This is a genomic window from Enhydrobacter sp., assembly GCA_025808875.1.
GTDB lineage: Bacteria > Pseudomonadota > Alphaproteobacteria > Reyranellales > Reyranellaceae > Reyranella.
This window is the reverse complement of record CP075528.1, coordinates 1,232,252-1,344,073: the sequence shown is the minus strand read 5'-3', so window position 1 is coordinate 1,344,073 and position 111,822 is coordinate 1,232,252. Positions and strand designations below refer to the sequence as shown.

The following is a 111,822-nucleotide window of genomic DNA, read 5'->3' as shown; positions in this document are numbered from 1 at the left end:
TCCCGGCGCGACTCGGGGCGACGGTCTAGGGCCGTCGCCCTTCCCCCGTCTTGTCGCGCAGGCGGCGCATGCCGCGCAGCCAGCGGTCGCGGTCGAGCTTGCGCGCCATGTACTCCTTCACCTCGGGATGCGTCAGGATCAGGAAACGCTCCTCGTCCATCGCCTCGATCACGGTCTGGGCCACCGCGTCGGTGTTGAGCACGCCGTCGACCGACGCCGCCGTCGCGCCGGCCATGCGCAGCATGTTGGTGTCGACCGCCTGCGGGCAAAGCACCGAAACCGCGATGCCCCGGTCGCCGTACTGGATCGAAAGATGCTCGGCCAGCGCCACCGCGGCATGCTTGGTGACGCCGTAGGGCGCCGAGCCCATCGAGGCGAGCAAGCCCGCCGCGCTCGCGGTGTTCAGCAGGTAGCCCGACTTGCGCGCCAGCATGCCGGGCACCAACGCGCGCGCGGCGTAAACGTGCGACATGACGTGGATCGCCCACGAATCGGCCCAGTCCTTGTCCGAGGCATCCTCGTGGCCGCCGCGGCCGATGCCGGCGTTGGAGAAGAACACGTCGACCGGCCCGTACTTCTTCTCCGCCTCGGCGACGAGATGGCGAATGTCGGCTTCCCTGGCGACGTCGCAGACCACGCCGTGGCCCGAGATCTCGCTGGCCACCCGCATCACCCGATCTCCGTCGCAATCGGCCACGACGACGCCCTTGGCGCCCTCCTGGTGGTAGCGCCGCGCGATCGCCTCGCCGATACCCCCCGCGGCGCCCGTCACGACACAGACCCTGCCTTTGACTTTCATGTCAGCCCCACGATTGCTCGATCAGTTCGATGTACTGCGCGCGCGTCGGCTGGCGCGGCGTCGAGAGGTGACAGTGGTCGCCCAGCGCGCCGTCGGCGATGGCCTCGACCACGTCCTGCTTCACACCCATCGCCCCTAACCCCTTTGGGATCCCGAGTCGCTCGTTCAACGCGGCGACGGCGGCGGCGACTCCCTCGGCATTGCCCTCGCGCTCGGACAGCCCCATGACCTGCGCCACCTTCCGGTACTTTTCGCCGACAGCAGGCGCGTTGAAGCGCAGCACCGCCGGCAGGTAGATCGCGTTCAAGGTCCCGTGATGCAGGCGATGGCCCTTCAGCCCGCCGGTGGGATGGCTGAGCGCATGCACCGCGCCGAGCCCCTTCTGGAACACCATCGCGCCTTCCATGGCAGCCATCGCCATGTTGTAGCGCGCCTCGCGGTCCGAACCGTCGCGGGTCGCGCGTTCGACGTAGCGCCATGCCTTCTCGAGACCATCGAGCGCGATGCCGTCGGCCGGCGGATTGTAGGCATTGCTGAGGAAGCACTCGATGTTGTGGGTGAAGGCGTCCATGCCGGTGCCGGCGGTCAGGTGCGGCGGCAGCCCCATCGTGAGCTCGGGATCGATCAGCGCGAGCTTCGGGATCAGGTGGGGGCTGCCGATGGCGAGCTTGCGGCCGGAGTCCATGATGATGACGCCGCCGCGGCTCACCTCGCTGCCGGTGCCCGACGTGGTCGGGATGGCGACGATGGGCGCCACCTTCGGCGTGATCTTCGCCGCCCCGCCTTCCACCATGGCGTAGGTCTGCAGCGAATTGCCCGGATGCGTCGCCATCAGCGCCACCGCCTTGGCGAGGTCCATCGGCGAGCCGCCGCCGATGGCGACGATGCCGTCGCAGTCTCCATCCTTGTAGACCCCGAGCGCGTCGCGCATCGCCGCTTCGGTCGGGTTCTCCGGCGTGCCGTCGTAGATCGTCACCGGCATGTTGCCGGGAAGCTGGTCCTTGACCCTGGCCCACAGGCCGGCGGCGATCACGCCCTTGTCGGTGACGATCAGCGGCCGCCGGATGCCGAGTAACTGCAGCTCCGCATCGAGCAGCTTCAGCGCGCCGAAATCGAACTGGATGCGGGTGAGATAGGTGATGAGCGCCATGTCTGTCCTCTTCAAGCGCGATGGAACGGGCGGTCGCCCTTGACCGTCACACGATAGCCCAACCGCTTGTGCGGGAAGTAATCCCACATGGCATGGTGCATGGCCGCGCGGTTGTCCCAGAAGGCGATGGAGTTGGGTCGCCACGCGAAGCGGCACTGGAACTCCGGCGTCTCGCAATGACGGTAGAGCATCTCGAGCAGCGCCGAACTCTCGTGCCGCTTCAGTCCGACGACGTGGGTGGTGAAGTTGCGGTTGACGTAGAGCGCCTTGCGGCCGGTCACCGGATGGGTGCGCACCACGGGATGCTCGGCGCGGGGGAAGCCGCCCTCTTTCGGTTTCTGTCCGAAGCGGCCGCCATAGACCTGGGCGCCGTCGTGCACCGCGGTCAGGCCCTCGCACAGGTGCTGGATCGGCGGCGAGAGCGTCTCGAACGCGCGGTACATGTTGGCGAACAGCGTGTTGCCGCCGCCGTCCGGCGGCAGCTGCTTCATGTAGAGAATCGACCCCATCGGCGGCTCGTCCTCACAGCTCACGTCGGTGTGCCACTCCTCGCCCGCCACGTACTTCGACTTCTCGTCGGCCTTGATGATCAGGATCTCGGGATGCGCCTCGACCGTGTTCAGCGAACTCGGATGGATGTGCAGCTCGCCGAAGCGGCGGCCCAGCTCCTTGTGCTGCTCGTGCGTCAACTCCTGGTCGCGAAAGAACACCACCAGGTTCTCCATCAGCGCGTCGTGAATCTCCTGGAAGGCGTGGTTGCCGAGCGGGCGGGCGAGATCGACGCCGAAGATCTCCGCGCCGATCGCCGGCGTCAGCTTCCTCACCTCGATGGTTCGATCGCCCATTGGAATTTCCCCGCCGTTGGGGCAAGCCTACGCGAGAATCGACCATGGGCGACACAGTAAACCTGCGCACCGCCACGGCAGCCGACGCATCGGCGATCGCCGCGACCATCGCCGCCGCCTTCGAACAGTATCGCGGCAAACTGGTCCCGGAGTCCGGTGCGTTCCGGGAGAGCACCGCAGGTATCGCCGCCGAACTCGCCAAGGGCGCCGGCGCCATCGTCGCGGAGCGGAATGGCGAGGTCGTGGGTTGCGTGATGGTGAAGCCGATGGAGGACGATCTCTATTTCGGCCGCCTGAGCGTGCTGCCTCGCGCGCGCGGCCTCGGTCTGGCGAGGCGCCTGGTCGAAGCCGTCGAGGACGAGGCGCGGCGGCGCGGGCTGGCGGGCGTGCGGCTCGGCGTGCGCGTCGTGCTGGCCGGCAACCAACGCCTCTTCCGGTCGCTGGGCTACGAGGAAATCTCACGCGAAGCGCACGAAGGCTTCGACCATCCGACCTCGATCAATATGCGAAAATCCCTGAAGTGAGCTAGATTTCGGACATGACACGCACCCCACTCGCCGGGCCCTCCGTCTGGACGGGCGCCGAGATCAGGAATTCCACGCGCTGGATCCGCGACCTGACGGCCGCCGATGTCGCCGAACTCGATTCGGCGCTGCAACGGGTCAGGGGCAGGGACTGGTCGGAGATCCGGCGCGAGGATTTCCCGCTGCCGACGATGCGGCCGCTGCTCGACGATATCGCCGAGGAGCTGGAGAACGGTTGCGGCATCATGAAGCTGCGCGGCTTCCCGGTCGATCGCTACGCCGAGGACGACCTGCGCCGGATGTATTTCGGCCTCGGCACGCAGCTCGGCACGCCGGTCTTCCAGAACCGCAGTGGCGAGCTGATGCGCGCCATCCGTGACGAGGGTGCCCATGTCGGCCGCACCTACGGCCAGACCCGGGACACCCGGGGCGGCACCTTCCTCTCTTCCTACGCGCGCACGCTCACCAACGGGAGTTTGCGCTTCCATACCGACCGCACCGACGTGGTCGGGTTGCTGTGCGTGCGGCAGGCGCTGAAGGGCGGCGTGAGCCAGCTCGCCTCGACACCGGCCATCCACAACGCGATCCTCGCCAAGCGCCCCGATCTGCTCGACGCGTTGTTCACCGACTACTGGCGCAGTCGCTTCGGCGAGGAAGGTACCGGCAAGGATGGCCGGGGCAACGAGCAGGGCACGACGCGCGCCACCGCCTATCCGCTGCCGATCTTCGGCGTACGCGACGGCAAGTTCACCTCGCACTATTCGCTCACCTTCATCGAGGCGGCGCAGATGGCGCCGGACATCCCCCGGCTCAGCCAGGCCCAGAAGGACGCCATCGACATGCTGATGACGACCGCCGAGGAACTCTGCTTCGAGATGACACTGGAGCCCGGCGACCTGCAGCTCATCAACAGCCACGTCACCTATCATGCCCGCACGCCGTTCGAGGACGATTTTGCCGCGGGCAAGAGCCGCCTGCTGCTGAGGATCTGGCTCACCATGGCCAACAACCGCCCGCTGCCGCGCGGCCACGAGATCCTATGGCGCCACATCGAGGCCGGCCAAGAGCGCGGCGGCATCCAGCAGGTCGCGCTTTAGATCAGGAGAGTCAGATTCGCGTCCGGCGCCGGAATCGGGGGGTCGAATCGCCTTCCGATGCAGGTGCCATCGGCATCGGACGGAATCCATCGACCCGATTAGGTCCGTGAGGGTGCGTCGAGGTAAAATGCGGGCATGAGCACCATGACCACTTCCGGCCGCGAGGGCTGCGCGGGATTTCCCGTATCGACGTTCTGCTTCGCCAATCGTCCGCCGACCCGCCCTCCCGACCCGTGACCGGGGATTTCCGGTATTTCCGGTATTTCCGGCAGCGTTTTTCCGTATGTCTACATACAATTGCCCCACTGGCGGGCATTGGCCTCCCGGGGTGAGTGCCCGCGATGTCGATTGTCCGGCGACACCCCGCCGGAGGTTTGCGAGGTTTCCGAGGTTTCCGAGATCGATTTCCGCGATTTGCGCGATTTCCGCGAGGGGGTCGAAGAGGTCGGCGGGTCCGCTCCGACAAGGTGCCGTCGGTTCGAGGATTCGTGGACGCATGCGGACGCACCTCCGGTAGAGGCGAGTCAGAAACGCTTCCCCCGCGCCTTCGCCGGCGCCGTGCGTCCTTCCAGCAATGGCCGTTGGCGGTGGAACAGGTCGATCACGGCATCCATGACGGCTCTCACGCGCGGCAGCGCACGCAGGTCGCGGTGCACCAGCAGCCATTGGTCGGCGAAGACCTCGCCGACGACCGGTCCGATTCTCTTCAGCGCCGGGTCGGCATCGCCGAGGTAGCACGGCAGCACGGCCAGGCCGGCGCCGGCACGCGCCGCCTCGTGCAGCACCAGCCAGTCGTTGCCCCGGATCACCGGCCGCCGCCCGGCGAGCTTGTCGTGCAGCCATTGCTGGCCCGGCATGTAGCTGTGGTCGTCGTCGAAGCCGATCCAGGGCTGGTTGGCGAACATCGTCCGGGTCGCGCCGTCCAGGGGGAACGCCCTCGCCGCATAGATGGCGTAGGCCACCCGGCCGAGCTTGCGCGCCACGATGCCGGCGAGGTCGGGCACCTGCTCGCGGATCAGCAGGTCGGCCTCGCGGCGCGACAGGTTGGCGAGCATATGGCTGGCCGCCAGCTCGAATTCGAGATGCACGAGCCGCGCGCGCAGCTCCGTCAAGTGGCGCGCGAGGAACGCGGCCATCGCCTCGCCCGCCGACAGCCGCACGACGCCGCTCACCGTGTCGCCGAGGCCGGCGCTGCGCCGGCCGATCGACAGGGCGGCCTTCTCCATCGCCTCGCTGTCGGCTAGCAACTGCTCGCCGGCCGCGGTCGGCACGAAGCGGTCGGGCAGCCGGTCGAACAGGCGCGCGCCGATGCCGTCCTCGAGGGCGCGCACGCGGCGCGCCACGGTCGGATGGCTCACGTTCAGCGACTTGGCGGCGGTGGTCAGCGTGCCGCCGCGCGCCAGGGCGAGGAATATGCGAAGGTCGTCCCAGTTGGCTTCCATGTTCATAAATGTACAGGCGCTTTTCCAATTTGTGGACTGACGAATAGGAATGTCCGGCCTAGCATCGGCCCCATGCACATCGAACCGCGTCTTTTTGCCTTCACCCGCGGCGTCCGCGGCCGCATCGGCTGGACCGTCGCCATCGGCCTCGTTTCGGTCGGCCTGGGCGTCGCCCGGCTCGGCCTGCTGGGCTGGTTGATCGGGCAAGTCTTCGACGGGCGGCCGGTGCAGGACCTGGTCCTGCCCGTCCTGCTGATCGCCCTCGTCATGGTGCTGCGCGGCGGCGCCGAGCATTGGCGCGCCGTGGTTGCGCACGAGACGGCGGCACGGGTGCAGAAGACGCTGCGCCGCACGCTCTACGACAAGATCGCAAGCCTCGGGCCGGGCACGGTCGGCCGCCAGCGCTCGGGCGGGCTCACGCTTTCCATCATCGACGGCGTCGAGCAGCTCGAAACCTATTTCGGGCAGTTCCTGCCGCAATTCCTCATCGCCTTGCTCTCGCCGCTGCTGATCTTCGCCGTCGTCGCCTTCGTCGATCTGCCGGTGGCGCTGGTCATGCTGGCCGCGGCCTTGGTCGCGCTGTTCGCGCCGGCGCTGTGGCACAAGCTCGACGTCAGGAACTCGCAGCGCCGCCAGCTCGCCTACGCCTCCTTCGCCGCCGAGTTCCTCGATTCGATCCAGGGCCTGGCCACGCTGAAGGCCTTCGGCCAGAGCAAGGCACGCGCCGACAAGCTCGAGGGCGAGGCGCGCGATCTCTTCCGCCGCACCATGTGGGTGCTGGCGACCAACTCGCTGGCGCGCGGCATCACCGATTCCTCGATCGCCGTCGGCGCCGCCGCCGCCCTGATCTACGGCGCCGTGCGCGTCGAGGCGGGGGACATGGCGCTCACCTCGCTGCTGGTCATCCTGATGCTGGGCGTCGAGATCTTCCGGCCGATGCGCGAGCTGCGCTCGGTGCTGCACCAGGGCATGGTCGGCCTGTCGGCAGCCCAGGGCATCTACCGCATCCTCGACGATGCGCCGGCAGTCGCCGACGCGCCGCCCGCCCCGCTCGACCGGGCCCTGGCTCCCGGCATCGCCTTCGAGAACGTGCGCTTCGCCTATCCCGGAACCCGTCGCACGGTGCACGATGGCCTCTCCTTCCGCGCCGAGGCGGGCGAGCGGCTGGGGCTGGTCGGACCGTCGGGCGGCGGCAAGAGTTCGATCGTGCGCCTGTTGCTGCGCTTCTACGACCCCGATGCCGGCCGCATCACGCTCGGCGGCCACGACCTGCGCACGCTTTCCTTCGCGCAGATCCGCTCGCTGATCTCGGTGGTGAACCAGGACACGTTCCTGTTCCACGGCACGGTCGAGGAGAACATCCGGCTCGGCCGGCCCGACGCGACCTGGCCGCAGATCGAGGAGGCGGCGCGCGCCGCCAACATCCACGATTTCATCCTCGCCCTGCCGCAGGGCTATTCGACGGTGATCGGCGAGAAGGGCATCAAGCTCTCGGGCGGGCAGCGCCAACGGCTGGCCATCGCCCGCGCCCTGCTGCGCGACACGCCGATCCTGGTGCTCGACGAAGCGCTCTCCGCGGTCGATGCCGAGAACGAGGCGGTGATCCAGGAGGCGCTCGACCGGCTCATGCAGGGCCGCACCACGCTGATCCTCGCCCATCGCCTGTCGAGCGTGATCGACTGCGACCGCATTCTCGTCCTCGACGGCGGGCGCGTCTCCGAGGAAGGCCGGCACGACGCGCTGATGGCCCGCGGCGGCGTCTACACCACGCTGATGGCGGAGCAGGCACAGGATTCTTCCGGACCACAGGCCTCCGGCGCGCTCTTGAGTGTGAGCCCGGTGGACCGCAGTCCGGAAGAGCATGAGGCGCGCTCCGCTTCGGTCACCGAAGGCATCATCAAGGCCGAGGGCCTCACCTGGTACCAGGTCGTCGTCGCGCTGATGAAGGTCATAATGCCGTGGAAGGGCAAGCTCACGGCGACCTTCACCTTCGGTGTGTTGCGCGTGCTGGCCTTCATCGGCGTGGGCGTGCTGTCGGCGCTGATCGTGCTGTCGCTGAAGCACGGCGATCCGTGGCTCGACTACGCCGTCGCGCTTGCCGTGCTGGCGCCCCTGTCGGGCCTGCTGCACTGGATGGAATCGTGGCTGGCACACGACATGGCCTTCCGCCTGCTGGCCGAGATGCGCATCGACGCCTTCCGCAAGCTCGACGCGCTGGCGCCGGCCTATCTCGTGCGCCGGCGCACCGGCGACCTGATGGCTCTCGCCACGCACGACGTCGAGCTGGTCGAATACTTCTTCGCCCATACGGTGGCGCCGGCCTTCGTCGCCGTGCTCGTGCCAGCGGCGGTCCTGGCCGTTCTGGCGACGACCAGCGGGTGGCTGGCACTGGCGCTGCTGCCGTTCCTGCTCGCCGTCGGCCTCAGCCCCTTCCTGATGCGCAAGCGCGTCGATCGGCTGGGCTCGGAGGCGCGCGAGGCGGCGGGCGAGCTCGGCGCCTTCGCCGTCGATTCAGTTCAGGGCTTGGGCGAGATCGTCGCTTTCCAGCAGGAGGCGGCGCGCGGCGAGAGGCTCGACAGCCTCTCGCAGCGCCACATCTCGCTGCGCCTGCCGTTCTTCAACGAGCTGACGCTCCAGCACAGCGTGCTCGAGATCATGACGGGCCTGGGCGGTCTCGCCGTCGTCGTGATCGGCGCGTTGATGTCGGCCAACGGCTCGGTCGACCCGGCGATGCTGCCGCTGCTCACCATTCTCGCCATGGCGGCCTTCCTGCCGGTGTCGGAGATCGCGCAGATCGGCCGCCAGCTCGCCGATACGCTGGGCGCGACGCGGCGCGTCTATGCGCTGGCCAACGAGCCCATCCCGGTGCGCGACGGGCCGGGCGTGCCGCCGCGCACGGGCGCGGCTTCGCTGGCGCTGGAGCGGGTGAGTTTCACCTATCCCGGCCAGACGCGGCGCGCCCTGACTGAAGCGAGCGTGGAGATTCCGGCCGGCAAGACGGTGGCGCTGGTCGGCACGTCGGGTGCGGGCAAGACCACGACCGCGCAGCTTCTCATGCGCTTCTGGGATCCCGATTCGGGTCGCATCACCCTGAACGGCGCCGACCTCAGGGACTACAGGCTCGACGATCTGCGCCGCATGGTGGCGCTGGTGGCGCAGGACACTTACCTCTTCAACGACACGTTGCGCGCCAATATCCTGATCGCCAGGCCCGAGGCGTCGGAAGCCGAGCTCCAGGCCGCGATCCGGCATGCCTCTCTCTCCGATCTCGTCGCGGCGCTGCCCGAGGGGCTCGATTCGCCGGTCGGCGAGCGCGGCACCAGCCTGAGCGGCGGGCAGCGCCAGCGCGTCGCCATCGCCCGCGCCTTCCTGAAGGACGCACCCATCCTGATCCTCGACGAGGCGACGTCGCATCTCGACGCCGTCAACGAACAGGCGGTGCGCCGTGCGCTCGACCTGCTGCAGGCCGACCGCACCACCATCGTCATCGCCCACCGGCTCTCGACCGTGCGCGACGCCGACCTGATCGTGGTGCTCGACGAAGGCCGGGTCATGGAGACCGGCACCCACGCCGCCCTTCTCGCCAAAGGCGGTCTCTATGCGCGGCTGGTGTCGCGGCAGCTTGCCTCGGCCTATGCCCCTGCGGCATCCTGAGATCGTGGGAAGCAAGCAAAAATGATTCGGCGGCGCACGCTGGGCGGCCTTGGCGCGCTCACCGCCAGCCTCCTCAGTTCCGGCGGACGTGCGCAGACGCCCCGTCCTGAAAAGCCGCTGCGTGTCCTGATCGGCTTCATCGCCGGCGGCGGCACCGACTTCGCCGCGCGGGCCATCGCCCGGCGACTGGAGCAGCAGCTTTCCCAGCGCATCACCATGGAAAACCGCTCGGGCGATGCCGGCGCGCTTCCCGGCCTGGTGGTCAAGAACGCGCCGGGAGACGGCAGCACCCTCGCCTTCCTCGCCTCGACGACGCTGGTGTCGCGGCTGTCGAGCGACAACTTCCCGTTCGATCCCATCGCCGACCTCGCCCCGATAACGCTGGCGGGCACCTGGCCGATCGCCTTCGCCGTGTCGCCGAAACTCGGCATCCGGACCTTTCCCGAATATCTCGCCTGGCTCGAGGGCGGCGACCTCGCGAAGATGAGGCTCGGCAACACCGCGAGCGACACCTTCATCCAGGCCGTCAACCTGATGGTGGGCCGGGCGATGGGCGTCACCTTCGAGCCCGTCGACTATCGCGGTGCCGCGCCGCTCGTGAACGACCTCCACGACGTGCGTCTGCCGGCGGCCGCTTCGGGCCTGGTCTCGCTGCTGCCCCATCATCGCGGCGGCCGGGTCCGGCTGCTGTTCACGACGGCGCCGCAGCGGCTGGCGGTCGCGCCCGACATCCCGACCGCGCGCGAGCTCGGTTATCCTGGACTGGAGATGCTGGAGTGGTTCGCGTTCTTTGCCTCCAGGCGCACGCCTCCCGACATCCTGGCCGGCCTGCACAAGGCCCTGGCTGCCGCTCTCGCCGATCGCGTCCTCGCCCAGGACCTCGCGCAGATCGGCATGACCGTCGAATCCTCGACGCCCGAGCAGCTCGTCGCGCTGATCGGCGCGCACCAGGCGGCCTGGCGGGAGCGGCTCAGGATCGTCGGCATGACCCTGCTCAGATAGACGACACGGAGGCCTCCTTGTTCAGCCACGTCACGGTCGGCAGCAACGACATCGTCCGCTCCCGGCGCTTCTACGACGGCGTCGGCAGGGCGCTTGGGCTCGTCTGTATCCTCGAATATCCGGCGGGTTTCGGCTTCGGCAGGCCCGGCGGGCGGCCGCAGCTCTGGATCGTGCAGCCGCTCGACCAAAAAGCGGCGACCGTCGGCAACGGCGTCACGATCGGCCTCGAGGCGGGCGACCGGGCGGCCGTCGACGCCGCCCATGCCGCCGCCCTCGCGGCCGGCGGCACCGACGAGGGCAAGCCCGGCCTGCGCACGCACTACCACCCCAACTACTACGGCGCCTACATGCGCGATCCCGACGGCAACAAGGTCTGCGTGGTATGCCACAAGGCGCCGTAGGCTTCGGCGTCCACAACGAGTGGGGCAAGCTGCGCGAGGTCGTGATCGGCATCTCGCCGGCAGAGGACTTTGTCGTCTTTCACGAGAAGTCACAGCGCTGGCTGTCTCCCGAAGGCGAGGCCGTCAGCCGCGCCAACGCCGGCCGGCGGCTGATCGACGTCGATCCGGAGTGGGCGCACCGCATCGAGCGGCAGGTGGAAGCGCTGGCCGAGCTGGTGGCGCGCGAGGGCGTGACAGTGCACCGGCCGCAACGCCTCGCGGGCGAGGAGCGCACCTTCCTGGCGCCCAACGGCGAGGGTGCCCAGCTCTTCGCGCGCGACGGCATGATCGTGATCAGCAACCACGTCATCGACGCCTCGCTGCGGCTGAAGTGCCGGCAGCGCGAGCGCTACCGGCTGCGGCCGCTGATCCAGCGGGCTGTGCAGCACCACGGCGCGCGCTGGTCGAGCGTGCCGCTTGGATCGCCGGCCTGCGTCGACGGCCCGTTCCTCGAAGGTGGCGACACCGTGCTGAACGGGCACGAAATCTATGTCGGCATGTCCGGCTGCGCCTCGGACATGGCGGGCATCGACTGGCTGCAGGAGCTGCTCGGGCCCGGCTACAAGGTGATCCCCGTGGCCCTGAAGTCGAACGTCCTGCACCTCGATTGCGCACTGGGGCTGGTGAGGCCCGGCCTGCTGGTCTGGTGTCCGGAGAAGCTGATCGACGGGCTGCCGACGACGCTGCGCTCGTGGGACGCCATCACGGTGTCGAAGGACGAGGCCGACAAGCTCGCGACCAACGGCCTCATCCTCGAAGCGGGACGCATGATCGTCGACGCCGACAACGCGCGCACGATCGGCGAACTGCGCCGGCGCGGCGTCGAGGTGATTGCCCTGCCTTTCGACGGGCCGATTGCGACCGGCGGCGGCCTGCGCTGCGCGCATCACCCGTTGTGGCGGGAGAGCGTGCCGGAGTAGGATTGCGAACTCTTGGAGGAAACGATGGCTGAGCCGCTCAAGGTGTTCTGGCAGCCGGGTTGAACCAGCTGTCTGAGACTCAAGGAGTTTCTATCGGTCCGTGGGATCGACTTCGTTTCAGTGAACGTTCTTGAAGACCCGGCGGGGCTGGCCGAGTTGCAGACGCTCGGCCTGCGTTCGGTGCCGGTGCTGTCGCGCGGCAAGGACTACACGTTCGGCCAGAGCACCCGGCAAATCGTCGACTTCCTCGGGCTCGAGGAGAAGTCGGGCCCCGAACTCTCCGTCGACGAACTGACGGCGCGGCTCGACAAGTTCATGACGTCGGCGCTCGCGATCATCCCGCTGATGCCCGAAGACCGGCTGGCCACCCACGTGCCGGGGCGGCCGCGCAGCTACCGGTCGCTCGGCTTCCACATGTTCCGCGTCGTCGATGCCTTTTTCGACGCGACGAGGGGCACGAAACTCGAACAGGCGATGTTCCGCGAGGAACCCCCGGCCGATGCGACGACCGCCGATCTGGTGCGCTACGGCGAGATGGCGCGCGGGCGGTTCCGCCAGTGGCGCCGCGACGAGCGACGCGGCCCCGACGCCACCCTGCACACCTACTACGGGCCGCAGAGCCTGCATGAGTTGCTTGAACGCACCACCTGGCATTGCGGCCAGCACGTGCGGCAATGGATGATGCTGCTCGACAAGGAGGGCGTCGGCCACGCGCGGCCACTCGGCGAGGCGGATTTCGCCCGCCTGCCCATGCCGCAGAACGTCTGGGACGGCTGAGGGTCCGGCGAAACCTTTCGCCCGCGCCCCGCGTTACAGCGCGGAGTTCACCCGTTCACTGGAGGAGAACATGCGTGGCAACGCGGTCGCTTTGCACGGACAGAAGCATCTCGCCAAGGAAGTCGCCGCCCTGAAGGCGCAGCTCAGGAAGCTCAGCGACGCCCTCGAGGCGGAAGCCCACGACGGCGTGGAGCGCGTCGCGGACCAGGTACAGACGAAGAGCCGGGAGGCGATCGATCACGCCATCGCCGCCGCGCAGTCCTTCATCGACGAGCAGGCCGAGCTGGCACGCGACACCGCCAAGTCGCTGGCCAGAAAGTCGAGCGAGATGCGCGACGCCGCCGAGGAGTCGCTGGTCGAGCAGGTCCAGGCCCATCCGCTGGGCACACTGGCCGCCATCGCCGGCATCGGCTTCCTCGCGGGGTACCTTTGTCGTCGGCACTAGCCGCCCGGCCGGAGCCCGTTCGGCCTGGGGCGGCATGATCGCCCCCTTGCTCAAGGTCGCGGCCTCGTCGATGGCCGCGCGGACGTTGCGCAACGCCGCCGCCGACGCGGCGGTGCGCGTCCTGCTGGTGCTTGGAGCGGCGCTCGGCGCGCTGGTCGCCGTCGCGTGCTTCAGCTTTGCCGGCTTCACGCTGCTGCACCGCCACCTGGATCCCGCCGAAGCCTGGGTGGTGATGGGCGGGATCTACGGCGCCCTCGGCGCCCTGCTCTATTTCGCCGCCACGAGACGACGCCGCGCCTGAATCTGCGGCCGTGCCGGCGCCGAGGAAAGGGGTGGCTTGACCGCCATCCGCCGCGACGGCGGCCGGTCGTCGGTCAGCAGCATCTCGAGCCAATGCAGCGACGGCAGATGGGCGGCGATGGTGCTGATCAGGATCAAGAGCGGCACCGCGACGATGGCGCCGACCGCGCCCCACATCCACCCGAGCAGCGCGATGCTCGTGAACACGGCGATGCTGCTGAGTGCACAGCGCCGACCCACGAAGGCCGGAGTGACGAACTGCGCTTCCATGAAATGGATGACGGCCAGTATCGCCGGCGCAGCCACGATGCGCGCCCAGTCGTCGAACACCAGCAGGCCGACGAAGCCGACCAGGGCGAACACCACCGGCGGGCCGATATAGGGCACGAACGAGGCGAAGCCCAGCAGCGCGCCCCAGACGAAGGCGTTGGGGAAGCCGAGCAGGGCGAGCGCCACGGTCGCCAGCACCGCGACGGCACTGTAGATGGTCGCCAGCGCAAACAGATAGTGCCCGACCCGCTCGTTGATGTCGCGCATGACGCGGGCGAGCCGCATGCGCACGCCGAACGCCGTCGGAATGCGCAAGATCTGTCGGCGCGATGCGTTGCGATGGGCCAGCAGCATGAAGGCGAGCACGAAGGCGTAGCCGACCTGGATCAGCACCACCGGTGTCGCCGACGCCAGCATCGTGAGCAGCGAGCGGTCCTGCACCACCACCTTTTCCGGCGGCGTTTGGGTGACGGGCGTCTCCGGTGCCGCCGCCTGCTCGAACCACGAGGTCAGTTCCTGCAGAAAGGCGAGCGATTTGCGCAGTCCCTCGAGCTTGCGCTCTAGCGTATAGGCGTAGAATGGAGCCTGCTCCGCCCAAGTCGCTATCGAGGGCACGGCGACCGCCAGCACGCCGGCCAGCATCAGCAGGATCAGCAGGACCGACAGGGCGGCGGCGACCGGGGCCGGCAGGCGTACCCTCTCCAAGACGTTGGCGACCGGAGTCAGGATGAGTGCGAGCACCACCGCACCGGCGGTCGGGATCAGGAAGTCGCGGCCGAGATAGCCGACGGCGCCGACGGCACAGACCGCCAGCACGATCAGCGGCCGGCGGATGGCGGAGGCCCCGCGCACATGGACGGTCTGGACGCGCGCCACCTTGCACCTCGTGGTCGACAAGAACGTGTGATGGCAGTGGCGGTTCCCGACCGACGCGCCTTCCGGCAAGATGCCGAGGCACGCCATGAGGCCAGGCCGGGTCCTTGACCCCCCGACGACATCTGCGGTAGGCGACATCACACCATGAAACTGCGAACCCTGATTCTCCTGGTCGTCGGCCTGTTGGTCGTCGTTGGAGCGGGCGGCTATGCGGCGTTCAAGTTCTTCAGCCCCGCAGAGCGCACGCTTGCCGACATGCGCAAGATGCCTCTGGTCGGACTGCTGATCGACGACGTGCCGGGCGCCGCCGACCGCCTGCGCAAGGCGATCGAGGACGAGCGACGCCAGCCGACAGTCTCCGGCCCGCCGCGCCCGCAACTGGTCATCGCCGAGCTGCGGCGCGACCACATCGCGCCGGCGTTGCGCGGCGCCGACGACGCGAGTGCCATCGCCGCGATGGCGGCGCGCGCCGCGCTGGTGGCCCATCTCGAGAAGACCAACCTGCCGGCCTGCCGCGAGTTCTCCCTGGGCGGCATTCAGCACGTCGACCGGCTCGACGCCGAGGGTCAGCGTCTGTTCAACGCCGTCCTCAAGAGCCTGGAAAACGCCTATCGCAACAGCCGAGCCAACGGCGGCAAGGCGTTGCCGGCGCCGACCGCTGCGCAGCTCGGCGACTGGCTGCGCGAGGCCGGATTCCAGAAGGTGGATTTCGACAGGCTCAACAGTTTCGCCACGCTGTCGAATGGCGTGAGCTGCGAGATCGAACTCAAGGTCAACCAGCTGCCGCCCAAGCTCCCGCCCGAAAAGCAGGGACCGTTCTCCCGGTTCGTCATCGCCAACTGACGGCAACATTCGCGTGCCAAGGTCGTTAGTCGGCCATGGCACGCAGGCCCACACCTTCCCGGCGGCGCCCTGGCGCGCAAAGCCGCGCCAGGCTCGAGCGCTGGTCGGCCAAGGTGGCACGCGACAGCGACGCACTCGATCTTCCGGTGGGCGTGTTCAAGAAGCGCAGCGCACGCGACATCGCGCGTTCGCTGAAGCGCTCGGCCGAGCGCAGCCGGCGGCGCAAGTCGGCGCCCCTGCGGTCGGCCATGTCGATGCTGACGTTCTACATCAACCGCGCCGGCAAAACACTGTCGGCCCGCCGCCGGCGCACGCTGGAGGCGGCCAAGGCCGAACTGCGCGGGCTGTTCAAGCCGAACAAGAACGACTCCTAGTTGCCCTTCAGGATCCTCGCCACGGCATCGGCGAACACCTGACAGCCGAGCACGATGTCTGCATCCGCCGTGTTCTCGGTGAAGTGGTGCGAGATGCCGCCGATCGACGGCACGAACATCATGGCCGACGGCAGCCTGAGCGCGAGGATCTGGGCGTCGTGGCCCGCGCCGGAGGGCATGCGCATGTGCTGTCCCGGCGCTTGCGTCTCGGCCGCCGCGTCGAGCGCATCGAGCAGGCGCTCGTCCATCACGCTCGGCATCATGCGAGTCAGCGTCTCGCACGTGACCGTGCAGGGGCCGGCCCGGGCGTGTGCCGCGACGATCTCCTGCAGCGTCGCCTCCATCGCATCGAGAATCGCCACGTCGGCATCGCGGAACTGCAGGACCATCTCGGCCCGGCCCGGAATGATCGCCGGTGCCCCGGGCTCGACCGCCATCTTGCCCACGGTCCACACGCTGCGCGGACCGGCGACGGCGGGAAATCTCGCCATCACGTCGTTATAGAGCCGCATCATGGCGACGCCCGCGTCCTTGCGGATCGGCATGGGCGTCGTGCCGGCGTGGTTCTGAACCCCGCCGAAGATGAGCCGATACTGGAAGATGCCAACGATAGCCGTCACCACGCCGACGCGCTTGCCGGTCATCTCGAGCACGCCGCCCTGCTCGATATGCGCCTCGAGGTAGCAGCGGTAGCGGCCGTCCTCGAGCGTGACGCGCGGCGCGTCGCCGAGGCCCGCGGCCTTCAGGGCGTCGCGCATCGCCGTGCCGTCGTCGCGATGGCGCGCCTGGTCGATGTCCTCCTCGCCGATCCGGCCGATGAAGGACTTGCTGCCGATCATGCCGCCCCAGTGGCCCTCCTCGTCGGCCCACGAGGCGACATCGACGGCAAGATGCGCGGTCGACCGATCCTCGGCCAACGCACGCGCCACTTCGAGTCCGTAGATCACGCCCATGACGCCGTCGAGCCAGCCGCCGCGCGGCTGGGTATCGGTGTGCGATCCGATCAGGAGCCGTGGTCCGCTCCTGGGGCTGCGGCCGATCACGTTGCCGACGCCATCGATAACCGGCTCCAGTCCCGCGTCCTTCATGCGGGCCGCGAGCCAGTGCCGGCTCTCGATATCCTGCGGCGAAAGATGCGGACGATGCACGCCCGTCTCGTAGCGGCCGAACTCGGCGATGCGGCGCAGGTCGCCCAGCAGCCGTTCGCCATCGATCCTAGGCATGCCGCGCCTCCCGCAGTGCCCGCCACACGCGCTCGGGCGTTGCCGGCATGTCGAACGAGCCGACGCCGGCACCGTGCAATGCATCGAGAATCGCCGCCATCACGGTCTGGGGCGCCGCAATGCTGCCCGCTTGCCCGGAGCCCTTGACGCCGAGCGGATTGGCCAGGGTTGGACGCTCGATCAGTTCGATGTCGAAGAAGGGAAGATCGTCGGCCCGTGGCAGCGCGTAGTCCATGAACGACCCGCTGAGCAATTGGCCCGACGCAGGATCGAAGACGGTATGCTCCAGCATCGCCTGGCCGATGCCCTGTGCCACCCCACCCTGGACCTGGCCCTCCGTCAGCATGGGATTGATGAGACGGCCGTAGTCGTCGACGGCGGTGTAGCGTTCGAGCGCGACCGCTCCGGTCTCGGGATCGATCTCGACCTCGGCGACGTGGCAGCCGCTCGGGAAAGTGAAGGCGTCGGTAACGTTGTAGACGTGCGCGCCGAGACCAGGCTCCAGGCCTTGCGGCAGGTTGGCCGGATCGCCGGCCGATCTGGCGAGAGCCGAAAGATCGATGCTGCGTTCGCTGTCGCGCACGGTGAAGCGTCCCTGGTCGAACCGGAGTTTCTCCGGCGAAGCCTGCAAGAGGTGTGCCGCCAGCACTCGCGCCTTTGCCAGCACCGCATCGATCGCCTTCACCAGCGCCGCCCCGCCCATGTGCATCGATCGCGCGCCGCCATGTCCCGCGCCGGTCCGCACCAGCCGCGTGTCGGCCTGGACGTAGCGGAAGCGCTCGATCGGCAAGCCGAGGCGATCGGCGGCAATCTGCGCGAAGCTCGTCTCGTGGCCCTGGCCGTTGGACTCGGTGCCGACGGCGATCACGACCGCGCCGTCCGGCTCGAGCACGACCTCGGCTCCCTCATTCGGCGCACCGCGCGAGGTTTCGAGGAAGCAGGCGAGGCCGAGGCCGCGCAGCCTGCCGCGGTCGCGCGCCGCCCTGCGCCGCGCATCGAAGGAGTCGGTGCGGGCGCGCTTCACTGCCGCATCGAGGTTGTCGACGAAGCCCCCCGAATCCAGGGTGACGATGCCGAGGGCGGTCTTGTGGGGGAACGTGCGGATCAAATTCTGCCGTCGCAACTCGGCGGGATCGCGACCGAGCTGCCGAGCCGCCGCCTCGATGGCGCATTCGATGATGTAGTTGGCCTCCGGCTTGCCGGCGCCACGATAGGCATCGACCGGCGTGGAGTTGGTAAAGGCTCCGCGCACATCGACGGCAATGGCCGGTACGTCGTAGACGCCGCCCTGCGCCGTCGATGCCGCCACCACCGACGCGCCGGGTCCATTGCCCGAGAGGTAGGCGCCCATGTCGGCGACCATGGCAACGTCGAGGGCGAGGATTCGGCCTGTGCCGTCGAGGCCGAGCCGTGCCTTGGCCGCGATGTCGCGTCCCTGCGTGCCGGCAACGAACTCCTCGGCACGCTCGGCCACCCACTTCACCGGACGGCGTAGGTGCCGGGCCGCCCACAGCAGCAGGATCCATTCGGGATAGAGGAAGTTCTTCATGCCGAAGCCGCCGCCGACGTCGGGTGCCTTGAGCTGGATACGTTCAGGCGGAAGCTTGAAGACGAACTCGGCGAGCTGCCGACGGATTCCGTGCAGTCCCTGCCCCGTCAGGAGCAGTTCCATCGTGTCGGACGCGACGTCGTAGGTGGCGATCCCCGCCCGTGGCTCGAGTGGCGCCACCACGACGCGATTGTTGAGGACGTCGAGCTCGACGACATGCGCGGCCCCGGCCATTGCCGTGGCCACGGCCGCGGGATCGCCGCGTTGGGCGTGAAAGGCGAGGTTGCCGGGCGCCTCCTCCCAGATCGTCGGCGCCCCCGCGGCGAGCGCGGCGCGTCCGCCGATGACCGACGGCAGCGTCTCGTAGTCGACTTCGACCAGGTCGGCCGCATCGCGTGCGGCGTTCGCCGTGTCGGCGACGACGAAGGCCACGGGATCGCCGACATGGCGCACCCGGCCCTGCGCCAAGGCGTGCCGCGGCGGCACGATCAGGGGCTTGACCGCGGCCATGCACGGCATCGGCCCCAGTCCGTCGGCCGCCAGGTCGGCAGCGGTGAAAACGCCCATCACTCCCGGCAGCGCGGCGGCCTCGCCCACGCCGATGCCGCGGATCAGCGCGTGGGCGTGCGGAGAGCGCACGACGTGACCATGGAGTTGGCGCTCGAAGTCGATATCCGCCACGTAGCGTCCCTGGCCCAGCAGAAAGCGTCGGTCCTCGCGACGGCGGACCGAACGGCCGACCTGCCTCTCATCCATCGGTCGAAGGCCCTGCATCGCCCGCCAGTGTCATGGAATCTCGTAGATCGTGATATCGTCCGTCATTCCGCGGACCGACCGTTGCTGGGCAACGGGCTGGAGGCCTCGTGCGATGAGGATGGCAGCGGTTTCGGAGTGCTGAATGACGGGCGCCGTCGTCAGGATCGAGCGCGACGCCGCAAGACCCTGGACGCGCGAGGCGATGTTCACCGTCTGACCGAAATAGTCCTGGCGATCGTTGAGATTGACGGCGAGGCAGGGCCCCTCGTGGATGCCGATCTTGAGCAGCAGGTCCTCGCTGCCTCGGCTGCGATTCAAGCTGGCCATCGCCTCGCGCATGCGTAGCGCAGCGGCCATGGCGCGTCCCGGTGTCGGGAAGGTCGCCATGACGGCATCACCGATCGTCTTCACCACGGCTCCCGTCTCCGCTGCCACGATTTCGTTAAGCACCTTGAAGTGACTCTGTACGAGGTCGAAGGCGATCAGATCCCCCACACGTTCGTAGAGCTCCGTCGAGCCCTTAAGATCGGTGAACAGGAAAGTCAGGCTGGTGATCTTGAGTCGCTGGTCGACGTCGAGCGTGTCGGTGCGATAGATGTCCCGGAAGGTCTGGCTCGTCAGCAAGCGCTTTGCCGTGACGAACGGGCGACGCCGAGCCATCAGACCATGCAGGTCGTCGCCTGCCACCCAGATTCCAGGCAGCACGCGTTCTCCGGTGCGGTTCTCGAAAGAGATGCGCACCGGACCTGGCCGCATTTCCGTCGTGCCGGTCGGTGCCCTCACGTTGTTGTAGACGATCGTCATGCTGCGTCGCTCGCTAGTCGGCTCGCCCTTGACGTCGATGAAATGTGCCGCATGCGTTACCGGCTCGAAGACGATCACGAACTCTGCCGGCAGCTGCGTCGAGACCAAAGCCTTCTCGCCGGGTGGCAGCTCGACGGCCTCCAGCGTGATGCGATCCATGATCTCCGCAAAATCCTCGGGCAGATCGAGGCCCGAACCCAAAAATATCTGTCGATTGTATTCCTTGAAGGACAGCTCGTGAGGGGAATGCGCGGCGATGCGGCGCACGCGCGGGCTGACAGTGAAGGTGACCTCCACCATTTCATCGAGCGTGGGTTCGTATCCCTCGGCGCAAAGCGCGCAATTGTACTGTTCGCGACGCAGCGTCTTGAGCGAGGCGCTGGTGTCGAGCACACCACCGCAACCCGGGCAGAGTACATTCCAGGCAAGCTCGAACAGGCCCAAGCGCGCGGCATGGAGAAACGCGCCAAGCGCCTTGTCCTCGTCGAGCTGGTAGCGCTTGGAAAAGGCAACGACGTTGATGCGGCAAAGCTCAACGTCCGGTGCCTCTCGCACCACACGTTCTATGGCTGCCACGGCGTGGGGGTCAGCCGACTGCCGCAGGACCGCAAACAGGGACTCAGCCTCGCCCATCAATCCAAGTTACCCTCGTCCGGCTCATGTGCCCATCACGTTTTGTTGCTGTTGCCGGCCTGGTGGGCTCGATAAGGTCGGCAGACGGAAGGAACATCCATGATCGATCTGCACTACTGGCCGACTCCCAACGGCAAGAAGGTCACCATCCTGCTCGAGGAATGCGGCATGCCCTACAAGATCGTGCCGGTGAACATCGGGCGCGGCGACCAGTTCTCGAAGGAGTTCCTGGAGATGAATCCCAATCACCGCATGCCGGTGATGGTCGATCGCGAACCCAAAGGCGGCGGCGCGCCGATCGTGGTCTTCGAGTCGGGCGCCATCATGATGTACATCGCCGAGAAGGCCGGGAAGTTCTACCCGCAGGACCTGCGCGCCCGTTACGACGTCAATCAGTGGGTGATCTGGCAGATGGCCAACCAGGGGCCCAAGTCGGGCGAGTGCGGCCATTTCCGCCGTGTCGACCAGAAGGAGCACGGTGACCAGACCTACGCCATCCGCCGCTTCACCGACGAGGTGAACCGCCTCTACGGCGTGCTCAACAACCGGCTCCACAAGCACAGGTACCTGGCGGGCGACCAGTACACGATCGCCGACATGATCTGCTACCCGTGGACCATCAACTGGAAATTCCAGGGCCAGGACATTGAGGACTTCAAGCACTTCAAACGCTGGTTCGAAGAGCTCGGCGCCCGGCCGGCCGTGCAGAAGGGCATGACCGTCGGTGCCGACTTGTCGGTCGACAACACCAAGCTGCCCCCCGAGGAACAGGCCCGTATCCGCAAGATGCTCTACAACCAGCGCGCCCGGCCCGTGCCGGCCTAGCCGCTCGCCGCCGGAAACCGGCTCAAACCCGCTGCAGAAACTGCAGGAACTGCCGAAACTGTACAAATAATGTGAATTCTCCATTTTCTGTGGCACGGCAAGATAGGCGACCATTGAGGGCTTTCGCCGTCCGCGAGGTGCTCGTACGATATTCCATACGATTTGTCCAGTAGAGATCGCGACGCCGACCGTCAAAGACCCCCGGAGGATCAATCCCGCGGCCGGGCCGACAAGGGCGGCGCGATGTCCTCCAGCGGTTTGCACTCGGCCTTCACGCCGAGCACCATCTCCACTCCCGCCGCAATCAGCATGAGCGCCGCCCCCAGAAGGTAGCCGAACATGATCTCGGCGCGGTCGCCGTGCTCGATCAGCCTGCCGAACAGCCACGGCCCGCCGACGCCACCCAGCAACGTGCCGAAGGCGTAGAACAGGGCGATGGTCAACGCCCTGATCTCGAGCGGGAAGCACTCGCCGATGGTGAGATAGGCGGCACTCGCGGCAGCCGATGCGAAGAAGAACACGACGCACCACATCAGGGTCTGCGTCACGGCATCGAGCACGCCGATGTTAAACAGCCAACCCGTCACGGCGAGCAGGATGCCCGCGATCGCGTAGGTCGCCGCGATCATGGTCTTGCGGCCGATCGTGTCGAACAGCGGCCCGAGCAAGAGCGGGCCCAGAAAGTTGCCGGCGGCGAAGGGCAGGATGTAGAGCCCGACCCGATCGCCGGGCACGCCGTAGAACTTGGTCAGGATCAGCGCGTAGGTGAAGAAAATAGCGTTGTAGATGAAGGCCTGAGCCGCCATCAGCACGACGGCGAGGGTCGTGCGGCCGGGATAGTGCCGAAGCAGCGTGCGGGCGACCGAAGCGAGTGTGAACCGATGCGGGTCGCCGAGCGCCAGGGAAGTCCCGGCCACGGGCAGCTCGGCGCGCGTGCTGGCGACGACCCTGGCCTCGATGTCGTCGAGCACGCGCTGGGCCTCGCCCTCCTTGCCATGGATCATCAGCCAGCGCGGGCTTTCCGGCAGGAAGCGCCGCAGATAGAGGATGCAGAGGCCGAGGATCGCGCCGGAGGCGAAGGCCAGCCGCCAGCCGAGATCCGGCCCAAACAGATCCGGATCGAGCAGCCACACCGACATCAGAGCGCCCCCCGCCGCGCCGATCCAGAAGCTGCCGTTGATCGCCAGGTCGATGCGGCCGCGCAGCCGCGCCGGAATGAGCTCCTGGATCGCCGAGTTGATCGCCGCATATTCGCCCCCGATCCCGGCACCGGTCAGGAAGCGGAAGAAGGCGAAGCTCCAGAAGTCCCACGAGAACGCGGTCGCGCCTGTCGCCACCAGGTAGACGCCGAGCGTGACGCTGAACAGCTTCTTGCGGCCGAGCCGGTCGGTGAGATGACCGAAGAACAGCGAGCCCAGCACGGCTCCGGCGAGATAGGCGCTGGCGCTGAGGCCGACCTCCTCGGCGGTGAACTGCAGCCTGGGGCTGCTCTGCAGGGCGGCGGCCACCGTCCCCGCGATCGTCACCTCGAGGCCATCGAGGATCCAGGTGATGCCGAGCGCAACGACGACCAGCCCATGGAAGCGGCTCCAGGGCAGGCGGTCGAGTCGGGCGGGAACGTCCGTCGTGTTTGGCTGCCGGGAGGTCATGGTCTGGCTCGAGGAGAACGCCGCGCACCGGAGCAATTTCGCCCGGTGCAACGCTGCCGTGCAGTCCGGCCGTGGCCGAACCTTCGTCCGACTCTTATTATACTGTTACCATGTCAGACAACACGATGGCGGGTGCAACCGCCCCGACGGCGATTCGCGAGCCCGCCGCACCGCCCTCCAACCTGCAGGCCTCGGCCAATCGCACGACCTTCGCCGTCATCCTCTCGCTCAGCTTTTGTCACCTGCTGAACGACATGATGCAGTCGCTGGTTCCGGCGCTGTATCCGATCCTGAAGGACTCGCACGGCCTGTCGTTCAGCCAGATCGGCCTGATCACGCTCGCCTTCCAATTCACCGCCTCGATGCTGCAGCCCGTGGTCGGGCTCTATACGGACCGCCGCCCGCAGCCCTACTCCCTGACGGTCGGCATGGGCTTTACGCTCTCCGGCCTGCTGCTGATGAGCCAGGCCGACACCTATCCGCTGATCCTGCTGGCGGCGGCGATGATCGGCATGGGCTCCTCCGTCTTCCATCCCGAAGCCTCGCGCGTGGCGCGCATGGCGGCGGGCGGTCGCTACGGGCTCGCACAATCGCTGTTCCAGGTCGGCGGCAATCTCGGCCAGGCGGCCGGTCCGCTGCTCGCCGCCTTCATCGTCGTGCCGCGAGGCCAACACAGCCTGGTGTGGTTCTGCGCCGCCGCGCTGGTGGCGATGGTCGTGCTGTTCCAGGTCGGCGGGTGGTACCGCGACCGGCGCGCGACCGCCGCGGCGCCAGCGCGCGGCAAGGCCACGCCGGAGACCCAAGCCTCGCATGGCCTGGCGCGCGGCCGTGTGATGTTGGCGATCGTCATCCTGGTGATGTTGCTGTTCTCCAAGAACGTTTACCAGGCGAGCCTGGGCTCCTATTTCACGTTCTACATGATCGAGAAGTTCGACGTGTCGGTGCAGACGGCGCAGTTCTACCTCTTCGCCTTCCTGATCGGCATCGTGCTGGGCACGCTCGCCGGCGGTGCGGTCGGCGACCGTGTCGGGCGCATCCCGGTGATGTGGTTCTCGATCCTGGGCGCCCTGCCCTTCGCGCTGATGCTGCCCCACGCCAACCAGTTCTGGACGGGCGTGCTGGCCGTCGGTGTGGCGATGGTGATGGCATCGGCGTTCCCCGCCATCCTGGTCTATGCGCAGGAGCTGTTGCCCGGCCGGGTCGGGCTGGTGGCCGGCGTGTTCTTCGGCTTTTCGTTCGGTCTCGGCGGCCTCGGCGCGGCGGCGCTCGGCAAGCTCGCCGACCTGACCAGCATCGAGACGGTCTACCAAGTGACGCCCTTCCTGCTATTGTTGGGCCTGCTCACCGCCTTCCTGCCGCCGCATCCGGGAAGGCCGTCCGTTCCACGCTGACCGCAGGAGGATGCGTTCATGGACTCGCATGCCGACAAGGGCCGCCGCGTGCTCGACAGCCGTCCGGTATCGCCCGCGATGTTCGCCCATTTCGTGCTGCGCACGTCGCAGCAGGCGGAGATGGTCGACTGGTACCGCACCGTCCTGAACGCGCGGCTCGCGTTCCAGAACGACTACATCGCCTTCCTCACCTACGACGACGAACACCATCGCATCGCCTTCATCGCCGCACCCGGCCTGAAGAAGCCGCCGCAGGAGGTCGCGGGGCTCAGCCATGTCGCCTACACCTACCGCAGCCTGGGCGAGTTGCTGTCGAACTACCGGCGGCTCAAGGCCAGGGGAATCCTGCCGGGACGCGTCATCAATCACGGCATGAGCGCGTCGATGTACTATCGCGACCCCGACGGCAACGGCGTGGAACTGCAGGTCGACACCTTCGCCACCAAGGCGGAGGGCGCGGCCTACATGGACAGCGAGGCCTTCGAGCAGAACCCCATCGGAGTCGAGTTCGATCCGGAGAAGATGGTCGCCGACTACGAAGCGGGCGTGCCGGAGGCGGAGCTGCTGCGCCGGCCGTGACATGGCCGATCTCAATCACCTGATCGTCTGGGTGCGCGACAAGGCCGAATCGGCGCGCTTCCTCGCCGGTGTCCTGGGCGTCGAACCGGGCGCCCCCTGGGGACCCTTCATCCCCGTGCGAACGGCCAACGGCGTCACGCTGGATTTCATCGATTCGTCCGACGTCCGGGCGCAGCATTACGCCTTTCTCGTCAACGACAGCGAGTTCGATTCCGGCCTGTCTTGGCTGCGGCGGAAGGGCGTGGCGATATATTCCCACCCCGACAAGAGCGGAGTCGACGAGATCAACACGTACTATGGCGGGCGCGGCTTTTATTTCGAGGAGCCGAGCGGACATCTGCTCGAACTCATCACTCGCCCTTATGGCGATGCGCCGCCCTGAAGCGACGAAAGCTTCATTCATTCAGCAGCTTGTCGCGCACAGCCTGTCGTGGCTTTTCTGTGGCGTCGGATGCGGGGCACGAGTCTTGCGTCTCCTTGTCGACAGGGGCACGATTTTGCCAGAGTCGCCCGACATCCTCTCCTCGTCAGGCGTCGGATGGCGCGCCGGTGTGTCGCATGTTCCAGTTGCAACTGTCCTCTGCGCTGCTTCGTTGAGTGCGTTAGGGCGCGGAGTTTCCCGGGAAAGGAAGATGCCAAGAAAGTGTCTGTCCAAGCAGACCGCTGGGGTTGGGGTATTGCTGCTTCTGCTCTCGGGTTGCGACGTCCTGCAGTCCGCGCAGGCCGACCTGGCGCGGCTGACCTCGTCGCGCCCGGCGGCGAGTCCGGCCAAACCGTCGCCGAAGCCCGCCACGGCCCCCCGCACGACCCAGCAAGGCAGCACCAAATCCGATGTCGCCATCCCGCCCGATCCCGACGGCGCTTCGGCAACGATGGCGGCCGCCACCAGCACGGCCGCCGAAGCGACACCGATCGGCCGAACCGAAGGCGAGGTTCGCGCCCTCTTCGGCCCCCCGCACAAGGAGGAGGATCGGTCGCCCGGCAAGACCTGGCACTACAGGGACGGGCGATGCTCGATGGACATCCAGTTCTATCCCGACGTCCAGACGCGGCAATTCGGAACTCTCGCTTACGAGGTGAAGAGCGATGACAACACCGATGAAGGAAAACGCGGCTGCCTGGCCCAGTTCAGGTCCCGCGCGCGCTCCGGCAGTGGAGGCTGACGGCGGCGAGCGCATCCGGCTGGTCTTCGTCGACGACGACGACGACTACCGCGAGGCTGCCAGCGCCGAGCTGACCGATCTCGGCTTCCTGGTCGAGAGCTACGCCGACGGCACGGCGATGCTCGACGGCCTGCTGAACGGCACGGCCGCCGACGTCATCGTGCTCGACTGGAGCCTGCCGACGCTGTCCGGCATCGACCTGCTGCCGCGCCTGCGCCGCCAGGGCGTCCATCTGCCCGTGGTCTTCCTGACCGGGCGCTCGACCCCTGCGCACGAGCATCTCGCCTTCGACCGCGGCGCGCTCGACTTCGTCGACAAGGCGCGCGGGGTGCCCATCCTCGCCAAGCGCGTGCGCCTCATCGTCGAATCGGCCAAGCGGCCGGCCGAGCTGGAAGTCGACGAGACTCTGCATTGCGGCCGCCTGATGCTGAAGCCGCGCATCAGCCGCGCCTTCTGGGACGAGTCCGACGTCAACCTGACGCTCACCGAGTTCAACATCGTGCGGCTGCTCGCCTCCAACGTCGGCAAGCACGTGACCTACCGCGCGGTCTACGACTGCATGCACCACGTCGGCTTCATCGCGGGGAGCGGCGAGCATGGCTACAGAACCAATGTCCGTTCATCCATCAAGCGGATACGAAACAAGTTCCGCCTCATCGACGCCAGCTTCGCCGAGATCGAGAACTATCCCTCGTTCGGTTACCGCTGGGGAAAGCCCACAGACGGCCAGGTCTAGCTGGCGGAACGTGGCGCGCCGCATCGGCGCGTCGCTCACCCTCAAGCTTGCCGCGCTGGTCGGCGTCTTCATCGCCCTGCCGGTGGTGCTCTACGGCCAGTTCGAGAGCGCCGACCGGCAGATGCGGGATCTCGTCACCCATGCCATCCAGGATCGCAGCAAGCTCATCGCGCAGGCCCTCTCGCCGGTGCTGCGCAAGATCGAGCCCGCGACCGCCGGCACGCTCAACGCCGAGCTCGCCAAGTACACAAGCGACGGCACGATCCTGCGGCTGATGCTGCAGCCCGCCCGCGCGGTGCGGGAAGGCGGCAACAACGAGGCCTTCTACTTCGTGGCCTCCGCACCGCCGCTGCGCGCCGACGAGATCGCCGCCGAACTCGACGAGCTGTCGCGCCGCGGCGTCCTGCAGCGGCTATCGCAGGCCTGCATCTGGGAATCTCCCTACGAGATGCGGTACAAGCAGGCGGACGGCACGGTCGAGCTGCTGACCTCGATCATTCCGGTCAAGGACGACAACGGCTGCTGGGTGCTGACCTCGACCCATCGGACATCGGAATTCCTCAGCACCTCGATCGGCCGGCCCTACTGGGAGACGCGCGCGGTGCGCGTCGCCGCCGCGATCTACCTGGTGCTCGCCATCATCGCCGGCCTCGCCGCGCTCAGCATCCGGCTCAGCCTGCGCCGCTTTCGCGAGGTCGCCGGACAGATCGGACAGGGCCGCATCGGCGACTATGCCTTCTCGCAGCGCAATGTCGTTCCCGAGCTGTCGAGCGTGGCGCGCGATTTCGACAAGCTGGTGCTCGACCTCAAACGGCTGTCGCACCAGATCCGCCAGTCGGCCGAGGACAACGCGCACTCCTTCAAGAGTCCCCTCGCGGCCATCCAGTCGGCGCTCAGCCCGGTCCGCCGCACCGTCGTCGCCGACGACCAGCGCGCCAGGCGGGCGCTCGAGATCATCGACTCCTCGCTGGCGCGGCTGCTCGCCCTGGTCAACGCCGCCCAGCGCTTCGACAACAACACCGCCGACATGATCGAATCGCCACGCGTGCCGACCAACCTGACGCAGCTGGTCGGCGAGGCGACGCTCAACTTCCGCGAGATCATGGCAAGCCGCGACATCCGGCTGATTCGCCGGCTCGACGACGGCGTCATGGTGCTGGCCGGCAGGGGAATGCTGGAGATCGTGCTTCAGAACGTCCTCGAGAACGCCACGAGTTTCTCGCCGCGCGGCAGCACCATCGTGCTGACGCTCGGCCAGACGAAGGACACCGTCGAGCTGCAAATCGACGACGAAGGTCCCGGCGTGCCGCCCGACCGACTGGAGCGAATCTTCGAGCGCTACTTCTCGTCGCGGCCCGAGGAGGCCGAACGCGCTGCAACATCCGTCAAGGCGGCACACGCCGGTCTCGGTCTGTGGATGGTGCGACGAAACGTGGAGGCGCTCGGCGGACAGGTCAGCGCGATCAATCGTCTGGGCGGCGGCCTCTCCGTGACGATCGTGTTGCCGCGCTGCGACGGCTGATCGCCGCGACGCACAATTTGATCACTGGCCGCTAGCCACGGCCGTCCATAGCTTGCCGGCCATGGACGTTCTTGCCGATGCGGATCTCGCCAGGTTCCAGCGCCAGGGGTCGGCTCAGATCCATCCGGTGATCCTGTCGGGTGGCGCCGGCACGCGCCTGTGGCCGCTGTCGCGGGCGGCCTACCCGAAGCAGCTGCTGCCGCTGGTGTCGTCGCAGTCGTTGCTTCAGGAGACGGTGTCGCGCAATCTGAACGACGTCGGGTTCGCGGCACCGCTCGTCATCTGCAACGAAGAGCATCGCTTCCTGATCGACGAGCAGGTTCGCGAGATCGGCGTCGTGCCGCAGGCCATCCTGCTGGAGACCTCGCCTCGCAACACCGGCCCGGCCATCGCGGCCGCCGCTCTGTGGCTGCTCGCACGCGATCCGGACGCGCTGATGCTGGTGCAGCCCTCCGATCACGTCATCTCCGAGCCGGCCGAGTTCCATCGCGCGGTCATGCGCGGCCTGGCCGCGGCCCAGCAGGGGCGCCTGGTCACGTTCGGCATCAAGCCGACCCGCGCCGAGACCGGCTACGGCTACATCCAGGGCGGCCCACCGCTGAACGGAGACGACGGCGTGCTGGCGGTCGACCGGTTCGTCGAGAAGCCCGATCACGAGGCGGCGAACCGCTTCATGAGCGACGGCGGGTTCTTCTGGAACAGCGGCATCTTCCTGCTGGGCGCGCGGGCCTACCTCGACGAACTGTCGCGTATCGATCCCGTCATGCTGGCGGCCTGCGAGCGGGCAGTGGCGTCGGGCAGCGAGGACCTGGCATTCTTCAGACTGCACGACGCGGCCTTCGCGGAGGCGCCGGCGCGGTCGATCGACCATGCCGTCATGGAGCACACCGACCGGGCGGTCGTGGTGCCGGTCGACATGGCATGGAGCGACGTCGGCTCGTGGCATGCCCTGCGCGAGATCGGCGCCAGGGACGACGCCGGCAACGTGCTGCAGGGTGACGTGGTCGCCGAACGGGTGCGCAACTCCTACATCAGGACCGAAGGCCGCCTGGTGGCGGCCATCGGGGTCGACAACATCGTCGTCGTGGCGACCGACGACGCCGTGCTGGTGGCCAACGCCGATGACGCACGGCAGGTCTCTTCCCTGGTCGAGGCGATGCGCCGCCGCAAGCGGCCCGAATCCGACCGGCACGTAACGGGGTATCGCCCGTGGGGCAACTACCGCTCGGTCGATTCGGGCGAGCGCTTCCAGGTGAAGCGCATCACCGTCAAGCCGGGCGGCAAGCTCAGCCTTCAGAAGCACTACCATCGCGCCGAGCACTGGGTCGTCGTGCACGGCACCGCTCTCGTCCAGCGCGGCGAGGACCGCATGCTCGTGCGCGAGAACGAGTCGGTCTACATCCCGATCGGCATGGAGCACCGGCTGGAGAATCCGGGAAAGCTGCCGCTCCAGCTCATCGAGGTCCAGTCGGGCCCGTATCTCGGCGAGGACGACATCGTGCGTATCTCCGACACCTACGGCCGCACCTGAGCCGCGCGGCGTCCGGGTCGTGATGTCCCGGATTGGTCACACCGGATGCAACCGACGCGGCGTTAGGAATCGAGTTCCACTCCGGCGCACGATCGAGCGTTCGCCCGAGATTCTTCGAGAGGTGAATACGATGCTCGCCGATCTCCGCTTCCTTGGATCGATCCTCTGCCGCGGCATGGCGGTCGCGTTGCTGACACTCGGCGCCTGCGGCGACAACGACCCCACGCCCATTGTCGCCGACACCAGCAGCAATCTCGCACCGACGCCCGTCAGCGCCGCTGCACCGCCGGACTACCAGCTCGGGCCGAACGATCGCACGCGCATCATCGTCTACGGCCAGCCGAACCTCACGGGCGAGTACGTGCTCGACGGCAACGGCGTGCTGGCCTTTCCGCTGATCGGCAACGTGCCCGCCAACGGCATGACGCCGACGCAGCTGCAGGGCGCGATCGCCGACAAGCTCGATCCCGACTATCTGCGCAATCCAAGCGTTGCCGTGGAAGTTGCGACCCGACGTCCGTTCTACGTCGTCGGCGAGGTCCAGAGGCCGGGCAGCTATCCCTACGTCACCGACATGAGCGTGCTCAATGCCATTGCCACCGCCGGCGGCCAGACCTATCGCGCCAACATGTCGAACTTCTACATCAAGCGTGTCGTCGAGGGCCGCACGGTGAGGGTGGCGGCAACGCAGGAGTCGCGCGTGCGACCCGGCGACACGATCCAGGTTCGCGAACGGTACTTCTGATGGTGCACATGACCGACGAGTATCCGCGTCTGCCGCGGCGGGGCACCGCATTGCGGACGGTGCCCGCCGTCGAGCGCCTGGCGCCGGTCCTTCCGGCACCGGCGCTGCGCCCGGCGCCTCCTGCCGAGGAGGGATTGCTCGAGACCCTGCGCAAGCTGTGGCGGCGGCGCGGCATGATCGCCGCCTGGACCATCGGGTTGGGCGTTCTGGCCGGTGCGATCGCCCTCTCGTTGCCGTCCTACTACGTCTCCGAGGCGCGCGTGCTTGTCGGCGTGCCCGAGGCACGCGTTCTCAACGCCGAAGCGATCGTCGCCGACGTCAGCCCCGACGCAGAGAGGGTCGCCAACGAGGGCTTCGTCCTGCAGTCGCGCAACATCGCCAAGACGGTCATCGACCGGCTGAAGCTGCACGAAGATCCGGAGTTCAACCCCGAACTTCGGAAGCCGACGTTCTGGAGCCGGGCGCTGAATCCGGCGACCTATCTGCCGCCGGCCGCGGACCGCTGGCTCGCCGACTTGACGCCGGCCCGCCCTTCGCCACGGCCGGCGGATGCGGCGACGGCACGGGAGAATCGGATCATCGACGTCCTGCTCTCGCATGTCGACGTGTCGCTGCTCGGGCGGTCGCACGTGCTGAGCGTCAAGGCAGAAGCGCAGAATCCCGCGACGGCATCCGCCGTCGCCAACTCGCTCGCCGATGCCTATCTCGAGTATCAGCGCGGCGAGAAGGTCGCCGCGATGGATCGCGTCGACAAGTTCCTGCTCGGCCGCGTGAACGAGTTGCGCGAGCAGGTCAGCAAGTCGGACCAGGCGGTCGAGGACTATCGACGCGCTCACGGCCTCTATCGCAGCAACAACGCCACCGGGGTCACGGCGCAGCAGCTCAGCGAACTCAACAGCCAGCTCGTCGCCGCCCAGACCGCCAAGGCCGAGGCCGAGTCCAGGCTCAACGAGGCGCAGGAGATGCGGAGCGGCAGCCTGGGCGGCGAGAGCGTACCCGAGGTGCTGCGGTCACCCCTGATCACGGTGTTGAAGCAGCAGCAGGCGGATGCGGAGCGGCGGGCGGCGGAGATGTCCGCGACCTACGGCGCACGCCATCCCAACATTGTGAATGCGCGGGCCGAGGTCGGCAACATCCAGCGCCGGGTCGCGGGAGAAGTCGCCAAGATCATCGACGGCCTTGCCCGCGAAGCGCGGACCGCGACCGCGCGCTACGAGGCGCTGCGCCAGAACTTCGAGCGGCTGAAAGGCCAGATGGGCGAAGTAAACAACGACTCGATCCAGCTCGAGGCGCTTGAACGCGATGCACAGGTCAACCGCAACCTGCTCGAGGCGATGCTCAATCGCGTCAAGCAGAACATGGGCACCGAGACCATCGCTCAGGCCAACGCCAAGCTGGTGTCCCCGGCCGCGCCCGCCGAACGGCCGACCTATCCGCCCAAGCCGCTCATCGCCTTTCTCGGTGGCGTCGGCGGCCTGCTGTTGGGATCGGCGCTGGCCCTGCTGCGCGAAGGCGGCGACCACACGTTCCGTCGTGCCGACCAGGTCGAGGCGCTGACCGGCCTGCCCGTGCTGGCAATGGTGCCGCAGGTCTCCGGCCGCACGCCCCCGGCCATGCAGGTACTGCGCCACCCCAGTTCGGCCTTCAGCGAATCGCTCAGACGCACCCAGATCGGCATCGAGCTCTCGGAGGCGTCCGCCTCGCCCAAGACGATCCTCGTAAGCTCGGCGACGCCATCGGAGGGCAAGTCCGTCATGGTCGCCTCGCTCGGCCGACTGCTCGCCAGTAACGGCAAGCGCGTCCTGCTGATCGACTGCGACTGGCGCTCGCCGAAGCTCCACCAGATCTTCCACTGCAACAACAAGGAAGGCCTCGCAGGCCTGCTCGCCGAGAAGACCGAGGTGATGCTCGACGATCTCATCCATCACGACGTCCTGTCGGGAGCGGACGTGCTCACGAGCGGCAACTGGAGTCCGAGGTCGGCCCATCTGTTGAGCTCGCCACGCATGCGTCACCTGTTGGACGCCCTCGTCCCGCACTACGACTTCATCCTTCTCGACACCGCGCCAGCCCTGGTGACGGCCGACGTGCTTGCGCTCGCGCGGCTGGTCGAGAAGGTGTTGTTCGTCGTGCGTTGGGGACACACGCGCCAGGACGCGATGCTCGAGGCTCTCAAGCAGATCATCGACGCCCAGGGCGATGTCGCCGGCGTCGTCATGACCCGCGTGGTGTCCAAGCAGTACCGGCAATACGGCTATCGCGATCCCTTCTACGAGTATGCGAGGCCGACCAAGGCAACGTTCGGCTGACGAGAGTCATGTCGACGCCACCTGAGGTCCTGTTTGTCACCCGGTACTTCTGGCCGGAGCTGATCGGATCGGCACCTTTCACGAGCGACATCGCGGATTGGTTGGCGCGTCACGGCTGGACGACGACGGTCGTGAGCGGGCTGCCGCACTATCCCGGCGACACGGTGTTTCCCGCCTATCGCAACGGACGGCTGAAACGCGAGACCGTCGGCGCCGTCGCCGTCGAACGGCTGCGGTCGGGTGCGCCACGGCGGACTTCCGCCCTCGCCCGCATCGTCAACGAGGGCGGCTTTCTCGTGCGTGGCCTGGTGGCGTTGTCGCGTGGGCGCATCACGCGCCATCCCGTCGTCCTGGCGCTCTGTCCCTCGATCCTCTGCGTCGCCCTGGCCGTGGCGGCCAGGCGCAAGGGCGGCGTGTGCATCGCCATCGTTCACGACATCCAGTCGGGACTGGCCGACAAGCTCGGCATGGCGGGCAACGGCCGCCTGGTCGATCTCATGCGCGCCGCCGAGCGGTCGCTCCTCAATCGATGCGACCTCGTCATGGTGCTGTCTCGCGAAATGAAACGGCAATTGCGCCAGATCGGCGTGACCACTCCGATCGAGATCGTGCCGCTGTGGGTCGACACCGAGCACATCCACCCGATCGAGGTTCCCGCGCGCTCCTCCATCAGGGTGCTCTACAGCGGCAATCTGGGCCGTAAGCAGGGACTCGGCCAGGTCATCGACATGGCCGAGTGCCTCGCCTCGCGGCGCCCCGATATCGAAGTCGTCTTGCGTGGCGATGGCAACCAGTTGGCGGCACTCGACGACGACATCCGCCGCCGCGGCCTGCGCAATCTGCGACTCGAGCAACTCCAGTCCAGCGACTCCATGGCCGACGCCCTCGCCGCGGGAGACATCCATCTGGTGCCGCAGAATCCCGGGGCTGCCGCTTTTGCCGTGCCGTCAAAGGTCTTCAACATCATGGCCGCCGGGCGCCCCTTCGTGGCAACGGCGCTTCCGGGCAGCACGTTATGGGAATTGCAGCGACAGAGCGGCGCCTTCCTTTGTGTTCCACCCGACGACTGCGAGAGCTTTGCCGACGCCGTGCTGCGTCTCGCCGACGCGCCGCAGCTGCGGGCCGAACTCGGTCGTCACGGCCGGCAATTCGTCGAGCAGCATTACGCCAAGCCGCAGATCCTCGGCGCTTTCATGAGTCGCCTCGATGAGCTCGTCGCCAGAAATTGATCGTCGCCGGATACTGATCTTCGAACCCGACGCCGAGGGCCATTCGCAGGAATGGCTCGAGCATTTGATGACTTTCGTGGCCGTCCAGGGGGCGGGCACCGAGATATGCCTGCTGATCCCGCGCAAACTTCGCGCGCCGCTGGGCCGTTCGATTCCCGACGGTGCGGCCGATCGCATCCGGTTGCTCGAACTATCCAGGATGGAAGAGCGCCTGTGCACCATGCGGCCCCTGGCGCTGGCGGCCTTCGCCCGCTGGTGGACGATGCGGCGACATCTGAAGCGCAATGCCGCCCGATCCGGTTTTTTCCTGACCGTCGACCTCCTCTGCCTGCCGCTGGCGCTCGGCCTGGGTTTTGGCGGGGCGTCGGTGTCGGGCATCCTGTTCCGACCTTCCGTGCACTACGGCGAGTTGGGGCGCTACGTGCCCAGCCTGACCGAGAACCTGCGCGATCTGCGCAAGGCGGTTCTCTATCGCCTCATGCTGCGCAACCGCTGTCTCTCGCGCGTGTTCTCCCTCGATCCTTTTTTCCCGGCCCATGCGCGCGCCAGCTATCCGCGCGGCGACAAGGTCGAAACCTTGCCGGACCCGGCCCACCTCCCGGCCGAACTGCCGGGCACGCCCTCGGCCAGCGACGACTTCGTCCCTCCCGGTCGCGTGGGCTTCCTGCTGTTCGGGTATCTTGCCGAACGCAAGGGGCCACTCGCGATTCTCGATGCATTGAGCAAACTGTCGCCATCGACGGCCGCGCGTGTCGCCGTGCTGCTCGCGGGCAAGGTCGATCCCGCCCTGCGCCAGCGCCTGGAGCGGAAGTTCCTGGAGCTGACGCACCAGCGCCCCGAACTGTGGTTGCGTATCGACGACCGACGGCTCGCCGGCGGCGAACTCGCCGGACTGGTGCGACGGAGCGATGTCGTCTTGGCGCCGTATCAACGCTTCGTCGGCTCGAGCGGCGTGCTGTTGTGGGCGGCGCGCGCCGGCCGGCCGGTGCTGGCGCAGGAGTTCGGCCTCGTCGGCCGACTCACGCGAGATCACGGCCTCGGTGTGGCCGTGGATTCCTCCGACTCTTCGCAGCTCGCACGCGGGATCGCCCGCATGGTCGAACTCGGTCCGACGACCTTCATCGACCGCGCCGCGGCAAGGCGCTTCACCGAGGCGCAGAGCCCGCAACGCTTCGCCTCGCTTGTGCTTTCCATGTGACCGATCGAGGGGTCGCACTTTGATCACAACACGCTGATCTCCACGCGGCGACAATCGCTCGCCAAGGAGCATCATCATGAAGAATCAAGTCAGGCCGGGATCTACCGTGATTCCGCTTGAACGGGCATTGCTCGAAGTCGACGCGGCCACCCCCTTTGGCCGCGGCCGGACGATATCGGAAGCCTTCATCAGCCGGTTCATGGTCGCCATGGACCTGGCGGCGATCTTCGGCACGGGTGTCGCCGCGTTGCATTGGAACGCCCGGGACGTCGATTGGAGTCTTGGCGGACTCATCGTGGCGCTTGGCGCCGTGATCGGCGTCAACCTGCTTCATCTCGCGGGCGCACACAAATTCTCGGTCTTCGGCCGGCTCGATTCGGCCCTTGCCCGGATATTCGTGGGCTGGCCGCTGACGCTCGGATGCCTGGTCGGCGCAACGCACGTCTTCGAGCCACTGACGGCCGCCGACGGACCATGGGTCGCCGCCTGGTTCTCGGGCGCCACCATCGTCCTGGGCGGCAGCCGCCTGGTGCTGTCGCGTCTGGTGCACTACTGGGCCGACGAAGGACGGCTCGGCGAAGTCGTCGCCATCGTCGGCGCGGGGCCGATCGGCCAACGCCTGCTGCGCGACCTCAACGCCCAATCGAGCAATCTACGCATCGTCGGAGTCTACGACGAGCAGGCGGACCATCTGCCGGCGCTATGCATGGGCCATCCAATTCGCGGCACCGTCGCCGATCTCGTTGAGGACGCCCGGCGCTACGCAATAGACACCGTCATCGTGGCCCTCCCCCTGGGCGAAGACCGGCCGCTGGTCGATACCCTCAACCGTCTCAGTCTGGTCCCCGTCGACGTCCGGTTGGCGCCCGACGCCTTCGGCCTCAAGCTCGGCGCGGTCGAGGCGAGCCACATCGCCGGCCACACTTTCCTCAATGTCATCGACAGGCCGCTGCGCGACGGTCGCTGGATCATGAAGGCGATCGAGGATCGCGTACTCGCCGCCATGATCCTGGCGCTGATCTCGCCACTCATGTTGGCGATCGCGGCGGTCATTAAATGGGACAGCCCCGGCCCTGTTCTCTTCCGCCAGAAGCGCTACGGCTACAACAACCGGCTGATCGAGGTTCTCAAGTTCCGCACGATGTACGCGCACATGAGCGACCCCAAGGCGGAGCAACTCACTCGACGCAACGATCCGCGCGTGACCCGGCTCGGTGCGTTCCTGCGGCGCACCAGCCTCGACGAACTGCCGCAGTTCATCAACGTGCTGCGCGGCGAAATGTCGATCGTCGGCCCGCGCCCGCACGCACTCGCCGCCAAGGCCGGGCCCCTCCTCTACCAGGAAGCCGTCAAGTACTACGACGCACGCCATCGCGTGAAGCCGGGCATCACGGGATGGGCTCAGGTCAACGGCTGGCGCGGCGAGACCGACACCGTCGAACAGATAAGGAAGCGGGTCGAGCATGACCTTTACTACATCGAGCACTGGTCGATCGGGCTCGACCTCCGGATCATCGTGCGCACGATCTTCGGAGGCTTTACCGGGCGCCACGCGTTCTGAAGGCGCACGCGAGCGACGATTGCACTGCCTTTGGCTCACGCTCGCCGACCCCGAGCCGCGATACAATGGCCAGTTCGTCTATTCCGGCGGCCTCATCGCGGCCGTTGCCGCGGCCGGTGCCGAGCTCGAGGTGCTCGGCTTGCGACGCGCCGACTCTCCACGCGCCTGGGGGGAGCGAACCGACAACATCGTTTGGTGGCTGCCGGAAGACACCTCCACGTCGCTCCACACGCGGATCGGCAGCCTGGCGTCACGACTGCCGCACATCGCCTATCGATGTCGCACCGCCGGAATGCGACAGGAACTCGGCAGGCTCCTGAAGGACAACGACTGGGACGGCATCGTCTTCGATGGCATCTCCGTCGGATGGGCATTGCACGACGTGCTGCGCCACTATGCCGGCCGGTCGCACCGGCCTCGACTGATCTATGTCTCGCACAACCACGAGGAAAGTCTGCGAAGTCAGATCGCCCAGAGCCAGAAGCTGCTGCTCAGGAGACAGGCCGTGCGGCTCGATGCCTTGAAGGTCATGAGGTTGGAGCGAGAGCTCGTCGACAAGGTCGACTTCGTGACGGCGATAACGGCAGAGGATCTGTCGCTCTATCGGGCGCGACGCAGCGACAAGCCGATGGATGTCGTGACCCCCGGATATCAGGGCCGCCGGCTGCCGCTTAGGCGCATCGATCCGGCGGTGCCGCGGCGCGCCGTGATCGTCGGCTCCTTCGATTGGATCGCCAAGCGCATGAACCTCGAGGAGTTCGTCGAAGTGGCGGATCCGATGTTCGCCGAACGCGGCGCGGAACTCCTGGCCGTGGGCAGTGGCGAGGCATCGTTCTTCGATCGCCTGCGCCAACAGGCCACGGCGACCCGCTTCACCGGGACCGTCCCAGACGTCACGCGGCACCTGGACGAAGCGCGCATCGCCATCGTGCCGGAGCGCAACGGGGGCGGATTCAAGCTCAAGGTGCTCGAATACGTTTTCAATCGCATCCCCGTCTTCGCGTTGAACGGATCGTTCGCGGGCGTGCCGCTGACCCACAACGACAGCGTCATGCTCTTCCCCGACCACACCGCGCTCGCCCACGGGGTCCTGGAAGCCATCGACGACATCGACCGGTTGAATCGGCTGCAGGACCGTGCCTACGCCGCCTGTAGCGACCGCTTCGACTGGGCGAACCGCGGCCATCGCATCGTCTCGGTGCTCGGCCGGAGAGCGGAGGCAGCCGCTTGACCGCGCGCGACAACGCTTCAGGCGAGGGGTTGAACGCGCTTGACGTAGTGCTGATCGTCACGTTCCTTCTCGGTCTCTATCTCGGCGTTTCGCTGCAGATCACGTCGACGATCCCTTTGACCTGCGCGCCGTCCGGCCTTGCCGGCCTGTTCCTGCTGTGGCGTTGGCGGGACCGCATCGAGCCGCGCCATCTGGCCGGCCTCCTGCTGGTGGTGACGCTGTATCTCGGCTCGATCCTGTCTGCCACCGACATCTCGTTCCTCAGCAAGCGGTTCACCGGGCTGGTGCAGATCACCTACTCGCTGGTCATCGCCTATGCGTTCTTCCTCGCCATCATCAACGGCAGTCGCGACCAGATCGCCGCCATTCTGCTGGCCTTTTGCCTGTTCATCATCGTCGGTTGCCTGCTCGAGGCCCACACGGGGCTGCGCGATATCAGCGATCGCGTCCGCGAAGTTCTTTACAACGCCGGGCAGGTCTACGATGCCGACCGCCGTGATGAGTTGCTCTATGGCAAGGTGAGGCCCAAGCTTTTCACGTCTGAACCTTCGGCCGTGACCTTCGCCTATACCCAGTTCGCTGCCGTCTGGCTGGCACTTTCCCGTTGGCGCCTGAAGTTCCTCGTCTACGTCGCTCTGATCGGGATGGGCGTCGTCGTCCTGCCCGGCCCCACGCTGGTGCTGATGCTGTTGCTGGCCTGCCCCTACCTCGTCTTTCTCGGGGGAGAGCGCGGCGGCCGAGCCCGCGCGACGCGGATCATCGGCACGGTCGCCATCTCGCTGCTCGTGGTCGGCATCGCCGTCGTTCTCGGGAAGGTCCTCTTTGCCGAGCGGCTGGCGGACTTCGAGCGTGGCAAGGATGCCAGCTTCTTCTATCGCTTCACCGGTCCGATGCTGGTCGCGTTCGACATGTTCCACAAGCATCCCGTCGCCGGGGCGGGCCTCACGGGCGAACCCTTCATCGCCAACGACGTCACCACCGTCTACATGAATTCCGCGGCGTTCGACTCGGCTTGGCGCATCCCCAAGATCGCCGACGTGATCACCAACTACTTCTGGCTGCATTGGATCTATCTCGGCCTGGTGTGGGGTTCGTTGATCCTCGTTGCCCTTTCCCTTTGGCTGCGGCAGCTGGGCGTCTCGAGCCTCGCCTTCTGCTGGACGGTCTGGCTGATCCTCGGGCAGGCGTCCGGATCCTATGTGGGGCCGAAGACCTGGGCCGTGCTGATGATGGCGGCGGCAGCCTCCGTTGTTCACGCCCGAAGCCTGCAGACCGCCACCGTGGAGCCGGCGGAACGATACGCGGGCCCGAGTCTGCTTCGCCGAAGGTTTCCCCGACTGGCACGAGGTTCGCCATGACCGATCGACGCGCGCTCCTGGGGCTCGGCGCCGGCGCAGCCCTGACGGCCGCACCGCTGGCGGCGCTCGCCCAGAGCCATCCCCGGCCGGCGCAAACGGCGCGCCAGATGCTTTCCGCCGCGAGCTTCGGCGCGCGGGGCGACGGTACGGCCGACGACGGCGCTGCACTGCAGGCGGCGCTGGATGCGGCCTTCGCTCCCGATGGCCCAGGGTTCCTCATGCTGCCCCCGGGCACCTATCGCGTGGGCCGCACCCTGCGCATCGCACCGCCGACCGGTCAGCGCGGCGATCTCACGCGTCGTCATGGCATCGTCGCCCACGGCGCACGCCTACATTCGACCATCGCCAATGGAGCGAATGTGCTGGAATTCATCAGCCGTTCGACCCATCGGTTCTTCACCATCGAAGGGCTCGACATCCTCGGCACCGGTCGCGAAGGCCATGGTCTCTACATCGAGTGCGAGCACAAGGAGCACTATCTCTACAATTTCGGCCTGCACGACATCGCCATCCAGGGCTGCGGCGGCGACGGCATGCAGTTGATCGGCAATGTATTCGAAGGCCAGATCATCAACTGCTACTTCCGCGACAACAAGAAGAACGGCGCCACTTTCGCCCATGGCGCGCAGGCCGGCATTCTCTCGGCGATCCACGTCTTCGGCTGCGTGTTCGGCCAGAACGGACAGTATGGCGCGTCGATGATCAACAACTGCTACGACGTCGGCTACCACGGCTGCTATTTCCTGCTGAACGGCCGCCATGGCCTGGCAGCACAGAACGGATGCACCCTGCTCTCCAACTGCGGGTTCGAGAACAACTTCGAGTCGGCGCCGGACTATGCGCGTGGCGGTGCGGGAATCTGGCTGCAGAACTTCGGCACGTTGATCGGCTGCACCGCCTATTCCATCTTCAAGCAGCAACGGCTGATCCATGCCTATGTCGTGAGTCAGCTCGTCATGATCGGCTGCGGCGGCAGCGGCGACGGGCGGGCCAGGTCGGCGGGACTGGCGCGCATCGGCGGCCGGAAGAACGCCCGCGCCACGATCATCGCGCCGAGCGGTGCGATCGAATACGAGGACGGCTTCGAGGCGGTCGAGATGGCCAGCAATTCCGCCGGCGGCGCGCGCTTCGGCGGCAGCTGGCGCAGCCACAATCTCGTCCGCCTCGGGGACTGGCGCCTGTGGGTCGACGGCAACGGCCGCCTGCGCATGAAGGCGGGTGACCCGACTTCCGACGAGGACGGCAAGACGGTCGGCAGCTGAACTATCGCCCGCGTGCTGTCGGGAGAAGGCCGCCGACACGACGCGACAGCACGAGCGCCTCGCGGCGCGTATCGGGCCAGGCAATGAGCACGACGATCAACGTCGCTATGGCCGTCGCGGTCGCGGCCGCGATCGCCCCGAGCGACGGTCCATCCGGGGAGCGCACCAGCTGGCGCAGCGACCAGACGGCTGCCATGATGGCCAGCGACGCCGTCGCGGGCGGCGCGATCGCGCGCCAGATATCGCCCATCGCCACCGGCTGGCCACGCGTTGCCAGCCAGAACGCGACGGGCGCGCGGATCACGAGCCCGACGCTCGCGAGCGATGCGGCAATGCCCACCACGCCCCAGCGAAGGCCGACCAGGATCGCCGCCAGGACGATGGCCGCGTCGACCAGACTGGCACGCAGGAGCTCGCCGCCTCGGGCGTGAGTCATGTAGAGGATGCCCGCCGCCATCTGCACCGGCAGGGCGAGGGCGGCAAGGCTGAACAACATCACCAGCGGCACCGCCTCGAGCCATGCCTCGCCGAGCAGGACGATCACGACCCAGTCCGCGACCATGGCGCACAGCCCGAACGCCGGCATGGTGAGCAGCGCGAGCTTCTGAATCATCTGGCCGAACAGCGCCCGGTAGCGCGTCGCATCGTCGACCAGCCGGCTCAGGGCCGGCATCGCCGCCGCATAGACCGGCGCGTTGATGGTGTTGACGGGCAGCATCAGCAGCCGGGTCGTCCGCTCGTAGAGACCCAGCACCGAGGCGCCCCACAGCCAGCCGACCAGGATCTGGTCGATGCTCCGGCTGAAGGCGGCGGCAAGTCCGCCGCCCATGACCCCGGCGCCGAAGGCCAGCAGATGGCGCAGCCCTCCGGCCCTGAAGATGGAGGGCCGGGGAGCCGCCGGTCTCCAGCCGCATATCCACCAGCTCGCGGCCATCGACAGAACCGGTGAAGCGATGCGCTGCAGCACCAGCGCCCAGTACCCCGCGCCTGAGGCGGCGGCGGCGATGGCCAGGGCCGCGCTGGCGATCTCTGCGCCGGTCTCGATGCCGGCAATGGCACCGAAGCGCATCTGTCGGCGCAGCAGCGCCCAGTGCTGCACCGTCAGGCTGCTCGCCAGGAAGCCGAGGCACATCCAACGGGCCACGTCGGTGAGCTCCGGCTGGCCATAGAACGACGCGAGCAGCGGCGCGGCGACGAACAGCAGCCCCGCCATACCCGCGCCCAGACCGACGTTGATCCAGAACAGGGCCGAGACCTGAGCGTGGCCGATCTCCTGCCGCTGGATGGTCGCCGTCGAGAGCCCGAAATCCTTGACGAGGTCGAGCACGATGCTCACCGCACCGACCATGGCCAGCAGGCCAAACGCCTGCGGCGGCAGCAGGCGCGCCAGCATGACCAGCGCCAGGAGCTGGACCGCCACCCGCACCATCTGCGCGCCCAGCAGCACGGCACCGCCCCGTCGGGAGCGGCGCCCCACATCCTGCTTCAGATGATCCGTCGCGAACGATGCGTCAGGCGACGGCCCGGCGCGCTTCGGATGCGACGTTGTCAACGAACCACCGATAGGTTGCCTCGAGGCCCTGCTTCAGGGGAGTCTTCGCCTGCCAGCCGAGCGACGCGGCGAAGGTGGTGTCGACCATCTTGCGCGGCACACCGTCGGGCCGGCTGGCATCGAACCGCACGCCGCCCTTGTAGCCGACGACACGGCACACCAGCGCGACCAGATCGATGATCGGCACGTCGGTGCCAGGGCCGAGATTGACGATGCCCTCGTCCGAGTAGTTCTTCATCAGATGGACCATGCCGTCGGCGGCGTCGTCGACGTAGAGGAACTCGCGGCGCACCGCGCCCGTGCCCCACACCTCGATCGTCGGTGCCCGGCTGGTCTTGGCGTTGTGCGCCTTGTTGATGAGGGCCGGCACGACATGGCTCGACAGCAGGTCGAAATTGTCGCCCGGCCCGTAGAGATTGGTCGGCATGACGGAGATGAAGTCGCAGTCGTATTGCCGCCGGTAGGCCTGGCCGAGCTTGATGCCGGCGATCTTGGCGACGGCGTACCACTGGTTGGTCGGCTCGAGCGGGCCGGTCAGCAGCGCCGTCTCCGGGATAGGCTGGGGCGCGAGCCGCGGATAGATGCAGGACGAGCCGAGCAGCATCATCTTCTCGACGCCGACGCGGCGCGCCGCCTCGACGATGTTGCTCTGGATCATCAGGTTGTCGTAGATGAACTCGGCCGGCCGCGTGTCGTTGGCATGGATGCCGCCCACCTTGGCGGCGGCCACGAACACCGCCTGCGGCCGCGCTTCCGCCATCCAGCGCTCGACCTGGTCGGGCCGGCGCAGATCCACCGATTCGCGCGGCGCGACGACGATCTCGCAGCCTTCGCCCTGCAGGCGCCGCACCAGGGCGCTGCCGACCAGGCCGCGATGGCCGGCGACCCAGACGCGCTTATTGCGCAGCGTGTAGGACGGGTTGCGCATACCGATCTCCCATGGACTTGATGACGACACGGTCGGCCTCGACCATCTCGGCGACGAGCTGCTCGAAGCTGGTGCGATGCGTCCAGCCGAGCCGCTCGCGCGCCTTGGCCGGGTCGCCCAGCAGCAGGTCGACCTCGGTCGGCCGGCGATAGGCCGGGTCGAGCGCGACCAGCACCTTGCCGGTGCGCCGGCAGCAGCCGCGCTCGTCGTCGCCGCTGCCGCGCCATTCGATCGCGCGGTCGATCTGGCGGAAGGCGAGCTCGACGAACTCGCGCACGGTGTGGGTCTCGCCCGTCGCCAGCACGTAGTCGTCGGGCCGCTCCTGCTGAAGGATGCGCCACATCCCCTCGACATAGTCGCGCGCGTGGCCCCAGTCGCGCCGGGCGTCGAGATTGCCGAGATAGAGGCGCTCCTGCAGTCCGCGCTCGATGGCGGCGACGGCGCGCGTGATCTTGCGCGTCACGAAGGTCTCGCCGCGGATCGGCGATTCGTGGTTGAACAGGATACCGTTGGAGGCGTGCATGTCGTAGGCCTCGCGGTAGTTGACCGTGATCCAGTAGGCATAGAGCTTGGCGACGGCGTAGGGGCTGCGCGGGTAGAACGGCGTCGCCTCGCGCTGCGGCGTCTCGTGCACCTTGCCGAACAGCTCGGACGTCGAGGCCTGGTAGAAGCGCACGCCGTCCTGCATGCCGAGGATGCGGATCGCCTCGAGCATGCGCAGCGTGCCGATGGCGTCGGTGTTGGCGGTGTATTCCGGCGTCTCGAAGCTGACCTGGACGTGGCTCTGGGCCGCGAGATTGTAGATCTCGGTCGGCCTGATCTGGCCGATCAGGCGCAGCAGGTTGGTCGAGTCGGTCATGTCGCCGTAGTGCAGGAACAGCCGCACCCCGGCGTCGTGGCGGTCGCGGTAGAGGTAGTCGATGCGCTCGGTGTTGAGCAGCGACGCGCGACGCTTGATGCCGTGCACGACGTAGCCGCGATTGAGCAGGAAGTCGGCGAGATAGGCGCCGTCCTGTCCGGTGATCCCGGTGATCAGGGCAATCCGTTCCGACATGGGCCGCCTTTCGTCGTTCGCATCAGGGGAAGACCATCCGCTCGGCGACGCGGTCCCAGGAGTGCGTGCCGAGCACGTAGCGCTGGCCGGCGATCGCCATGCGCTCGAGCCGCGCCGGATCCGACAGAGCGCAGAGCATCGCCCGCGCCAGCGAATCGGCGTCGGCGCGGTCGACCAGAAAGCCGTGCCGGCCGCCGTCGGTGAGTTCGGGCAGGCCGTTGCGGGCGAGCCCCATGACCGGCGTGCGCGAAGCCATGGCCTCGAGATAGACCTGGCCCCACGGATCGTTGAGCATCGGCTGCACCAGCAGCGTGCTGTCGCGGTAGAGCCGCTGCAGCTCCCGCCACGGCAGGTGGGCGCGGAAGTCGACGCCGTCGGCCGAGCCGACGAAGCGCCGGCTGCGCTCGTCGCCGACGATGGTGAGGACGACGTCGCGGCGCTCCCGGCGCAGCCGGGCGAAGGCCTCGAGCAGCAGCACGCCACCCTTCTCGCGGAACAGGTGCTTGGCGACGAACAGCAGCCGCGGCCGGCCGTAATCCTTGGCGCCAGTGAAAGGCTCGATGCCGCCGAAGCCCGAGCCGACCGCCGTGACCCGGTCGGGCTGCAGCCCGTAGTGAACGATCAGGTTGTCGCGCACGTAGGCGCCGAAGGTGAAGACATGCGCGAGGTCGTGCAGCGCCAGGCACTCGGCCTCCTCGAAGTCGGCGAGCGCGCGCGCCGTGTAGCGGTCGGCATGCACGTGATGGCGCCGCGACAGATCCCAGGTGTGGTCGCAGTAGAGGTAGTGCTCGACCCGATCGCCGTCGACCGCCGGCAGGTCGAACGTGCCGAAATGCAGCACCCTGGTCACGCCGAGCGCCGCGGCCTGCCCGGCGGCCTGGCGCGCATGCAGGCGCCGGGCGTCGAGGCTGCGCAGGATCTGCTCGCCGCTCAGCGGCCGGCCGTGGCCGCGCGCGAGCTGCATCAGCGCGATGCGCGCCTTGTCCCACCGGCCGAGCTGCGGCATCAGCGTGGCGACCTTCACGCCGAGCCGCTCGAGTGCGCTCGCGACGTTGGACGGCGCGCCGGACCACGTGCCGGCCAGGCGCGCGTCGCCGAACACCGACGACACGGCGATGCGGTCGAAGCGCGGCGCACGCGCGAGCACACGACCTTCGAGAGCGGGCGAGACATCCATCGCCCGCAGCAGACACCGGCGGCGACGGCGCCTCCAGTGATCAAGGTGTGACTTGCCGGCGCGCCGCGCTAGCGCATGCCGAACGACTCCGCCGCCTCGCGGATCTGCCGCGCCAGCGCCGCCGCCTGGTCGAGCACCACCGCGCGCGCCATGATGTGTTCCGGATACTGGCGCGCGCGCTGCACGGCCTCCTGCACGGCGGTGCATTGCTGCACGATGCGGTCGCGCCTGGCGAGCGCCTCACCCCCGAGGCCCTCCGCGCCGCGCACCGTCGCGAGATGGGCGGCGATGGCGGCCGTCAGACCGTCGATCGGCTGGGCCTCGTAGACCTTGACCTGTGTCGCGGCATCCCGGATAGCATGCAGCGCCGCATGCAATCCGGCCCGGTTGGGCGGCTGCATTTCCTTCAACCCCAAGTTACGACTTCGCTTCCCGACTTCCCCGCCGGCATCTTCGCCGCCGGACGGCCCGGGTGTAAAGCCCGTCAGCGTGTCGAGTGTAACGCTCCTGTCGCAAACGTATCAGGCCGTCAAACGGTTGATCATCACGCAGTCGAATTCGACCAGCCGCAGCGAGGCGTCGCGGCTCACCGGATAGAAGCCGGTGACGTCGAAGCCCTGCTCGCCGAGATAGCGGATCGTCGCCATGTAGTCCGGCATGTCCTTGTAGATGCCGATGACGGAGGCCTCGGTCTGCAGCCCGCGCATCGACGGCAGGCTCGCCGTCGCCCCGCGCAGCACCTGGAGGTCGAAACCCTGGGTGTCGAGCTTGAGGTAGGGCCGCCGGAAGCCGAGCCGCGCGGCGAGCGCCGGCAGCACCGAATCGAGGCGGCGCACCGCCACGTCCTCGATCGCCCGGGGCGTGTTCAGGGCCGCGTAGTCCTTCAGCCGGCTGTTGTCGGGCTCGAGGAACGAGCTGAACTGGTCCGACACCATCACCTTGATCGGCGCCGTGCCGTCGTCGGCGCCGAGCGCATAGCCCTCGACGTGCCAGGCGCGATCCGCGCGCGCGCGCTCACGCAGCACCGCGACGTGGCGCGCGACCGGCTCGAAGGAGACGATCGGCCCGCCATAGAGCACCCGCTCGCGCAGGAAGTCGCGGTACTGGCCGACATTGGCCCCGACATCGAGCACACAGTCGATCTCCAGCCGGCCGAGCAGCTGGCGCAGATGCAGCGCGAGGTCGCGCTCCTTCATCTCGCGCAGGGGAACGATGTCGTAGCCGAGCGAGCGGCTGACCCGCAGCACGGAGTCCTTGACGATCCTGAGCATTTCCCACCATGCAAAAGCCGGCGCCGCGGCCGTAGTGACCAAACGGTGACCCGTCGCTAGTCTGCCCCGCGAAGGAGTCGATTCTTGGGAACAGCGCCGATGCAATTTGGCTGGCTCACGCTCGCCCTCTCGCCCTCGCCCGACGAGGACGCGGCCCGCATCGCCCAGCTCCTCGGGCTCGCCTGCGAGGCCGAGGCGCTCGGCTTCTCCGACGTCTGGCTGACCGAGCACTATTTCACCGGCGAGAGCGTCTACAACGACTCGCTGCTCTTCGCCTCGGCGCTCGCGGTCAAGACCAGCCGGGTGCGCATCGGCTTCGCCGTGGTGCAGATGCCGTTCCATCATCCGGTGCGGCTCGCCACCCAGCTCGCGCTGCTCGACAACCTGAGCGGCGGGCGCATCGACGTCGGCATCGGCAAGGGCACCGCCTACAACGAGTACGAGTTCGTCGGCCACGGCCTGCGCAGCGCCGACGCGCGCCAGCGCATGGACGAGTCGGTCGAGATCCTGCAGGGCCTCTGGGAGCGCGCCTGGCGCGGCGCGCCGTTCGACCACGCCGGTGCGTACTACACGCTGCACGTGCCGCAGATCCGGCCGAAGCCGGTGCAGCGACCGGGGCCGCCGCTGTGGCGCAGCGTCATCTCGCCCGGCTCGTTCGAGGAATGCGGCCGCCTCGGCGTGCCGATCCTGACCGCGCGCCTGCCGGTCGAGCGCATCGCCGAGCGCTGGGCGACCTATCGCAGGGGACTCGAGGCCGGCGGCCACGACGCTGCGACACGGGACCGGCTGCTGGCGCAGAGCGCGCTGTGGCGCAACGTCTATGTCGCCGAGTCCGACGCCCAGGCCGAGGACGAGCTGGCCGGCCTGCTCGCCGAGACGCGCGCCCACATGATGCATGTCCGCGAGGCGCACAATCCACGCGACTTCGCGCCCGACCCGTCGGCGCTCAACGCCTGGACCGATCCGGCCGTGCCCGACAGCGCGGCCATCCCCTTCGCGATGAAGACCGGCTCGCTCTACGGCTCGCCGCGCCGCGTGCGCGAGCAGGTCGCCGAGCTGCGCGACGCCGGCGTGCGCCACCTGCTCTGCCAGACCGGATTCGGCGCGATGGATCACGACCGCCAGCTCCGCTCGATGCGGCGCTTCGGCCAGGAGGTGATGCCCGCCTTCGGTTGAAGGAGGGCATGCCGGCGATGTTCACGCTCGACCACGACCGGGAGGCCGGGCTGCTGCTGGTGCGTTTCACCGGTACGCTGACGGTCGACATCCATCGCGCCATGGTTGCCGCCGTGCAGCGCTTCGTCGCGGCGAACGGCCTGGTCGACGCCATCGTCGATTTCAGCGCCGTCGAGACCCATGCGCTCGACCTCGCCTACCTCAAGACCGTGGCGAGCGAGCGCGCCGTGCTGCACGGCCGCAAGCGCGTCTTCGTCGCGCCCCAGGACCTCGCCTTCGGCACGTCGCGGCTGTTCGAGATGCATCAGGCCGCCACCGGCGACCGGCCCTTCGTCGTGCGCACCATGGCCGAGGCGCTGGAGATCGTCGGCGTCCCGGCGCCGCGCTACGAGCGGATCGACCCTTCCTGAGCCCCCGCCGCGCTTTACAATCCCCGCCGGCAGGCGCGTTATGACGGAGAGCAACGGTGAGGGGTCGCCATGTTCACCCTGGCGTTCGATCGGGCGGCGCGGCTCCTGCTGGTCAGGTTCGGCGCCGCCCTCGACCCCGACATCCACCGCGCGATGATGGTCGAGCTCGGCCGCTTCGTCGCCCGGCACGGCGCCATGGACGCCATCATCGATTTCGGCGCCGTCGAGAAGTACGAGCTCGACGCCGCCTATTTCTGGACTCGCGCGGCGCAGCGTCCCGTGCTGCACGGCAAGCGGCGCATCCTGGTGGCGCCGACAGACCTCGTCTACGGCACGTCGCGACTCTACCAGGCGCTGCAGTCGCAGAGCGGCGACGCGCCCATCGTGGTGCGCACCATGGCGGAGGCGCTCGAGATCGCCGGCGTCGCCGCCCCCGACTTCGAGCCGGTGCCGCCCTCTCGGCCGGCGTAGGGACGATTGCCCGTCGCTTTTGCTTATGGGCAGAAAATTGGCCTTGTGATAGGTCTTAAGGGGAGAAAATTGGCTTTCCCGGGCCTCGACCGCGCTTATGGCCAAAAAATCGCTCGAAGACCTGCCCGAAACCTTCGTCTCAAATTCGGAGACCAGCAACCTCGCCTCCAAGGCTGCGCGCGCGGGCAAACTTCGGAAGCTGGCCTCTCGCCTCTATACCAGGGACCTCGTGTCCGCGCCCGAAACCATCGTCAGGCGCAACCTCTGGCCGATTCTCGCGGGCTACTTCCCCGATGCGCTCATCGCCGACCGGACCGCGATCGAGGGGGCTCCGGCAAAGGACGGCTCCGTCTTCCTGATATCCCAGGGCGCGCAAAGCGACATTGCGCTGCCGGGCTTCACGCTGCGGCCCCGGCGTGGCGCGCCGGCCCAGGACTCCGATCTTCCCTTCATGGGCGTGCTGCATCTCACGTCTCCCGCGCGGACCCTGCTCGACAACTTCGCGCCGAGCCGCAGCCGCGGCGCGGTTGCGAGGACGCTCTCCAGAAAGGAGGCCGAACTCCACCTCGATACCTTGCTGCGGCGATCGGGTGAGGCGGAGTTGAACGGGCTCCGCGACGCCGCGCGCGCCCTCGCGCCCATCCTCGACCGGCAAAGGGAATTCGCCGCTCTCGACAGGTTGATCGGCGCGCTGCTCAACACGCGGACCGACGATCTGCGGACGCCGGCCGCACGCGCCCGTCGGAAAGGCATGGCCTTCGATCCCGCCCGACTCGATCTCTTCGAGACGTTGCGTGCCGAGCTGCACCGGACCCCGCCGCAAGCGCGGCCCGCCGTCCCGAACGACGGCACGACGCTTGCGTTCTTCGAGGCCTACTTCTCCAACTTCATCGAGGGCACCGAGTTCGCCGTCGAGGAAGCCGCCGCCATCGTCTTCGAGAACCGTATCCCGAACGCCCGGCCGCAGGACGCACACGACATCCTCGGCACCTACCGCATCGTCGCCGATCCGACCGAAATGGCGCAAAGGCCGGCCTCCTTCGCCGAATTCGAGCGACTTCTCAAACGACGGCACGCCGCGATCATGGCCGCGCGGCCCGACAAGTCCCCCGGCCGCTACAAGACCGACCCGAACCGCGCCGGCGGCACGACGTTCGTCTCGCCGGACCTCGTTCGCGGCACGCTCGCGCAGGGCTTCGCCGTCTATCGCTCGCTTCGAACGGCGTTCCAGCGTGCCATCTTCATGATGTTCCTGGTCTCCGAGGTTCACCCCTTCGTCGACGGCAACGGGCGCGTGGCCCGCATCATGATGAACGCCGAGCTCGTCGCGGCAGGCGAACAACGGATCGTCATCCCGACGGTCTATCGGGCCAACTACCTCGGCGCGCTCAAGGCACTCTCGAATCGCACGAGCGCCCTGCCCCTCATCCAGGTGCTGGACTATGCGCAGCGCTTCACGCAGACGGTCGATTGGGGCGCCTTCGACAAGGCCCGGGCCGAGCTGCAGGCCGCGCACGCCTTCATGGACAGCGCGGAAGCCGACGAGCGGGGCCTTCGACTCCGGCTCCCGCCGTCGATGCCCCCTTCCGGCGGGAGACCATGAGTCAACCACCGCGCACGAACGCCGCCAGGTCGGCATGCCGGCGCTTGCAGGCGAGGTAGGCCTCGGCCACTCGCAGCCGCTCGGCGGCGATGTCGTTGTCGGAGGCCGTCTCGGGATCGGCCACCAGCACCGGATCGGCGCAGGGTAGCAGCAGGCTGGCGTCAGGGCGACGGTCCACCGGCACCGAGAAGCTCCCGCAGGCCGCGAGAAGCAGCGCGCATGGCAGGAGAACGGGCGCAATCGTTCGTGCGTGGAAGGGCATGGATCACCTGTACCTGATGGGTCACGTTGGCCTCGAGCTGGCGCATCGCCTCGGCCTGGCGCGCCACCAGCGCGGCCGACAGCGCGGCGTCCCTCTCCTTCTGCTCGACGACGGCCTCCACCGCCGCGAGCTTCGTATGGGCCGCCGACAGCCGGCCGGCGAGACCCCAGATCGTCAGCGCGGCGAGCGCGAGGCCGAGCCACGGCCCGAAGCGCAGCAAGGTCGTCGTCATGGCCGCCGCCGCCCGGGCCGGCGATGCAGCCATTCGCGCAGGCCGAGCACCAGCGCGGCCAGCAGCGCAATCAGGAGATCCGCCATCGTCATTGCTCCCCCCTCCCCAGCCAGGCATCGAGCCAGCGCCGGAACGCCCCGGCGGGATCGGCCGCGAGCTGGCGCAGCGCCGCCACCAGGACGGCGAACAGCTCCATCGCCAGCATGGCGATCAGGAACATGACCCCGCCGGTGACCCTCGGCCCGAGGCCGTAAAACTCACCCACCGCGCCGCCGAGATAGAGCCCCGCCCCGACCGCCAGCAGCCACGACACCATCCGGTCGCGCGGCGAACGATGCGTCGCGTAGCGCAGGCCGAGCAGCGCGCCGAGCGCCGGCGGCACGAACGGCGAGACGACGTCCCAAGCCGTGCGCAGGTCCGACTTGTCGATCATGGCGAAGACTCAAGCTGCGGCACACACTCGATGGTTCGCTGCACTACGGCGTCCTCCACAACACTACCCGCCTGATCGGCGAGGCGTCCGTTGGCACGGTGTAGGCGCCGGCGCTGACAATCTGTTCGAACAAGGTAGTCACGCCGGACAGCCGTTCGATGTTGGCCGTGTAGGTGCCGTTCGGCACCGCCAGCGTCAGCACGTCGGCCGCGCGGGTGACGGCGCTGGCGGCATTGCACGCGATGTACGAGGTGATGGGATTGCCGGCGCTGCCGAAATGGAAGCCCCACAAGGTGACATGCTCCGCGCCGTCGCCGGAGTATGGAGTGCCGATGCCAACGTCGCCGGCCAGTGTCCAGGTGCGCTGACCGAAGCTGCCACTCGTGACCGCCGACGTGAACACACCGCCGATCCGATACCAACCATTCGGGAACGGAACGATCTGGACTCCCGTGAGGGTGCCGGAACCGACATTCGATCCCTGCGTGCCGGTGGAGGGCTGGAAGTTGAACCCGAAGGTCTGATTGAGCGTGAGCTGCACCCAACGGTCGCCGGCGATGTTCTTCGCAAAGACCGAGAAGGGATAGACGCTGCCGTCGGCGACCGCGACGGCCCGGCTGACGAACTTGGCTCCACTGATCGAGTCCTCGGTCAGACTCGACGCCGTCGTCGCGCCGTCCGGTGCGTCGTGGGCGTTGGCGGCACGCACCAGCGTCGGCGGGCCGCCCGACGACCAGCCGGCCGCAGACAGGTCTTCCGACTGCGTCATGGCATTCGTGTCGCTCGGCTCCACCAGCAGCCCCTGCAGCGCCAAGGTCGCCGGATCGTGGGTGAAGCGCGGCACGTCGGTGGTCTCGCTGACGAGCAGCCCCGCCGAATTGATCCGCGTGCCGGCGCTGGCGCGGGCGAGCGTCGCGCCGGCGGGCAGCCCGCCGTTGCGGAAATCGTAGACCACGGGCGCGAAGCCGTAGCGTCGCGCGCGCTCGATCGCCAGCATGGCCCGTCCCTCCCCTGCCCGCCGTCAGTCCTTGGCCACCATCAGCCGCACCCGCACGCCGGACGCCGTGTAGGTCCCGGTGCCGCGGCTGATGGCCGACAGGAACAGGCTGGTGCTTTCCGCGCCGGCCTTGACCTTCTTGGGGAACACCGCGACCTCGGCCCGCTTGAACGCCCCGAAATCGTAGAAGTCGCCGGCGCCGACCGGGATGCGCGCCACGATCTTGCGGCCGTTGGCGTCGCTGATGTCGGGCGCCGCGTTCCTGGTGCCGAGGCTCTGGTTGGCGTCGAGCAGGATCAGGTCGAGCGCCGCGCCCTGATCGTCCTCGTCGTGGACGATGGCGCCGACGATGTCGAGCGTGCCGCCCGCCACCCGGAAGGCGCCGGCGATCTCCACCGTGTCGGAGAGCACGTCGCCGTCGGCGTAGATGTTGGTGTCGAGCGCGAGCGTCGCCTCGAGCACGGCGCCGATGCCGGCGACGGGCTGTGGGTTGGCGGCGCTCTGCGGCACGGCGCGGCCGCTCGCGTCCAGCGTCATCGGCACGATGGCCTGCGCCACGTCGGGCGCCCTGTCGTGAATCGGATAGTCCATGTGTCGCTCCTCGTCGCGCCGGGGATGGAGAGGCACGTCGCGCGGGAGCGGGCTCGATGCGGTCCTACGCTACGCGACCTGGTGAACGGCGCGGGCCGACTCATACGCGCGTCGCGGCGAAACGCCTATTCGGGTCGATGGATTCCGTCCGATGCCGATGGTGCCTGCATCGGAGCCGCGTTCGACCCCCCGATTCGGGGCCATGAGAGTCGAAAAAGGCGAATCTGACTCTCCCGCGAACACGCCTTTGGCTCCGTTCGGAACCGACGGGAGACGGAAAATCCCCGTCAGGCCAGCGGGTTGTAGTCGACCTCGACCCGGTAGGGCGCGGCGCGGCGGCCGAAGGCGTGGCGGTCGACGGCGGCGACGTCGAGGCCGGTGACGACGAGATAGCGCGTCGCATCCATCAGATGATCGTCGACCTTAACGACCGTGCCCTTCTCGTCGCGGCGGTAGAGCCGGAACTCGTCGAGCCAGTGCCGCAGCGAGGCGAAGACCTTGAGCCGGCCGGTGGCGAGGCGGTCCCACACCGCGAGCAGGCCGGCATCGACACCGTTGGCCGCCGGCACCAGCGACAGCCCGAGTTCGACGTATCGCTGCAGCAGCTGGAGCCCGTCGCTCTGGTTGCGGCCGCGCGAGGCCGGATCGATGGCACCCGTCATCCAGGCGCCGCGCGAGCGGACGGCGGCGGCGTGCGCGGCCGGCTCGGCATGGCCGCGCGAGTGCTCCGAATAGAGATAGAGGCAGTCGGAATCGCGGTCGTGCGCGCCCCACACCGCGGCGGTGCGGTTCCAGCCGACGTCGAGCCCGTAGGCGCGCGGCCACCAGCGCGGCAGCTCGAACGGCTCCACGACGATGTCGTTCTCCGCGATCGGATAGATCGCGCCCGAGCCGAGCTGCGGCACGCCCCTCGCGCGCGCGTCGCGCTGGTGCGGCGGCACCTCGGCCCACAGCACCTCCCGCTCCTTCGGTGACAGGTGCAGCGCGTCGTCCCACGTCGCGCCGGTCGCGCTCTTGGTCATCCATCGTCCCCTTCTCCGGCCTGCCTTCGTCGCTCGGCGTCGAGGAAGGCGCGGACGAGTTCGGTCATGCCCTGCAGCGGCGTGAAGGTCAGCATGACGATGCCGTCGACCGTCATGGTGCGGATCAGGCATTCGACGTAGACCGCCATCGGCGGCTCCTCGTCGAGCCAGATCAGCTCGCGCTCGGTGCCCTCGAAGGCGCCGCGGCCCTGCTCGAACGACTTGAAGCCGAGCGTCGACAAGCCGCCCGACGCGTGGCGCACCTGCAGGATGTCGACGGCGTCGGCGACGCCGCGCTGCCAGGAGACGGCGCCGATCGTGTCGGCCGGGATGAGGCCGCTGCCGGCCACCGTCTTTCGGCCGCCTTCGAAGGCCACGGGCCCGCACAGCTTGGCCTGGATGATGTCGCGGGTGGTGGCGGCGGTGCGGCCGACGGCCCAGGCGCGGATCGGCCGGTCGAAGCGATGGCCTTCCCACCAGTGCGGATAGAGGCCGGTGAGGTGCAAGGTGGTCTCGTAGCCGCCGATGCCCTCGGTCTTGCCGATGCGGTTGGCGGCCATCATCAGGCGCTCGCGGTGCTGCGCGCCGTTCCTGAAGAATTCCAGGTGCTTGACGTAGAGCTCGCGCCTGAGCGGCCCGGTGTCGGGATAGAAATAGGCCAGCCGGCCGCTCGTCGGGAACGACCGACGCGGCGCGCCGCCCGACGCCAACCGGGCGACGAGCGCCGGCATCGGGCGAACCATGTCGGGGAACTCCAGCATCACCGGCGCCTCGCCGAATTAAAAAACAGGAAAAAATTCGCCGCGGGCCAGCGGCGGTGACGGTCGATGTCGCTCATGGCCTCACCATAGGCGCGCCGCGCCAAAACACCTATTCGGGTCGACGGATAGCGACGGTGCCTTGTGCCATCGGCATCCGAACCTCGTTCGACCCCCCCGAATCGCCGCCGCGCGGAGAGTCAAATGCATCCGGGGAGAGTCAGATTCGCCCCGACCTCTGGGCAACGCCCCCGTCGCCCGCCATATCGCGGGTCCTCACGCGTAGCGTTCGTGAGAGAAAGGACGACGATGAGCAAGACGATATCGGCCGGCACCGCGGACGCGGAGATGCCGGAGAACGGGACGACGAAGACCGAGACGCCCCGAGCCGAGACGCCCCGAGCCGAGACGACGGAAAAGCGCGGACCCGGCCGGCCGCGGGGCAGCCTCGGCCTGCCGACCATCATTCGCCGCTTCGTCAATCAGGGCATGATCGACAGGGCGATAGAGATCCTGAACACCGCGCTCGAAGAGGGCAGCGAGACGGCGGCGCGATTCCTGATCCGGCAGGTCTGCGGCCAGCCGCGCGGGGCGGTCGTCGAGCTCGACCTGCCGTCGACCAGGACGGCGGCCGGCGTCGACGAGGCGCAGCAGCGGGTGCTGGAGGCGCTGGCCGATGGCCGGCTGGCGGTGGGCGATGCCGAGCGCGTGTTCGGGCTGCTCGAGCTGAGGCGGCGCAGCATCGAGACGCGCGACCTCGAGCGGCGGGTGAAGAAGGCGGCCAAGGCGCAGAAGAAGAACGAGGCGTTCTCCGACGCGCTGAACCGCACCGCCGACGGCGAGGCCTCGTCGGAAAAGCTGGAGCGACTCGAGGAGGAGGCGAAGCCCGATCTCGACGACGAGACCCGCTATGGCGAGATCGGCGATCGCTTCTTCGCCGAGGCCACGCCCGAGCGCGCCGAGCGCGTGCGCGAGGCGGCGCGCGGGGTGATGAAGGAGCAGCAGCAGGAGCGCGAGGCCGCGCCGGCGGCGACCCCGGCCTCGGCGCGTCCCGCGCCGGACGCGCCGCCGCCGTCAAGTTCCTGAAGAACCCGCCGCCGACCGCGACCCGGCGCCAGGCTGCCGTAGCGCCGCCGCGACGCCGGCGCCGTCGCATCCCACGGCCCGCCCCGGCGTTGTCGGGGGCAGACACGTGAGCAGCAGGAGGCATCGATGCCGTCGAACACGATCGAGCGTGTGCCCGACAACACGGCGGAGCACCTCAACGAGGCCATCCTGGCGCGCACGGCGCGAAGCGTGCTGCACCACGCGCGCCATCGCGACCGCATCGACCGGCGGCTGCGCGAGCTCGACCGGGAATGGGACATCGAGCGCCTGCTCGAAGCCAATGCCGGCCTGTTCGGCTTCCTCGGGGTGGCCCTCGGCACCGGGGTCGATCGCCGCTGGCTCGGCCTGTCGGCGCTGGTCGGCGCGTTCCTGTTCCAGCACGCCGTCCAGGGCTGGTGCCCGCCGGTGCCGCTGTTTCGCCGCTGGGGAGTCCGCACCGCGCGGGAGATCGAGCTGGAGCGCATCGCACTCAAGGCGCTGCGCGGCGACTTCGACGACGCAGGCGAGGACCCCTCGCGCGCGCTGGCGGCCGCCGCCCTGTGACCGATCGGGATCACGTCCACCGCGCGCAGATCCGCTCGGCCGTGGTGGTGGCGAGCTGTTGGCCGAAGCGGCTGCGATAGACCTCGAGCAAGGCGTCGTGCGTACGGTCGACGCTGCTGCACAGCGCGTCGGTCGGCAGGACGACGCGAAAGCCGTGGTCGAGCGCGCCCATGATCGTGGCCATCACGCAGACGTCGGTTTCGCCGCCGGAGACGATGAGCGTGGTCGCGCCGCGGCGGCGCAGGGCGGGCGCGAGACGCGGGTTGGAGAAGGCGGAGTATCCGCTCTTGTCGACGAGGTGGGCCGGCGGAACGAGCCGGCGCAGCGGCTCCACCAGCTCGAGTAGCGCCGGATCGAGCCGGTCGCGCGCCATCCCGCGCCAGCGCCGGTAGTAGTCCTTCCAGGCGCCGACCGCCTGCTCGGGCGTGGGCGGCGGCACGAAGCGCGTGAACACCGTGCGCTCGGGCCGGCACTCGGCGATCGCCGTCACCTGCGGCAGCACCTTGGGAAGCCACGGCACGTGCCAGTCGGTCGGCTCGGCGAAGAGCCGTTGCATGTCGACCGCGACGTGAAAGGCCGAGCCGTCCAGCCCGAGAGGCGCCATGCCGGAGAAAATGCGCGGCGGCGGCCGGCGTTCCGTGGCGGGCGTTCCGTGGCGGCGAACGCAACCGCGCCCGCGGTCCGCGCGTTCCACCGCGCACCGACCAGCGCGGGAGTGCGCGATGGCGAGATATTCGAAGAGTGCCGCCAGCGACGTGAAGCGCGCGATGCGCCGACGCCGGAAGGGCACGCTGAAGAGCGGCAAGGGCGGCAAGGGCGGAACGGTGAAGAGCCGCAAGCAGGCGATCGCCATCGGGCTGAGCGAGGCGCGCCGCAAGGGCAAGAAGGTGCCGCGCCGCAAGTCGGGCGAACGGTAGCCCCACGACCGATCCGCGCGCGTGATCCAGCCGGGCCGACGATGCGTAGAGAGACGGCGGGCGCCGCGGTCGCGCCCTCTGGGTGTGTTCGTCGACGGGGTCGTTCGGTATGCGTGGCAGGTTTGGCGTGGTTCGCGTGGTCGGCCTGTCGTGGCTGCTGTGGGCGACGGCCGTTTCGTCGGCGCCGGCGCAGCCGGCCAACGATCCCTTCGCCACCCGCGGAGCGGCCGACGAATGGGCGGTGACGCTGGGCGCGGGGGCCGCGCTGCGCCCGACCTTCGAGGGCAGCGATCGCTACTTCGTCAGTCCATTGCCGTTCGTGAGCGTCGTGTGGCGCGACACGGTCTCGCTCGACACGTCGGGCCTCAACGCCTACCGCCGCTTCGGCGGCCTGCAGGTCGGCGGCGGCCTGACCTACAGCCTCGGGCGGCGCCAGGGGTCCAGTGTGTTCGCGCAGGGCGACGAGCGGCTTGCCGGACTGGGCGACGTTCCGGCGGCGCTCGGCGCGCGCGGCTTCGCCAACTACCGGCTCGGCCCGGCGATCCTCGGCGTCACGGTCACGAAGTTCCTGATGCAGGGCAACGACGGCCTGCTGGTCGATGCGGGCGTGGCGCTGCCATGGCGCGTCAGCGACCGGCTGTCGCTGCTCGGCCGCGTCTCCGCGGTATGGGCCGACGCCAGCCACACCCAGACTTATTTCGGCGTCACGCCGGCACAGTCGGCGGCCTCCGGCTATCCGGTCCACCAGGCCGGCGCGGGCCTCAAGGATGTCGGCCTCGGCGTCGGCGCGCGCTACCGGCTCGCCGAGCACTGGATGCTGTCGGCCAACGCGCGCGTCAGCCGATTGATGGACGACGCGGCCGGCAGCCCCTTCACCGTCGCGGACACCGGCGTCACGGTGTTCGGCATGGTCGGGTACCGCTTCTAGGCTAGTAGTACCCCTCGCGATAGCCACGCTGGAGGAAGCCGATGCGCACCAGCTCGACGGCGACCATGCCCTGCACGACGATGGCGAGCGCGCAGGCGCCGACGATGGCGACGACGGTGATGGCGGCGGAGCTCGTGACGATCACGGCGAGCACGATGAGCAGCAGCGCCGCCAGGGCGATGCCGATGCTGGCCAGGGTCATCCACAGCGCCATGCGCGGGAAGCCCTTGGCGAGGACGTAGATCGGTCCGCCGACCGAGCCCCAGAAATAGTCGCGGCCGGCGAGCACCTGGCTGTCGCCGTCCTGCGGATGGTCGAGATAGTGGACGGTGAACAAGAGTGGCGACCGTTTCTCTCTAGGGTTTGATCTAGGGTTTGATCCGCACCGTGGTGGTGACGTCGTTGCTGCCCTTGGGCGTGACGAAGTACGCGCCGGCGACCTGCAGGATGACGAAGCAACCTTCCACGCCGCCGCGGAACTTCTGCCACTTCACGCAGAAGGCCTGGCCCGAATCGTCCCAGCGCCAGCGTCCCTCGTCGGCCATCGGGCCGCTCATCGTCGCCGATCCGTCGGGCCTGTAGAGGGCCTCCAGGGTGCCGCCTGGCGTCTCGAGCAGCAGCGTCTTGCCGATAAAGCCCTCGAATATCGCACGGCTCTGCTCCTGCGCCCGGGCGGCGCCGGCGACAGTGACGGCCAGAATCACGGCCGCCGCGATCACGCAACGTGTCATGACGCGCATCCTTCCCCCGCCGATCGCCGGTCCGCCGCGTTCCCGCGCGGCGGCCGGGGGACTTGTCGCCCCGTCGGCGTCTCTTTCACACCCGCGGACAGGATAGCGAAGCGGCCCGCGGGACGCCACCGTCCGCCGACCGCTCGCCTGGGCATCGTTGACCCTGCGAGTCGCTCGCGGTTCCGGACGACCCATTTGGGCAATGGCACGCGGCGGCGCGCTGCACTATGCTGACCGCCATCGAGGGAAGACGTCGCGGGGGACGTCTGGCCGATGAAGGAACCGACAACCGATCCGGGAGAGGGCGGGCCTGCGGCGAACTCGCCGCAGGGCGAGCACGATATCGCCGTGCTGCCGGTCGGCGCACGGATCGGCCGCTACGAGATCACCGCCATCCTCGGCCAGGGCGGCTTCGGCATCACCTACCGCGCGCGCGACGAGCAGCTCGGCCGCGAGGTCGCGATCAAGGAGTATCTGCCGACCTCGCTCGCCTTCCGCCGCGCCGACGCCACCGTGCTGCCGCGCTCGACCAAGGTCGCCGAGGATTTCCGCTGGGGCCGCGAGCGCTTCGTCTCGGAGGGCCGCACGCTCGCCAGCCTGCACGATGCGCCCGGCATCGTGCGCGTCTTCGACTTCATGGAGATGAACGGCACCGCCTACATCGTCATGGAGCTGGTGCAAGGCGAGACGCTCGAAGCGCGGCTGAGGCGAGGCGGCCGGCTTTCCGCCCGCGAGATCGAGACGATTCTGCCGCCGCTGCTCGACGGGCTGGAGAAGGTGCACGAGACCGGTTTCCTGCATCGCGACATCAAGCCGGCCAACATCCTGATGGGCGAGGACGACCGGCCGACCCTGATCGATTTCGGCGCCTCGCGCGCGGCGATGGCCGGCCGCACCACCGCAATGACGGCGATCTTCACGCCGGGTTACGCCGCGACCGAGCAGTTCACCTCGGCCAGGCAGGGGCCGTGGACCGACATCTACGGCCTCTCGGCGACGCTTTATCACGCGATCACCGGCGCGCCGCCGCCCAGCGCCTTCGATCGCATGCTCGACGACGCGTACAAGCCGCTCGCCAGGCTGTCGCCGCCGGGCTTCGCGCGCGGCCTGCTGGTGGGCATCGACGCCGGCCTCGCCGTGCGCTCGTCGGAACGGCCGCAGTCGATCGCCGGCTGGCGATCGTTGCTCGCGCAAAGCGACGCGGGTGCGTTCGACGCGACGGTGGCGCTCGGCCAGCCGACCGCTCCCGCGGCCACGGTCGCCCTGGCCCGATCTCGGCCGACACCCGCCGCGGCGGCGGCGCCGGCCCGCAGCCGCACCGTACTGTATGCGGGCGTGGCGGCGGCGGTGCTTCTGCTTCTCGGCGTCGGCGGCTACGTCCTCTTCACCGGCAAGCCGCAGCCCCAGGCCCTGGCCCTGCACGAAATGAAGGCGGAGGAACTGGAGAAGGCGCTGGAGGCTCGCCGCAAGGCGGACGCCGAGGCCGCCGAGAAGCGCCGGCTGGAGGAGGAAGCGCAGCAGAAGGCGGCGGCCGACGACGCCGCCAAGCAGGCCGCCGACGCCGAGCTCGAGCGCACCCGCGCGGAGCGACAGAAGGCGGAGGAGGAGCTGGCGCGATTGCAGGCCGAGATCGAAGCACAGCGCAAGGCGGCGGCCGAGCAGCGCGAGATCGCCGAGGCGACCGCCAGGCGGGCCGAAGCCGAGGCAGCCAAGCGCAAGATCGAGGCGGAGATGGCGGCGTTGCGCGCGGCCGAGGAGGAGGCGCAGCGCAAGGCGGCGATCGAGGCCGAGGCCAAGCGGCTCGCCGACGAGGCGCTCGCCAGGGCCCAGGCCGAGCGCGCCAGGGCCGATGCGGAAGCCAGGGCCAGGACCGATGCGGAGGCCAGGCAGAAGGCCGAGGCCGACGCCAAGACCCGCGCCGAGGCGGAGGCCCGCGCGAAGGTCGCCGCCGAGAAGGAGAAGGCGGAGGCCGAGGCCAAAGCGAAGGCAGAAGCCGAGCAGAAGAGCGCGAAGGCGACGGAGGCAGCGGAGGCGGCGCTGCGACTCTCGGTGCAGGACCGCCAGCGCCTGCAGGTCGCGCTGACCGCGCTCGGCTTCAATACGGGCGGCAGCGACGGCGCCTTCGGGCCGCGCAGCCGTCAGGCGATCGCCGGCTGGCAGAAGAATCGCAGGGAACCCGAGACCGGCTTCCTCACCGCCAGCCAGCAGCAGGCGCTGCTGAGGGACGCCGCGCCCGCGGTGGCGAAGTTCGACGACGACCGGAAGAAACTCGAGGAGGAAGCCAAGGCCAAGGCAGCGGCGGCTGCCGCCGGCCAGCAGGCGCCGACACAACAGCAGGCGCCCCCGCAACAAGCGGCGGCCTCGCCGTTGGACGGCACATACGGCGGAGGCGCGGAGTTCAGTTCTCTTGGCGGGCTTCATTCCGCGACCGGTGCCCGCTCGGTGAGGGCCACGTTCAGGGACGGTGCCGGATCGGTAGTGGTGACCTCGGCCAAGTGCGGGGCGTCGACGCTCGCCCTCAAGGTTTCGGCCGACGGCGCGTTCACCACCGGAGGCGAGGTGTACGACGAGCATTGCGCCCGGACATCCGTCAACGGCGCCGGCAGGATCGCCGATGGGCAACTCGAGCTTCGCCTCTCCGGTCCCGCCGGAAGCCTGAGGGGAACCCTGAGATTCGGGTATTAGCGTTCGGGGCCCTGCGAGTCGCTCGCGGTTTCGCGCGACCCAATTGGGCAATGGCACGCGGCGGCGCGCTGTTCTATCCTGAACGATATCGAGAAAAGGCGTCGCGGGGGACGTCCGGTCGATGAAGGAACCGACGACAGATCCGAACCAGCCAGCCGCGCAGGCCGAGCACGATTTCGCCGCGCTGCCGGTCGGCGCGCGCGTCGGCCGCTACGAGATCACGGCCATCCTCGGCCAGGGCGGCTTCGGCATCACCTACCGCGCGCGCGACGAGCAGCTCGGCCGCGAGGTGGCGATCAAGGAATACCTGCCGAGTGCGCTGGCGGTGCGCCAGGACGGCTCGACCGTGCTGCCGCGCTCGACCAAGGTCGCCGAGGATTTCGGCTGGGGCCGCGAGCGCTTCGTTTCGGAGGGCCGCACGCTCGCCAGCCTGCACGATGCGCCCGGCATCGTGCGCGTCTTCGACTTCATGGAGATGAACGGCACCGCCTACATCGTCATGGAGCTGGTGCGCGGCGACACGCTCGAGGGGCTGCTGAAGCAGAAGGGCAAGCTCTCGCCCGGGGAAGTCGAGTTCATCCTGGGCCCCCTGCTCGACGGGCTGGAGAAGGTGCACGAGACGGGCTTCCTGCACCGCGACATCAAGCCGGCCAACATCCTGCTCAGACCCGACGGCAAGCCGACCCTGATCGATTTCGGCGCCTCGCGCGCGGCGATGGCCGGCCGCACCACGGCGATGACGGCGATCTTCACGCCGGGCTATGCCGCCGCCGAGCAGTTCACCTCGGCCAGGCAGGGGCCGTGGACCGACATCTACGGCCTGTCGGCGACGCTCTATCACGCGATCACCGGCGCCGCGCCGCCCAGCGCCTTCGATCGCATGCTCGACGACGAGTACAAGCCGCTGACCTCGCTGGCGCCGCCGGCGATCCAGGCGGGCTTCAAGCCGGGCCTGCTGATCGGCATCGATTCGGGTCTCGCGGTGCGCGCCTCGGAGCGGCCGCAGTCGATCGCCGGCTGGCGGCCCTTGCTGACCCAGGCGAGCGCCGGCGCCGCCGACGCCACCGTCGCGCTCGGCCGCCAGCCCGATCCCAACGTCACGATCGCGGTGCCGCGCGCGCCGCAGGCCGCGCCCTCCACACAGGCGCCGACTCAGGTTCCGACCCAAGTTCCGACCCAGGCGCCGGCCCCGCCCGTGGCTCCAACCGTCGCGCCGGCTGCGGCCGCGCCGGCGAAGAGCCGCATCGGCCTCTATGCCGGCGTCGCGGTGGTGGCGCTGCTGGTGCTGGCCGGCGGCGGCTACGCCCTGCTGGGCGGCAAGTCGGCGCCGCCGACCGCGTCGACCGCACCGCCGGCCGCGCCGGCCCCCCCGCAGGCCGTGGCGCTGCAGGACATGAAGGTCGAGGAGCTGGAGAAGGTGCTGGAGGCGCGGCGCAGGGCCGAGGCCGAGGCGGCGGAGAAGCGGCGACTCGAGGAGGAGGCCAAGCAGAAGGCGGAGGCCGATTCGGAGGCCAAGCGCAAGGCGGACGACGAGCTGACCAGGGCCGAGGATCAGCGCAAGAAGGCGGAGGAGGAGCTGGCGCGGCTGCAGGCCGAGCTCGAGACGCAGCGCAAGGCGGCCGCCGAGCAGCGCGAGATCGCCGAGGCGCAGGCCAAGCGGATCGCGGCCGAGGAGGCGCGGCGCAAGATCGAGGCCGAGATGGCGGCGCTGCGCGCGACCGAGGACGAGGCGCGACGCAAGGCGGCAATCGAGGCCGAGGCCAAGCGGCTCGCCGACGAGGCGCTCGCCAAGGCGGCGGCCGAGCGCGCCAGGGCGGAAGCCGAGGCGAAGGCCAGGGCCGACGCCGAAGCCAAACAGAAGGCGGAGGCCGACGCCAAGACTCGCCTCGAGGCCGAGGCGCGCGCCAAGGTCGCCGCCGAGAAGGAGAAGGTCGAGGCCGAGGCCAAGGCGAAGGCGGACGCCGAAGCCAAGGCGAAGGCGGACGCCGAAGCCAAGGCGAAGTTGGAAGCCGACAAGAAGGGCGCCGAGGCGGCCGAAGCCGCGCTGCGCCTGACGACGCAGGACCGCCAGCGCCTGCAGGTCGCGCTGACCGCGCTCGGCTTCAACACCGGCGGCAGCGACGGCGCCTTCGGCCCGCGCAGCCGCGCCGCCATCTCGGCGTGGCAGAAGAAGAACGACGAGGCGGAGACCGGCTTCCTCACCGCCAGCCAGCAGCAGGCGCTGCTCAAGGACGCCGCACCGGCGGTGGCGAAGTTCGACGAGGATCTGAAGAAGGCCGTCTTCGACGGCACCTATGGCGGCGCGCTGGCGGCGGGCGGCGGCGTGCGCCCGACCACCGTGCGGGTCGCCGGCGGCGCCGGCTCCGGCACCTTCAGCCATCCGCGCTGCGGCGACAATTCCTTCACCTTCACCATCGCCGCGACGGGCGAGATTTCCGGCAGCGGCCAGCGTTCCGATCCCAACTGCGCCAAGGTGCCGGCGACGGTGAGCGGCCGCGCCGCCAACAACCAGCTCCAGCTCGTGATCGCCGGCTCCGGCATGGATCTCGCCGGCACGGTGACCCTCGGCGCCGCACCGCCGTCCCTTCCCCAGGCCTCCCAGCAGCAAGCCCCCCAGCAGCAGGCATCCCAGCAGCAGGCCGCCGCGGGCGCCGGCTCGTTCGACGGCACCTATGGCGGCACGTTGAACTTCGCGGGCGCCGGCGGAATGGCCTTCGGCAGCGGCCCGCGCAGCACCACCATCCGCATCGCCGGCAATGTCGGGACGGGCACCACCACCGTGCAGCGCTGCGGCGCGTCGCCGCTCTCGATCCGGATCTCGCCGGCCGGGGAGATTTCCGGCGACGCCCGCGTGTTCGACCAGAACTGTTCGCAGCTTGCGATGAACGCCCGCGGCCGGGCGGGCGACGGCCAGCTCCAGCTCGATTTCTCCGGCGCCGGCGGCGAGCTGAAGGGCACCTTGCGACTCGGCGCGGCGGCGCCCGCCGCGGCGGCCGCCCCTTCGGCACCCTCCCCCGGCGGCCCCTCCGCGACGGGCGGCGTCGCCAACGTCTATGATGGCCGCTGGTCGGGTCTCGTCACGACGGGGGCCGGCGGGCAGATTCCCCTGTCGTCCGATGTGCGGAACGGCCGCGGCACCAGTTCGTGGTACAATCAACGCTGCAACGGCACGGTGAACGTCACGGTCCAGATCGATCCCGCCGGCACGTTCTCCCTCACCCTCGACGGCCCCAACGCGCGCTGCCAGGTCGGCACCAGCCGCTTCGCCGGCTCGATCCAGGGCAACAAGATCAGCGTCGCCATCGCCGGCGGCGCGGGCAGCATTGTCCTCAGCAAGTGACGCGATCGCTCCATTCCGGAGACGAACACCGTTGTCGTCCGACTCGCCCGCGCCCTAGGCTGCGGGTCGGAACGATTCCCACCACACCGAACCTCGTTCCCCTCCCTGGCCCACGCCGTCCACGTACCGGCGGCGTGGGCCTTCCCATTTCCGGCTGATCCCCTCATATCCGACGGGCAAGTGGACGAAGTTGCGGCTGGAAGCGGATCGCCTGTCCCTGCAGATCGATCGGGCATCTCGTCGGGAAGGTGTGTTCGGCCTGCGTCCGCATCAGATGCCGCGCGAGGCCATCGGGCCTTGCGGCGAGCCGTCGCGTTGCTGCGCCACTTCGATGGCCAGCAGGGCTTCGCCAAGAAGATGCGCGCCGGTCAGTCCCATCGCGAGCCAAAGTGCGAGGAGGAGCAGGCCTTTCGTCGTGCCATTCCACATCGGGCGACTCCCGTGACGCGTTGGACGGTAAGGGGACCATTAGCGCCGAAGGCCGATGGTTCCCGTCTCGTCCATCCAAACGTCACGCCTTGGTCACCGAAAGCTCCCGAACAATGCGGGCCGCGGGACGTTTGGCTCGCATGGTTCGATATCAGTGGAGGCGGGTCGCCTCGCAGCGGGTCCGCGCCACTTGCGTCACCGTTCTCGCCGGCGCGCTCGTCTCGTCGTCGGCGCTCGCCCAGGTGCCCCAGCCCGGGCAGGACGACGACGAAGTTCGGATCGAGGCCGAGATCGCCGCGGTCAGTCCCGACGCGCGCCGCGACGCGCCGCCCATACGGCTTCCCGGCCTGCTATCCATTCCTCCGGACGCGATGGTCATCGGGCCGTTCTCGCGGGTCGGTCCGTTGCAGTCTCACTTGCCGCTCGGAGCCGCGCCTGACAGTCCACTGCTGGCCTCTTCGTCCTTGCCAGCGCCCGCGCGCGCGGCGCTTGACCTTGTTCTCGCTTCGTCGTCCCGCCCGCCGGTTTTCGACATACCGCTCGCGACGATTTCGCCGGAGATCCTCCTCTCCGCCGTGCCGGCAGGCGTGCCGGGCGCGGTGGACGTGGCACCGGGCGGTCCGCCCATGCAGCGGGTGAGCCTCTCCTTGACGCCGGAGGCGCCGCCGGCCCCGGTGGAACCGGCGCTGGTCATGACCGACTATCCCGAGGTGACGACGGGGCCGGGCACGCCGCCGCCGCCGGTCCTTTTCGATCCCAGGGGAATGACCAGCCCGCAATGACCCGGCTGTTCCCCGCGGCCGTCGGGGGCTACCGTCTGGCGATCCGCCCAATGACGCAGGAGCGTGTCGCCGCTTGTCCTGTGACCGAAAAGGGACGTTGTCTCCGCAACCCCGCCGCGTCCGCCGGCGTTGCGCTTCCATGGATCGGTTGGCGGAGTTCGCCTATGGCTTCTGGGCGCTCGGGACGTTCGTGCTGCTGGCCGGCCTGGCCTACGCCGTGATCGCCTACCGGCGCCGCGCCGGTCTGCGCCAGCGCGAGCTCGAGAAGCGCCCACCCGTCGTCCCCCCGGGCTGACGTACCCCCGGGCTGACGTGCCGCCGGGCTGAGCAGCCACGCCTCAGCTGCGCGGCGGGCTCACCACATCGCGCCGGTCGTAGAGCAGGAGCCACGGGCAGGCCGCCGGGCCGCGCCGGACCGGCGAAGCGAATCCCTTGGGGCCGGCGATCACCATGTCGAACGTGCCGAGGCGGCCGTTCGACAGGCTGACGACGCATTCCATCCGGTAGTAGCCGGCGCTGTAGCCGCCGACCACGAAGGTCGAGCTCTCGAGCACGGGCAGCGGCGCGCCGCTGCCGCGCAGCGCATCGTAGGTCGAGGCGATCAGCCGGCGGTCGCGCGACTCGATCACCGCCTTGAGCTGTGCCGCGTAGCGCTGGGCCGAGGGCAGCGTCTCGAGATTGCGATAGACGTGGGTCAGCAGGCGCAGCATGGCCTCGTTGGCGGCGACCGATCTGACCTGCCCCGCCGCCGGTGCGCGATCCCAGTTCATGCCGTTGTTGCACACATTCACCGCCTGCCGTTCGACAGGCAGGGCCGGCGCGATGGCCTCGGCCGGGCAGATCTCGAGATCGGCCAGGTCGCCGGCGGTGGCGACGTGGAGCAGCTGGTCGCTCGGCTGGGCCAGCAGGCGGGCGACGAAGCCCGCCGGCACGCCCATGTCGGCGGCATACTGCACGATGGCGGCGGCGCCCAGCCGGGCGACGTTGAAGCTCTCGACCACCGCCCCTTCGGGCGTGCGGCTGGACAGCGCCTGTGCGTTGAGCCCGATATTGTGGAAGGCGAGATCGGCGCCGGGCTCGAGCGCCCGGCTGGTCCGGCGCCCGCCCTCGCCGTCCGGCTCGCTGCCGCCCAGGAAGGCGAGCGCGCAGGCCGACAGGCACTGGTCGCCCCGCTTCACCACCGTGGCGACCGCGAACTCGCGCAGCAACGCGCCGATCCTCATGCCCTCGACGACGTCGCCGCCGATGCTGCTGAGCTCCGCCGTCGCCATCGGCAGCAGCGCGTCGGCCTCGCGCGTGCGCTGCGTCAGCCGCACGAGGATCGTGCGCAGCTTGCTCGAATCGGCGGCGCCGATCACGCCGGTCATGCGGATCGTCGCGCTGCGCAGCGCGACCTTCGCCACCGGGCCCGGCAACTCGCGATCCTCGACCGCGAAATCCGCCGCCGCCGCTGCGCCCATCGGCGGCGCCAGCAGCAGCGCCGCCACGAGGCCGATGCGCCTGACATCCAGCACGAGTAATTCCCCGACTCTTCCCGCGAACAGGTTGCTCCCGTCGCTGCGCGAAGACCAGAATTGAACGATCCGATCTGGATGGAGTCACGCGGTTGTGTTCGATACAGGACGTTCACGTCGCCAGGACCGGCGCTCACTGCAAATTCCTGGCGCCCGCCGGGCGTCACCAGCCCGTCGCGCGGGGCCGCGTCGCCTTGGTCCAGCCCTCGATCTCGGCGCGCGTCCTGATCAGCCGCACGACGATCGCCAGCACCAGCACCAAAGGCGCGAGCAGATCCCAGGCGGCGGGGCCCTGCAGCAATTCGCTCGCCCGCGCCAGGCTGCCGATCGCGCCGGGAATCGCCAGGCCCGTGTAGACGTAGTCGCACTCCTTCACCCACTTCTCGCCGCGCCAGGCCAGCAGCCGCGCCGCCCCGCCGCCGTGCACGATCCAGTTCACCAGCGCCGTGTAGAGCAGCGCTCCCCAGACCGCGAGCAGCACCGCGAGATCGGCGGCCTCGCGAAGGCCGTGGGCGCCGGGTGCGCGCTGGAACACGAGCTTCACGAACAGCAGGACGGCGACCGCCGCACCCACGGCCTGCAGCACGACCAGCCTTGGCCGTTCGCCGCTCGTCGCGGTCGCCACCGCGCCGACCAGAAGGAAGCCGTAGGGCCCCCAGTCGGACCACGACTCGACGACCGACTTCAGCCACTCGTGCATGTCCAGCCCCCGCTGTTCGTCGCAAGGGAGTAGGCCTTCGACCGGCAGGCTGTCGAGCGGCGACGGGGCTCGGGGGCGCGGCGATTTCCGTTCCCTCCGCCACCGTCCGCCGGCTAGGATTGCGCCACGTGGGGACGTTCGGAGGCAGGGCCGAGGCTGGGGAGAGCCCCGTCGTGCGCCGCAAGTCCCGCGTCTCCTGGAGATCGCAGACACGCGATCTGCCCTTTGTCTGCAAGCTCCGGGTCCACTATCCGCGCCATCCCGGCGGTCACGAGGCTGAGCGCGCCGCCGCCGCCGCGATCGGCAAGGGCCGCTACGCCGCCCGCTCGTTGTTCGACGCCGCCGGCTTCAACATGGAATACCGCTTCGCCACGGGCGACCAGGCGCACGCCATGCAGATCTGGTTCGATGCCGAGGGCAAGGCGATGGACGAGGACGAGAACCGGCTCGACGCCGCCGGCCGGCCGGTGCGCCGGTTCGGCGAGAGCCGGCGGGCCTAGCCGCTGGAGCATGATGGTCCCCCGTCGAATCACCTGTCGTCCCGACCAAGGGCCGAAGGCCCGCGTGGAGGGGCCTTCCCTCGACGACAAGCCGTCATTCGCCGAAACGAGGTCCCTCCGCTACGCCTCGCTGCGCGAGGCTTCGGTCGGGACGACGGATGGAGCCGAACTCATCGCGCTTCAGGTCTCCCGCTTGCGCTCGACCACGACGATCGCGTCGTCGGGCTGCGGCTTCTGAAGTTTCAGCGCCTCTTCGAGCGTGCCGTTCAGCCAGCACGCGACGTCCTCCGCCGTCATCAGCATCACCGGCATCGCCTTGTCGTGGATCGGCGTCACCACGCCGTTCGGCACCGTCGTCAGGAACGCGAACAGCCGATGCCGACCGACGTTCGGCGCCTTGATCGTGCCCACGTCGCCCGTCCACTCGCGCCACACGCCGGCGAAGAAGAACGGTCGGCCGTCGGCGCGCGCGAACCAGCGATTGACCACCGGCTGGCGGGTCGTCCGGTCGGGCTCGGCGAACGCCGCCGCCGGCACCAGGCAGCGGCCGCCCCGGTTCCTGTCCTTGCCGACCGTCACCTCGGCCGCCTGCAGCCACGGCAGCCAGTGCCGGCTTTCGCTGTTGCGGATGTTGGTGATGAACCCCTGGCGCTTCGGCTTCTCGCCCGGCTTGGGCGGGAACGTCGGACCGGGCATGCCCCAGCGCATCGTGCCGATCGCCAGCCTGCCCGACTCCCTCGTCGCCACGGGCGCGGCATGGCGGGGATAGATGTCGGTCGGCGTGTTCTGTCCCGAGATCACCTCGGCCCAGTCCCTGCCGAGCAGCTTGTAATGCCGCAGCAGGCCGCGCACTTCGTCGCGCGACAGCTTCATGGTGTAGAGGTTGCACATGGAAATACTGGGTGAGCGACGTGGACGGAGGCCGGCGCCGTTATTCGATCGGAGCCCTGTAGTGCCGTGCTTGGCAGTCAGCCCACTCTCATCTCTCGCTCCATTCTGTCCGTCAGTTCATTAATTTCCCGGGTCCGCCGCTCCAGGATGGAGGTCAGCTTGTCCATGATTTCCTCCGGGACTGGGCTTTCCCCTGCATCGTAGCGCATCATGGTTCGCAGAGAGATGTCGAGTTGGCGCGCTCCTTCGGAGCGGTACTGCGGCCCCCACAGTGCCATACAAACGCGCTTGAACAAGGTCAGTCGGTTCATGCCGGCTCCTCCGAAACCGATGGCACACTATTATGACTGGCACAATGTTATGTCAATGATGAAGACTCGGCATCGAGCCAGACGGTCTTGCCGACCGTGTCATCAACTGCGCAGCACAAATACGCGAGGTTGCTGGCCAACTTCCATGCAAGAGAGCTAACTCTCCGGGCCATGGGCGAAGCCAAACGGAGACGAACGCGTCTGCAACGGATGCTCGCCGAGCAGCCGTGGTGCATCTACTGCGGTGGCTCGACACCGGGATCCTCCGTGGACCACATGCCACCGATCGCCATATGCGATTTGCGCCAGCGGCCTCCCGGCCTGGAGTTCGTCGCGTGTGCTGACTGTCACGAAGCTACGCGAAGGCTCGATCAGGTTGCGGCCGTCTTATGTCGGGCCTTTCCTGATCCGACATCCGAGGACGCACGCCGCGAAGTTCAAGCCCTTATGCGCGGCCTTGCAAACAACCAACCAGATATCCTCTTCGAGTGGCGCGCGAGCGCGATTCAAAGGCGCATCGCTTATGAAGCTCCGGGGCAGTTCAAGCGCGGCGGCGCGCTGAACATAGGTGACAAGACTCATATGATGATGTTGACGTTTGCAGCTCGCACCGCTGCCGCTTTGCACTTCCAGGTCACTCAGCGCATCGTTCCGAGCAGCGGCGGCATTTGGGCGACTTGGCACACGAACGAACGCCTGATCAAAGGTGACTTTCCGGAACACTTTGCCGAAATGCTGCCGCCCCATACGACACTTGGTGCAGGCCTCAGAAAGTCACTCGCCGGACAGTTCGACTATTCGAGTCGCGTCACCGATGACGGATTGATGTCGGCCCACATGGCGACCTTTCGACTTTCCTTTGCCATACAGGCTGCTGTCGCGACGGACATCGCAAGTTTTGCGCATGTCCAGTCGACCAGGCCAGCACTGGTCTTTCGGCCCGGCTTCTTGAAGAAGATGGGGCAGTAAGGCTGCAACGGCCCGGGCACTTCATCGCGCGACCGGTTCTTCCTGTAGTGATTGGACGTGTGCCAGTCCTCGCAGCCAACCATAACGGACCCTGGAAAATATGTCTTCGCCGGATTGGCGAGCTTCTGTGGCCCTAGCTCTGGGAAGGACGGCACTCCCAATGACCGGTGCCAGATGGTAGTGTCGCAGGTAACAACCATCGGTAGATCGTATGGCGGCCGGCCCTCAATCGCTCGATGCTCTCACTGTCGCTGTGAATCGCTCGGCTGAGCGGTTGCAGGCCTTGTGGTTCAGTTTCCTGGCTGCGACCGTCTACTTCGCAATCTCCGCTCTGACGACGACGCACCGCATGCTCTTCCTGGAGGAGGGCCAGACGCTGCCGATCATCGGTCTGACGTTGCCGTTGTTGCCCTTCTTCGTCATCGCGCCGGCGTTCTATTTCGTCCTTCACGTCTACATGCTGATGATGCTGGTCCTCCTCGCGCGCACCGCCAAAGCCTTCAATGATGCGTTGACGCTGGCACCGGGCATGGTGGACGCTGACCGCGAAAAGTACCGGCTGCGCCTTGAGAATGCGCTCTTTCTTCAAATCATCGTCGGCGCCCGACGCGAACGCGCCGGCGCCAACGGGATCATGCTCCAGGCCATTGCTCTGGTGACCCTCGCGATAGCGCCGGTGTTGGTCCTGTTGCTTTTTCAGCTCATGTTCCTGCCCTATCATAGCCAGCCCATTACCTGGTGGCATCGCGCCCTTGTGGTGGCCGACTTGGCGGCAGTGTGGACTCTGTGGCCCGCCTATCGCCGCGAATGGGGAGAACGCCTTTTGCCTCGACCGGACTTCTGGAGCCTTCTCACCAAGACCCTCTGGTCAGCGACGGTCATCTTATTTTCGGTGGGGATCGCGACTTTTCCGACTGAACGCCTTCACGGGATAGTTCAGCCGAGATGGCTGGCCGGAGCCTTGTTCGGCGCATCGTACGATGCCTCTACGGCTAGCATGGGCGGATACCCACACCTCTGGAAGCACGAGCGGGGCCTGTTTCCGAATCGCCTGTTTCTGCCTAATGAGGATTTTGTCGATGACGACAAGTTGAAGCGGTTGCTCGCCGAGAGCATTTCTCGCGAAGGTCGGGCAAGGCCTGCCTACATGCTCGACTTGCGAGGTCGCGACCTCGCGACCGCCGTGCTCGATTTCACCGACCTGCGCAACACCAATGCAGAGGGAACAGACCTACGGGGCACCCATCTTGATGGAGCGTGGCTTCAAGGCTCGAACTTTGGATTCGCTCGGATGACGGGCTTTTATGCGGTTGGGGCTCAATTCCAGGGGGCGAATATGCTCCGGGCACGGATGGAAGGAGCTTGGCTAAACGACGCGTCGTTTCAAGGCGCCCTTCTACGTGGCGCACACGTGTCGGGTGCAAGCTTATCGAATACTTCTATGGAAGGAGTTTCGCTTGCGTTCGCCCACTTGCAGGGCGCCCGCCTTTCCGATGCACGGGTTGATGGCGCTGACCTTTATGCCGCGCAACTTCAGGGGGCAAATCTCGACCGTGTCGTACTGAGGGCCGTGTGGTTGGAGCGAACCAACGTGTGGCGTGCACAAGGCGTTGGAAGTGTGAAAGCATCCATGATGCGAGATCTCGACCACCGAGAGCATCCGGACGCATTTCGCCCGAACCTGAAGTTTGCCGAATGGCTAGAAGAGATAGAGTCGCGCTTCCTTCGCGACTCATCTGCATGGTACTGGGCGGCGGAACAACAACTTTCGACTTTGGAGCCCAAGCTTGCAGAGTCTGCGATTGACTCAAGCACCAGTGGCGTTGGCTTCTGGGCAGCTCACGAGGCCAAGTTCTCGCCAGGAAAGGGCATCGACCGGGAGCTGACGCACGAGGTGTGGGAGATAGTCTGCAGGCGATCACCGACGCCCTTTGTCGTCAGAGGCATATTCGATCACGGAATCGGACGCCATCTGAAGCTGGCTGAAGCCCGCGCCCTTGTGGATGCTCTCAGGACGGCGTCGAAGGCCGCGCCGGACAAGGAAACGGAATGCCCCGTGGGGCGAGACCTGACACCAGCGGACTTCAATTTGCTCGAAGGCACATTGCGACACATCGCAAGATGGGGCACCCGCTAGGAGCCCCGCACGAACACCACCAGATCGCCATGCCGCCGCTTGCAGGCGAGGTAGGCCTGCGCCACCCGCAGCCGCTCGGCGGCGATGTCGTTGTCGCTGGCGCTGTCGGGATCGCCCACCAGCACCGGATCGGCGCAGGGCTGCAGCAGGCTGGCGTCAGGGCGGCGGTCCACCGCCACCGAGGAGGTCCCGCAGGCCGCGAGAAGCAGCGCGCATGGCAGGAGAGCGGGCGCAATCGCTCGTGCGCGGAAGGGCATGGATCACCTGTACCTGTTGACTGACATTGGCCTCGAGCTGGCGCATCGCCTCGGCCTGCCGCGCCACCAGCTCGGCCGACAGCGCCGCGTCCCGTTCCTTCAGTTCGATGACGCGCTCCGCGCCGCGCAGCTTCAGCGTCGCCGTCTCGAGCCGCGCCCACAGCCCCCAGACGACCAGGCCGGCGACGGCCAGCGCCAGCCACGGCCCGAGCCGCAGCAGCACGGCGCTCACCGGCTCTTCAGCGCGTCGAGCGCCGCCTTCATCACCTGGGTGTTGCCGTCGATCGCCGCGGCGACCTTGTTGGAGGCCTCGATGTTCTGGTGGATCACCTGCGTGCGCTCCTCGCCGCAGCTCTTGATCTCCCGGAACAGCAACCGCGCCAGCCCCACCGTGCAGCCGGCGAAGAACACCAGCCCGGCGGCCAGCACGATCTGCGCCGACCCGGCTCCAAGCAGCTTCGCGGTCTCGAGTGCAGCTTGATCCATGGCGCCGCTCCCCTACCGAACCACCCCACCCTGAGGAGCCGCACGGAGTGCGGCGTCTCGAAGGGTGAGGAGGGGCGGTGACAATGGCGCACGTTGAGTTTTCATGGGCTCACCTCTACGCAAACACGTTGCTTGGATTTTCCAGCTCGCGCAGATAGGGCCCCAGCGCCGCCACCGCCGCGTCATGCCCCGCCCACGCCAGACTGAGCCGCAGCATCGCCCAGTAGCCGGGCTCGGCTTCGCCCTGATCTTCCGCGCCGTCGGTGCCCGGCGCGCGCGCCCACTGCACGACGGGCGCGACCAGGGCGTAGTTGTGGTTGCCGGTCGGGATCGTGCCGCCTGCCCCGAAGTCACCCGAAGGGTCGGCCGGAAACTCGACGCCGAGCTGCGCCGCCACGGCGCGCGCCGCCGCCTCGTCGGCGAACTGCAGGTAGAGCGTCTGGCTCCAGCCCTGCCCTGGGCTTGTCGAATGGGTCATCGCGACACAAGCTGACCGAAGGCATCCACCTTCGCGCCCCTGTAATACGCAACGCGGTCGACGATCATGTTGCCGCCGTGCGAGCTGTAGCGGCCGATATCGAGCGTCGTCGGGCCGACCGGCAGCCCGTCGCTGAAACTGGCCGTGCCGTCGAGCACGCCGTCGTGGGCGATCTGCCCCCGCGTGGCGGACCAGGCGACGGCCTGGGTCCGCTTCGTGTAGACCGCCGGCACGGCGGCAACGAACAGGCCGAACTTCTGGTCCCCGCCTTTGTGCAACATGCCGCCGTGGTTGATGCCGTTCCAATGGCGCGCGACCATCTTCACCGAATTGTTGATCGACCCGTCGCTGAGATAGAGCGCGTCCTGGTAGTAGCCCGGCCACGACCCCATGTGCGTGGTCAGTTGGTACCGCGCCACTAGTACGCCCCCCTGATGCGGATCGAACCCGATGGCCGACACGGGCAGGGAGAGCGCGTCCTGCGCCCGCGTGACCGTCGATCCGGCCGTGGGGATGTACGACGTCACCCCGACGCCGGTGCTATCGACCTGGCCGCCCCACACGGCGAACTTGCGCGTGCCGGTGCCGAGGTAATTTGCGCCGGCTGCGGCAGACGACGAATTGACCAGATACAGGCGCGCGCTCGCGCTGCCTGTCCAGTTCGACGCCCACGAGAACGATAGCCGCCACCAGCCGTTGCCAATGGCTCGAGCGACGACACCCGACACTCGGTCGGCCGTGCCGCCGACCGTCGACCCGATCGTTCCCGTCGATGGCTGAAAGTTGACGCCGGCGGTGCCACCGGCCGCCAGCAGTTGAACCCAACCATCGCCCACGAGGGCCTTGACGAAGATCGAATGGCCGTAATCGCCGTCGGTGACGTAGCTCACGCCGGGCGATGCGACCACCTTCTGCGTGTCGGCGGCGTCTTCGAGCAGCGTCGTGGCGTTCTGGGTTCCGTCCGGTGAGACCGCGTCGTCGTCGACGGCAGTGAGGTTCTGTGGCGACCAGTGCGCAGCGATGGTGCGCGAGCGCGTAATACCGTTGGTGCTCTGCATCTCGGCCAGATAGCCCTCGTCGCGCCAGAAGCGCGGCACGTTGTTCGAGGCGGGCACGATCAGCCCGGCCGCCGTCTCGGTCCAGCCGGTCGAGGCGCGGCCGAAGGTGGCGCCCGGCGGCACGCGGCCCATCGCCGCGAAGTTCCACGACCAGGTCGGCCGCAGGGGCGGCGGTGCCAGCAGGGCGCGGTTGGGGCCGATCAGCATCAGCAACTCCTGCAAGTGGCACGGCGCGGGCTCTCGCGCCTCGGAAGGCGCTGCCGCCCGCCAGCGACGATGCTTCGCATCGCGCTCAGTCCGGCAGGGCGATCAGCTCGACGGAGATATCCGACGTGCTGGCGAAGGTCGGCGTGCCGCGTGTCACCAGGATGCCGTAGAGCGACGTGCCCGCGCCCAGCTTGTAGGCGAGCCCGAGGCCGGGCGCGGTCAGAACGCCCTTGCTCGAGGCGGCGCCGAGCACGATGCCGGCGAACGGCACCACGCCGATGCACTTGGCGAGATCGGCGTCGGAGAGCGCCACCGCCGTCTTGTCGGTCGGTGCCGTCGGCGCCGCGTCGAACAGGAGCAGGTCATAGGGCACGTTCTGCCCGGCCTTGTCCCTGATGATCGCCGTCTGCAGCACGCCGCCCTGGGCGGCCACCCGCGCCATGCCGGCGAAGGTCAGCAGCGCGCCGACGGCGTTGCCCGAGGCATAGGCCGAGCCTGACGTGACGGTTGGTGTCGCCGCCGCGCGCAAATTGCCGGGACCGGCCACGGCGCCGGGCGATCCAGCGCTTTGCGGTTGGGCGACGCCGTCGGCATCGAGCACGTGCGGCACCACGGCCTGCGCCACGTCGGGCGCCCTGTCGAGAACGGGATAGTCGGTCATACGCTACGCGACCTCGTGAAGTGACGCGGGCGTTCTAGCCTCAGCCCGTATCGAATGCCAATTTGGTCAAGCAGCTCCGAAAAGAGGATGGAGAATCAACGGGCGTCTTGGATTTCGTTGACCATCAGCGTCGCGAGAATGAGTGACCGTAGGCCAAGCGCGTTGGGTTGTGCGGCGAGATAGCTCCGAGGCTGATAAATACCTGCTGAGTCTCATCGAGTGTTCGAGGCGCCAGAGAGGCCTTGGCCAACCGCATGGCTTCTAGCAACGTCGTCTTGCCAATGGCATTTGGGTCAACAATTACGTTGGCACGATTCCCCAGCGGCACAGTTAGATTGTCGATGCCGCGAAAGTTGATAATCCCGATAGTCGTTAGCCACATTGCGCCCTCGATGGTCCCGGTCGCCCGGACTCAGTATGGCTATATACTCTTAGGTGGCGCGACAGCAAAAAAGTTGTGTGGAGGATTTGTCTACTACCGCGAAGTGTCCTCTGCCATCCCTTTCAGACACAACTCCCGTAGGTCATCGTGTAGCGGGGCCGTATTCATTGATTGCGCCCCTGCCGTCGCGGCCTCTTGCGATTGCCCGTCCACAGCGTGCCGCGCTGGCTCGTCGCGCGCCGGTAGCGATACTGCTTCGACGTGCCTTCGCCGCGTTCCTCGATGTCGAGGATGCCGCGATCGGCCAGCGCCTGCAGCATCAGCCTCACCTTGCGGCGCGGCACGAGCGCGAACTCCATGAATTCCTGCAGGGACGGCGCCGCCAGGTCGGTGCGCGTATCGATCAGCGTCATGATGCTGTGAGCCAGTTCCCAGCTGAACGGTACGGCGCTCCTCGCAGACACGGCCTGCTCCCTTCTTGCCTGTGTATGAAATGTTCTATATTTGTTCTAATACGACTTGTCAAAGGGAATTGTGCCCCACTGTACAGTGTGCTATGAAACGAGGATGGCACCCTCGGAAAACGCCAGACGGCTGAAATCCATCCGCGCACGCGCCATCGGCCTGCGCCCCCTCGCTCGCGCCATCGGCTGGGAGGCGAGCAAGTACCAGTACTACGAGGATCACTACAAGAAGACCTGGCTGCCGCGCGACTTCATCGAGAGGATCAAGCCGCACGTCGTCGGCCTCGGCCATCCGCCGGTGACCGTGGCTGAGCTCGACGCGCTGGCCGGCTGTCCGTCGCCGTCGACCACCAGCCTTTACAATGAGGCCGTGGGCATCGCCCGCGCCATCCCGGAACGGGAGCGCGAGACCCGGGCCGAGATTCCCGTCTGGGCCTCGGCCGAAGCGGGCGCCGAGGGCGCCATGCTGCTGACCGCCGAGCCGATCGACTGGATCCGCCGCTCCGAGCGCATGATGGGCGTGCGCAATCCCTTCGCCTTCTACGTCATCGGCGAGTCCATGAGCCCCGCGATCGAGCATGGCGACCAGGTGGTGGTCCATCCCGTGCTGCCGCCGCAGCCCGGCCGCGACTGCGTCTTCCTCCACGAGGGCGAGGACGGCCAGATGCTGGCGCTGGTCAAGCGACTGCTGAAATCGAACGCCACGAGCTGGCGCGTGCGCCAGTTCAATCCCGCCAGGGACTTCGACCTGCCGAAGAAGAAGTGGGCGAAGGCGCTGATGATTGCGGAGAAGAGGATCGGGTAACTCGTACGCCTTCTGCAATCATTGCCATCTAGGCACTCGCGCTCGCCATCATCAACTTTGGCGCCTAAGCCATGTCCGAACCGCTAAAACACCACCATCTACCAATCTTCTACCTGTCCGCCTGGACTGATGCCGATGGGGAGCTTTGTGAGTTCAAGAGGCCCTACAGGGCTGTTGTCGTAAAGCGCACCACGCCAGCGGCTACAGGCTACCGCATGGAACTCTATTCCATGCCAGGGCTTCGGCCTGAGCATGCCCAATGGATAGAGAAAAAGGTAATGGGCGCCATCGATCACGAGGCTGCCAAGGTGCATCAGCACTTGTTGGCGGTTGCCAAAGGTGCGCCTTCACAAACGTTCGATGGTAGACAGCGCCTCTACTGGGCTCGGTTCTTGTACGCACTTATTTTCCGGACACCCGAACACGTGGCTGAGTTGCAGAGTCGCTATCAAGCATTCGTGCCAAAAGAAATCGAGCGCTATCGCGCAAGGTATGACTCTTTGAGAGGACCGAACGACCCGGCAACATTCGATGAATTTAGGACGCGGTTCCTTTCAAATCCCCGCAACATGTCGGGATTGAACGTGGTTCCTCACCTCGCAAACAGTGAAAGGGTAATCGGGCATATCGCGAGGATGCAGTTTCGGATGATCACGATGAGGCAGTTCGCGGGAAGGGGATTTCTTACGTCTGACCGGCCAATCATCATGACAAATGGGCTTACACTTCCTCATGCCCACATCGTCCTTCCGATATCACCCGATGCTCTTTTCATAGCCGACAAGAACGACGCTGCGTACGGCTACCTCAGTTCATTGAGTCCTGCAGAGCTCGCTCGACAAGTGAATGAGAAAGTTGCGGAGCAGTCTCACCATTTCGTCTATGCGAGCGACAAATCCCAGTTCGACTTTGTTGCCAAGCGCCTGGGGCGGAAAGAGAAGGCTACTCCACTTGGGTAAACGATGAAGTTCAGCAATCTCTTGTCGGTAGGTCTTTTGTTGACGCTGAATGTGCATCCAACGTCCGCAGCAGATTGGTTCGGCTTGTTGAGCGCCAAGGAACTGCTCGGCGTTTGCACGAACAGGCACGACAAATGGAGCGACGGCTATTGTGCAGGCTACATTATGGGCATCGACAACAACGTGCGCGGGAGACCAACCAGCGCCGACTACTGCCCCTACAAAGTGCCCAAGGGCGTCCAGCCACAGCAGTTGGTTGATAGCGTGGTGAAGTACCTCGTGGAACATCCCAACGAGGTCTCAAACAACTCCGCGACCATGGCTGTGACGTTCGCACTAGTCGTCCTGTATCCTTGCCGGTGACACCAGCGAGGGTTTGACGCACGACCGTAGTCTTAGATTGTCCCTATAGCTGGGATTCTTCCGTCAGCGCGCGTGACGGCGGGGAGGCGACCAAGCTTCGGGCGGCCCGTCGCCGTCAAAATCGATGTACCTGCCGCCACCTAACGCGATGTTCCGTTGCTCCAAGGCGATGGCCTCCCGCCTCGCTTTCTCCCGCCTCTCTGCCAGCATCTCCCGCCCGACCCGAGCAGACTTGGCATCCCGCACGGATTCCCGATAGTCACTCCAGTCGAGTCGCCACTTGAGAGCGGACCGGCGATGCCACTCCAACTTGGCTGCGTCAGCATGTTGGCGAAAGTCGTGCTCATTACATTGATTGATCCTACAGGCATGTTGGACCAACTGCCGGAGTTCCAGTTCACCCTCCAATGTGCCGAGCAACTCCAGGTTGGTTAATCCCCAGTGATGAACCGCATGGCAATTTCCGCACCTGATCTCCACCCCGAGCAATCTGGCGACGCTGGTCCCACGCCGCTCCTCATACTTCCAGATCTCGTGGCCTTCTGGGCGGTCCGTGCTTTCGCAGATCGCACACCTCGACCCGTGTTTTTCGAGGAGGTCAGTGCGGAATCGCTTCCATCGATGCGGACCGAGCCCATCCTTGGATCGCAAGTTCATGCGCCAAAGCGGCTTTGGCACCATTTGGATGCGAAGCTTCCACCTTGCCGTCGGGTTGGGTTCCGGAACTCGCACATACCGATCATAGGTGCGGTCCAATACGCCTGCCAAGTCGGGCCGCTTCCAAAGTTCCTTGGGTGAGGCAATCAAAAATCAGCGTTCACGACGTGCGCCAACGAACGTGGGCAGGCGATATCCTCTGGCTGACCGAGTATATTTGCTCATATGCCGATCTGGGAGACATTCACCCGACGACGTGACCGCGAAGCTCGCGCGGGCCAACCCGAGGTGTACAACTATGATTCTCTGCCCGGCACCCTGCTCGGGCAGATCGTCTTGATATGGAACGACGCCCTGATCCTCCATCATCGGTACAAACTCGATGACGCGGGGAAGTACTGGTACGGCGGTGACGAGCTTTGGACGACCATCGAACAGGTCTTCCAGCGCGAACATGGCATGCTTCGTTGGCCCGGGGGCTACGAGCACGATGAAGCCGCTTATCGTGCAACTGACTTCTTCATGAATGCGGCCAATCATGATCAACGACTCGATCTGATCGAGATCGTGATGACTTTCATTCACCGAACTCGTACGAACTCTGGCAATCAGCAGCACTTGATCGATGAACTCAATACCCGCTTTCGTATTGCCGGAGTCGGCTACCAGTGTGAGGATGGAAAACTCTTTCGGATGGATTCGACCGTCGCTCACGAGGAGATGGTCAAGCCGGCTCTGAGATTGTTGAGCGGGAAGGGCTTCGAGGAAGCCGACAGGCAGTTCCGAGATGCTCACACGCACTACCGAAGGGGAGAACATCCGCAGGCGATCACCGAGGCGGGTAAGGCCTTTGAATCAACGCTCAAGGCGATCTGTACGGCCAAGAAGTGGCCTTACGAAAAAGGCGCACGGGCCTCGGACCTGATCAAGGTCGCGGTCAAAAATGGGCTCTTTCCCGCGTGGCTGGAGGAAGGGCTGACCGCGTACGTGGCGATGATGAAGACAGGCCTGCCCGGTGTCCGTAACGAAGCCGGCCCGCATGGCACCGCGCCGAACGCCGAGCCGGTGCGCGCCTATCTCGCGCGCTACGCTCTGCATATGTCGGCGAGCAACATCCTGTTGGTCGGTGAGGCGGCAAAGTTCCCGTAGGGTCATGATGAAGTCACGGCGTGGTTCAGCCGTTGGGGGCTTATGTTTGGCTGTGGAGGCGACGGTCATTCTCGATAAGCACTGGAACGAGCTCTTTGTAGAACTCGGTCATTCCAATCTTCTTGGCGATGAACGCCGCTGCGTGGAGGACCGCATCCGCGGCGTAGTCGATCTGCGGCCACCGTTTCGCCCTCTGCTCGACTGATGGGACGCCGCGAAGGTAAAAGTCATCCTCGCCGCCGTTGTAGATTTCCATGATATGGGCATAGTTCGCGTGAATGTAGCCTGAGAAGGTCTTGAAGATTCGCTCGGCAGAAACGCGAGCACGTTCGTGTGGTCCGCCCGCGATACAGCGCACATATGCAGCCCTGATCTTCTGGGACGGCACTGTGTTCTTAGCGTCCAAGTAGCCGTTGATGTGCGAATCAAAGAAGGACTTCACAAACCGTTCCACGTTGGGCGACGACCTCGGATACTCCTCCATGAGAAAGTAGGCTTCCGCAACCGCGTCATAGAGACACCGAATTGCCGCCCCGAAGTCGATGAACAGACCGGCTCGTAAGAGCGTCTCCAAAGCGGTAAGACCCTGTGCGGCACGAATCACCTTGAGAACAGCGACCACGCGCACCGTCTCCTCGCCATATTCGAACGCTTGCTTTCCGATGAGCCAATGGGGTTGGCCGATGGTTTCGACTCGGAGTCGATTTACATAACCGTGCACTTCATCGAGCGTCAGCGCTTGAGGCCGGGCGATCATCGGACCAATAGGATACCAAGAACCACTCGGGAAAGTATTGCACAGGCGAACTACCCCACCTGTCCCGACCGCCACTCGGCTAGGGTCTTGTTGGCCCTCGCCATTATCTCCTCGCGCGATATGCCGTGCTTGGTCGCGTGGCGCATAGCTATTTCCTGAAGCGCCTGGTGAAGAGCGAGCGCTTCCTTCTTCATGCTCTCCAGCCGTAGAACGAGCTTCCGCATCGCTTGATCGTTGTGAACGGCACCGCGGCTATCGTCTTGTGAACGATGCACAAGCCAGTTGCGCTCCTCACGCAACGCATCGAAACGCCTCACTAGCTCAGGCGACAATATGCCGTGCTTGGCTAGCTGTTCGATAGTTGGGCCGAAGGTCTTGCTCCGTGCCTCCTTGAGCAAAGCGTAACCTGTTGCAATGCCCATCCCCTTCGTCGCCTTGGCCACCATCGCGAAGCACATGGCAGAGGATGCTTCGAGATCCTGGAGTTGCCAAAGCGCAAGCCCTATGCGCGTCGCGACGAGCTGCAAGCGCTCCGCTGAGTCGAAGTACTTGATCAATTCTTCAAGCTGAGGATCGAGTGTTTGAGTCACTGGAACTTCCGTCGTTTGAACGCGGTTACATCGACCGAACTGAGCCGGAACCACTCGCCATTAGCCCGTTGCGAGGCGAAGCGCCTGTGCCAATAGTTCTCGATCCCAGCCGGATCGTCGGTCCGAATGGCATGGACGAGCGTTCCCGTCTCGGGGAGAGCCACGCGGATTTCCTTTACACGCCGCTCCAGGTTTTCGCCTCGGCCGATCTTGTAGTGACTACCCGACTTGATGAGATAGACCCAGCCCTCGGCAAGTGCCTTTCCTCTACTGTCATCTTCCGAGGGCCCCGAGAGAACTTGCGCCGGCAGAAGCGGAAGTATGTCCGCTGTAGATGCATCCTCTGATGCACGTCGCTTGAGCGCTTCTAGCATTCGCGGACGCCCCGGAAAGTGGCGCGCTATTGTCTTGTCAGTGGGAAAGGAAGGATCGCGCTGGCGGTACAGGCGCATCTCCGCCCACGTGGGCCACCTGGCATAGTGCCGGACGACATCGACCAGCTTTGAAAGTATGGCCTCGGTATCATGTCGGGGATTGAGCGTGTTGGGCTTGAAGCCAGCTTCAGCTAGCGCGTCGCCCCACCTCGCCCAGAACACGCCGCTCCATTGGGCGTATTTTATTCCAGTTGCCTGCTCAAACTTGTCTCGCCCTGGAGGGCGGCCCCCATTCGCTTCCGCTAGCCGTCGAATCTCAGTAAGTATCTGGTCGCGTAGTTCCATTGGGCTGGTCCATCCTCGTCCGCATGGTCGCGCGGATCAAGGTGGAAACCGGAGTCACTTGCTATCGAGAGTGAGCCGAAATGCAGGATGCGACGGGTCACTGGCCCACTCTGCCAGCCTACAGCAGCGCCTTCGGCAGCCGAAAGCCAAGGGACCGCAGATCGGGATCCCACAGGAACCACCCCGGGGCTACGCTCGCCACTCGACAGGATGCGGGCAGCCATCGTTACGGAGCGAAAGCAACGGAGTCGTGCATGAAAGAAGTCACGTTCACTGGCTCACTGGCAGACGTCCACAGACAGGCTGAGGAATGGAAGGTTGCCAACCCTCACGTAAAGGTCATCTACAGTGGCCCACCTACTAGAGTCGGACATCAGGATGGTCAAAACGTCTTCGAAAAGACGGACTGGACCATCACCGTGAAATACGAAGGCTAATCCTCAAATTAGGCCCACTACCTGCCTTTCATGCTGACAACGTGGTTCGCCGGCGTAGGGTTTTTCAGCAGCAAAGTCAGAACGGGTCATCCATATTGGTCGCCTCGTTCGGTGGATCGGGATAGCGCTCGGGCTCCCCGCGCGGCCGCCATCGCGCCTTCTCCATCCAGGCGTCGCGATGAGGCTGTTCCGGCCACAGCGAAGGAGGCTTGGCAGGCTCCGGTGACACCACGCTCGGCTCACCGGGCGGCGCGGTCGCCACGGGTGGTGGCGGCTGTTCAGGCCGCCGGCTCCACGGCTCTTCGGCGGCCGGACTCGCCGGCGCCGCTTGCGCCTGGATTGACGCACGCTCCGCATGCACCTGCTCCACCATCGTCCGCAGTCCGTGGTGCCCGGCCGCCGCGGCGGCCACGGCGACGGCATAGGCGACGATGACGCGGCGGCTGTCGCGCGGCGCGTCGACCATGAGCGCCTGCCGCAGCCGGCGCACCTGCCGCTGCAGCGCGAGGATCATTTGCGGCTCGCCTCCTCGAAGAGCTGCTTCATCTTGACGAAGTCGGCCGCGACCTCGCGCAGCTCCTCGACTTCCTTCTGCAGCTTCGCCACCGCGACGATGCGCATCTGCCGCTCGAGCACCCGCATCGCCTTGTCGGCGCGGCCGATGGTCAGCTCGCCGCGGCCCATCTCCTGCACGATCTCGTTGCTCGCCTCGACCACGTCCTCGGCGCTGCGTACCTGGGGCAGGTCGAGCACCAGCGACTCGTCGTGCGCCCTGGGGCCGTGCCTGACGATGAACGCGCTGGCATCCGGATCGTCGGCCTTCATCCGCTCGGCGATCTTCTGCGCCGCCTCGGCGCCGTGCGCGCTGTGCAGCTCGATCGCCCAGTGCGTGTCCTTGTTGCGGCACCCTTTCGGACGGCCGGGTCCGCCGGGTCCGCCCCTGGTGAACAATGCGTCGCTTGCCATGACTGCCCTCCATTGGTGTCGAAGCGAGAGCGTCGTGAATGTCACGGCCGAAGCGCCGAATCGAATTTGGTCAAGCAGCTCGCAAAAGAGCGTGAAGATTCAAGGCGCGATTCCGGTTTCGTTGACCAAATTGGCGATCGCGCAAACCGGGCGGTAGCGTCCGCGCCATGTCCCTGCGCTTCTTCTTCTGCTGCAGTTCGACCTGCCGTTTACGTAAGGCCGGGGTCGCTGCCGTTTTCCGTCGTTTTCGGGTAACGCCGTTGCGCGGAAAACGGGAGCGTCGGTCATCTTCTGTCGATGGCAACCGGCCATGACGGAGAGCGCCATCGATATCGTGCGCGGCTTCGCCGACGAGGCGTTCGCGCAACTCCATGAGCGGCTGCCAGTCGGCACGACATGCGCGGCCGGCGGCGGCAGGCTGGGGTCGTTCTATCCCGATTCGGGCCCGCTGCGCCGCGAGCTCTACGTCAAGCACCTCGAATTCTTCCGCGGCGGCGCGCTGCATCGCGAGCGCCTGATGCTGGCCGCCAACCGCATCGGCAAGACCGAGGGCATCGGCGGCTACGAGACCACCCTGCATCTCACGGGGTTGTATCCCCACTGGTGGGAAGGCCGCCGGTTCGACCGGCCGGTGCGCGCCTGGGCGGCGGGCAGGACCATGACCACGGTGCGCGACATCGTCCAGGCCAAGCTGTGCGGGCGCCCGGCGCGCAGAAGCGGACGCAAGGCGGTGTCGGGCAGCGGGCTGATCCCGGCGCACCTCATCGGCGACGTGTCGTGGCGGCCCGGCATTGCCGATCTGGTCGATACGCTCATGGTGCGCCACGCCGGCGGCGGGGAATCGGTGCTGCAGCTGAAGTCCTACGAGCAGGGCAGCGCCGCCTTCGAGGGCACCGAACAGGACGTGATCTGGCTCGACGAGGAGCCGTCGCTCGCCGTCTACGCCGAGTGCCTCGTGCGCACCATGACCACGAAGGGCATCGTCATGCTCACCTTCACGCCGCTGCTCGGCATGAGCGAGGTCGTCATGGCCTTCCTGCGCGACCGCGACGAGCTGCTGGTGGTGGAGGGTGAGTAGCGCTCCTTCTCCTCGTTCCGCTCCTCTGCCAGGGCGAGAGGAAAGGAAGCGCGTGCCGACGAGCCGGGCGACTCCGAAGCTCACCGTCTCCGCCACCTGGGACGACGCCCCGCATCTCGACGAGAACGACAAGCGTGAGCTGTTCCGCAACCTGCCGCCGCACCAGCGCGACGCCCGCGCGCGCGGAATGCCCCAGCTCGGGGCCGGTGCCATCTGGCCCGTGCCGGAAAGCGAGATCGCGGTGAAGCCCTTCGAATTGCCGCGCTGGTGGCCGCGCGCCTACGGTCTCGACGTCGGCTGGAACCGGACCGCCGCGGTGTGGGGCGCACACGACCGCGACGGCGACTGCGTCTATCTCTATGCCGAGCACTATCGCGGCCAGGCAGAGCCGTCGGTGCATGCCGCCGCGGTCCGCGCGCGCGGCGCCTGGATGACGGGCGCCATCGATCCCGCCGCGCGCGGCCGCGGCCAGGCCGACGGCCTCCAGCTCCTGCAGGGCTATCTCGATCTCGGCCTCAATCTGGCGCTGGCCCGCAACGGCGTCGAGGCGGGCATCCACGCGACCTGGGAGCGTCTCTCCTCCGGCCGCCTCAAGGTCTTCTCGACCCTGCGCCACTGGCTGGCCGAATACCGCCTCTATCGTCGCGACCACAGGGGCGCTGTGGTGAAGAAGGACGACCATCTGATGGACGCCACGCGCTACTTCGTCGTCACCGGCCTCCCGCTGGCAGGCATCGAGCCGGCCCGCGCGCTGCGCGCCGGCAGGGCAATCGTCGACTACGATCCGCTTGCCTAGTCGTTCTTACCTTTCGAGTCCCTCTTCCCCGCCAGGGGGAGAGGGGCCTGAACCGACGTGTCCACTCCGTCGATCGCGATGGTCAACGAAATGCGAATCGCCCGCTGATTCTCCACCAGTTTTTTCGAGCTGCTTGACCAAATTCGATTGTCGTCGCCGATGCGCGTAGCTTTCCCGCCATGGGCATCTTCAGTTCACCGTCTCCGTCCTACTACGTGCCGCCGCTGCCACCGGCGCCGCCGCCCCCGCCGTCGCCGGTCGATCCGGCGGCGAGTCGGGCGGCCGAGCAGACCAGGGCGCGCTTCGCCGCGGCCGGCGGCTACGGCGCCACCAATCCGACCGGCGGCCAGGGCGTCACCGCCCCGGCGTTCACGACCCGCAAGACGCTGCTGGGACAATGAGGATGCGCCGTGAAGCCACACGAACACACCCGTGGCCCACCCTTCGAGACGCATCGCTGCGCGATGCTCCTCAGGGTGAGGTGATGGTGTTGCTGCAATCCCACCTCACCCTGAGGAGCAGGCCGAAGGCCTGCGTCTCGAAGGGTGGGCCACGGTGAACTGATGTCGAGGCTCGCGCGGGCGCTGTGCCGTCGCGGGAATGCGTAAGGGAGCTGCCAGCGTACCGGCAGTTTGTAGAGTGAGTAGAGTACCCGCGACGGCACAGTCATTCGACACGGAGTTCGCACTGCGGCGCCACCTCCTCCGGCGCCTGTCGAGCCTCGATCGCGAGCGCGAGAACCATGTGCCGACCTGGCGATCGCTGGCGGTGCACTTCGCGCCGACACGCGGGCGCTTCAACGGCGGCGCCAACGACCCACGGCGCGGCGCGCCGCTCGACACGCGGCTGATCGACAACACCCCGCTCATCGCCACGCGCACCCTGGCCTCGGGCATGATGGCCGGCCTCTCCTCGCCGGCGCGGCCGTGGTTCCGCCTGCGCCTTGCCGATGACGATGCCAACGCGGCGCCCGGCGTGCGCGCCTGGCTGGACGAGGTGCAACGCCGGCTGCTGCAGATCTTCGCGACCTCCAACCTCTACAACTGCCTGCACACGCTCTACGGCGAGCTCGCCACGTTCGGCACCGCGGCGCTCTGCGTCGACGAGGACGAGGAGGACGTCGTGCGCGGCTACACCCTCACGGCGGGCGAATACTGGCTCGCCTCGTCACGGCGGCTGGCGGTGGACACGCTCTACCGGTCGATGTGGTGGAGCGTGCGCCAGATCGCCGACACGTTCGGCCGCGAGTCGGTGTCGCCCGCGGTCCGCTCGGCCTACGAAGCAGGCCAGCTCGACCAGGAGCACGAGATCGTGCAGGCCATCGAGCCCAACCCGAACTTCGCCGGCGACGCAATGGGCGGCCTGCGGCTCGACTGGCGCGGCGACGTGCCCGCCGACCTGCCGTTCCGATCGGCCTGGTTCGAGCGCGGGCAACAGGGAGAGCGACCGCTGCTGCGGGTCGGCGCCTACGAGGAGTTCCCCTGCATGGCGCCGCGTTGGGAAGTGGCCGGCAGCGACACCTGGGGCAGCGGTCCCGCGGCGACGACGCTGGGCGACGCCAGGCAGCTGCAGGTCCAGCAAAGGCACAAGCTTGAAGCCATCGAGAAGCAGGTCAAGCCGCCGATGGTCGGGCCGCCGTCCCTGCGCAACGAGGCGGCGTCGCTGCTGCCGGGCGGCATCACCTACGTCGCCGACTTCAACGGCCAGGGTTTCAAGCCGGCCATCGACGTCAAGCTCGACCTCAATGCCCTCTCCGCCGATATCGTCGAGGTGCAGGCGCGCATCGGGCGCGCCTTCTATGCCGACCTCTTCCTGATGGTGGCGTCCAGCAAGCGCGCCCAGGTCACGGCGCGCGAGGTCGAGGAGCGCCACGAGGAGAAGATGCTGATGCTGGGCCCGGTGCTCGAGCGGCTGCACGACGAGCTGCTCGATCCGCTGGTGCGCCGCGTGTTCAACATCGCCGCGCGCAACGGGCTCATTCCCCCCGCCCCGCCGTCGTTGCCGCTCGCCGCGCTGCAGATCGAGTTCATTTCCCTGCTCGCCTCGGCGCAGAAGGCCGCGGCGACCGGCGCCATCGAGCGCTTCTGGCAGTTCGGCGCCCGGATGGGCGCATTGAAACCCGAAGCCCTCGACCGCCTCGACGCCGACGCCGCCATGGAGGCCTTCGCCGACATGATCGGCGTGCCGGCAAGCATCGTCGTCGATCGAAAGACGGCGGAGACGATCCGCGCTCTTCGCGTTGGAACAGCCCCTTCCGCCCCTGCGGGTCACCTTCCCCCGCAAGCGGGCGAAGGCATGACTCCTTCTTCTCCTCCGCCGCCTGCGGAGGCGGTGCACGCGTCGGATGCGGGCGGAGGGGGCAAGCCCCAATGACAACCTCTCAACGTCATCGACGCCTCGACGACGCCTTCCGCTGGCTGATGTCCGATCCGCGCGGCCGGTTTCTGCTGTGGGACCGGCTCGAACGGGCCGGCGTGTTCCGCACCAGCATGGCGGGCGATCCGCACGTCACCGCCTTCCACGAAGGGCTGAGGCAGATGGGGCTGCACGATTTCGCGCAGCTGATGCGGCTCTGTCCGGAGGAACTCGGGCGCATGGCCCGGGAAGCGACGCAACCAGGAGAGCACGATGACGGAAGAAGTGATTGAGACGCCGCCGCCCGAGGCGGCACCGCCACCCGAGGCGGCACCGCCGCCTGAGTCGAAGCCGGTGACGGAAGAAACTTTGCTCGCGCAGCAACCCCCGAGCGAGCCGGAGAAGCCGACCTACACCGACTTCACCCTGCCCGACGGCATCACGGTCGAGCCCGGGGTGATGGACCAGGCGCGCGCGCTGTTCGCCGAGTCGGGCCTGAAGCAGGAGCAGGCGCAGAAATTCATCGACCTCGCGCTCGCGCGCGAGCAGGCGATGGCCGAGCGCGGCGTGCAGGCCTTCGTCGAGCTGCAGGACAAATGGGTGTCGGAGATCAAGGCCGATCCCGAGATCGGCGGCGCGCGGCTCGCCGCCTCGCTCGCCGCCGCGGCGCGGGTGATCGATCGCCTCGCCGTGCCGGGACTCAAGGAGGCGCTCAACCTCACCGGCGCCGGCAACCATCCCGCCGTGGTGCGCGCCTTCGTCAAGCTCGGCCGGCTGGTGAGCGAGGACCGCTCCACCCCCGCGCCGCCCGGCCCGCGGTCGATGACCGAGATCCTCTACGACGGGCCGACGGGGTGACGTGGTGAAGCGCCCAGAAATTTCCTCCCCACGTCACATGTGGGGAGGTGCCCTCGTCCTGCGAGGGCGGAGGGATCATGAGTCGCGACGAGCGTCGAGTTCATGACCCCTCTGTCGGCGAAGACGCCGACACCTCCCCGGAAGACCGGGGAGGAGGAAAGAGGCAATCAGTCGTTCAACGAGACGAGTAACGAGTAAGCGTAGGAGTAAAGCGTAATGGCAACATTGGCATCGCAGGCCCTCACCCTCGCCGAATGGGCGACCCGGCTCGATCCCGGCGGCAAGCCCGCCACCGTGGTCGAGCTGCTCGGCCAGACCAACGAGATGCTGACCGACATGCTGTGGATGGAGTGCAACGACGGCGCCGGCCACAAGACCACGGTGCGTACCGGCCTGCCGCAGGCCACCTGGCGCCTGCTGAATTACGGCGTGCAGAAGTCCAAGAGCACGACGGTACAGATCCGCGATTCGACCGGCATGCTGGAGGCCTATTCCGAGGTCGACAGGACGCTCGCCGACCTTTCCGGCGACGTCGCCCAGTTCCGCCTCGGCGAGGACATGTCCTACGTCGAATCGCTCAACCAGGGCATGCAGGACTCCGTCATCTACGGCGACACGGCGAGCAACCCGGAGCGCTTCACCGGGCTGGCGCCACGCTTCAACACGATCGCCGATGCGCCGAACGGCGGCAACATCGTCGATTCAGGCGGCACGTCGAACACCAACACGTCGGTCTGGCTGATCGGCTGGGGTCAGAACACCTGCCACGGGCTGTTTCCCAAAGGCAGCAAGGCGGGCCTGCAGCAGCGCGACCTCGGCGAGGTGACGCTCCACGACGCCAACGGCAATCCGTACCAGGGCTACCGCACGCACTTCAAATGGGATTGCGGTCTCAGCGTGCGCGACTGGCGCCATGTCGTGCGCATCGCCAACATCGACGTGACCGCGGGCTCGGTGACGATCGCCAACCTGGTCAACATGCTGGTCAAGGCGGTCAACAAGCTGCCGTCTATCTCGGCCGCCGGCAACAGCCCGCCGCCGGGCGGCACCAGGCCGGGCCAGATCAACACGGCCTTCTACTGCAACCGCACGGTGCGCGCCGCGCTCGACATCCAGGCGATGGCGAAGAGCAACGCGCTGCTCACCCTCGAGACGCGGGACTCCAAGCCCTACACCGCGTTCCGCGGCATCCCCCTCCGCATCTGCGACCAGCTCAGGAACGACGAGGCCCGGGTCGTTTGATCCCACCCTTCTTCAACTCCAGGAGTCTTCAATGCTCATCGACAGACAGAACCAGCTCTCCGATGCCCAGGCCGTCACTTCGACGGGCAGCACGCCGAGTGCCAACGTCATCGATCTCGGCGTCGCGCGCGACGTCGGCGGCGCGGCCACCGGGCGGCTCATGCTGCTCTGCGAGGTCGTGACGCCCTTCACCTCGGGCGGCTCGGCGACCTTGCGGGTGCAGGTCCAGACCTCGCCCGACAATGCGGCCTGGACGACGCTCGTGCAGTCCGACGACGTGCCCGTCGCCGCGCTGGTGCAGGGCCGGCGCTTCCTGCCCGGCGCCCTGCCGGGCCCCACGTCGCGCTACGTCAGGCTGAACTACGTGGTCGGCACCGCGGCGATGACCGCGGGCGCGCTGACCGCCGCGCTCGTGCCGTCGCTCGACGTCCACGCCGCCTACCCGCGCGCCTACGCGGCCTGACCACTCCTCCCCTCGTCATACGAGGGGAGGTGCCCCGCAGGGGCGGAGGGGTCATGACCCCTCCGTCGCCTCGCGGCGACACCTCCCCAGCGGAGCTGGGGAGGAGAAGAGGACCCCATGACCACCCTCACCGACATCTGCAACGCCGCGCTCTCCCATTGCGGCACGCGCTCCAAGATCGAATCGCTCGACGAGGAGTCGGCCGAAGCCGGCGCCTGCCTCACGCATCTCGCCTTCGTGCGCGATGCGGGCTTGCGCGCGTTCGACTGGAACTTCGCGCGGCTCACGGCGGCGCTCGAGCCGCTCGCCGGTCCGCCGGCGCGCTGGGCCTGGAAGTACGCCCTGCCGTCCGACTGCCTGCATCTGCGGCGGCTGACCGAGGGTGGCTGGGAGCTGGCGGCCGATCGCGAGTCCGGGGGCGCGGCGATCGCGGTCGTGCTGAGCGACGCCTCGCCCGCCAGCGCCATCTACACCGCGCGGATCGAGGATCCGGCGCTGTGGGATCCCGGCTTCGTCGATGCGGTCGCCTACGGCCTCGCGTCGCGCATCTGCTACGAGCTCACCGGCCGGGAAGATCGCATGCGCGCGCTGCACCAGCTCTGGCAGGCCGGCCTCCAGCAGGCGGCGGCGCAGGCCGCCAACGAAGCCTCCCGCCCCGGAGCGACGCGATGATCGCCTTCATCCGGTGGCGCTCATGGTCTCCTCCCCATTCCGATGGGGAGGTGTCGCGGTCACACCGCGACGGAGGGGTCATGGACCACGAGGCGCTTCGAGTCACGACCCCTCCGTCGGCGAAGACGCCGACACCTCCCCGGAAGACCGGGGAGGACAAGGAAGCGGGTGTCGACGCCTTGATTCTTTCTGCGCTGTGCGGGCTCCCGCGCTCTCGCTTCGCTGCGAGCGCCGCCGCCCTACGGCGTCAAGCCGCGCCGCGCCAGCTCGCCCGCCACCTGTGGATCGATCGCCAGCGCCGCGGCGATGTCGGCGTCGCCCGCCGCGACGTTGCCCGCCAGCCGGTGCGCCATGCCGCGCCCGTACAGGGCAACGGCCATTTTCGGATCGAGCCGCAGCGCCGCGTCGAAATCGGCGATGGCTTGCGGCAAGCGCCGCTGCTTCGTGTAGGCGATGCCGCGGTTGTTGAAGGCGTTGGCTTGGTTCGGGTCGAGCCGGATCGCCTGGCCGTAGTCCTGGATCGCGCGGTCCACCTCGCCCTTCCGTTCATAGGCGGCGCCGCGGTTGTTGAAGGCGTTGGCATGGTTCGGGTTGAGCCGGATCGCCTGGTTGTAGTCCTGGATGGCGCGGTCAAACTGGCCCTTGCCGGAATAGGCGGTGCCGCGGTTGTTGAAGGCGCCGGCATGGTTCGGGTTGAGCCGAATGGCCTGGTCGAAGTCCTGGATCGCGCGGTCCGCCTCGCCCTTGCGGTTGTAGGCGGTGCCGCGGTTGTAGAAGGCGCTGGCATAGTTCGGGTTGAGCCGAATGGCCTGGTCGTAGTCCTGGATCGCACGGTCCGCCTCGCCCTTGCGGTTGTAGGCGATGCCGCGGTTGTAGAAGGCCAAGGCATCGTTCGGGTTGAGTCGAATGGCCTGGTCGAAGTCCGGGATGGCGCGGTCCATCTCGCCTTTGCGGCCATAGGCGATGCCGCGGTTGTGGAAGGCCGTCGCCATGTTCGCCGCGGTCTCGCGGCCGGACTGGATGAGGGCCGTGCAGCCGCCGATCTGGAGATCGGGCGTGAACGCGTTGTCCTTGTTCGCGCACTGCTCCCAGTGCTGCGCACTGTCCTGCGCCGCGGCGGGCGCAGCGGCCATCGCCAGCGCCAGCACGGCACCTGTTGCCATCCCTCTCATGAAGCCTCCCCCCGCCGCGCCCCATCCCCCTGCGGCGCGGCAGCGAGCTTCGCAGGACGGCCGCGCAGGGGTCAAGGCCGCCCGGAGAACGTCGCATGACGACGTTCTCCGTCATCCAGCCCTCTTTCGCGGCCGGCGAGCTGTCGCCGTTCCTGCATGGCCGCGTCGACCTCGCGAAGTTCCAGATCGGCGCGCGCACGATGCTGAACATGTTCGTGCATCCGCACGGCGGCGCCTCGAACCGGCCGGGCACGCGCTACATCGGCGACGTCGACGACCACGCGGTGCGCCACCGGCTGATCCCGTTCCGCTTCCGCAGCTCGCCGGCCGGCCAGACCTACGTGCTGGTGCTCGGGCACCAGACGATGCAGGTCGTCAAGGCCCCCTTGGATGCCCTCGGGGCGGGCTCCGGCTTCGTCGAGAGCGCGCCGGGCACGATCTTCACCCTGGCCACACCCTGGGCGGCGGCCGACCTGCCGCGGCTCAAGTTCGTGCAGAGCGCCGACACCATGACGCTCACCCACCCGTCCTACCGGCCGCGCCGGCTCACCCGCACCGGCCACGCGGCGTGGACGCTGGCGGCGATCGAGTTCCGGCCGCAGACCCCGACGCCCGCGGGCCTCGCGGCCAGCGCGGGCGGCGGCGCCGCATCGGTCAAGGTGACGGCGATCGACGACGCTTCGGGCGAGGAGAGCCTGCCGACCCAGGCGGTCGGCCATGCCAGCGGCGGCGCCGGCAGCTGGTCGTGGAGTGCCGTGCCCGGTTGCTCGACCTACAACGTCTACAAGGGCAAGGGCTCGGTGTTCGGCTTCGTCGCCCAGGTGCAGGCCACGGGCTGGACCGATTCCAACCTCGATCCCGACATCGGCACGACGCCGCCGGGCCAGCGCACGCCGTTCGGCGGCGCGCCGATCTCGTCCGTCACCATCGGCAACGGCGGAGCGGGCTACGTCGCGCCGTCGCTCACGATCCAGGATCCCACCGGCAGCGGCGCCCAGCTCGCCGCGACGGTGAACGGCTCGGGCACGATCACCGCCGTGTCGGTGGTCGATCCGGGCCACGACTACACCAGCCCGAATATCCTGATCGCCGATTCGGGCGGCAGCCCGTCGGGCGCGTCGTTCACCATCAACTGGGCGGTCGGCGGCCAGACCGTGCTGGGCTACGACGAGCACGGCAACCCGACCACCATCGACTGGTACTACCCGGCCTCCGTGACGGTGAACTCGGGCGGCAGCGGCTACGGCGCCGGCACGCAGTTCTACACGCTCTACTACGGCCACGCGAACTACGGCGGCATGCAGTTCTCGGTGTCGATCGGCGGCGGCGGCGCCATCTCGGGCGTGACGGTCGTCGATCCCGGGACCGGGCAGTTCAGCGCCTGGGCCGGCGGCTTCCCGACGCCGCAGCTCGCCGCCGTCGGCTCGGGCGGCAGCGGCGCCGTGCTGACGGCCACTCTCAACGAGGCGATGCGCGAGAATCCCGGCTGCTCGACCTACTACCAGCAGCGCCAGGTCTATGCCGGCTCGCTCAACCGGCCGCAGACGGCGTGGTTCTCGGCGGTCGGCGGCTTCAGCAACATGAACGTCAGCACGCCGACGCGCGACGACGACGCGATCACCCGCACCCTGGTCAGCCGCGAGGTCAACGAGATCAGGCACATGGTGCCGGGCAGCTCGCTGCTGCTCATGACCTCGGGCGCCGAATGGCGCTGCTGGCCGGGCCCGTCCTCGCCCGGCCTGACGCCGGCCGCCTGCGTGACCCTGCCGCAATCCGCCTATGGAAGCAGCCACGTGCCGCCGATCGTCGCCGGCGGCTCGGTGCTGTTCGTGCAGGAGCGCGGCAGCAGGGTGCGCGAGCTCCGCTTCGACGTGCTGCAGGACCAGTACCAGGCGACCGACATGAGCGTGCTCGCCCAGCACCTGCTGCACGACACGACGGCCGAGCACGCGATCGAGGAATGGGCCTTCGCCGAGGAACCGTTCCGCATCGTCTGGGCGGTGCGCTCCGACGGCGTGCTGCTCGGCTTCACCTTCATGCGTGAGCACGAGGTGTTCGCCTGGCACCGCCATGTCACGGAAGGCGCGGTGGAAAGCGTGTGCTCGATTCCCGAGCCGGAAGGCGGCGCGCTGCTCGACGCGGTCTACCTGATCGTGCGGCGCACGATCGGTGGCCAGACACGCCGCTATGTCGAGCGCCTGGCGCCGCGCAGCTTCGCCACCCTCGCCGACGCCTGGTTCGTCGATTGCGGGCTGAAGTACGAGGGCGCGCCGGCCAGCACGATCTCCGGCCTCGACCATCTCGAGGGCGAAACGGTGGCGATCCTGGCCGACGGCGAGGTGTTGCCGCCGGCGACCGTCAGCGGCGGCGCCGTCACGCTCGGCACGGCCTGCAGCAAGGCGATCGTCGGCCTGCCCTACACCGCCGACCTCGAGACATTGAACCTCGAGCTGCCGACCCAGTCCGGCACGGCGCAGGGCCGGATGAAGAAGATCTCGCGCGTGACGCTGCGGCTCAAGGACTCGTGCCGGATCCGCGTCGGTTCGGACGAGGGCGCGCTGCAGGAGACGAAGCCGCCCGGCCCGCAGCCCTTCACCGGCGACGTGGCCGTGACCATCCCGAGCGACTGGAACACCGCGGGCCGCGTCTTCGTGCGGCAGGACGAGCCGCTGCCCTGCACGATCCTCGATCTCATCCCGGAGGTGACCCTTGGCCGGTAGCATCTCAGCAAAGGTCCCTCGCTGCGCTCGGGATGACACGAGATTGCGCCACGCCAATGATGTCATCCCGAGCGAAGCGAGGGACCTTTCCTCTTCGTGCCGGCACATTCGCATCGTCCCCGCCACCCTCGATCACGCGCGGGCGATCACGCTGCGCGACGGCGATGCCGCCGAGATCGCGGCGCTCGGGCTCGGCAAGGAGCAGGCGCTGCGTGCCTCGATCGAGCGGGCGGTGTGGGCCGAGACCTACCTGGTCGATGGCGCGCCGGCGGCCATCGTCGGGCTCGGCCGCAGCAGCCTGGTCGGCGGCTACGGCGTGCCGTGGCTGCTGACCGGGCCGGCCTGCGAGCGCCATCGCAAGACCTTCCTGCGCGAGAGCCGCCGGCAGGTGGCGCGCATGCTCGAAGAGGCGGCGCCGCTCGTCAATTTCGTCCATGCCGACTATCGCCGCGCGCTGCGCTGGATGGGTTGGCTCGGCTTCGCCATCGAGGCGCCGATCCGCCTGAACGGCGCTCTGTTCCATCGTTGCATGAAGGAGGGTTGAACAATGGGCGCCGCGGTTCCCGTCATCTCGATCGCCAGCACCTTGATCGGCACCGGCCTCGGCATCGCCAGCCAGTCGCAACAGGCCAACGCCCGGGCGGCCGAGGCCAACTACAGGGCCGAGGTCGCGCGCCGCCAGCAGGAGATCGCCGAGCGCAACGCCCGGCTGGTCGAGCAACGGGGCGCGGTCGAGCTCGACCGCTCGCGCCTCGAGACCGCCTCGCTGATGGGCTCCCAGCGCGCCCGGCTCGCCGCCCAGGGCGGCGACGTCAACTCGGGCACGGCGCTGGACATCCTGGGCGACACGGCGCGCGCTGGCGCCTTCGATGCGCGGACCATCCGCAGCAACACCGACTGGAACGCCTGGCGCCATCGCCTGCAGGCGGACGACGCCCTGTCCTCGGCGAGCGCCCATCGCGTGCAGGCCGCCAACGCGCTCGCCGGCCTGCCCTACGGCATCGGCTCCTCGCTGCTCGGCGGCGCCTCGAGCCTCGCCACGAAGTGGGACCGCTTCAGGCACTTGCTGGAGTAGGCGGGGGAATGTCTCGTCCGGAGCCGGCATTGGTCGCAGCGCGGGCGTCCGCTCCCGGAGAGAAGGAATGCACGGACGCCCGCCAAGGCTCGCGCTGGCTACAGCCAGCCTTGGGGCCGTTCTTGCGGGGGGCAAGAGGAACGGCCGCTGCGTATGATTCGTCGGTGCGAGGCTACAGGGCGGCGAGCAGCGGAGTCCTGTGACCATCGCGGGAACACTGCGCGGATTCGTACACAGGCCCCCGTTGCCTGATTTTTTACAATGGTGTACGAATTTGGCAGGGAAAGCAGGAAACCATGGCACCTTCGGACAATGCACGACGCCTCAAGACCGTTCGCGCGCGGGCCATCGGCCTGCGCGAGCTCGCCCGCTGCATCGGCTGGGAGCCCAGCCGCTACCAGTACTACGAGGACCAGTACAAGAAGACCTTCCTGCCGCGCGACCTGATCGAGCGCATCAAGCCCCATGTCGTGGGCCGTGGCATGCCGGCGGTGACCGCCGCCGAGCTCGACTCCCTGGCGGGCTATCCCGGCAGCGGCGGCGACGAGGCGGCGGCCGCCGTCGGCTCGACCCGCCTGTTCCACGAGCCGATGCGCGACGTCCGGCCCGACATTCCGGTGTGGGCGAGCGCCGAGGCCGGCACGGAGGGCGCCATGGTGCTGACCTCCGAGCCGATCGACTACATCCGCCGCTCCGAGCGCATGCTCGGCGTGCGCAACCCCTTCGCCTTCTACGTCATCGGCACCAGCATGAGCCCGGCCGTCGAGCACGGCGACCAGGTGGTGATCCATCCCGGCATGCCGGTCCAGCCGGGGCGCGACTGCGTCTTCATCCACGAGAACGAGGAAGGCACCCAGCTCGCCCTGGTGAAGCGGCTGATCCGCGCGACGGCCGACCATTGGCGGGTCCGGCAGTTCAATCCGCCCAAGGACTTCGACCTGCCCAAGAAGCGCTGGGCCAAGGCGCTGATGATCACCGAGAAACGGGTCGGCTGACCCGCCCGCGCCTCGGGCGCGCCGGCTATGCGGGACAGGTGATTTCCCCGCCCGGCGGTCTGTCGTACACTTGGACTGAAGGCGCCCGACGTCTCGGCGCCCAAGGGGAACAGACCTTGTCCAACCTGGCGATCTCGCCAGCGTCCGCTTCCAAACGGGAGGGGAAGCCGCCCCTGCGTTGGCTCGGCCGGACGTGGCTCGCCGGCATCAGCCGGAGGCAGCGTGCGCTCGCCGCCGCCGCCGCCCTGCTCGGGCTCGTTTGCATCGCCGCGGGAGTCCACACCCTCGTGACGTCGCAGCACCTGGCCGACGTCGAGCGCGACCGCGTCCAGGAGGCCCGGGTCATCGTCCTGGAGCGCGCCACCTACCGCCTGCTGCGTGCCGCCCTCGAGCCGGCGCCGCGCGCCCGGGTGGCCGCGACATGGCGGGATCTGCGCGAGGCGCTGCCCGGGATCTGCCCGACGATCGACCAGAGCGTGCCCGGCATCGTCGCGCTCGATCGCGCCTGTGCCGCCGGCAGCGACCTGGGGTCGAGGGTCGAGGCCGCCGTCGCCGCCTACGATCCGCCGCGCGCATCGTTCGATCCGGTCGTCCTGCGCGAGCTGATGGTGCTGCACAACGCCGTCGTCGGCTGGCGCGAGCTCGCCTTCGAGCGTGCCAACCTCCTCGAGGATCGCCTGGTGCGCGACTACGACAACGCGATGATCGTGCTCGCCGCCTCGACGACCGGCTTCACCGCCGTGGCGCTCGCCCTGCTGGCGCTGTTCGGGCGCGCCTCGATCCGCCAGACGCACAAGGCCGAGGAAGCCGCCGCCGCCGCCGCCGCCGCCCGCGAATCGCGCGACCTGCTCCAGGAGGTGGTGGACGGCCTGCCCGGCGGGGTCGTCGTCTACGACAGGGACGAGCGCCTGATGCTGGCCAACGCGCTGGCCGGCGAGGTCACGCCGATGCTCAACCGGCCCGAGGTGCGCGGCTGGACCTACGAGCAGATCGTGCGCGCCGCCACCGAGGCGCCCGAGGCGTCGGCGATGAACGTGTCGCCGGCCGACGTTCCGGCCTGGGTGGCGCGCTTCCGCAACGACACACCCTACGCCCATCGCTTCGCCGACGGACGATGGTTCGAATGGTCGGGACGAACGACGCCGAGCGGCAAGAAGGTGGGGCTGCGGGTCGAGGTGACGCGCGCCAAGGAGCAGGAGCAGCTGCTCGAGGCGGCGCGCGAGCGCTACCGGCTGCTGGTCGAATCGCTGTCGGACATGGTCTATGCGCTCGATGTCCAGGGCCGCTTTCTCTATGCCAGCCCGGCCGCCGCCACCCTGCTCGGCGTGCCGCCTTCATTGCTGCTGGGGCGCAGCTACTTCGACTTCGTCCCGGACGAGGACCGCGAGGCGTCGAAGGAGGAGGGCCGCCTCTTCTATCGCAACGCCGGTACCGAGACCATCGAGCGGACCCTGCGCATTCGCTCCGTGCAGGGCGAGGTGCGCCAGGTCGAGGTGCGCTACCGCCGGCCGGCGCGGCGCGAGAGCGACGGCGCGGTGCTGATCGGCATCATGCGCGACGTCAGCCGCGAGCTCGAGCTGACCCAGCGCCTCGCCCAGGAGCGCGAACGGCTGCGCTCCATCGTCGATTCGAGCGGCGTGCTGATCCTGATGGTCGACCGCGACCTCAAGGTCGAGATGGCCAACAAGGAATTCTGGCGGGCCCGCGGGCGGGTGGCCGAAGAATGGATCGGCCGGCCGCTGGCCGAGCTGATGGATTTCTCGTTCGACCGCGAGACCTACGAACGCTGGTGTGCCGGCCCACTCGGCGAGGAGCAGGCCCAGCCGCTGCGCTACAGCAAGTCGTACACCCATCCGGGCGGGCGCCGGCGGGTCATCAACATCACGGCGACGCCGGTCCTCGACGAGCAGCGGCGCATGCAGCAGATCGTGTTCGTCGCCATCGACGACACCGAGCGTCGCGACGCCGAACAGGCGCTGTTCGACGCCGACCGCCTGGCGACGCTCGGCGAGATGGCGGCGACGGTGGCGCACGAGCTGCGCCAGCCGCTGCAGGTCATCGCGCTCGCCTGCGGCGCGGCCCTCGACGAGCTGCAGGACCCGGACTACGTCGCCCAGAAGCTGACCCGCATCGACAACCAGGTCGAGCGCGCCAACCGCATCATCGAGGATCTGCGGCTCTACGCCCGCGGCACGAGCGGCGAAGGCATGGTCGTGTTCGATGTCGCGACATCGATCCGAGCCGCCGTCGACCTCACGGCGGGTCGCCTGCGCCGCGTCAACACCAGGGTCGGTCTCGAACTGCCGCCCGGCCTGGCGCGGGTGCGCGGCCATCCCGCGCGGCTCGAGCAGGTGCTGGTCAATCTCATCAACAATGCCTGCGATGCCGGCGGTCACGCCCTCTTCCTGTCGGCCGGTCTCGAGACGCGGGACGACCGGCGATTCGTACGCATCGTGCTCACCGACGACGGTCCGGGCATCCCCGACCAGGTCCTGCCGCGCCTGTTCACCAGCTTCGTCACGACCAAGACGAGCGGCAAGGGCACCGGCCTCGGCCTGCGCATCTGCCGCCGTCTCGTCGAGGAGATGGGCGGCACCATCGCCGGCGCCAACCGTCCCGAGGGCGGCGCCGCCTTCACGGTGCTTCTCCCGGCCGCGGCCGATCGCTGAAATCCACAGCTTGTATAAATTGAATTGACAAAATAATACATTTTAGTACAACGGCGGCGTGAACGACCCTGGTTTCCGCCGGCCGGCCGGCCGCGATCATCTCAGGCGCGCCGTGGGCCTCGATCTTCCGCCCGGTTCGCGGGCCTGGTTGCTTGCCCTTTGCGAGGCGGAACTGCGCTGGGCGGCCCACGATTGGCGACAAGGCCATCCCGAGACGGGCTCCACCCCGACATGGGGCACGCCAATCGACGAGGCTTCGCGGCTGCCGCATGAAGCCGCCGCAGCGACCGTGCTCAACCTGAACGGCAAGCGCGCCGCCGTCATGGCGGCCCTCGAGGCGGTCGACACCGACAGTTCGGTGGCGTGGGCGGCCGCGCGACGCCGCGAACTGGACAGGCTCGACACGCTCATCGAGCGAAGCGCGGCGCGCTATCATGCGCTGCGGGCCATCGTCGACTGGCCCGTTGCCGACTGTGCGACCACGCTGGCGCATGCGGCCTGACGACGGCGGACACAAACATGACACCGGTCCCGGATGGCCGACGTGGCTACCTTGAGTCCGGGGCCCCGCGTCGGTAACGTCGCCGGCCGGGGGAGCCGTCGTGCAACGGGGAGCGTTCGCCCATGGCCAGATACACGCCCGAGGAGAAGGCGGAAGTTCACAAGGCCTTCGAATCGATTCTCGACCAACTCGAGGCCCTGCAGCGCGAACCCGACAGCTGGGAGGAAAGCCATCTGGTGCACGCCCTGTCCTACATGGAATCGGGCGTCTACGGCCGGGCGCAGCAGGCGCTCGCCGACTGCGTCGTGCCGAGCGCCGAGCGTTCGACCTGGCGGGCCACCCAACTCGAGCGCAATCCGCGTCGCTACAGGGTCGAGCGCCTGCGCCAGCGCATCGAGCAGCTCAAGGCGGAAAATCGCCAAAGATAGACGGCCGCCATCGGAACTTCCGCCGCCGTTCGCCGTTATCGACCCGGTTGGGGGAGACCTCCGAAGTGGCTCTTAGCGGCGTACGCGTTCTCGTCGTCGAGGACGAAGCCCTCATCATGCTCGCCATCGAGGACATGCTGGCCGCGTTGGGCTGCGAGGTCACCAGCGCGTCGCGTGTCGAAACGGCCCTCGTGCCGGCGCGCGACGTCGGCCTCGATGTCGCCCTGCTCGACGTGAATGTCGGCGGCCAACGGGTCTTTCCGGTCGCCGATGCGCTGGAACGACGCGGCGTGCCGTTCGTGTTCGCCACGGGCTACGGCCAGGCGACCCTGCCGGAGCGCTTCCGCGACCGCCCCTCGATCGCCAAGCCCTTTACCGCCGGCGACCTCGAAGAGGCGCTCGGCCGGGCGCTGGCGCGGCTCGCGCCCTGATGCCGCGTCCCCCGATTCAGCGGCGCGGCGCGCGCTCGTGGCCAGCAACGCGACACCTGATGTTCCTGTCGGCGATCGTCGCCGTGCCGCTGCTGGCGCTGCTCGGCGTGCTGCTCGAACGCTGGGCAACCCAGGAGCGCCAGCGTCTGGAACGCACGATCGTTCACGAAGGAGAGCGGATCGCGGCGGCGATCGATCGCGACATCGAACGGCGGGTGACCCTGCTGCAGGCCCTGTCGACGTCGCTGCCGCTCGCCCTCGGGGACTGGGCGGCCTTCTATGCGCAAGCCAAGGCGAGCGTACCGAACCACTACATCATTCTGCGCGACGCCGACGGCCGCGTCCTCGTCAACACCTACGTGCCGTTCGGCGCCGAACCCCAGCGCACCATCGACATGGCGACGATCGACACCATGCGCCGGACGCTCGGCCCGGTGGTGTCCGGCATTTTCGTGAGCCAGGTGGTGAAGGAGCCGGTCTACAACATTTCCATCCCGATCCTGCACGAGGGCCGGTTGACCTATGTCCTCAGCCTCGGCCTGCTGCCGACCGAAGTGCTGCGCCTGCTCGAAGACCAGAAGCTCGAGCCGGGCTGGATGGCGACGGTCTGGGACCAGAACGGCACCATCGTCGCCCGATCGCATGCACGTCCCGATGCGGCCGGGGCAACGGTGCCGCAGGACTGGCGCAGCCAGCCTCGCAGACAGGTCGTCGAGACCGAGGACCTCGATGGCCGGAAGGTGCTCGCGATCGTCGATCGGACGGGCCTGGCCGGCTGGTCCGTCCGTGTCACCTTGCCCGCCGAAATCGTCGACCGGCGAATCTACCGCTCGCTCACCGTATGGGCGGCATCGGCGGCGTCGGTCGTCATCCTGACCGCGCTCGCCGCCCTGATGTTCGGGCATCGCTTCGCCCGGCCGCTCGCCGCGACCGCGCGCGCCGCGGCGCGGCTCGGACGCGGCGAGCCCGTCGAGTTGAGCGACACGCCGGTGCTCGAGGTCAACGAGGTCAATCGCGCGCTGCGCGAAGCCGCCGGCGAGCTCGAGCGACGGGCGGCAGCGCTGCGGCAAAGCGAGGAGGTGCTGGGCACTGCCGCGGAGGCCGCCCAGTTCGGTGCCCATCGATACGACGTCGCCAACGATCGGGTCGTGCGGTCACCCCAGATCCGCCGCATCCTCGGCGCCGACCCGTCCCAGGATCGCGACTTCGAATCGGCGCTGGATTTCGTGCATCCCGACGACCGCGACGAGGTCCGCCGGCGCAAGCGGCAGATACTGCAGGCCGAGAGCCGCTATCAGCTCACCTACCGCATCCGCCGCCCCGACGGCGAGGTGCGATGGGTGATGGATCGCGGGCAGGTCGAACGCGATCCGTCGGGACAGGCCGTCCGCGTGATCGGCGTGCTGGTCGACGTCAGCGAGCTCAAGGAAGCGGAGTTGCGGCAACGCCTGCTGTTCGACGAGCTCAATCACCGCGTCAAGAATACCCTCGCCATCGTGCAGGCCCTGGCCCAGCAGACGCTCGCCAGCAAGCCGGAGCCCAAGGCCTTTGCCGCCGCCTTCGGCGATCGCATCGCCGCCCTGGCGCGCGCCCACGATCTTCTCACCGAGGGGGCGTGGCTCGGTGCCTCGCTCGACGGCATCCTGACGGCGGTGCTGAAGCCGTTCGCCGACCGGGCCGGCAGGATCGAGGCCATCGGCCCATCCGTCGACATCCCGAGCAACGCCACGATCGCGCTCGCGCTCACCTTCCACGAGCTGGCGACCAACGCCGCCAAGCATGGTGCGCTCTCCACCGCGGCGGGAACCCTGCGCATCGACTGGACGGTGGATCGCCTCGACAAGGCGTCGGCGGTCGACCTCACCTGGCAGGAGCGCGGCGGTCCCGCCATCGCGCCTCCCGCGGGTCGCGGCTTCGGCACGCGCCTCCTGACGGCCACGGCGCGCCAGATCGACGGAACCATCGACCTCGACTTCGCACGAGACGGCTTGCGTTGCCGGCTGCAGTTCCGTGTGTCGTCGATGCCGGCTGCTACCTGAGACGGTATTCGATCACCGACCCGTCGGAGGCGACGAAGCGGGTCCTGACCCAACGGCCGGCACGATCGAACCATTGTTCCTTGTCGATGTCGCCGCTGTAGCGGTAGCGCGTGGCCTCGATCGGGCCGAGCGGACCCGGGATGGCTTCTTCGCCCAGACTCTCGACATGCACCCGGGCCAACGTGCCGAGCTGCGAGTTCAGGAGGGCGGTCTGCCCGACCTGGCGGATGTTCCAGTGGGTGGTGGGGACCAGCGTTGCGGGAAGCGAGATCGGCGACGTGCCGGCGTTCGCGTGCCAGACCTGGAGAGCGCCGTCGACCCGCGCGGCTCGTACCTCGTGACGCGACCCGTTGTCGTCGGTTGTCGTGACGAGCGACAGCAGACCTTCCGGTGTCCACACCTCCTCGGCGCGATGGACATAGCGATAGAGCGTGAAGCCGAGCAGGCTCACGCGCAGATCGATCGAGGTCGTGGCTTTCAATCGGCCGCCTTCGCGCTCGAAATTCACGACGTGACTGCCGATCTCGCTGCCATTGCGGAAGGCCGCAAAGCGCAGGGTGGTGCCGTCGGCCGTGGCGTCGGGCGCCGCCGCCCCTGCAGGGCAGCCGATGACCAGCGCGGCCGCGACGATGATGAGGAATCTCGTCGGTGCGGACATGTCGGTTCTACGTGCGGCGGCGACGACGGATCACCGCTCGCGCGACGGCGCGTGATCCGATGCGCCGTTGCAGCGTAGAAGACGGCATGACGCTTTTCGCCGCGCCGCCACCCCCTCCCGTCCCGGCCGATGCACCGCCGCTCGTCCTTGAGACTTTCTTTCAAGGCCGGACGATCGGCCGAGGTCATTTCACCAACGCCTGGACCGGCGCCCGCCGCGCCTTCGAAGTGACCATGGAGGGGAGTTGGGACGGCAGGACGCTGACACTTGTCGAGGAGTTCGCTTTCGTCGATGGAGAGCGGGATCGCAAGACCTGGCGTCTGCGCCGGACCGGAGAGGGTTCTTTCGTGGGCACGCGCGACGACATGGTGGGCGAGGCACGCGGCTGGATGGACGGCAATATCGTCCGGCTCGAATACAAGCTGCGCATTGGCGGCTGGACGGTCACCTTCTTCGACGCGCTTGGACTGGCTGCCGACGGCACGGTCCGCAACGACACCGAGGTCGGGAAGTGGGGTATGAAGATTGGCCGTCTCCATATGACGGTGCGCAGCCTGGGACGGCCAACAGATTAATTGCAATAATAATGCAAATATTGGAGCTGTCTCGCCAGGACATAAATCGACGGGTTGTAGTCCGCTCGTAAGGTCAGCCGGAAAAGTGTATGAGAGTGCCGCACGGGGTTTGGGGCCTCGCTTTATCGACAAATGCGACATTTCGTGACCGGCGTCCTGATGCTGGCTTTCGGCCTGCTTTTCACCGCGACCTTGTCGGCGGTGATTCAGCGCGCCGCCACGCGACCGCCGCCAGCGCATCCGTTCGACGTCTTTGCCGATTCGCAAAACCGTCCCCAACCGGCCGCAAATTCCGGCACCGAGCAGGCGCTCGATTGCCGGCCCGATGCACCTTCTTTTCGCCTGGGCTCCCCCTTTCGGCAGCGCTCGCTCCGCGATCCCGAACCGATGATCGTCCCCGGCCCGCCTACGATCGATCCGGCACCCTCCCGCCGCTCTCTCTGAACGGCGGCCGCGCGACGCGGCACCGCCCATCGTCGATCTGCCGACGCACATCGTCGATCGTCAGCGCGGGTGGCGATGGAAACGGGGGCAGCGGGACCGGCGGATCGAGTACGCGTGCGATCCGGTCGGCCGCCTGGTCGAAGTAGCCAAATCGCAGGAAGATCAACGCCGCACCCAGGCAATGTCTTTCCCAAGGGCTGAGCTGATGGTCGTCCGGGCCGTATGTCGCGATCAGTTCGGCCAGCGCCCGCTGGATGCCCCTCTTCTTGACTTCGACGCACCGCGGCCCTGCCGGGGTCGGCAGCGCCTCCACGACGACTGTCATAACCTCCTCCCGCGGCAAGGGCGATGCCCCAAGCTCTACTCCAAATCGTCCGGTATGAGCCGATCAACGCCCGGAAGAGGGCGTCGGTTGCTCCCCCGTCACTCGACTTGCCCGTCCCCCGGCTACCGCATGGCCGCCAGCGTGCGGCGCAATTTGTCGCGCAGCACCTGCGCACATTCGCAAGCCCGCGACTCGAGGCCGTCGCGGTCGAGGACCGTGATGCGGCCGCGGCCGTAGCGGACCAGGCCGGCGCCCTGCAGTTCCTGGAGGATCAGGCTGACGGTCGGCCGACGCAGCGCCAGCATCTGCGCCAGGAACTCGTGCGTGAGCTCGACGTGCCGGCCGTCGATGCGATCGTGCACCTGAAGAATCCAGCGGCACAGCCTTTGCGGCGCCTGATGCAGGGCATTGCAGGCCGCGGTCTGCTGCATCTGGGCGATCGACAGTTCCGATGCGAGCAGGACGAGGCGGCGCACGGCGGCGCTTCGCTCGAAGACCTCGCGGAAATCCTCGACCCGCACACGCCATACGCAACCGGCGATCTGCATGACCGCCCGCACGTTCGCGCGATGCGCACCAAGTGCCGACAGGGCGCCGAACACGGCTTCCTTCCCGAGCGTCGCGTTCTCGACGGCACGGCCGTCCCGCATGGTCGTGACGAGCGAGATCATGCCGCTCTCGACGAACAGCACGTGTCCGATCGGCGCGCCGTTCTCACACAGCACGTCACCCTGTCCGATCTCGACCAGCCGCAGATGCGGCCGCAGCTCGGCGAAGTCACGCGCCGGCAACGCCGCGAGGAATGCGTTGGAGGGTCTGATCGTCGTGCTGTCGTTCACCGCGGCTTTCCCTGTGATCTTCCTGCCGCAGTCGACGTCCGGCGAGCCTCGGGCGCTGGGCCAAGGCGCGCAATCTAGGGCTCGGATGGAGGACCGGTCGGTTCTCTACCGAACACTGCGGCGGACATCGACAACGAGAGGCGCCCGCGGCCGTTGCCTGGCCACAACGTTGCCACGCTCCGGCAACTCGCGGCCCGGCGGTGTCGTTGTCAGGGCTCCTCAACCATCAAGCAAGAAGGGGTCTGACATGCTCAAACATCTGGCCATCGCCGCCGCCATGACCTGCGGCTCCATCGCCGTCTACGCCCAGACCGGGCAGACGACCGCGCCGCCGCAGGCCGGGGCGACTGCATCTGCCGTCGGCGCCGCCGACGCCGGCAAGCTGATCGGTCGAAACATCCAGAACGCACAGAACGAGACGATCGGCGAGATCAAGTCGGTGTTCATCGGGCCGGACGGCAAGGTCGACTCGGTGATGGTCGGCGTCGGGGGCTTCCTCGGCCTCGGCGAGCGCGAGGTGCGCCTGGCGTGGAACGACCTTCGCATCGAGGACGGCGGCCGCAAGGTGTCCGTCGACATGTCCAAGGACCAACTCAAGGGCATGCCCGAGTACAAGTATCGGGACGCGTCGATGCGCGGCAGCGTCTTCACCGACAAGGGGCCGTATCGTGCCGATGCAACCGATCGCGCCAAGGTCTCGACGGGCGACTTCAACGCCCAGGGGTCCGTCTCCGCGGCGGCGTTGATCGGCGCCGACGTCAAGAACAAGGCCGGCGACAAGGTCGGCGACGTCGAGGACGTCTATCTCGACAAGTCCGGCAGGATCGATACGGTCGTCGTCTCGGTGGGCGGCTTCCTGGGGGTCGGTGCCAAGAACGTCGCCGTCAAATGGAATGAAATCCAGCTCGGCCGGGACGGCAACGACGTGACGCTGTCCACCGACTGGACGAAGGACTCGCTGAAGGCGATGCCGGACTACAAGTATGAGCGTCGCGAGCAGGCGCAGAGCCGGTAGGGGGCGGAAAGCCGCCCCAGGCGGAGGGCGCGCCGCGACAGCGCGCCCTCCTCTCACTGCGACGCTGGCTGCGCGGCCGGTTTCGGGCGTTCCTCGGACAGCAGCCTGCCAGTGTCTGGATTTACCAGGTGCAGCCCGCCGCATGCCACGCACGGCTGGGCGATGTAGTAGGGCGTGGGTTCGGGGGCACTTGAACTGACGCCTTGGAGGCTTGCCGTCGTGACCGGGCAACGGAAGATGAATCTACGCATAACCGGAATTTGGTCTGGCGCGACCGGCGGCGCCTTGATCTGCAGCAACCGATTCCGGCGCCGTCAGGGGCGCGGCGGCAGGGTGAAGCCTTGGTCGAGCAGCTTGCGCTCCAGCACCGGAATCGACGTTACAGCGTCGCCGGCCCGGCACTGCTCGACGGCAAGCTGCCCTTCGATGTCGGTGCGCTGCGCCAACTGGCGCGGCCCCAGATCCCAGGGGCCGACGTAGCGCACATAGAGATCGACCAGCGTCCCGCAATACTCGAGATCGGCCCTGGCGGGAACCCGGGCGTGCTCGCAGGCGGCGGCGGAGAACAGGACTAAGGTGGCCACGGTACCAGCCGCGAGGAATCTGAACCGCATGCGCGCCGCTACCGTACAACGGGGCGATGCGCAAGCACATTGCCCTGTCGTTGTTCATGCTCCTCGTGGTCGGCGGTGGCCTCGCGATCGGTGCCCTCACCCGCCCCGACGACTGGTATCGCGCGCTGGCCAAACCGCCGTTCAATCCACCGGACTGGGTATTCGCACCCGTCTGGACGGCGCTCTATGCCGCCATCGCCGTCGCCGGATGGCGGACGTGGCGCCGTGGCCGTGACCGCGCCGGCATGGCGTTGTGGTGGGGACAGCTCGCGCTCAACTTCGCGTGGACGCCCCTCTTCTTCGGCGCCCACCGGATCGACCTCGCGCTCGCAACCATCGTCGTGCTGCTGGCCACCATTCTCGGCTTCATCGCCTGGACGGCGGCACGAGACCGGATCTCGGCGCTGCTCTTCGTTCCCTACGCCGTTTGGGTGGGGTTCGCCACGATCCTCACGACTGCCCTGTTCGCCCGCAATTCCTGAGGCCGGATCAGTGCATCTGCTTCAGCCGGTCGAGCCAGGCACGCGCCTCGTGTTGCTCCCGAAACGCCCTGACGTGCCGTGCCGGTCCGATGCTCGAGATGAACAACCCGGCTTGCCGATGGACCCGATCGCCCTGCGCAACGACGGCGATCGGGCCGGCCGGTCCACCGCGCGCCTTGACGATGTCGGCGAGCATCAGCACCCGGTCGTCCGCGAACTCCGTCGCCAGCCCGGTCACGTCGAAGAGCTTGCGATAGCCCTGTGCGCCGTCGCGGTCGATGGCGGCGAGCAGATCGAGCATCTCCTGGGCCACGACCTCGCCCTTGGCGACGGCGATCACCAGGCGCAGCGGGTGCGAGACGGACCATTGCAGCGGCATCTATTCTCCCCTCGCCCCACTCTAGCGCGAAGCGAGACGCGCGACAGACCGAACCGTACGCTGGCAAACCGAAATCGGATTTCTCTAGGGACTGACGGCCGTGTCGACCGAGCCGGTGTCGCGGCGCAGCCTGTCGAGCAGGACGCGCGTGACGCGGCCTTCGCCCACCTCACCGCGAGCGCCTTCGTATCGCCTGATGGCGGCCTGCGTGCGGGGCCCCGCCACGCCGTCGAGGGGACCGGGATCGAAGGCCAGCTCGAGCAACCGCACCTGGATTTCCAGGATCTCGAACGAGTCGAGCTCGGGCGCCGCCAGAGCCGTCAGCGCCTCCGGCGGCGGCTCGATAGTGGTCGGCGGATCCGGGAGCGGCTCCTCGATTCCGTCCGGCTTTCGCAGGAAGTGCGGCGGGAGCGAGGTGTAGATGATCACCGGCGACAGCTCCGCCGAGGAGTATGTCGCGGCCGGCGGCGACATCCCCTGCGTCGGCTGGAATTGGAAGACGTGGATGGCGCTCGCAGCCGCCGCGGCGCCGCCCACGAATGTCGCGAGCATGACGACGATGCGGCCGACCGGACGCCTGATTGAACGCATGCTGGTTGTGTCCCTTCACGCCCGAGGCGTCCCCTACACGTCGACTATGGCACGGTCGCCCCGACTCCCGTCGTGACCAAGATGCGACTTGGACGCCACGGTCGCCCCACCGTCAGCATGGGCAAGGTGCCGGCCTCCCGCTAGGATCGCGCCCGTCTCGATGGAGGGAGGATTGCCATGAAGATCGGAGTTTTCGCCACGTTCATGTCGCCGCTGGCGACGCCGAAGATGATTGCCGATTTCGGCCGGCGCGCCGAGAACATGGGCCTCGAGTCCATCTGGATGGGCGAACACGTGGCGTTGTTCGACAGGAACACCTACGGCTATCCCGGCTCCAAGGACGGCCGCATCCCCGTACCGCCAGGCGGCGGCATGCTCGACGTCACGGCGACCTTCGGGTTCCTCGCCTCGGCCACCAAGACGCTGCGCTTCGGCACCGGCGTCGCCCTCGTGCCGCAGCGCAACCCGATCTACACCGCCAAGGAGATGTGCACGCTGGATTGGCTCTCCGACGGCCGGCTCGATTTCGGCATTGGCGTCGGCTGGAACAAGGAAGAGGTCGAGGCCTGTGGCTACAAGTGGGAGGATCGCGGGGCGCGCTGCGACGAATTCCTCGAGGTCATGCGCCGCCTGTGGACCGAGCCCGTCGTCGACTTCAAGGGCAAGTGGGTGCAGTTCGAGACGATGCGCCTCGATCCCAAGCCGATCCAGAAGCCCCACATTCCGATCGTGGTCGGCGGTTACGCCGACGCCGCCTTCCGGCGCGCCGTGCAATTCGGTGCCGGCTGGTACGGCTTCAACCTCGACCCCGAGCGCACCAAGGGCATGCTGGCCAAGCTCGATGCGGCCTTCGCCAAGGCCGGCAAGAAGCGGCCGGCGGACTACCAGATCGTCGTCACGCCGCCGATGTCGATGGCGATGGACGCCATGAAGGGCTATGCCGACATCGGCGTGCACCGGGTCATCGTCAATCTCGGTGGCCAGAAGCCCGAGCAGGTCGACAAGCGCCTGACGGACATCGATGGCCTGGTGAAGATGGCTGCGTGAAGCCGAAGACCATGGTCCGCTTCCTTTGCACCGTCCTCGCCCTGTTGCTGTGCGCGACGCCTTCTTCGGCACAGCCTCCTTCCATCGCACCACCGACGCTGCACATCGACATTCCCGTCGACCTCGAACAGGCCAAGGTTCTCCTCAACATGGACCATTTGGTCTACGAGGGCGCCACTCCGACGGGACTCGGCTACATGAAGCGCATGGTGGCGGAGTTCACCGCCAGCAAGGCCCGCTGGCAGATGATCGCCATCTTTCATGGACCCGCGGGCTACATGCTGCTGAACGACGCGGCCTACGACCGCGAACGCAGGACGAGTGGCGGCAATCCCTACCGCCCGCTGATTGCCGAGTTGCAGAAGGCCGGCGTTCGCTTCGAGGAGTGCGGCTTCACTGCGCACGTCCATCACTGGGGCAACGTCGACCTCCTGCCCGGGGTGAAGGTCAACAGCGGCGCCAACTTCCGCATCGTGCAACTGGCGCAGGAGGGATTCGTCGTACTGCAGCCGTGATCGCTTGACGCAGCG

Annotated in this window: 120 protein-coding genes; 70 read left to right on the top strand and 50 right to left on the bottom strand. The window is 67.8% G+C overall.

The genetic code is table 11. The features are described 5' to 3' along the window. Window positions 1-25 precede the first annotated feature (25 nt). From KIT25_06830 to KIT25_06820, 3 genes are read right to left on the bottom strand one after another with little or no spacing between them, the layout of a single operon-like run. Window positions 26-799: an SDR family oxidoreductase gene (locus KIT25_06830; GenBank protein ID UYN96640.1), complete on the bottom strand. Its 774-nt coding sequence runs from the start codon at window positions 797-799 to the stop codon at window positions 26-28. 1 nt (window position 800) lies between these two features. Then, entirely contained in the window at window positions 801-1,949 is a 1,149-nt protein-coding gene (locus KIT25_06825; protein ID UYN96639.1) for an iron-containing alcohol dehydrogenase, read from the bottom strand. An 11-nt stretch (window positions 1,950-1,960) separates the two neighbouring features. Next, window positions 1,961-2,794 carry a TauD/TfdA family dioxygenase gene (locus KIT25_06820; GenBank protein ID UYN96638.1) on the bottom strand — a complete coding sequence of 278 codons (834 nt, stop codon included), beginning with the start codon at window positions 2,792-2,794 and terminating at the stop codon, window positions 1,961-1,963. Between the two features lie 44 nt (window positions 2,795-2,838). Between KIT25_06820 and KIT25_06815 the strand changes: the two genes are divergently transcribed. Then, entirely contained in the window at window positions 2,839-3,318 is a 480-nt protein-coding gene (locus KIT25_06815) for a GNAT family N-acetyltransferase (GenBank protein UYN96637.1), read from the top strand. Between the two features lie 62 nt (window positions 3,319-3,380). Beyond that, window positions 3,381-4,415 carry a TauD/TfdA family dioxygenase gene (locus tag KIT25_06810; GenBank protein UYN97852.1) on the top strand — a complete coding sequence of 345 codons (1,035 nt, stop codon included), beginning with the start codon at window positions 3,381-3,383 and terminating at the stop codon, window positions 4,413-4,415. 524 nt (window positions 4,416-4,939) lie between these two features. Here KIT25_06810 and KIT25_06805 read toward each other — a convergent pair. Next, entirely contained in the window at window positions 4,940-5,857 is a 918-nt protein-coding gene (locus tag KIT25_06805; protein ID UYN96636.1) for a LysR family transcriptional regulator, read from the bottom strand. A gap of 72 nt (window positions 5,858-5,929) precedes the next feature. On the opposite strand from KIT25_06805, the gene KIT25_06800 reads away from it, so the two are divergent. The 7 genes from KIT25_06800 (at window position 5,930) to KIT25_06770 (ending at window position 13,396) form a co-directional block, all read left to right on the top strand. Then, window positions 5,930-9,511 (top strand): ABC transporter ATP-binding protein, encoded by a 3,582-nt coding sequence (locus KIT25_06800; protein UYN96635.1) that lies wholly within the window; start codon window positions 5,930-5,932, stop codon window positions 9,509-9,511. A 21-nt stretch (window positions 9,512-9,532) separates the two neighbouring features. Further along, on the top strand, window positions 9,533-10,513 hold the full coding sequence (locus KIT25_06795; GenBank protein ID UYN96634.1) for a tripartite tricarboxylate transporter substrate binding protein: 981 nt from the start codon (window positions 9,533-9,535) through the stop codon (window positions 10,511-10,513). A gap of 17 nt (window positions 10,514-10,530) precedes the next feature. Further along, complete coding sequence (locus KIT25_06790; protein ID UYN96633.1) at window positions 10,531-10,914, top strand: VOC family protein; 384 nt, start codon at window positions 10,531-10,533, stop codon at window positions 10,912-10,914. Then, window positions 10,896-11,873, top strand: a complete 978-nt coding sequence (locus KIT25_06785) for a hypothetical protein (protein UYN96632.1) — start codon at window positions 10,896-10,898, stop codon at window positions 11,871-11,873. The genes KIT25_06790 and KIT25_06785 overlap by 19 nt, the downstream gene beginning before the upstream one ends. A 72-nt stretch (window positions 11,874-11,945) precedes the next feature. After that, a complete protein-coding gene (locus KIT25_06780) occupies window positions 11,946-12,650 on the top strand; it encodes a hypothetical protein (protein UYN97851.1) in 705 nt (234 codons plus the stop codon). A 70-nt stretch (window positions 12,651-12,720) separates the two neighbouring features. After that, entirely contained in the window at window positions 12,721-13,095 is a 375-nt protein-coding gene (locus tag KIT25_06775) for a hypothetical protein (GenBank protein UYN96631.1), read from the top strand. 34 nt (window positions 13,096-13,129) lie between these two features. After that, the gene (locus tag KIT25_06770) at window positions 13,130-13,396 is read left to right on the top strand and encodes a hypothetical protein (protein UYN96630.1); all 267 of its coding nucleotides are present in this window, start codon (window positions 13,130-13,132) and stop codon (window positions 13,394-13,396) included. On the opposite strand, the gene KIT25_06765 is transcribed toward KIT25_06770, so the two are convergent. Further along, window positions 13,363-14,562, bottom strand: a complete 1,200-nt coding sequence (locus KIT25_06765; GenBank protein ID UYN96629.1) for an AI-2E family transporter — start codon at window positions 14,560-14,562, stop codon at window positions 13,363-13,365. The two genes, KIT25_06770 and KIT25_06765, sit on opposite strands and share 34 nt — an antisense overlap. Window positions 14,563-14,685: 123 nt before the next feature. Between KIT25_06765 and KIT25_06760 the strand changes: the two genes are divergently transcribed. Together KIT25_06760 and KIT25_06755 are read left to right on the top strand one after the other, a co-directional pair. Next, window positions 14,686-15,384 (top strand): hypothetical protein, encoded by a 699-nt coding sequence (locus KIT25_06760; GenBank protein UYN96628.1) that lies wholly within the window; start codon window positions 14,686-14,688, stop codon window positions 15,382-15,384. 35 nt (window positions 15,385-15,419) lie between these two features. Beyond that, window positions 15,420-15,758, top strand: coding sequence for a DUF3175 domain-containing protein (locus KIT25_06755; protein ID UYN96627.1), 339 nt, complete (start codon window positions 15,420-15,422; stop codon window positions 15,756-15,758). Here the strand turns inward: KIT25_06755 and KIT25_06750 are convergent. The 3 genes from KIT25_06750 to KIT25_06740 are packed head-to-tail and all read right to left on the bottom strand — an operon-like array spanning window position 15,755 to window position 20,645. Beyond that, window positions 15,755-16,981: a hydantoinase/carbamoylase family amidase gene (locus tag KIT25_06750; GenBank protein UYN96626.1), complete on the bottom strand. Its 1,227-nt coding sequence runs from the start codon at window positions 16,979-16,981 to the stop codon at window positions 15,755-15,757. The genes KIT25_06755 and KIT25_06750 overlap by 4 nt on opposite strands. Next, window positions 16,974-19,286, bottom strand: a complete 2,313-nt coding sequence (locus KIT25_06745; protein UYN96625.1) for a xanthine dehydrogenase family protein molybdopterin-binding subunit — start codon at window positions 19,284-19,286, stop codon at window positions 16,974-16,976. Before KIT25_06745 ends, KIT25_06750 begins: the two co-directional genes overlap by 8 nt. 30 nt (window positions 19,287-19,316) lie before the next feature. Continuing rightward, complete coding sequence (locus tag KIT25_06740; GenBank protein ID UYN96624.1) at window positions 19,317-20,645, bottom strand: adenylate/guanylate cyclase domain-containing protein; 1,329 nt, start codon at window positions 20,643-20,645, stop codon at window positions 19,317-19,319. A gap of 177 nt (window positions 20,646-20,822) precedes the next feature. Here KIT25_06740 and KIT25_06735 point away from each other — a divergent pair, with 177 nt between their 5' ends. Further along, a complete protein-coding gene (locus KIT25_06735; protein ID UYN96623.1) occupies window positions 20,823-21,548 on the top strand; it encodes a glutathione S-transferase N-terminal domain-containing protein in 726 nt (241 codons plus the stop codon). 209 nt (window positions 21,549-21,757) lie between these two features. On the opposite strand, the gene KIT25_06730 is transcribed toward KIT25_06735, so the two are convergent. Next, window positions 21,758-23,197, bottom strand: coding sequence for an MFS transporter (locus KIT25_06730; GenBank protein ID UYN96622.1), 1,440 nt, complete (start codon window positions 23,195-23,197; stop codon window positions 21,758-21,760). A gap of 125 nt (window positions 23,198-23,322) precedes the next feature. On the opposite strand from KIT25_06730, the gene KIT25_06725 reads away from it, so the two are divergent. The 15 genes from KIT25_06725 to KIT25_06655 all read left to right on the top strand — a co-directional run bounded on the left by KIT25_06725 (window position 23,323) and on the right by KIT25_06655 (window position 41,012). Then, window positions 23,323-24,588, top strand: coding sequence for an MFS transporter (locus KIT25_06725; protein ID UYN97850.1), 1,266 nt, complete (start codon window positions 23,323-23,325; stop codon window positions 24,586-24,588). Between the two features lie 18 nt (window positions 24,589-24,606). Further along, window positions 24,607-25,167, top strand: a complete 561-nt coding sequence (locus tag KIT25_06720) for a VOC family protein (GenBank protein UYN96621.1) — start codon at window positions 24,607-24,609, stop codon at window positions 25,165-25,167. Between the two features lies 1 nt (window position 25,168). After that, window positions 25,169-25,549: a VOC family protein gene (locus tag KIT25_06715; GenBank protein ID UYN96620.1), complete on the top strand. Its 381-nt coding sequence runs from the start codon at window positions 25,169-25,171 to the stop codon at window positions 25,547-25,549. Between the two features lie 295 nt (window positions 25,550-25,844). Continuing rightward, a complete protein-coding gene (locus KIT25_06710; protein UYN96619.1) occupies window positions 25,845-26,330 on the top strand; it encodes a hypothetical protein in 486 nt (161 codons plus the stop codon). Beyond that, window positions 26,320-27,066, top strand: a complete 747-nt coding sequence (locus tag KIT25_06705; GenBank protein UYN96618.1) for a response regulator transcription factor — start codon at window positions 26,320-26,322, stop codon at window positions 27,064-27,066. The genes KIT25_06710 and KIT25_06705 overlap by 11 nt, the downstream gene beginning before the upstream one ends. A gap of 10 nt (window positions 27,067-27,076) precedes the next feature. Further along, window positions 27,077-28,588 carry a HAMP domain-containing histidine kinase gene (locus KIT25_06700; protein ID UYN96617.1) on the top strand — a complete coding sequence of 504 codons (1,512 nt, stop codon included), beginning with the start codon at window positions 27,077-27,079 and terminating at the stop codon, window positions 28,586-28,588. A gap of 61 nt (window positions 28,589-28,649) precedes the next feature. Continuing rightward, window positions 28,650-30,119, top strand: a complete 1,470-nt coding sequence (locus KIT25_06695; protein ID UYN96616.1) for a mannose-1-phosphate guanylyltransferase/mannose-6-phosphate isomerase — start codon at window positions 28,650-28,652, stop codon at window positions 30,117-30,119. A 130-nt stretch (window positions 30,120-30,249) separates the two neighbouring features. Further along, complete coding sequence (locus tag KIT25_06690; GenBank protein ID UYN96615.1) at window positions 30,250-30,864, top strand: polysaccharide export protein; 615 nt, start codon at window positions 30,250-30,252, stop codon at window positions 30,862-30,864. Between the two features lie 8 nt (window positions 30,865-30,872). Continuing rightward, window positions 30,873-33,173 carry a polysaccharide biosynthesis tyrosine autokinase gene (locus KIT25_06685; protein ID UYN96614.1) on the top strand — a complete coding sequence of 767 codons (2,301 nt, stop codon included), beginning with the start codon at window positions 30,873-30,875 and terminating at the stop codon, window positions 33,171-33,173. Between the two features lie 8 nt (window positions 33,174-33,181). Next, window positions 33,182-34,402: a glycosyltransferase gene (locus tag KIT25_06680; protein ID UYN96613.1), complete on the top strand. Its 1,221-nt coding sequence runs from the start codon at window positions 33,182-33,184 to the stop codon at window positions 34,400-34,402. Then, on the top strand, window positions 34,380-35,600 hold the full coding sequence (locus KIT25_06675; GenBank protein ID UYN96612.1) for a glycosyltransferase: 1,221 nt from the start codon (window positions 34,380-34,382) through the stop codon (window positions 35,598-35,600). The genes KIT25_06680 and KIT25_06675 overlap by 23 nt, the downstream gene beginning before the upstream one ends. A gap of 76 nt (window positions 35,601-35,676) precedes the next feature. Then, window positions 35,677-37,161: an undecaprenyl-phosphate glucose phosphotransferase gene (locus KIT25_06670; GenBank protein UYN96611.1), complete on the top strand. Its 1,485-nt coding sequence runs from the start codon at window positions 35,677-35,679 to the stop codon at window positions 37,159-37,161. Between the two features lie 19 nt (window positions 37,162-37,180). Further along, entirely contained in the window at window positions 37,181-38,392 is a 1,212-nt protein-coding gene (locus KIT25_06665) for a glycosyltransferase (GenBank protein ID UYN96610.1), read from the top strand. Then, on the top strand, window positions 38,389-39,750 hold the full coding sequence (locus KIT25_06660) for a hypothetical protein (GenBank protein UYN96609.1): 1,362 nt from the start codon (window positions 38,389-38,391) through the stop codon (window positions 39,748-39,750). Before KIT25_06665 ends, KIT25_06660 begins: the two co-directional genes overlap by 4 nt. Then, window positions 39,747-41,012 (top strand): right-handed parallel beta-helix repeat-containing protein, encoded by a 1,266-nt coding sequence (locus KIT25_06655; GenBank protein ID UYN96608.1) that lies wholly within the window; start codon window positions 39,747-39,749, stop codon window positions 41,010-41,012. Before KIT25_06660 ends, KIT25_06655 begins: the two co-directional genes overlap by 4 nt. Before the next feature lies 1 nt (window position 41,013). Here the strand turns inward: KIT25_06655 and KIT25_06650 are convergent, their stop codons facing one another. The 6 genes from KIT25_06650 to KIT25_06625 all read right to left on the bottom strand — a co-directional run bounded on the left by KIT25_06650 (window position 41,014) and on the right by KIT25_06625 (window position 46,994). Further along, window positions 41,014-42,459: a lipopolysaccharide biosynthesis protein gene (locus KIT25_06650; GenBank protein UYN96607.1), complete on the bottom strand. Its 1,446-nt coding sequence runs from the start codon at window positions 42,457-42,459 to the stop codon at window positions 41,014-41,016. Between the two features lie 64 nt (window positions 42,460-42,523). Continuing rightward, on the bottom strand, window positions 42,524-43,471 hold the full coding sequence (locus KIT25_06645) for a GDP-L-fucose synthase (GenBank protein ID UYN97849.1): 948 nt from the start codon (window positions 43,469-43,471) through the stop codon (window positions 42,524-42,526). Next, window positions 43,461-44,546 (bottom strand): GDP-mannose 4,6-dehydratase, encoded by a 1,086-nt coding sequence (gene gmd, locus KIT25_06640; protein UYN96606.1) that lies wholly within the window; start codon window positions 44,544-44,546, stop codon window positions 43,461-43,463. The genes KIT25_06645 and gmd overlap by 11 nt, the downstream gene beginning before the upstream one ends. A 22-nt stretch (window positions 44,547-44,568) precedes the next feature. Further along, window positions 44,569-45,723, bottom strand: coding sequence for a glycosyltransferase family 4 protein (locus KIT25_06635; GenBank protein ID UYN96605.1), 1,155 nt, complete (start codon window positions 45,721-45,723; stop codon window positions 44,569-44,571). A 68-nt stretch (window positions 45,724-45,791) separates the two neighbouring features. Then, entirely contained in the window at window positions 45,792-46,124 is a 333-nt protein-coding gene (locus KIT25_06630; GenBank protein ID UYN96604.1) for a hypothetical protein, read from the bottom strand. Between the two features lie 120 nt (window positions 46,125-46,244). After that, window positions 46,245-46,994, bottom strand: a complete 750-nt coding sequence (locus KIT25_06625) for an FkbM family methyltransferase (protein UYN96603.1) — start codon at window positions 46,992-46,994, stop codon at window positions 46,245-46,247. A gap of 99 nt (window positions 46,995-47,093) precedes the next feature. Here KIT25_06625 and KIT25_06620 point away from each other — a divergent pair, with 99 nt between their 5' ends. The 4 genes from KIT25_06620 (at window position 47,094) to KIT25_06605 (ending at window position 50,654) form a co-directional block, all read left to right on the top strand. Next, window positions 47,094-48,170: an LLM class flavin-dependent oxidoreductase gene (locus KIT25_06620; GenBank protein UYN96602.1), complete on the top strand. Its 1,077-nt coding sequence runs from the start codon at window positions 47,094-47,096 to the stop codon at window positions 48,168-48,170. A gap of 8 nt (window positions 48,171-48,178) precedes the next feature. After that, on the top strand, window positions 48,179-48,580 hold the full coding sequence (locus tag KIT25_06615) for a hypothetical protein (GenBank protein ID UYN96601.1): 402 nt from the start codon (window positions 48,179-48,181) through the stop codon (window positions 48,578-48,580). A 69-nt stretch (window positions 48,581-48,649) separates the two neighbouring features. After that, window positions 48,650-49,051, top strand: a complete 402-nt coding sequence (locus tag KIT25_06610; protein ID UYN96600.1) for a hypothetical protein — start codon at window positions 48,650-48,652, stop codon at window positions 49,049-49,051. A gap of 229 nt (window positions 49,052-49,280) precedes the next feature. Beyond that, the gene (locus KIT25_06605) at window positions 49,281-50,654 is read left to right on the top strand and encodes a Fic family protein (GenBank protein ID UYN96599.1); all 1,374 of its coding nucleotides are present in this window, start codon (window positions 49,281-49,283) and stop codon (window positions 50,652-50,654) included. A gap of 1 nt (window position 50,655) precedes the next feature. Here KIT25_06605 and KIT25_06600 read toward each other — a convergent pair whose 3' ends face one another. From KIT25_06600 to KIT25_06570, 7 genes are all read right to left on the bottom strand, one after another. Next, the gene (locus KIT25_06600) at window positions 50,656-50,832 is read right to left on the bottom strand and encodes a hypothetical protein (protein ID UYN96598.1); all 177 of its coding nucleotides are present in this window, start codon (window positions 50,830-50,832) and stop codon (window positions 50,656-50,658) included. Then, complete coding sequence (locus tag KIT25_06595) at window positions 50,816-51,148, bottom strand: hypothetical protein (GenBank protein UYN96597.1); 333 nt, start codon at window positions 51,146-51,148, stop codon at window positions 50,816-50,818. Before KIT25_06595 ends, KIT25_06600 begins: the two co-directional genes overlap by 17 nt. 88 nt (window positions 51,149-51,236) lie before the next feature. Further along, entirely contained in the window at window positions 51,237-51,581 is a 345-nt protein-coding gene (locus KIT25_06590) for a hypothetical protein (GenBank protein UYN96596.1), read from the bottom strand. Window positions 51,582-51,624: 43 nt separating this feature from the next. Next, complete coding sequence (locus KIT25_06585) at window positions 51,625-52,578, bottom strand: hypothetical protein (protein ID UYN96595.1); 954 nt, start codon at window positions 52,576-52,578, stop codon at window positions 51,625-51,627. 24 nt (window positions 52,579-52,602) lie between these two features. Next, entirely contained in the window at window positions 52,603-53,169 is a 567-nt protein-coding gene (locus tag KIT25_06580) for a hypothetical protein (GenBank protein UYN96594.1), read from the bottom strand. 287 nt (window positions 53,170-53,456) lie between these two features. Next, the gene (locus tag KIT25_06575; protein ID UYN96593.1) at window positions 53,457-54,191 is read right to left on the bottom strand and encodes a hypothetical protein; all 735 of its coding nucleotides are present in this window, start codon (window positions 54,189-54,191) and stop codon (window positions 53,457-53,459) included. After that, window positions 54,188-54,952 carry a terminase family protein gene (locus KIT25_06570; GenBank protein UYN96592.1) on the bottom strand — a complete coding sequence of 255 codons (765 nt, stop codon included), beginning with the start codon at window positions 54,950-54,952 and terminating at the stop codon, window positions 54,188-54,190. Before KIT25_06570 ends, KIT25_06575 begins: the two co-directional genes overlap by 4 nt. Window positions 54,953-55,258: 306 nt before the next feature. Between KIT25_06570 and KIT25_06565 the strand changes: the two genes are divergently transcribed. Both KIT25_06565 and KIT25_06560 read left to right on the top strand, forming a co-directional pair. Further along, the gene (locus KIT25_06565; protein ID UYN96591.1) at window positions 55,259-56,035 is read left to right on the top strand and encodes a hypothetical protein; all 777 of its coding nucleotides are present in this window, start codon (window positions 55,259-55,261) and stop codon (window positions 56,033-56,035) included. Window positions 56,036-56,161: 126 nt separating this feature from the next. Beyond that, window positions 56,162-56,599 carry a DUF2892 domain-containing protein gene (locus KIT25_06560; protein UYN96590.1) on the top strand — a complete coding sequence of 146 codons (438 nt, stop codon included), beginning with the start codon at window positions 56,162-56,164 and terminating at the stop codon, window positions 56,597-56,599. A 10-nt stretch (window positions 56,600-56,609) separates the two neighbouring features. Here the strand turns inward: KIT25_06560 and KIT25_06555 are convergent, their stop codons facing one another. Continuing rightward, a complete protein-coding gene (locus KIT25_06555) occupies window positions 56,610-57,155 on the bottom strand; it encodes a cysteine hydrolase (GenBank protein ID UYN97848.1) in 546 nt (181 codons plus the stop codon). 166 nt (window positions 57,156-57,321) lie between these two features. On the opposite strand from KIT25_06555, the gene KIT25_06550 reads away from it, so the two are divergent. Further along, a complete protein-coding gene (locus tag KIT25_06550; GenBank protein UYN96589.1) occupies window positions 57,322-57,516 on the top strand; it encodes a hypothetical protein in 195 nt (64 codons plus the stop codon). Between the two features lie 109 nt (window positions 57,517-57,625). Beyond that, on the top strand, window positions 57,626-58,444 hold the full coding sequence (locus KIT25_06545) for a MipA/OmpV family protein (protein UYN96588.1): 819 nt from the start codon (window positions 57,626-57,628) through the stop codon (window positions 58,442-58,444). Window position 58,445: 1 nt separating this feature from the next. On the opposite strand, the gene KIT25_06540 is transcribed toward KIT25_06545, so the two are convergent. Together KIT25_06540 and KIT25_06535 are read right to left on the bottom strand one after the other, a co-directional pair. After that, window positions 58,446-58,781: a hypothetical protein gene (locus tag KIT25_06540; GenBank protein ID UYN96587.1), complete on the bottom strand. Its 336-nt coding sequence runs from the start codon at window positions 58,779-58,781 to the stop codon at window positions 58,446-58,448. A 31-nt stretch (window positions 58,782-58,812) separates the two neighbouring features. Further along, window positions 58,813-59,175, bottom strand: coding sequence for a hypothetical protein (locus tag KIT25_06535; GenBank protein UYN96586.1), 363 nt, complete (start codon window positions 59,173-59,175; stop codon window positions 58,813-58,815). A gap of 273 nt (window positions 59,176-59,448) precedes the next feature. Here KIT25_06535 and KIT25_06530 point away from each other — a divergent pair, with 273 nt between their 5' ends. Further along, window positions 59,449-61,860 (top strand): protein kinase, encoded by a 2,412-nt coding sequence (locus KIT25_06530; GenBank protein ID UYN96585.1) that lies wholly within the window; start codon window positions 59,449-59,451, stop codon window positions 61,858-61,860. A gap of 121 nt (window positions 61,861-61,981) precedes the next feature. Then, window positions 61,982-65,200: a protein kinase gene (locus tag KIT25_06525; protein UYN96584.1), complete on the top strand. Its 3,219-nt coding sequence runs from the start codon at window positions 61,982-61,984 to the stop codon at window positions 65,198-65,200. Between the two features lie 270 nt (window positions 65,201-65,470). On the opposite strand, the gene KIT25_06520 is transcribed toward KIT25_06525, so the two are convergent. Beyond that, on the bottom strand, window positions 65,471-65,629 hold the full coding sequence (locus KIT25_06520) for a hypothetical protein (protein ID UYN96583.1): 159 nt from the start codon (window positions 65,627-65,629) through the stop codon (window positions 65,471-65,473). Window positions 65,630-65,718: 89 nt separating this feature from the next. Here KIT25_06520 and KIT25_06515 point away from each other — a divergent pair, with 89 nt between their 5' ends. Then, entirely contained in the window at window positions 65,719-66,411 is a 693-nt protein-coding gene (locus KIT25_06515) for a hypothetical protein (protein UYN96582.1), read from the top strand. A gap of 139 nt (window positions 66,412-66,550) precedes the next feature. Further along, entirely contained in the window at window positions 66,551-66,706 is a 156-nt protein-coding gene (locus tag KIT25_06510; GenBank protein UYN96581.1) for a hypothetical protein, read from the top strand. 43 nt (window positions 66,707-66,749) lie between these two features. On the opposite strand, the gene KIT25_06505 is transcribed toward KIT25_06510, so the two are convergent. Beyond that, a complete protein-coding gene (locus KIT25_06505) occupies window positions 66,750-67,925 on the bottom strand; it encodes a hypothetical protein (protein ID UYN96580.1) in 1,176 nt (391 codons plus the stop codon). A 163-nt stretch (window positions 67,926-68,088) separates the two neighbouring features. Then, window positions 68,089-68,625: a hypothetical protein gene (locus KIT25_06500; protein UYN96579.1), complete on the bottom strand. Its 537-nt coding sequence runs from the start codon at window positions 68,623-68,625 to the stop codon at window positions 68,089-68,091. A gap of 173 nt (window positions 68,626-68,798) precedes the next feature. On the opposite strand from KIT25_06500, the gene KIT25_06495 reads away from it, so the two are divergent. Further along, a complete protein-coding gene (locus tag KIT25_06495) occupies window positions 68,799-69,125 on the top strand; it encodes a hypothetical protein (GenBank protein ID UYN96578.1) in 327 nt (108 codons plus the stop codon). A 180-nt stretch (window positions 69,126-69,305) separates the two neighbouring features. Here the strand turns inward: KIT25_06495 and KIT25_06490 are convergent, their stop codons facing one another. Beyond that, window positions 69,306-70,016, bottom strand: coding sequence for an SOS response-associated peptidase family protein (locus KIT25_06490; GenBank protein ID UYN96577.1), 711 nt, complete (start codon window positions 70,014-70,016; stop codon window positions 69,306-69,308). A gap of 77 nt (window positions 70,017-70,093) precedes the next feature. Further along, window positions 70,094-70,327, bottom strand: a complete 234-nt coding sequence (locus tag KIT25_06485) for a hypothetical protein (GenBank protein ID UYN96576.1) — start codon at window positions 70,325-70,327, stop codon at window positions 70,094-70,096. 171 nt (window positions 70,328-70,498) lie between these two features. Between KIT25_06485 and KIT25_06480 the strand changes: the two genes are divergently transcribed. Beyond that, window positions 70,499-71,296, top strand: a complete 798-nt coding sequence (locus KIT25_06480; protein ID UYN96575.1) for a hypothetical protein — start codon at window positions 70,499-70,501, stop codon at window positions 71,294-71,296. Window positions 71,297-71,645: 349 nt separating this feature from the next. Next, on the top strand, window positions 71,646-73,433 hold the full coding sequence (locus tag KIT25_06475) for a pentapeptide repeat-containing protein (protein ID UYN96574.1): 1,788 nt from the start codon (window positions 71,646-71,648) through the stop codon (window positions 73,431-73,433). Here KIT25_06475 and KIT25_06470 read toward each other — a convergent pair. The 8 genes from KIT25_06470 to KIT25_06435 form a co-directional block, all read right to left on the bottom strand. Continuing rightward, entirely contained in the window at window positions 73,430-73,606 is a 177-nt protein-coding gene (locus tag KIT25_06470) for a hypothetical protein (GenBank protein ID UYN96573.1), read from the bottom strand. The genes KIT25_06475 and KIT25_06470 overlap by 4 nt on opposite strands. After that, window positions 73,590-73,922 (bottom strand): hypothetical protein, encoded by a 333-nt coding sequence (locus KIT25_06465; protein ID UYN96572.1) that lies wholly within the window; start codon window positions 73,920-73,922, stop codon window positions 73,590-73,592. The genes KIT25_06470 and KIT25_06465 overlap by 17 nt, the downstream gene beginning before the upstream one ends. Then, entirely contained in the window at window positions 73,919-74,176 is a 258-nt protein-coding gene (locus KIT25_06460; GenBank protein UYN96571.1) for a hypothetical protein, read from the bottom strand. The genes KIT25_06465 and KIT25_06460 overlap by 4 nt, the downstream gene beginning before the upstream one ends. A 115-nt stretch (window positions 74,177-74,291) precedes the next feature. Next, window positions 74,292-74,654 (bottom strand): hypothetical protein, encoded by a 363-nt coding sequence (locus KIT25_06455; GenBank protein UYN96570.1) that lies wholly within the window; start codon window positions 74,652-74,654, stop codon window positions 74,292-74,294. Then, window positions 74,651-75,919, bottom strand: a complete 1,269-nt coding sequence (locus tag KIT25_06450) for a hypothetical protein (protein UYN96569.1) — start codon at window positions 75,917-75,919, stop codon at window positions 74,651-74,653. Before KIT25_06450 ends, KIT25_06455 begins: the two co-directional genes overlap by 4 nt. Before the next feature lie 85 nt (window positions 75,920-76,004). Next, the gene (locus KIT25_06445; protein ID UYN96568.1) at window positions 76,005-76,580 is read right to left on the bottom strand and encodes a hypothetical protein; all 576 of its coding nucleotides are present in this window, start codon (window positions 76,578-76,580) and stop codon (window positions 76,005-76,007) included. Window positions 76,581-76,704: 124 nt separating this feature from the next. Continuing rightward, window positions 76,705-76,962: an AAA family ATPase gene (locus KIT25_06440; protein UYN96567.1), complete on the bottom strand. Its 258-nt coding sequence runs from the start codon at window positions 76,960-76,962 to the stop codon at window positions 76,705-76,707. A gap of 164 nt (window positions 76,963-77,126) precedes the next feature. Then, a complete protein-coding gene (locus tag KIT25_06435; protein UYN96566.1) occupies window positions 77,127-77,426 on the bottom strand; it encodes a hypothetical protein in 300 nt (99 codons plus the stop codon). Window positions 77,427-77,529: 103 nt separating this feature from the next. On the opposite strand from KIT25_06435, the gene KIT25_06430 reads away from it, so the two are divergent. The 4 genes from KIT25_06430 to KIT25_06415 all read left to right on the top strand — a co-directional run bounded on the left by KIT25_06430 (window position 77,530) and on the right by KIT25_06415 (window position 81,359). Beyond that, entirely contained in the window at window positions 77,530-78,231 is a 702-nt protein-coding gene (locus KIT25_06430; protein UYN96565.1) for a S24 family peptidase, read from the top strand. 71 nt (window positions 78,232-78,302) lie between these two features. Continuing rightward, complete coding sequence (locus KIT25_06425; protein ID UYN96564.1) at window positions 78,303-79,190, top strand: DUF4238 domain-containing protein; 888 nt, start codon at window positions 78,303-78,305, stop codon at window positions 79,188-79,190. 3 nt (window positions 79,191-79,193) lie between these two features. After that, entirely contained in the window at window positions 79,194-79,553 is a 360-nt protein-coding gene (locus KIT25_06420) for a hypothetical protein (protein ID UYN96563.1), read from the top strand. An 882-nt stretch (window positions 79,554-80,435) separates the two neighbouring features. Then, window positions 80,436-81,359 carry a hypothetical protein gene (locus KIT25_06415; GenBank protein UYN96562.1) on the top strand — a complete coding sequence of 308 codons (924 nt, stop codon included), beginning with the start codon at window positions 80,436-80,438 and terminating at the stop codon, window positions 81,357-81,359. A 40-nt stretch (window positions 81,360-81,399) separates the two neighbouring features. Here the strand turns inward: KIT25_06415 and KIT25_06410 are convergent, their stop codons facing one another. The 5 genes from KIT25_06410 to KIT25_06390 form a co-directional block, all read right to left on the bottom strand. Further along, on the bottom strand, window positions 81,400-82,116 hold the full coding sequence (locus KIT25_06410; GenBank protein ID UYN96561.1) for a hypothetical protein: 717 nt from the start codon (window positions 82,114-82,116) through the stop codon (window positions 81,400-81,402). Window positions 82,117-82,166: 50 nt separating this feature from the next. Then, window positions 82,167-82,706 (bottom strand): hypothetical protein, encoded by a 540-nt coding sequence (locus KIT25_06405; GenBank protein UYN96560.1) that lies wholly within the window; start codon window positions 82,704-82,706, stop codon window positions 82,167-82,169. Continuing rightward, complete coding sequence (locus tag KIT25_06400) at window positions 82,703-83,425, bottom strand: GIY-YIG nuclease family protein (protein ID UYN96559.1); 723 nt, start codon at window positions 83,423-83,425, stop codon at window positions 82,703-82,705. Before KIT25_06400 ends, KIT25_06405 begins: the two co-directional genes overlap by 4 nt. 513 nt (window positions 83,426-83,938) lie before the next feature. Beyond that, window positions 83,939-84,376 (bottom strand): hypothetical protein, encoded by a 438-nt coding sequence (locus tag KIT25_06395; GenBank protein UYN96558.1) that lies wholly within the window; start codon window positions 84,374-84,376, stop codon window positions 83,939-83,941. After that, the gene (locus tag KIT25_06390; GenBank protein ID UYN96557.1) at window positions 84,373-84,828 is read right to left on the bottom strand and encodes a hypothetical protein; all 456 of its coding nucleotides are present in this window, start codon (window positions 84,826-84,828) and stop codon (window positions 84,373-84,375) included. The genes KIT25_06395 and KIT25_06390 overlap by 4 nt, the downstream gene beginning before the upstream one ends. Window positions 84,829-85,138: 310 nt before the next feature. Between KIT25_06390 and KIT25_06385 the strand changes: the two genes are divergently transcribed. The 9 genes from KIT25_06385 to KIT25_06345 all read left to right on the top strand — a co-directional run bounded on the left by KIT25_06385 (window position 85,139) and on the right by KIT25_06345 (window position 92,292). Beyond that, complete coding sequence (locus KIT25_06385; protein ID UYN96556.1) at window positions 85,139-85,906, top strand: terminase family protein; 768 nt, start codon at window positions 85,139-85,141, stop codon at window positions 85,904-85,906. A 52-nt stretch (window positions 85,907-85,958) separates the two neighbouring features. After that, window positions 85,959-86,702, top strand: a complete 744-nt coding sequence (locus KIT25_06380) for a terminase family protein (protein ID UYN96555.1) — start codon at window positions 85,959-85,961, stop codon at window positions 86,700-86,702. Window positions 86,703-86,881: 179 nt separating this feature from the next. Further along, on the top strand, window positions 86,882-87,103 hold the full coding sequence (locus KIT25_06375) for a hypothetical protein (protein ID UYN96554.1): 222 nt from the start codon (window positions 86,882-86,884) through the stop codon (window positions 87,101-87,103). A 238-nt stretch (window positions 87,104-87,341) separates the two neighbouring features. Next, window positions 87,342-89,075, top strand: coding sequence for a head-tail connector protein (locus KIT25_06370; protein UYN96553.1), 1,734 nt, complete (start codon window positions 87,342-87,344; stop codon window positions 89,073-89,075). Continuing rightward, window positions 89,072-89,350 (top strand): hypothetical protein, encoded by a 279-nt coding sequence (locus KIT25_06365; GenBank protein UYN96552.1) that lies wholly within the window; start codon window positions 89,072-89,074, stop codon window positions 89,348-89,350. Before KIT25_06370 ends, KIT25_06365 begins: the two co-directional genes overlap by 4 nt. Next, complete coding sequence (locus KIT25_06360) at window positions 89,331-89,915, top strand: hypothetical protein (protein UYN96551.1); 585 nt, start codon at window positions 89,331-89,333, stop codon at window positions 89,913-89,915. The genes KIT25_06365 and KIT25_06360 overlap by 20 nt, the downstream gene beginning before the upstream one ends. A 216-nt stretch (window positions 89,916-90,131) precedes the next feature. Then, on the top strand, window positions 90,132-91,157 hold the full coding sequence (locus tag KIT25_06355; GenBank protein ID UYN96550.1) for a hypothetical protein: 1,026 nt from the start codon (window positions 90,132-90,134) through the stop codon (window positions 91,155-91,157). Window positions 91,158-91,188: 31 nt separating this feature from the next. Continuing rightward, the gene (locus KIT25_06350) at window positions 91,189-91,620 is read left to right on the top strand and encodes a hypothetical protein (protein ID UYN96549.1); all 432 of its coding nucleotides are present in this window, start codon (window positions 91,189-91,191) and stop codon (window positions 91,618-91,620) included. A 117-nt stretch (window positions 91,621-91,737) separates the two neighbouring features. Further along, the gene (locus tag KIT25_06345; GenBank protein UYN96548.1) at window positions 91,738-92,292 is read left to right on the top strand and encodes a hypothetical protein; all 555 of its coding nucleotides are present in this window, start codon (window positions 91,738-91,740) and stop codon (window positions 92,290-92,292) included. Between the two features lie 239 nt (window positions 92,293-92,531). Here KIT25_06345 and KIT25_06340 read toward each other — a convergent pair whose 3' ends face one another. Beyond that, window positions 92,532-93,464, bottom strand: coding sequence for a tetratricopeptide repeat protein (locus tag KIT25_06340; protein ID UYN96547.1), 933 nt, complete (start codon window positions 93,462-93,464; stop codon window positions 92,532-92,534). A gap of 95 nt (window positions 93,465-93,559) precedes the next feature. On the opposite strand from KIT25_06340, the gene KIT25_06335 reads away from it, so the two are divergent. From KIT25_06335 to KIT25_06295, 9 genes are all read left to right on the top strand, one after another. Then, the gene (locus tag KIT25_06335) at window positions 93,560-96,184 is read left to right on the top strand and encodes a hypothetical protein (GenBank protein ID UYN96546.1); all 2,625 of its coding nucleotides are present in this window, start codon (window positions 93,560-93,562) and stop codon (window positions 96,182-96,184) included. Between the two features lie 43 nt (window positions 96,185-96,227). Then, window positions 96,228-96,728, top strand: coding sequence for a hypothetical protein (locus KIT25_06330; protein UYN96545.1), 501 nt, complete (start codon window positions 96,228-96,230; stop codon window positions 96,726-96,728). A 3-nt stretch (window positions 96,729-96,731) separates the two neighbouring features. After that, complete coding sequence (locus tag KIT25_06325) at window positions 96,732-97,259, top strand: hypothetical protein (protein ID UYN96544.1); 528 nt, start codon at window positions 96,732-96,734, stop codon at window positions 97,257-97,259. A gap of 296 nt (window positions 97,260-97,555) precedes the next feature. Further along, entirely contained in the window at window positions 97,556-98,254 is a 699-nt protein-coding gene (locus KIT25_06320; protein UYN96543.1) for a S24 family peptidase, read from the top strand. A 116-nt stretch (window positions 98,255-98,370) separates the two neighbouring features. Beyond that, window positions 98,371-100,923 carry a PAS domain S-box protein gene (locus KIT25_06315; GenBank protein UYN96542.1) on the top strand — a complete coding sequence of 851 codons (2,553 nt, stop codon included), beginning with the start codon at window positions 98,371-98,373 and terminating at the stop codon, window positions 100,921-100,923. Window positions 100,924-100,981: 58 nt separating this feature from the next. Continuing rightward, window positions 100,982-101,425 (top strand): hypothetical protein, encoded by a 444-nt coding sequence (locus KIT25_06310; GenBank protein UYN96541.1) that lies wholly within the window; start codon window positions 100,982-100,984, stop codon window positions 101,423-101,425. 122 nt (window positions 101,426-101,547) lie between these two features. After that, entirely contained in the window at window positions 101,548-101,853 is a 306-nt protein-coding gene (locus KIT25_06305; protein ID UYN96540.1) for a hypothetical protein, read from the top strand. Between the two features lie 47 nt (window positions 101,854-101,900). Then, window positions 101,901-102,284 (top strand): response regulator, encoded by a 384-nt coding sequence (locus tag KIT25_06300; protein ID UYN96539.1) that lies wholly within the window; start codon window positions 101,901-101,903, stop codon window positions 102,282-102,284. Then, on the top strand, window positions 102,284-104,323 hold the full coding sequence (locus KIT25_06295; protein UYN96538.1) for a PAS domain-containing protein: 2,040 nt from the start codon (window positions 102,284-102,286) through the stop codon (window positions 104,321-104,323). Before KIT25_06300 ends, KIT25_06295 begins: the two co-directional genes overlap by 1 nt. On the opposite strand, the gene KIT25_06290 is transcribed toward KIT25_06295, so the two are convergent. Continuing rightward, the gene (locus KIT25_06290; protein UYN96537.1) at window positions 104,316-104,981 is read right to left on the bottom strand and encodes a hypothetical protein; all 666 of its coding nucleotides are present in this window, start codon (window positions 104,979-104,981) and stop codon (window positions 104,316-104,318) included. The genes KIT25_06295 and KIT25_06290 overlap by 8 nt on opposite strands. Before the next feature lie 86 nt (window positions 104,982-105,067). Between KIT25_06290 and KIT25_06285 the strand changes: the two genes are divergently transcribed. Both KIT25_06285 and KIT25_06280 read left to right on the top strand, forming a co-directional pair. Then, entirely contained in the window at window positions 105,068-105,556 is a 489-nt protein-coding gene (locus tag KIT25_06285) for a DUF3833 family protein (GenBank protein ID UYN96536.1), read from the top strand. A gap of 144 nt (window positions 105,557-105,700) precedes the next feature. After that, a complete protein-coding gene (locus KIT25_06280; protein UYN96535.1) occupies window positions 105,701-106,000 on the top strand; it encodes a hypothetical protein in 300 nt (99 codons plus the stop codon). On the opposite strand, the gene KIT25_06275 is transcribed toward KIT25_06280, so the two are convergent. Then, entirely contained in the window at window positions 105,963-106,313 is a 351-nt protein-coding gene (locus tag KIT25_06275; GenBank protein UYN96534.1) for a hypothetical protein, read from the bottom strand. The two genes, KIT25_06280 and KIT25_06275, sit on opposite strands and share 38 nt — an antisense overlap. A 134-nt stretch (window positions 106,314-106,447) precedes the next feature. Next, window positions 106,448-107,164, bottom strand: coding sequence for a Crp/Fnr family transcriptional regulator (locus KIT25_06270; GenBank protein UYN96533.1), 717 nt, complete (start codon window positions 107,162-107,164; stop codon window positions 106,448-106,450). A 247-nt stretch (window positions 107,165-107,411) separates the two neighbouring features. On the opposite strand from KIT25_06270, the gene KIT25_06265 reads away from it, so the two are divergent. Then, window positions 107,412-108,179, top strand: a complete 768-nt coding sequence (locus KIT25_06265) for a PRC-barrel domain-containing protein (GenBank protein UYN96532.1) — start codon at window positions 107,412-107,414, stop codon at window positions 108,177-108,179. Window positions 108,180-108,493: 314 nt separating this feature from the next. Here the strand turns inward: KIT25_06265 and KIT25_06260 are convergent, their stop codons facing one another. Beyond that, the gene (locus KIT25_06260) at window positions 108,494-108,793 is read right to left on the bottom strand and encodes a hypothetical protein (GenBank protein UYN96531.1); all 300 of its coding nucleotides are present in this window, start codon (window positions 108,791-108,793) and stop codon (window positions 108,494-108,496) included. A gap of 56 nt (window positions 108,794-108,849) precedes the next feature. Between KIT25_06260 and KIT25_06255 the strand changes: the two genes are divergently transcribed. Further along, the gene (locus KIT25_06255) at window positions 108,850-109,275 is read left to right on the top strand and encodes a tryptophan-rich sensory protein (protein UYN97847.1); all 426 of its coding nucleotides are present in this window, start codon (window positions 108,850-108,852) and stop codon (window positions 109,273-109,275) included. Window positions 109,276-109,282: 7 nt separating this feature from the next. Here KIT25_06255 and KIT25_06250 read toward each other — a convergent pair whose 3' ends face one another. Both KIT25_06250 and KIT25_06245 read right to left on the bottom strand, forming a co-directional pair. Beyond that, window positions 109,283-109,654 (bottom strand): hypothetical protein, encoded by a 372-nt coding sequence (locus tag KIT25_06250; GenBank protein ID UYN96530.1) that lies wholly within the window; start codon window positions 109,652-109,654, stop codon window positions 109,283-109,285. Between the two features lie 84 nt (window positions 109,655-109,738). Further along, entirely contained in the window at window positions 109,739-110,245 is a 507-nt protein-coding gene (locus KIT25_06245; GenBank protein UYN96529.1) for a peptidoglycan-binding protein, read from the bottom strand. A 177-nt stretch (window positions 110,246-110,422) separates the two neighbouring features. On the opposite strand from KIT25_06245, the gene KIT25_06240 reads away from it, so the two are divergent. Then, window positions 110,423-111,292 (top strand): LLM class F420-dependent oxidoreductase, encoded by an 870-nt coding sequence (locus KIT25_06240; GenBank protein UYN96528.1) that lies wholly within the window; start codon window positions 110,423-110,425, stop codon window positions 111,290-111,292. After that, window positions 111,289-111,807: a DsrE family protein gene (locus KIT25_06235; GenBank protein ID UYN96527.1), complete on the top strand. Its 519-nt coding sequence runs from the start codon at window positions 111,289-111,291 to the stop codon at window positions 111,805-111,807. Before KIT25_06240 ends, KIT25_06235 begins: the two co-directional genes overlap by 4 nt. The last annotated feature ends 15 nt before the right edge of the window (window positions 111,808-111,822 follow it).

Excerpts from the sequence above, each read along its gene's own strand:
- KIT25_06830 (UYN96640.1), bottom strand. The coding sequence starts at position 799 with ATGAAAGTCAAAGGCAGGGTCTGTGTCGTGACGGGCGCCGCGGGGGGT.
- KIT25_06825 (UYN96639.1), bottom strand. The coding sequence starts at position 1,949 with ATGGCGCTCATCACCTATCTCACCCGCATCCAGTTCGATTTCGGCGCG.
- KIT25_06820 (UYN96638.1), bottom strand. The coding sequence starts at position 2,794 with ATGGGCGATCGAACCATCGAGGTGAGGAAGCTGACGCCGGCGATCGGC.
- KIT25_06815 (UYN96637.1), top strand. The coding sequence starts at position 2,839 with ATGGGCGACACAGTAAACCTGCGCACCGCCACGGCAGCCGACGCATCG.
- KIT25_06805 (UYN96636.1), bottom strand. The coding sequence starts at position 5,857 with ATGGAAGCCAACTGGGACGACCTTCGCATATTCCTCGCCCTGGCGCGC.
- KIT25_06800 (UYN96635.1), top strand. The coding sequence starts at position 5,930 with ATGCACATCGAACCGCGTCTTTTTGCCTTCACCCGCGGCGTCCGCGGC.
- KIT25_06795 (UYN96634.1), top strand. The coding sequence starts at position 9,533 with ATGATTCGGCGGCGCACGCTGGGCGGCCTTGGCGCGCTCACCGCCAGC.
- KIT25_06785 (UYN96632.1), top strand. The coding sequence starts at position 10,896 with ATGCCACAAGGCGCCGTAGGCTTCGGCGTCCACAACGAGTGGGGCAAG.
- KIT25_06775 (UYN96631.1), top strand. The coding sequence starts at position 12,721 with ATGCGTGGCAACGCGGTCGCTTTGCACGGACAGAAGCATCTCGCCAAG.
- KIT25_06770 (UYN96630.1), top strand. The coding sequence starts at position 13,130 with ATGATCGCCCCCTTGCTCAAGGTCGCGGCCTCGTCGATGGCCGCGCGG.
- KIT25_06760 (UYN96628.1), top strand. The coding sequence starts at position 14,686 with ATGAAACTGCGAACCCTGATTCTCCTGGTCGTCGGCCTGTTGGTCGTC.
- KIT25_06755 (UYN96627.1), top strand. The coding sequence starts at position 15,420 with ATGGCACGCAGGCCCACACCTTCCCGGCGGCGCCCTGGCGCGCAAAGC.
- KIT25_06750 (UYN96626.1), bottom strand. The coding sequence starts at position 16,981 with ATGCCTAGGATCGATGGCGAACGGCTGCTGGGCGACCTGCGCCGCATC.
- KIT25_06745 (UYN96625.1), bottom strand. The coding sequence starts at position 19,286 with ATGGATGAGAGGCAGGTCGGCCGTTCGGTCCGCCGTCGCGAGGACCGA.
- KIT25_06735 (UYN96623.1), top strand. The coding sequence starts at position 20,823 with ATGATCGATCTGCACTACTGGCCGACTCCCAACGGCAAGAAGGTCACC.
- KIT25_06730 (UYN96622.1), bottom strand. The coding sequence starts at position 23,197 with ATGACCTCCCGGCAGCCAAACACGACGGACGTTCCCGCCCGACTCGAC.
- KIT25_06725 (UYN97850.1), top strand. The coding sequence starts at position 23,323 with ATGGCGGGTGCAACCGCCCCGACGGCGATTCGCGAGCCCGCCGCACCG.
- KIT25_06720 (UYN96621.1), top strand. The coding sequence starts at position 24,607 with ATGGACTCGCATGCCGACAAGGGCCGCCGCGTGCTCGACAGCCGTCCG.
- KIT25_06715 (UYN96620.1), top strand. The coding sequence starts at position 25,169 with ATGGCCGATCTCAATCACCTGATCGTCTGGGTGCGCGACAAGGCCGAA.
- KIT25_06695 (UYN96616.1), top strand. The coding sequence starts at position 28,650 with ATGGACGTTCTTGCCGATGCGGATCTCGCCAGGTTCCAGCGCCAGGGG.
- KIT25_06690 (UYN96615.1), top strand. The coding sequence starts at position 30,250 with ATGCTCGCCGATCTCCGCTTCCTTGGATCGATCCTCTGCCGCGGCATG.
- KIT25_06685 (UYN96614.1), top strand. The coding sequence starts at position 30,873 with ATGACCGACGAGTATCCGCGTCTGCCGCGGCGGGGCACCGCATTGCGG.
- KIT25_06680 (UYN96613.1), top strand. The coding sequence starts at position 33,182 with ATGTCGACGCCACCTGAGGTCCTGTTTGTCACCCGGTACTTCTGGCCG.
- KIT25_06675 (UYN96612.1), top strand. The coding sequence starts at position 34,380 with ATGAGCTCGTCGCCAGAAATTGATCGTCGCCGGATACTGATCTTCGAA.
- KIT25_06670 (UYN96611.1), top strand. The coding sequence starts at position 35,677 with ATGAAGAATCAAGTCAGGCCGGGATCTACCGTGATTCCGCTTGAACGG.
- KIT25_06655 (UYN96608.1), top strand. The coding sequence starts at position 39,747 with ATGACCGATCGACGCGCGCTCCTGGGGCTCGGCGCCGGCGCAGCCCTG.
- gmd (UYN96606.1), bottom strand. The coding sequence starts at position 44,546 with ATGTCGGAACGGATTGCCCTGATCACCGGGATCACCGGACAGGACGGC.
- KIT25_06635 (UYN96605.1), bottom strand. The coding sequence starts at position 45,723 with ATGGATGTCTCGCCCGCTCTCGAAGGTCGTGTGCTCGCGCGTGCGCCG.
- KIT25_06630 (UYN96604.1), bottom strand. The coding sequence starts at position 46,124 with ATGCAGCCGCCCAACCGGGCCGGATTGCATGCGGCGCTGCATGCTATC.
- KIT25_06625 (UYN96603.1), bottom strand. The coding sequence starts at position 46,994 with ATGCTCAGGATCGTCAAGGACTCCGTGCTGCGGGTCAGCCGCTCGCTC.
- KIT25_06620 (UYN96602.1), top strand. The coding sequence starts at position 47,094 with ATGCAATTTGGCTGGCTCACGCTCGCCCTCTCGCCCTCGCCCGACGAG.
- KIT25_06615 (UYN96601.1), top strand. The coding sequence starts at position 48,179 with ATGCCGGCGATGTTCACGCTCGACCACGACCGGGAGGCCGGGCTGCTG.
- KIT25_06610 (UYN96600.1), top strand. The coding sequence starts at position 48,650 with ATGTTCACCCTGGCGTTCGATCGGGCGGCGCGGCTCCTGCTGGTCAGG.
- KIT25_06595 (UYN96597.1), bottom strand. The coding sequence starts at position 51,148 with ATGACGACGACCTTGCTGCGCTTCGGGCCGTGGCTCGGCCTCGCGCTC.
- KIT25_06590 (UYN96596.1), bottom strand. The coding sequence starts at position 51,581 with ATGATCGACAAGTCGGACCTGCGCACGGCTTGGGACGTCGTCTCGCCG.
- KIT25_06585 (UYN96595.1), bottom strand. The coding sequence starts at position 52,578 with ATGCTGGCGATCGAGCGCGCGCGACGCTACGGCTTCGCGCCCGTGGTC.
- KIT25_06580 (UYN96594.1), bottom strand. The coding sequence starts at position 53,169 with ATGGACTATCCGATTCACGACAGGGCGCCCGACGTGGCGCAGGCCATC.
- KIT25_06575 (UYN96593.1), bottom strand. The coding sequence starts at position 54,191 with ATGACCAAGAGCGCGACCGGCGCGACGTGGGACGACGCGCTGCACCTG.
- KIT25_06570 (UYN96592.1), bottom strand. The coding sequence starts at position 54,952 with ATGCTGGAGTTCCCCGACATGGTTCGCCCGATGCCGGCGCTCGTCGCC.
- KIT25_06565 (UYN96591.1), top strand. The coding sequence starts at position 55,259 with ATGAGCAAGACGATATCGGCCGGCACCGCGGACGCGGAGATGCCGGAG.
- KIT25_06560 (UYN96590.1), top strand. The coding sequence starts at position 56,162 with ATGCCGTCGAACACGATCGAGCGTGTGCCCGACAACACGGCGGAGCAC.
- KIT25_06555 (UYN97848.1), bottom strand. The coding sequence starts at position 57,155 with ATGCAACGGCTCTTCGCCGAGCCGACCGACTGGCACGTGCCGTGGCTT.
- KIT25_06550 (UYN96589.1), top strand. The coding sequence starts at position 57,322 with ATGGCGAGATATTCGAAGAGTGCCGCCAGCGACGTGAAGCGCGCGATG.
- KIT25_06545 (UYN96588.1), top strand. The coding sequence starts at position 57,626 with ATGCGTGGCAGGTTTGGCGTGGTTCGCGTGGTCGGCCTGTCGTGGCTG.
- KIT25_06535 (UYN96586.1), bottom strand. The coding sequence starts at position 59,175 with ATGACACGTTGCGTGATCGCGGCGGCCGTGATTCTGGCCGTCACTGTC.
- KIT25_06530 (UYN96585.1), top strand. The coding sequence starts at position 59,449 with ATGAAGGAACCGACAACCGATCCGGGAGAGGGCGGGCCTGCGGCGAAC.
- KIT25_06525 (UYN96584.1), top strand. The coding sequence starts at position 61,982 with ATGAAGGAACCGACGACAGATCCGAACCAGCCAGCCGCGCAGGCCGAG.
- KIT25_06520 (UYN96583.1), bottom strand. The coding sequence starts at position 65,629 with ATGTGGAATGGCACGACGAAAGGCCTGCTCCTCCTCGCACTTTGGCTC.
- KIT25_06510 (UYN96581.1), top strand. The coding sequence starts at position 66,551 with ATGGATCGGTTGGCGGAGTTCGCCTATGGCTTCTGGGCGCTCGGGACG.
- KIT25_06500 (UYN96579.1), bottom strand. The coding sequence starts at position 68,625 with ATGCACGAGTGGCTGAAGTCGGTCGTCGAGTCGTGGTCCGACTGGGGG.
- KIT25_06490 (UYN96577.1), bottom strand. The coding sequence starts at position 70,016 with ATGTGCAACCTCTACACCATGAAGCTGTCGCGCGACGAAGTGCGCGGC.
- KIT25_06485 (UYN96576.1), bottom strand. The coding sequence starts at position 70,327 with ATGAACCGACTGACCTTGTTCAAGCGCGTTTGTATGGCACTGTGGGGG.
- KIT25_06480 (UYN96575.1), top strand. The coding sequence starts at position 70,499 with ATGGGCGAAGCCAAACGGAGACGAACGCGTCTGCAACGGATGCTCGCC.
- KIT25_06475 (UYN96574.1), top strand. The coding sequence starts at position 71,646 with ATGCTCTTCCTGGAGGAGGGCCAGACGCTGCCGATCATCGGTCTGACG.
- KIT25_06460 (UYN96571.1), bottom strand. The coding sequence starts at position 74,176 with ATGGATCAAGCTGCACTCGAGACCGCGAAGCTGCTTGGAGCCGGGTCG.
- KIT25_06455 (UYN96570.1), bottom strand. The coding sequence starts at position 74,654 with ATGACCCATTCGACAAGCCCAGGGCAGGGCTGGAGCCAGACGCTCTAC.
- KIT25_06450 (UYN96569.1), bottom strand. The coding sequence starts at position 75,919 with ATGCTGATCGGCCCCAACCGCGCCCTGCTGGCACCGCCGCCCCTGCGG.
- KIT25_06445 (UYN96568.1), bottom strand. The coding sequence starts at position 76,580 with ATGACCGACTATCCCGTTCTCGACAGGGCGCCCGACGTGGCGCAGGCC.
- KIT25_06440 (UYN96567.1), bottom strand. The coding sequence starts at position 76,962 with ATGTGGCTAACGACTATCGGGATTATCAACTTTCGCGGCATCGACAAT.
- KIT25_06430 (UYN96565.1), top strand. The coding sequence starts at position 77,530 with ATGGCACCCTCGGAAAACGCCAGACGGCTGAAATCCATCCGCGCACGC.
- KIT25_06425 (UYN96564.1), top strand. The coding sequence starts at position 78,303 with ATGTCCGAACCGCTAAAACACCACCATCTACCAATCTTCTACCTGTCC.
- KIT25_06420 (UYN96563.1), top strand. The coding sequence starts at position 79,194 with ATGAAGTTCAGCAATCTCTTGTCGGTAGGTCTTTTGTTGACGCTGAAT.
- KIT25_06415 (UYN96562.1), top strand. The coding sequence starts at position 80,436 with ATGCCGATCTGGGAGACATTCACCCGACGACGTGACCGCGAAGCTCGC.
- KIT25_06410 (UYN96561.1), bottom strand. The coding sequence starts at position 82,116 with ATGATCGCCCGGCCTCAAGCGCTGACGCTCGATGAAGTGCACGGTTAT.
- KIT25_06400 (UYN96559.1), bottom strand. The coding sequence starts at position 83,425 with ATGGAACTACGCGACCAGATACTTACTGAGATTCGACGGCTAGCGGAA.
- KIT25_06395 (UYN96558.1), bottom strand. The coding sequence starts at position 84,376 with ATGATCCTCGCGCTGCAGCGGCAGGTGCGCCGGCTGCGGCAGGCGCTC.
- KIT25_06390 (UYN96557.1), bottom strand. The coding sequence starts at position 84,828 with ATGGCAAGCGACGCATTGTTCACCAGGGGCGGACCCGGCGGACCCGGC.
- KIT25_06385 (UYN96556.1), top strand. The coding sequence starts at position 85,139 with ATGACGGAGAGCGCCATCGATATCGTGCGCGGCTTCGCCGACGAGGCG.
- KIT25_06375 (UYN96554.1), top strand. The coding sequence starts at position 86,882 with ATGGGCATCTTCAGTTCACCGTCTCCGTCCTACTACGTGCCGCCGCTG.
- KIT25_06365 (UYN96552.1), top strand. The coding sequence starts at position 89,072 with ATGACAACCTCTCAACGTCATCGACGCCTCGACGACGCCTTCCGCTGG.
- KIT25_06360 (UYN96551.1), top strand. The coding sequence starts at position 89,331 with ATGACGGAAGAAGTGATTGAGACGCCGCCGCCCGAGGCGGCACCGCCA.
- KIT25_06355 (UYN96550.1), top strand. The coding sequence starts at position 90,132 with ATGGCAACATTGGCATCGCAGGCCCTCACCCTCGCCGAATGGGCGACC.
- KIT25_06350 (UYN96549.1), top strand. The coding sequence starts at position 91,189 with ATGCTCATCGACAGACAGAACCAGCTCTCCGATGCCCAGGCCGTCACT.
- KIT25_06345 (UYN96548.1), top strand. The coding sequence starts at position 91,738 with ATGACCACCCTCACCGACATCTGCAACGCCGCGCTCTCCCATTGCGGC.
- KIT25_06340 (UYN96547.1), bottom strand. The coding sequence starts at position 93,464 with ATGAGAGGGATGGCAACAGGTGCCGTGCTGGCGCTGGCGATGGCCGCT.
- KIT25_06335 (UYN96546.1), top strand. The coding sequence starts at position 93,560 with ATGACGACGTTCTCCGTCATCCAGCCCTCTTTCGCGGCCGGCGAGCTG.
- KIT25_06325 (UYN96544.1), top strand. The coding sequence starts at position 96,732 with ATGGGCGCCGCGGTTCCCGTCATCTCGATCGCCAGCACCTTGATCGGC.
- KIT25_06320 (UYN96543.1), top strand. The coding sequence starts at position 97,556 with ATGGCACCTTCGGACAATGCACGACGCCTCAAGACCGTTCGCGCGCGG.
- KIT25_06305 (UYN96540.1), top strand. The coding sequence starts at position 101,548 with ATGGCCAGATACACGCCCGAGGAGAAGGCGGAAGTTCACAAGGCCTTC.
- KIT25_06295 (UYN96538.1), top strand. The coding sequence starts at position 102,284 with ATGCCGCGTCCCCCGATTCAGCGGCGCGGCGCGCGCTCGTGGCCAGCA.
- KIT25_06290 (UYN96537.1), bottom strand. The coding sequence starts at position 104,981 with ATGTCCGCACCGACGAGATTCCTCATCATCGTCGCGGCCGCGCTGGTC.
- KIT25_06285 (UYN96536.1), top strand. The coding sequence starts at position 105,068 with ATGACGCTTTTCGCCGCGCCGCCACCCCCTCCCGTCCCGGCCGATGCA.
- KIT25_06265 (UYN96532.1), top strand. The coding sequence starts at position 107,412 with ATGCTCAAACATCTGGCCATCGCCGCCGCCATGACCTGCGGCTCCATC.
- KIT25_06260 (UYN96531.1), bottom strand. The coding sequence starts at position 108,793 with ATGCGGTTCAGATTCCTCGCGGCTGGTACCGTGGCCACCTTAGTCCTG.
- KIT25_06255 (UYN97847.1), top strand. The coding sequence starts at position 108,850 with ATGCTCCTCGTGGTCGGCGGTGGCCTCGCGATCGGTGCCCTCACCCGC.
- KIT25_06250 (UYN96530.1), bottom strand. The coding sequence starts at position 109,654 with ATGCCGCTGCAATGGTCCGTCTCGCACCCGCTGCGCCTGGTGATCGCC.
- KIT25_06245 (UYN96529.1), bottom strand. The coding sequence starts at position 110,245 with ATGCGTTCAATCAGGCGTCCGGTCGGCCGCATCGTCGTCATGCTCGCG.
- KIT25_06240 (UYN96528.1), top strand. The coding sequence starts at position 110,423 with ATGAAGATCGGAGTTTTCGCCACGTTCATGTCGCCGCTGGCGACGCCG.